Genomic DNA, 112,022 nt, shown 5'->3' on the forward strand with positions numbered 1-112,022 from the left:
CGGAATTATTTTCGGGTCTGACGACTATACCCTTACCGTTGTTGATAACGGCAAGGCAGCCGTGCAGAAAGCACAGGAACTTCAGCCAGATGTATTGCTGATAGATGCCCTGATGCCGGGCATGAGCGGCTACGAAGTCTGCGAGGCAATCCGTAAGGATGCCGCCCTTGCTTCCAAGCCGGTTCTGCTTTTAACCGGATCCTTTGAGCCGTTTGATGAGGATAAGGCCCGTCAGTGTGGTGCTGATGACCATATTGTCAAGCCGTTTGAATCCCAGCAGATTGTGGCCAAGGTTCAGGAACTGTACCAGCTTGGTCTTAATCGTGCTGGTGGCGTTGCAGTTGCTGCCCCGGAGGTTGCGCCTGCTGTTTCTCCGGTTGAAGCAACCATCGCGGAAGAACCGTTTGCCTTTGAACAACCGGCCTCACCCTTTGCAGACATTCCTCCTGTGGCTGAGCCTGTGGTCGCCTTTGAACCGCCTGCTGCATCCTTTGCCGCCCCTGCGTTTGAACCTGAGCCAGTTCGTTCACCGGATGATCCCTGGGGTGCCTTTACCCAGCAGCCTGCTGCTGTAACTGCGGTTGAGGAAACGTTTGTTGCTCCTTCTGAGCCAACTCAACCTTTTGTAGCTGAAGTAACTGCTGCAGCACCTGCAGTGCAGCCTCAGGATGACAATATCGGTGCTTCATGGGTACCGGTTGAGGAACAAACCTTTGAGTTCCGTGAAGAGCCTGCAGAAGAGGTGTCAGCACCTGCTGCCGCTTTCACTGCTGCTGCCTTTGAACCGGTAACCGCCGTTGAACCAGTTGTTGAGCCGGTTGCTGAACCGCCTGTCCTTGCTGCTGCTCCCGAGATCGCTCCAGAACTTCCGGCTATTGTTCCTGCTGCCGGTGCTGTTACTCTGACTGATGAACAGTTGAAGGAGGCCCTTATGGCTGCATCAAAAGAAACTATTGAGCGGATTGTCTGGGAAGTGGTGCCTGATTTGGCAGAGGCGATGATCAAAGAAGCCATTAAGCGGATCACTGAAGCTAAATAAGCGTGAACATATACTGGTTGTAAATGGGGATGGCAACATCCCCATTTCTGTTTGAAGAGGAGAGAGCAGATGATCAGACAGGCCATCGCTAAAGTGGTTGAACTACATGATCTGGGTGAAGGAGAGATGATCGAGGTGATGAACCAGATCATGTCCGGTGAATGTACCCCTGCCCAGATCGGATCTTTTATCACGGCCCTGCGGATGAAGGGTGAAACCATAGAAGAGATCAGTGGCGCTGCCCGGGTCATGCGGGAGCGGGCCACCCCGATCCGGGTTGGCCGCAACGTGCTGGATATTGACCGCGACGATATCAACCTTGATCAGGAAACCATTCTTGATGTGGTCGGTACCGGCGGTGACGGCACCAACACCTTTAACATCTCCACCACCGTATCCTTTGTTGTCTCGGCCTGCGGCATCAAGGTTGCCAAGCATGGCAACCGTTCCGTCTCCTCTGCCTGTGGTAGTGCCGATGTCCTTGAAAAACTTGGTATTAACCTGGATGTCACCCCGGAGCAGGTTGAGTGTTGTATCAATGAGATCGGTATCGGCTTCCTGTTTGCCCCGGCCCTGCACGGTGCCATGAAACATGCCATCGGCCCCCGCCGTGAGATCGGCATCCGCACCATCTTTAACATCCTGGGGCCGTTGACCAACCCAGCCAATGCCGATTGTCAGGTGATGGGGGTATATCGGGAAGAGCTGGTTGAAAAAATGGCCGGTGTGCTGCACCGCCTTGGCTGCAAGCGCGGTTTTGTGGTGCATGGAAGGGATGGTATGGACGAGATCACCCTGACTGGTGAAACCGCCGCTGCGGAAGTCACCTCTGAAGGTGTCAGGCTGTTTACCATCAGCCCTGAAGAGTTCGGCTTTACCCGCTGCAGCATGCAGGCGCTGAAAGGGGGCGATGCCGTTGCCAACGCCGCCATTGTCCGCTCCATTCTTGCAGGAGAAAAAGGGCCACGGCGTGAGATTGTCCTCTTAAATGCAGGCTTTGCTCTGGTGGCTGCCGGTCGTTGTGCCACGGTAGCTGAAGGCATACACCTGGCTGCTCATGCCATTGATTCCGGCGCTGCCGGCATACAGCTGGAGAAGCTGGCCACACTCACCAATTAAGAGGGACACGATGAGCTCTACCCCTGATATCCTGAAAACCATTGTAGCCCACAAACAAGAAGAGGTCGCAGCAGCACGTCTGACAGCCTCACTGGATGAGCTGAAGATCAGGATCTCTGACCTTGAAGATACCCCCCGTGGCTTTGAACGGCACCTGCGGGAAGCGGTTGCTTCGGACTGGACCGCCATCATTGCCGAGGTTAAAAAAGGCTCCCCCAGCAAAGGAATCATCCGCGAGGATTTTGATCCGCTGGAGATCGCCGAGATTTATCAGAACAACGGCGCCACCTGTCTTTCCGTCCTGACCGATGAAAAGTTCTTTTTAGGCCATCTGCGTTTTTTGGCCCTGATCCGTGAACAGGTCGGTCTGCCGATGCTGCGAAAAGACTTCATTATTGATCCGTTTCAGGTCTATGAAGCCCGTGCCGCCGGTGCTGATGCTATCCTGCTGATCGCCTCTATCCTGGAGCCGCAACAGATTGTTGATCTGGCCGGTATTGCCCGTTCCGTTCATCTGGACATTCTGCTGGAAGTCCATGACGAAGCGGAGATGGAGGTCGCCTGCAGCACCGACATCGGTCTGATTGGTGTCAATAACCGCAACCTGCGCAGTTTTGTCACTGATCTGGGTACCACCGAGCGTCTGGCAAAAATGCTGCCTGCCGGGCGTCTGTTGGTGGCTGAAAGCGGCATCAACAACCGGGCTGATATTGAACGTCTGCAGGCTGGCGGCGCCGGTGCCTTCCTGGTGGGTGAATCCCTGATGCGGGAAGACGACATCGGTGCAAAATTGCAAGAGCTGCTCTCCTAGTAACTGCACCATGTCGATTGTTCACGTTGTCTTCAATCCAACTTCAGGCAGCTACTCCTCCCGTAAGGCAGAACAGATCCTCACCCAACTCAGGGCTGTCGGGCTTGATCCGCAGCCCCTGCTTCCCCAAACATTAGCCGAATCCATGCAGGCGGTTGCAGAACTCTGTAAACAGGCCATACCACCTACCATCATCGCTGTCGGTGGTGATGGAACGGTCAACACCGTTATCAACAGCATGCCCCAAGGCAGTGCTACCCTGGGTATCATCCCATTGGGCACCGCCAATGTCATGGCCCGAGAACTGGGCATCCGTTCGCAGCAGGATGCCATTCAACGGATAGCCCGTGGCACGGTACGGCCTTTCTCTGTAGGTGAAGCCAGCTCAACTGCCGGAGTCAGGCGTTTTGTGCTGATGGCCGGTATTGGTGCAGATGCAGCAGCCGTGGCAGATGTCCGCTCCTCTGAAAAACGGTTGCTGGGCAAGGGTGCCTATGTCCTGGCAGGCCTGCGTCGCTGTCTTGATTGGGATAACCGCCTGATAACCGTTAGCTGCGGCGGACAAACACGCCGCTGCAACAGCCTGATAGTTGCCAATGCCTCCCACTATGCCGGTCCCTATCGTCTGGTTCCCCAGGCGGGTCTGTTTAACCCTCAGCTGATGGTTGCGCCTCTGCCTTTTAGCGGTCCGCTGGGTATGCTTCGTTTTACTGCCGCCCTTTTTCTGCGGGGCAGCTATGCAGCACCAGATGCTTTTGCCAGCGGGGGAGACACAATCAGTATTACCGGCGATAAACCGGTGCAGCTGGATGGTGATTCCTTTGGCGCTGCACCGCTCACCATCCGCCTGATACCTGACTTTAATAACCTGATCGTGTAACACCATTCAGCCCGTCATCCAAAAATGACGGGTTTTTTCTTAACCTGATTTCAAAATGACATATTTGGTCGTACTGCTATGGTAGGGTGAAGCTATGGAAAGAATTGTTGTTGTAGATACTGAAACCACCGGCCTTTCAGTCAGAAACAAGGACTGGTTCTGGATGTTTCCAGTGTCGAAATCGCCAGGAGCGCCCGTCCCACGTGGGCGGGCGAGGATTGAAAATTCCGGGCGCCCGGAATTATTGCCTAACTAACCGATTTGTAATTAATTGTTCTTAAAACGGTCCTGTTTTTTTGCTGCGGGGTAGTTCCATGATGTCTCGGATGGATGTTACTGGAAACGCTGTCAGCGCTTGTAGAGATTGAAAGGGTTTGCAGCGAAAGGCAAATCCCCCCTGGCCCCCCTTTGCCAAAGGGGGGAACTGTTAATGACCGGCATCGTTTGCATTGGAGGAGCAGCAAGTAGCTTGACTTTTTAATCTTTTATTAGGTAGTCTGTAACTACATTGTAGTTACGTGGAAGGGGGGTATATGCTTGCACAACTTGTTTCCATAGGAAATTCAAAAGGTGTACGAATACCTGCAGCATTGCTACGCCAATACGGTTTAAGCGACATGGTTGAGCTGCTGCCGGGTAAAGATGAGATTACCATTCGTCCGGTACAAGGCTCGCCCCGTGAAGGCTGGGATCAGGCTTTTGCCGCCATGCATACTGCTGGAGATGATGTGCTGTTACTTGACGATATGCTGGATCAGGAGGACTGGGAATGGAGCTGAAACAGTACCATGTCTATCTGGTCAATCTTGATCCAACCATTGGCCATGAAATTCAGAAGACACGGCCTTGCTTGATTATCTCTCCTGATGAAATGAACCGGCATCTGCAGACTGTTATGATTGCCCCCATGACCACTAAATCCCATAATTACCCAAGCCGCGTATCGCTTACTTTTACCGGTAAACAAGCCTGGATCGTGCTTGATCAAATCCGTACGGTAGACCGCAGGCGCTTGGTGAAAGAACTGGGTAAGATAACCGCCCCGCAGACTCAGAAGGTGAAGGCTGTTCTCAAAGAAATGCTGGTTGATTAACGCAAACATTAGTCCCCCCTCTGTTCCTGTACGTTCGGCGAAATTCGTTTTTTTGAGGTCAATCCCATGTTCAACAAGCAACTTCTTATCAACCGTCCCCGTTTGATGCTGATCATTCTGGTCTGTATTTCAAGTCTGATCTATCTGGTTGATTATCTGGTGGATGGCAGCCTGAAGGAGGTTACCACCAGCTTCCTGGGGAACCTGGCCTTTCTGCCGATCTACATTATTGTGGTGACGTTGACCATGGAGCAGTTGTTAAAGGAACGTGAACGCCAGACCCTGCGCCGCAAATTGAACATGGTGATCGGTGTCTTTTTTAGTGAGGTGGGAACACGTCTGTTTCGTGAGCTGGCAACTGCGGTGGTGCATCATGAACAGTTACGGGCTTCATTGCTGGTGACGCCGCAATGGAAGGATACGGATTTTACTGCGGCTCTTGCATTTCTTGGTTCGCACGATATCAGGATTGATGCTGCTGGTTCTGGTCTGGATATTGAACAGCTGAAACAGTTTCTGGTGGGGAAGCGCAGTTTTCTGGTGGGGTTGTTGGAGAACCAGAACCTGCTGGAGCATGAGGCGTTTACCGACCTGCTCTGGGCGGTATTTCACCTGGTTGAGGAACTGGATGCCCGCGAATCTCTGGTGGAAATTCCTCAGGCAGATGTTGAGCATTTGAATGGCGACATTAAGCGTGTTTTTGGCTATCTTTCCCGTGAATGGGTGTTGTATATGCAGCATCTGAAGCTGGATTACCCCTACCTTTTTTCACTGGCCGTGCGGATGAATCCGATGGCTGAGCAGGTTTCGCCCCACCTTTATTGACCTGCATCAAGTTATTGAAAGTCGTTTTCAAAAGGCCTTGACCATGCATGTCCATTCTGCTATTGATAACAAAAGTCAGATGGGGGCGTGTCATGATCCTGGAAAAGAAAAAAACGTTTAATGCCTTTGCCGCCCGGCAAGGGCTGCGTTCAACTCGCCAACGAGATGTTATTCTGGATGTCTTTCTTGCTACCCATGAACATTTAAGTGTTGAAGAGCTGTATCTGAAGGTGAAGGCCTCCCAGCCCGGCATCGGTCAGGCCACGGTCTATCGTACCCTGAAGCTGTTTGTGGAGGCCGGGCTGGCCCGTGAGATGATGCTGCCGGATGGGCAGACCCGCTATGAACATCAGCTGGTGGGCGAGCATCATGATCACCTGATCTGTACCGGCTGTAACGCCATTATTGAGTTTGAGGATGAGCAGATTGAGCAGTTGCAACGGGATATTGCCAAGCGCCACGGGTTTAGCCTGACGGCCCATAAGATGCAGCTGTACGGGCTCTGTCCAACCTGTTTACGTGCAACGGCGTAAAGTTTTATCGGCTTGATGAAAATGGCTTTCACTACAAGGAATAGACGATGTCAGCTTCAGCAGTAACTCCAGATACTCCTCAATCCCTTCGCCGGGTTGCTCTGGTGGGTAACCCCAATGTGGGCAAGAGTGTGTTGTTTAATGCCCTTACCGGCAGTTATGTCACGGTTTCCAACTATCCCGGCACCTCGGTTGAGGTGTCACGGGGAAACGCCACCATAGCGGACGAGGCTTGGCAGGTGATTGATACCCCCGGTATGTATGCCGTGCATACCATTACAGAGGAGGAGCGGGTTGCCCGCGAGATCCTTCTGAATGAAAAACCTGATGTGGTGCTGCATGTGCTGGATGCCCGCAATCTGGAGCGGATGCTGGCCATGACGATCCAGTTGATTGAGGCTGGTCTGCCGGTGGTGCTGGTGGTTAATATCATGGATGAGGCCGAGCGGATGGGGCTTTCCTTTGATCTGTCCCTGTTGCAGCAGCGGCTGGGGATACCTGTGATTGCGGCAGCAACAGCCCGTAAGCGGGGGATTGAAGAGATCAAGACCGCCATTGCCGGGCTTGGCACCAGTTGCGGGCTGCCGATCAGTTACAGTCGTTTGCTGGAACGGGATATTGCCGAGGTATCACGCCTGTTGCTGGGCAGTTATGTGCTGTCCCGTCGGGCAATGGCACTGCTGCTGTTGCAGGGGGATGAAGAGGTTAGCGGTCTGGCAGCGCAGCAGGAGGGGGAGCGGTATCCGGCCCTGGCGGAAAAGGTGCGTGAGATCGCCTTTGAACGGCGGGAATCGTTTCACCTGGATCTGTCCATGGAGCGCAAGGAGATTGTGACCCGTCTGGTGCGGGGGGTGATCTCCCTGCCGGATAAGCGGCGTGAAACCTGGGGTAGTCGGCTTTCCACGCTGGCAGTACAGCCACTGACCGGTATCCCGCTTTTGCTGCTGACCCTTTATTTTGGCCTGTACAAGTTTGTGGGTGATTTTGGCGCAGGCACCTTGGTGGATTTTCTGGAAGGGGAGCTGTTTGAAAAGCTGTTTAATCCCTGGATCACCAACCTTTTAACCGGCTGGATTCCCTGGTGGTGGCTGCAGGAACTGCTGGTGGGGGAATACGGTATCATCACCTTGGGGCTGCGCTATGCGGTGGGTATTATCCTGCCGATTGTGACCACTTTCTTTATCTTCTTTTCGATTCTGGAGGATGCCGGTTATCTGCCCCGTCTTGCCCTGCTGGTGGATCGCGGTTTTAAGTGGTTCGGGCTGTCAGGTCGTTCCGTGATCCCGATGGTGCTTGGGTTTGGTTGCAGCACCATGGCCACCATGGTGACCCGTACCCTGGAGACGGTGCGGGAGCGGGTGATTGCCACGCTGCTGCTGGCTCTGGCTATCCCCTGTTCTGCCCAGTTGGGGGTGATTCTGGCCCTTTTGGCCCGCACACCGGGCGGTCTGCTGGTCTGGATCGCCTGCATGACCCTCTTGTTTGTGCTGGTAGGTGTTCTGGCTGGTAAGCTGCTGCCCGGTGAGGCGCCGATGTTTTATATGGAACTGCCGCCGATGCGGTTGCCACAGCTGTCCAACGTGCTGACCAAGACCTATACCCGGATGCAGTGGTATTTTCTGGAGATCCTGCCGCTGTTTGTGCTGGCCTCAGTGCTGATGTGGCTGGGCAAGATCACCGGTGGCATGGAGAAACTGGTTAATGCCATGACCCCGCTGATGCAGGGGATCGGCCTGCCCAAAGAAGCTGCTATCGCCTTTATCTTTGGTTTCTTCCGCCGGGATTACGGTGCAGCAGGTCTGTACGATCTGCAGAGCAAGGGGCTGCTGGATGGCCGTCAGCTGACCGTTGCAGCGGTGACGCTGACCCTGTTTATCCCCTGTGTGGCGCAGTTTTTGATGATGCTGAAGGAACGGGGCTGGAAGGTCTCGCTGGCGATCTTTGTCTTTGTCAGCCTGTTGGCCTTTGGTAGCGGGTATCTGTTGAATCAGCTGCTGGTGACAACCCGCCTGTTGGGCTAGGAGCAAGCCATGATACGCTGCGGATTCTGCGGGCATGAGTTTGAAGAATCAGAAGGGACGCAACCGGGCTGCGGTGCCTGTGCCGGTGGCTGCCATGGCATTCACTGCCCCCGTTGCGGATACAAGAATGTGCAGGAACCAGCCTTCTTGAAACGATTGAAAAGTATGGTAACAAGGAATGATAAGGAGCAAGACCAATGAAACTCTCTGAACATGCGGAAGAGATCCTTGAGGCGATGTGGATTGCCATTGAAGAGGAAGGGGCGGCCTTTTATGACCCTGCCAGAATGCAGCTTCCTGAGGACGATGCCGCTTGCCGGGAGCTGACCGCAAAGTCTCTGGTTGAGCTGCGCCACGGCATGCTCTACTTCCGTCAGGAAGGCCGGGAAGAGGGGAAAAAGACCATCCGCCGCCATCGTCTGGCAGAACGGCTGATGATGGATGTCTTTAATATCAAAGGTGACGAGGGGGATGATAAGGCCTGCCAGTTTGAACATCTGCTGAATGAAGGGGTGGATACCAAACTTTGCACCATGCTGAACCATCCTGCCACCTGTCCCCATGGTAAGCCGATTCCGCCCGGTGATTGCTGCATTGAGGCACGCCAGCAGGGGGATCTGGGGGTGGTGCCGCTGACCGAATTCAGGTCAGGTCAGGAAGGGGAGATCGCCTATATCCAGACCGATGACAGCAAAAAGATGCAGAAACTGATGGCCATGGGGGTGTTGCCTGGCAACCGGATTATTCTGGTGCAGTCATTTCCTTCCTATATCTTTCGGGTAGGTTTTTCAGAGTTCGCCATTGATACCGCATTGGCGCGGGAGATCTTTGTCAGAAAGATTGAGCGGTAATTGACAAAGAGACGGTTGAACAGCTAGTATCAAAGTCTACTTTACCCGTATGGAAAGGTTCGTATGAAGATCATTGTCCTTCTGGGCGACGGCATGTCCGATGAGCCCTGTGCAGAATTAGATGGCAAGACCCCGCTGCAGGTAGCCCAAACCCCCAATATGGATCGCATGGCCCAAGCCGGGCAGGTAGGGCTGGCCCACACCGTGCCGGATGGTCTGCCCCCTGGCAGCGATGTGGCCAACCTGTCGGTGTTCGGCTATGACCCCCGCAGCTGCTATACCGGTCGTTCTCCACTGGAGGCGATCAGTATGGGGGTGCAGCTTGGTCCACACGATGTGGCCTTCAGGATGAACCTGGTGACCCTGAGCCCCCACAACGGTAAGATCTACATGGAGGATTTCTCAGCCGGTCATATCGGCAGTGAAGAATCCCATCAACTGATTGCCACCCTGCAGGCTGAGCTGGGTGATGAGCGTTTTGAGTTCCACCCCGGCGTAGGCTATCGCCATCTACTGGTCTGGCGTAATGGCAAGGATGCCATGACCGCCACCCCTCCCCATGATATCAGCGGTAAAAAGATACTGGAGTACCTGCCCCAGGGTGATGGTGCCGATGAGCTGATCAACCTGATGAATTCGTCCCAGATGGTGCTGCATAACCACCCGGTGAATAAGCAGCGTAAAGAGCGGGATGAGCTGCCTGCCACCTCAATCTGGCTCTGGGGGCATGGCAAATCACCGGTGCTGCAACCGTACAAGGAAAAGTTCGGGCTGTCCGGCGCGGTTATTTCAGCAGTGGATCTGATGAAGGGGATCGGCCTTTGCGCCGGTCTGGAAGTGATCAACGTGCCGGGTGCCACCGGGTATATTGACACCAACTACAAAGGCAAGGCCGAGGCGGCCCTGGCTGCCCTGGAGCGGCTTGATTTTGTGTATGTGCATGTGGAAGCGCCGGATGAGGCGTCCCACAGCGGTAATCTGCAACACAAAATCAAGGCGATTGAGGATTTTGACCAGCTGGTGGTGGGTACGGTGCTGGCCGGTGCGGACCGCTTTGATGATCTGCGCATCCTTTGCTGCCCTGATCACCCCACACCGGTACAGAAGATGACCCATACCAGCGATCCGGTGCCGTTTATTGTCTACCGTCCGGGACAGGAAAACGGTAATGGTGCAAGCGGGTATGACGAGGTTCAGGCCAAGGCAACCGGGCTGATTCTGGCAGAAGGATATCAGCTAATGGAGCTGCTTACCCGTTGATAATCTGTCGTAATGACGTAAGGGAGGCTTGTTGAAGCGATCAGGGCTGCTGGTGGGGATTCTGTTTGTACTGCTGCTGGAGCTGGTGGCCCTTGCAACCATCAGGTATCTGTATCAAGACCGTCGAGAAGCCTACCTTCGTTCCGGCTATACTGATATGGTCAGGAGCTACCAGTCTGCACTGGAAACCTATGAGCTGTTTTCACGGGCTATCTTTAACGAAACCATAAATAAACCTGCTGTCATCAACCTGATGTATCAGGCTGCCAGGTCAGATCACCAAAAGCAGGCGCTACTGCGCCATCAGCTTCATACCATGATGCAGCCCTCCTATCAGGGGCTGCTGCAGAATCATCTGAACCAGATCCACTTTCACCTGCCTGATCTGTCTAGTTTTCTCAGGATGCACCGCCCTGCTGTTTTTGGCGATAACCTTGCTTCTGTCAGACCGGCTTTAGCTGTTGCCAACAAGCGGCGGGCCTATGTCAGCGGCTTTGAGGTGGGGCGTCATGAAGGGGGCTTCCGCTTTATTTTTCCGCTCTTCAGGGGAGAAGATCTTGCTGGAACCGTTGAAACCAGCATCTCTTTTGATAGTTTTACCACGCAACTGCGTCGCCGCTTTGCCGGCGACTACATACTGTTGATCAAGTCAGACCTGACCACGCAGCGTCTGTTCAGCAACGTACAATCCCGACTGGTTCCCAGTCCGTTCAGTAGTCAATTCCTGCAGGCGCCGATTCAGGACAATTTCCACTCAGACCATCTTTCTGCTGCTGAAATCACTATGGTTGCTACGGCAGTCAAATCAGAGCTTGAACAGGCCCAACAGGCCAAACGTCCCATTGCATTGGCTGCCCCGCTGCAGAACAGTACGGTTTCAGTATATCTGCTGCCGCTGACAAACATTGAAGGAACGCCTGAGGCCTATCTTGTCCAACTGAACAGAGATGCCAACCTGCAGTCCCTTAAAGAAGGGTATGCCATTGCGGCCTGGTCTGCCTCGTTGGTGGCTCTTTTGGGGGGCGTTCTGATTGTCAGCCTTTATAAACGTGCCAGGGAGATGTCCGGGCTGAACCGTCTGTTTCATCAGGCTATTGATGCATTGCCCTATCCATTTCATATCATTGATACACAAACCTATCGGATCAAGGTGGCTAATCGGCAGGCCAGCCATGGTGTTGAAAAGGTTGAAGAAATGACCTGCCATGCCTTAAGCCATGGCTCTGCCCAACCTTGCGATAGTGGTGAGCATCCCTGTCCGATCAAAACGGTTATGGAGACCGGAACTGCAGCAGTGGTTGAACATAGGCATTATACTGCAGACGGTGAAGAAAAAATTGTAGAGGTCCATGGCTACCCGATTCATGACGAACAGGGGGGGATTAGTCGTTGTATTGAATATGTGATTGATGTGACTGAGCGCAGGCTGCTGGAACAGCAATTACAGCGGCTGGCTGAGACAGACCCGCTGACTGGCACAGCCAACCGTCGTCGTTTTTACGATAAGTTGGCTGTAGAGATTGATCGCGCTGTACGGCATGATCGGCAGCTGTCTGTGTTAATGCTTGATCTGGATCATTTTAAAGAGATTAACGATAAAAATGGGCATGATGTGGGTGACCGGGTACTGGCACGCCTGGTTGAGCTATTGGGTAGCCTGTTGCGCACCAGTGACCTGCTGGGGAGATCTGGTGGTGACGAATTTTTAATTCTTGCTCCGGAAACCGGTTTTGATGATGCCAGAATACTGGCTCATAAACTGCTGGTGGCAGTTCGGGAAAAACTGCATGATCCTCAGGCCGGTCCGGTTACTGTCAGCATGGGAACGGCATCTTTTAAAGCCGGTGATACGCCGGATGAGTTGATTAAACGGGCAGATCTGGCGCTGTACCGGGCCAAACAACAGGGACGAGACCGTTTTGAAGCAGGCGAACAGTAGCGTCTGTCTAATTGGCCCCGATACTGCAGCTGTCGATCAGAAACCGTGCGATGCTACGGCTGGCTGGCAGTGAGGGCAGCGCACCGATGCTGAACCAGCGGGCATCATCGATCTCTTTGCCATCCACGACAATATCACCGTAGGCGTAGTCCGCCACAAACCCCACCATCTGCTGAGACGGAAACGGCCAGGCCTGGCTGGCCACATAACGCACGTTTTTAATGGTAACCCCAGTTTCTTCCATCGCCTCCCGTATGGCACACTCCTCCATTGACTCTCCAACATCAAGAAAGCCTGCCACCAGACTGTAGCGCCCAACCGGCCATTCCGGTTTGTGAATCAGTAATAATTGATCATCACGGCGGATCAGGACGATTGCACAAGGATGAATATGGGGGAAATGCTCATTGGTGCAGCCTACGCATTTTTTACCCCAGGATTCGGGCAGTTGTTCCAAAGGCTGACCACAGTACGAGCAGAAACGGCTCATCCGTTGCCAGTGCAGCAGTTGCTTGCCGATTCCGGCAACCGTCATCAGCTCTGGCGTAATCCGCTCACGAAAGGCATTGAAGGGCTCTGCAACCAGTTCCGGCGGTATCTGCAGGCCGGAAGGAACTGAGGCTACCCGCACCGGTTTCCCTTGCAGTGTGCCAAATGACAGGGGGGGATGTTTGAGTTGCAGCCAATCCGGACAGGCGCCCTCTGGCAGAAACAGTTCTCCAGCAACGTCACGCATGACAACGGTGGCACCTTGCAGCAGCACCCAGATACCGTCGGCATCAGTGGCCGGCTGTGGGGTGGGGTGCAGCACAAAGCCGTTTGGCAGGGCCTGACGGTTAAAGGGGAGGTTGATGGTTTCAGGGTAAGGCAGCTGTTGTTTTGTTGCTGCTGGTGACAGTTGGCGCTTCAGCGCAGCAACGGTAGCAGGGCTTTTACAGGAGGCGCCTAAAAGGGAATCAGACATGGTGGTATCCTTACAAGCAGGTGTTTGAACGGACGAGCAGGCTACGGGGTAGATCTGCAGCTGAAATCAACATAGTCTGCAAAGGCATTAATGCCAAGTGGTCTGCTGAAAAAATAACCCTGCAGCTGATGGCATTGCCGTTCGGTCAGGAAGCTGGCTTGCTCGTGTGTTTCAACCCCTTCTGCAACAACAGTCAGGTGCAGGCTATGGGAAAGATTGAGTACGGAATCGACAATGGCAATGGCATTTTCGTCATGGGGAAGGTTCATGACAAATGATCGGTCGATCTTCAGCTCGGTCAGCGGCATCCGTTGCAGGTAATTTAATGATGAATAACCGGTGCCAAAGTCATCAATGGAGAGTTTGACCCCCAACTCCCGTAGTTGATACAGCGTGGCGATGGTCTGCTCAATATCCTGCATGACAACACTTTCAGTCAGCTCTAGACAGAGGAGCGCCGGGTTTATACCGGTCTGGTGAATGATTTTGGTGACCGTTTCAGGCAGATTGCCGGCATGGAACTGTACTGCCGAGATATTCACTGATACTACAAGATCAGCCATACCGGCCTGTTGCCAGACCAGGTGCTGCCTGCAGGCGGTTTCCAGCACCCAGCTGCCAACATCAACAATCATGCCGGTTTCTTCCAGGATCGGTATGAACTCGTTTGGTGAAACCAGGTTGCCATGGGCTGTGGGACGCCAGCGCAGGAGCGCCTCCATGCCGCAGGGTATGCCGCTTTGCGTGTCAATCTTTGGTTGATACTCCAGAAAAAACTCGTTCCGTTCCAATGCACGATGCAGGCCGGATTCCCGTGTCATCCGCTCACGCAGTTGAGCGCCCAACTCTTTTGAATAAAAGGAATATCTGTTGGTACCCATCAGCTTGGCCTGGGAAAGTGCGGCATTGGCATTTTGCAGCAGGCTGTCCATTGACTCGCCATCATGGGGAAACACAGAGATGCCGATACAGCCGGTTATGAACAGTTCACCGGAGCCGACTAAAAAAGGGCTGCTGAGCAGCTGGCGTAGTGCGGTTATACAGACATGCACTTCGTGGCAGTCAATCACCATGATCACAAACTGATCTGCACCCAATCTGCCGATAATCCGTTTGTCTGTCTGAAGTTGCTGCAAACGGTTGGCGGTTTCCACCAGCACAAGGTCGCCGGTTTCATGGCCAAGGGTCTTGTTGACGGACTTCAGGTTGTCAAGATCCAGCAGCATCACAAACAGATTGCCGGGAAAGTCAGATTTAAGGAGCGCGGTGGAAAAGATCTCATGCAGGTATTTTCTGGTGGGCAGGCCGGTCAGTGGATCCCGCAGGCCAACATCCTGGAGCTGAGCTGCATGTTCATCAGCCGTCCGTTCAAGTTCCTGCATGCGCTTGCGAGCCGCTTGAGCCTCGTCTGATCGGGTTGTGACCGTGTTAATCGTCCGTTCAAGCACGGAAAAATCATGGATCGGCTTGGTGATATAATCCCAGGCCCCCTGCCGCATGGTTTCTATGGCGTAGCCAACCGATCCGTTGCCGGAAATAACCACTACCGGTGTGTCAGGTGAGTGCTGTTTGATGGCGTTAACTACCCCCAGCCCATCCAGTTCAGGCATCATCAGGTCGGTCAGCACAAGATCCGGGTTTAGCTCAGTAAATATCCTGATCCCTTCCTGACCGCTACAGGCCTGGTGTACTTCAAAGCCGGTATCTTCAAGAAAACCAACAATGCTGCGACGCAGGGCGTCATCATCATCAATGATCAAAATTGAACGGGAACAGGGCGAGTCGTACATGGCTGGTCAGTCCTTGGTGCTATGAAATCGGGATTGAGATGGTGAAGCAACTACCCTTGCCTGGAGATGCCGAGGCTGTCAAGAGGCCATTATGATTTTTGGTAATAATGGCGTGGGATACCGCCAGACCAAGTCCGGTTCCCCGGCCAACCTCTTTGGTGGTGAAAAATGGCTCAAAGACGCGCCGTCGGACCTCTTCAGGCATACCAGGGCCGTTGTCTTCCACGGTAATGACAATGTTTGTGTCTTTGGGGCAGGCGCTGATTTTGATCTCCTTGGGGGCCTCACTGTTCCAGTTATGCAGTGCCTGAGCTGCGTTCTTCAGCAGGTTGATCAGCACCTGTTCAATCTCGGTTACGTTCATGGCAACCAGGGGAAGCTCTCTGGTGTAGTTACGGATCAGGTTAATGGAGCTGAAATGATAGGTTCTGCGCAGATCATAGTCAGTGGCAGCCAGTTCAATGGCATGTTCAAGCACATCAAAAAGCGGTGCCGGGTGGCGATCAGTACCGCTGCTTCTGCTGAACTGCAACATGTTGTCCATAATCCGGGAGGCCCGTCGTGCGGCATCCTGCATACTGCAAAGGTAGCCGGGGATCTCTCGTTGTTCAAGATACTGCTGCAGTGCTGTGAGATCCAGCCCTAACGCTTCAGCCACCTGCCGGTTTTTGGGCAATTCAGAGGAAAGCCGACGCTGGAGATTCTGCAGATCCTGTGCAATTATGCCCAGCGGGTTGTTGATCTCATGGGCCATGCCGGCGGCAAGTCCGCTGATCATCAACATCTTTTCATGCTGTAACATGATTTCAAGGGTTTTTCGGTGTTCGGTGGTATCAACCACAAATCCGTCAAGTTGTGATATTTCACCACTGCTGCTGTCATAGATTCCCTTCATATACATGGTTGCATAAAAGCGAGTGCCATCTTTCCGAAGGAACTGGACGTCATCAACAACCAGGGTCTCTTTTTCGTGGAGCCGGGAAATGATCTCTTTGCGCTGCTCTGCACTGGCGTAGACCTGACTGGGAATATCCTGCACCAGGTTAATCATCTCTTCAGGGCTGCTGTAGCCGAAGATCTTGGCAAAAACAGTATTGACGCTGATAAACTGCCCAGCTGTTATGGATTGGAAAATACCGATTGGCGCGTTGTTGAAAATTGCCTTATAGGTCGCTTCTGAGCTTTCCAGCTGTTCTTCAATCCGTTTTTGATCGGTTGTATCCTGGTAGAGTGAGATGGCGTGGGCACGTTTATCAATCATGATGATTCTGACATACAGGATACCGCTGCGCTGTTCTCCTGTAGCGGTACGGGTCTGCACCTCTTCCCCGTTAATAACCCCGTAATCAGTCAGCTTCTTGAATAGACGTGCGTCATCATCAGGGTTCCAGAGTAGTCCTAGCTCTTTGAGTGTCTTGCCGACAATCCCTTCCTTCCGGTAACCACTTAGTACGCAAAAACTATGGTTAACATCAACACAGCGTCGGTTTGTCAACTCCGTAATGGAAATAGCAATCGGGTTCTCTTCAAAGATCGCCTTGAACCGTTTCTCGCTGCTGCGCAACGCCTCCATTGCTTTAAAACGGTCAGTAACATCAATATGCAGTCCGAAAATAGCGGTGATCTGGTTGTCATGTCTGATGGGGGCAACGATAGTACGGTAGATCTGCTCATTTTCACGCAGTTCTAGATCCAGCGTGTATCCCTCTAAAGCCTGCTCTTGCGAGATTTTCCAGAGCCGGCAAAGCTCTGGTGATACCCGGTCTTCTTCTGCTGTGTTGCCAATACAGACGTTATAGTGACGTGCATGGAGATCGTTTTGCAGCAGCAACCGTCCCTTGGTGTCGCGGATCCAGATATCAAACGGGATACTCTCAAAAAGAGTTTCAAGCAGGATGTTTTTTTCTTGGAGTGCTGACTCTGCTGTTTTCAGATCAGTGATGTCACGGCCTTCAGGTATGAGGTAGATAACGGCTCCACTCTCGTCTGTAAGCGGCTTCAGTGTTGCATCAATAGTGCGTAGTCTGCCAGCGCCATCCCGGTGGGTGGCCTCAAAACGGATGAATTCTCCTGCTGCACAGCGTGCAATATAGGTTTGCAGCTGTCTCTGGAGCGCCTGATCATGGCACCACCAAGGGGTGGACCAGAATTTTTTGCCAACTACGGCTGCTTTGTCAATGCCGGCAAATTCAAGGGCGGTCTGGTTTGCATCAAGCAGGGTGCCGTCTGGTGCAAGCAGGCCCTGCAGTTGAAAGGTGTTGTTAAAGATGGCAGATTGAAGCAGGAGGCGTGTTGTGTTGCCACGTTTGCTCTTGTGTCGATAGATCACCAACAGCATGGTGACACTGCATAGCAGCAGTATCACCATGCCGGCAATCAATACAGAGGAAAGGTACATTAAGCTGGTCCGTTCTTAGCAGGCTGTTGAAAAACTACTGCGGAGCCCGTCTACGGCGTTGCGCGGTGCTCGCTTCTTCGTCTAACTAATTGTTATGCCTCAGTCGCTGTGCGACCTACGCCTTGTAGCCGTGCTTCCTCATAACGTTTTTCAACAACCTGTTAGAGTTTGAACTGTCCTACCAGGCGTTGCAGCTCTTCAGCCTGTCGGGATACGTTGTCTGCTGCCCGGCCGGTTTCACTAATGCCGGTGCTGTTCTGATGGGCAAGTTCATTCAGACTCATGACGTTGTTGCTGATCTCACGGGTAGTGCAGGTCTGTTCTTCTGCCGCCGTGGCGATCTGGCTGATCTGATCAGTAACCGCATTGACCTGGGCCAAGATTGTCTGTAAGGAACTTTCAAGTTGGGCGGCTTCCGCAGCACCACGTTCTGTTCCTTTAACCCCTTCATCCATCGAAGCGATGGCACGACCGGTTTCTTGCTGGATTGTCTTGATCATTTCGCTGATTTCTTTGGTTGCACGTGTGGTCCGTTCAGCCAGTGCTCGTACTTCATCGGCAACCACTGCAAAACCACGCCCCTGCTCACCGGCGCGGGCAGCTTCAATGGCAGCGTTAAGGGCCAGCAGATTGGTCTGATCAGCAATATCTTCAATGGTACCGACAATGGCACCGATCTGATCGGAACGTTGTCCCAGCGATTCCACCAGCGCAGCATTTCGTTTGGTTGCTTCTCCACGGCTGCGGATACCATCAATGGTGCTGGTGACCACCTCAAAACCATGCTGGGTGGTATTGGCAGCCTGTTGGGCACCATCAGCGGCCATGTGGCAGTTGTTGGCAATATCGCCTGAGGTGGCGGACATCTCTTCACCTGCTGTGGCCAGATTGGTTGATTGGGACGATAGTTGATTCACGCTTTCCTGCATCTCTCGCGAGGTGGATTGCAGCTCTGTTGCAGAAGATGCCAGCTGGAGTGCAGTGCTTGAAAGCTGGGAGATGATCTCGTGCAGTTTTACCACAAAGGTGTTGAACCATTGGCTCAGCTCGCCAACCTCATTTTTCCCATGAATCGGTAGGCGCTTGGTGAGATCACCTTCACCCTGGGCAATGTCTTTGATGGTTTCAACCACCTCTTTAATCGGCCCGGTAACGGAGCGGGCCACCAGCCAGGCCAGGAAAAACATAAGTCCTAAGATAACCAGCAGGGCGGCTCCAATACTGAACTGGATCTTGCGCATGGCGGAATCAACATCATCAATATAGATCCCGGTTCCAATGATCCAGCCCCAGGGCTGAAACTGTTCAACATAGGAGAGCTTGGGAACCGGCTTTGTGCTACCAGCCTTTGGCCAGGCATAATTGACAAATCCTTTTCCCTTGTCTTTACAGACCGCAACCATTTCAACAAATAGCGCCTTGCCATTTGGATCTTTGTTCTCGGTCAGGTCTGAACCGTTTAACTCCGGTTTTAATGGGTGCATGACCATTTTGGGGCCAAGGTCATTGATCCAGAGGTAGTTGCTGCCATTGTCGTAACGGATGCTGGCGATACGCTCAGAGGAACGTTTTATTGCCTCTTCCTTGGTTAGCGCACCTGACTCTACCTGTTTCTGATATGAGACAAGCATGCTGGTTGCCTGCTGTACCAAGGCACTGATGGCTGCTTTTTTCTCAAGCATGATCAGTCCGTGGATATAAGGAATCAGCAGCGTAAAGCATGCCACTACGAGTACCAGCCAGGTTGCCAGTGAGAGCCCGATAATCTTGCCGAAAATTCCCCAATCACGGTAACTTTTCATACATTCCTCCCTTCAGCGGCTGCATACGCCTGGTTGATACATGGTGTTGTGCCGATCTGGTTCAACCTGTTTTTAATTATAATACAGTTTGATCCAAATGACAGCATTGCCATAAATTATATTTATTAGAAACTCTTTTCCTTGACCTGAGAGCCAAAGCCCGTACAATTAGCCTATGTCTCTTCGCTTACCACGTATTTCGACTATTTCAACACGTCGTATTATTCCCTGGCTATTTCGTGGCTGCACCCTGCTTTTTCTGGGCTGGTATCTGGTGCTCCTGTATCTGCCTGTTGGTGATGCTACACGGGTATATGGGCTTACGGTACCTAAAGGGGCCGGTTTTGCAGGCGTTGCCAACGAATTAAAGCAGGCCGGAGTGATCCGTAGCAGTCTGCATCTACGGCTGGTTGCCCGGTTGCGCGGTTTGGACCGCAGGATGCAGACCGGTGATTATCGTATATCCAGCGCCATGGTGCCGTCGCAAATTCTTGAAAAACTGGCCAACGGACAGACCGATGCCTGCAAGTTTACCCTTCCTGAGGGGTATTCCATCTACCAGGCTGCTGAACTGCTGCATAAACAAGGCGTTTTTGACCGCGCTGCGTTTTTGGAGGCCTGTTCAGACCGTAGCTTGCTTACTGAACTTGGCATTAACGCAAAGAGTGTTGAGGGGTATCTGTTTCCAGGTACCTATCAAATTGGTTTCCATATGGATGAGGCAGGTCTGGTAACGGAGATGGTGCGCGCCTTCCGGCATAAGGCTGAAGGGTTCAAGCCGTTGCTTGATGCAGCTGGAATGACGATTGAGCAGGTTGTAATCCTTGCTTCCATTATTGAACGGGAAGCCGTTTCAGCAGAAGAAAAACCGTTGATCGCGTCGGTATTTTTGAATCGTTTGAGGATCGGTATGCCGCTGCAGAGTGATCCAACCGCCATTTACGGCGCCAAGGTTTTTGGTGGCACCGTCACAAAGCAGGATCTGCAGCGAACTACTCTTTATAATACCTATAAAGTTAAGGGGTTGCCTGTTGGTCCGATTGGAAATCCTGGTTTGGAGGCGATGCAGGCAGTACTGCAACCAGCCAAGACAGATTATTTGTATTTTGTTGCCCGCAAGAATGGAACACACCAGTTTTCAAGGACATTGGCCGAACATAATCAGGGTGTTAACAGGTTTTTGAAAAAGGGCGCGAAGAAAAGATAGTAGCAAAGCGTGCTATGCCATGCTGATGCCGTCTGCATCTTCTATGATGATCTCCAGCTCAGCCAGTGCAATCTCTTTTAAGCCCAAAAGATGTGCTTCCGGCGCTGAAAAAATTGAGATAGTTGGATCTGCCGGGTACAGTGACCTACCAAGCTTTTTACAGGCCAGATTAGAAAGCCGAACCGCAACCAGCAGGATGTTTGATTGATCAAACTCGGCAGTATGATGATTTTTAGCTATGTCACAATAAAAGTCAGGAAAGTTCCAGGCCTTCATCAGATTGTACCCCACCTCTTCGTGCATCGCCTCCATGATTTCACTGATTAACTGATCGGAAAACAGAACCGAGCTTTCTTTGCTTTTTTGAATATCATCAAGAACTTTCAAAAGGGCCAGGCTGCCAATGTCATGCATCAGCCCCCCCATGAACGCCTCAGAGGCCATGCCAGGGTAGCCGGCCTTGCGGGTCAGCCATTTTGCACCAACAGCACAGGCCAGTGCATGCCCCCATAGGCTTTGCATCAGACGATTTAAGGTTTCGTTTGGTGAGTTGTAAAATTCAAACTGTGATGCCAGCATGGCCATGTTGGCAATTTCCTGCGCCCCCAGCCGGATGATGGCATCTTTTATGGTGGCAATCTTGTTCAAGCCGGCATAGTAAGATGAGTTCGCAACTTTAAGTACTCGACCTGAAAGGGATTGGTCCTCACTGATTAGCTCAATTATATCATCAATTTCAAAGCTGCGGGATGATAGCAGTTGCTGCAGTTTGACTGCAACAGTATGAAAGACCGGCAGTTCCTGCAGGTTGCCTTCCAGGCGCTCCTGAATCAGCCGGACTAATGGTTTTTCAGTCGTCATCGTTGTACCCCCAGAATCCTGCGTAATTCATGTAGTGGCCGTGGTTTACCAAGGCGTGGCAGATCAGTAACAATTTCCTGCATCGAAATCAGTCCCCGTGCCCCTTTGACCAGTCCATCTTCCATCAGGGTTACCATGCCGGAGGTTTCAACACTTATTTTCCGGATTTCATAGGAACTCTTGTGATCCAGAATGGCGTTCTTGACCATCTCATTCATCACCAATAGCTCAAATATAGCCACCCTGCCTCGATACCCGCTGAAGCGACAGTTCTTACAGCCTCGGCCGAGCTTGAACTCAGCTCCTTGCAGATCATTGGCAGAAAGTCCCAGGCGTGTGAGATCAAGCGGGGTAGGGGTGTAGGGTTCAGCACATTCCGGGCAGACCTTGCGCAGCAGCCTCTGGGCCACAATACAGACCACTGTGGATGAGATCAGGAATGCCTCAATGTTCATATTCATCAGCCGGATCAGGCCGCCAATGGAGTCTTCAGTGTGAAAGGTGGTTAGAACCTTGTGGCCGGTCAGGGCAGCCTGAATGGCCACTTCAGCCGAGAACTGATCCCGGATTTCCCCTAAAACAATAACATCAGGGTCCTGACGTACAATGTGACGCAGGGTTTCTTCAAAGGTAACCCCGATTTTGGGGTTAATGGAGCATTGTGAAATGCCGTCAATTACGTATTCAACCGGGTCCTCTGCGGTGATGATGCTGGTGTTGATATCATTCAGGTGATTGACACAGCCATAGAGGGTGGTGGTTTTACCTGAACCGGTTGGACCGGTCACAATCATGACACCGGTGGGTACTTCCAGGGCATCATAGATAAAGTGCTCCAGCATGCGGGGAGCCATGCCCACTTCCTTGATATCCAACAAGGTTCCCTTATTGTTAAGCAGCCGCAATACCACCTTTTCACCGTAGATGGTGATGAAGAAAGAAACCCGCAGATCGAGATTTATGCCATGTTTGCGACTGGCAAAGAGGATACGTCCATCCTGGTGGCGGCGCTTTTCAGCAATATCCGCTGAAGCCATGACCTTGATCCGGGTGGTGAGCTGAGGGGCGATCTCCTTGGGGAAGTCTTTGTAGTGCCCCATCACGCCGTCCCGCCTGAACCTGACACGCAGGCGATCTTTCTGAGGCTCAATATGGATATCGCTGGCCTGTTCTTCTATGGCATCTTCAAACAACAGGTTGATCATGCCGATGATGGTGTTGTCGTCGGCAGCAATGGTCTGCCCGGCATGTTCAAGAGCCGCTAATGCCTCTTTGAGTGATTTTTTTGAACAGATGGCAGGGATAAAGTTGCCAAGATGCGAAGAAACGATGTCTCGGGCTCGTTGATCAAGCGGATCTGCAAAGGTGACTACCAGTTGTTCTCCCTGGCGGTAGAGTGGCAGTACATTGAATTGTTGGCAGATATTCAGGGGCAGCCGTGCCAGAAGTGTTTTGTCTATCTTGACAAAGTCAGGATCTATCAGCGGGTAGCCCAGCTGGTAGGAGAGGGTTTCAAGCAGTTTACGTTCTTCAATAAAACCGTTGTCGACCAGCACATCACCCAGTCGGCGTTGACCTTGAGCATCTTTTTGGATAGCCAGGGCCTGTTGCAGGTCAATCTCACGCAGGTAGCCCAGTTCAAGCAGCAGATCTCCCAAACGAAGATTAAGTTGATGTTTGCGCAGGGTGGTCTGTAGCTGCTCCTGGGAAATCAGTCCCAGTTCAAGCAGGGTATCCAGCATGGTCTGGGGGGTAGTGAGCTTGCTATACACTCGTGCTGCGTAGGCCAGTTGATCATGGGTGAGTACTTCATCCTTGATCAGCAGGGTTGGAATAACTCCAATCTTGACTTCTTTGGCAGGCTGAATTGTAGGAGCAGGTGTATTCATAGAACGCTAGTTTACAAGCTTTTATTGAAATTGCAAATGTAGTTTGCAGGTGGGGGCTTTTTCACGTTTTAACCCTGGAAAAGGTCATGCGATGGATCGGGCAGGGGCCATGTTGCTGTAATGCAGCCAGATGTGCTGCACTGCCATAACCCTTGTGTCTGGCAAACCCATAGGTGGGATAATGGCGGTCATAGTCCAGCATTAACCGATCACGGGTAACTTTTGCAATGATGGAGGCCGCAGCTATGGAGGCAGAGCGGCTGTCCCCCTGTTTAAGTGTCTGTTGGGGCAGGGGAGAGGCGATGGTGGTAATGCCGTCAATTAAAAGGTAGTCAGGGGAACAGGGGAGTGTCTGTACTGCCTCCAGCATGGCCTGACGGGTTGCTTGCAAGATATTAATCCGGTCAATGGTTTCCGCATCTGCCAGTCCAACACCCACAGCGGCAGCGTGGGTCATAATGAGCTCAAAAAGCTGTTCCCTGCGTTTTTCAGAGAGTTTCTTTGAGTCATTAACCCCCTCAATCGGATGATCTGGATCCAGGATAACGGCGGCAGCCACCACCGGACCGGCCAAAGGACCTCGGCCAGCTTCATCAATACCGGCGATCTGCCTGAAACCGTGAGAACGGGCCTGCAGTTCAAAGTGATAGAGGCTTAACACAGGGGGATCAAAAAGTGATGTTTGCATGGTTATAAAAAAAGCCCCGCCGAAGGAGCGGGGCTTTTCGATATATCAGGCCTGGCCGGGAACGTACTTGCGCTCGCGAATCCGGGCAGCCTTGCCCTTGAGTTTGCGCAGGTAGTACAGTTTGGCACGACGGACATGGCCGCGGGTCACTACTTCTATCTTTTCTACGATGGGTGAATGCAGCGGGAATACCCGCTCAACACCGATGCCGTTTGATATTTTACGGACGGTGAAGGACTCACGGACACCACCGTTCTGGCGTGCAATGACAACGCCTTGATACGCCTGGATCCGTTGTTTGTCACCTTCCACGATCTTAACGTGTACTTTGACCGTATCGCCGGTCTTGAAAACCGGTGTATTCTTCTTCATCTGCTCAAATTCAATGATGTCGATGGTAGTCATGATGCTGTTCCTCCTCAGATATAACCTTTTGCAGGTTTCGTTGTTGTTAGCGTTCTCCCAGCAGTCGATCCAGCATAATGGCCAGAGCCGAGCGAACCGGTAAGTGATTGTAGTTGCCACAGCCCTGGATCGGTTCCAGAATAGTGGTAGCCTGTTCAAAGATCTCGTCAGCCAGTCCCCAGCCGGTGCCAAGCAAAAGCAGATGGTGGTGGTCATCGCTTTGCAGTTGCTGGCGCAGGCTTTTAAATGAAGTGGCGTCTGGCCGTTTGGCTGCTCCGGTCGCAATAATGTTTACCGGTTGCTGGTATGTCTGCTGCAGATCTGTTAGCGCATCCTGCAGGCTTTGAGCTGCCCTGACAATTGACAATGCTTCTCGCCGGTCAGGGTTGTAGTCTGCTCCCCAGCCTGAATCCCAGTGGGTCACGATCCGGTGTATCAGCTGTTGCTGTTCGTCGGACGGGCTGACCAGATAGTAGCGGGATAGGCCAAAGGTTCGCGCGGTCCGGGCAATGTCATGGATATCCAGGTTTGTAAAGGCCGTGGTTACCAGCTGCCGATGCTTGTTATAGACCGGGTAATGCAGCAACGCAACTGACAGGTTAGCTGACATTAGAAACCCCAAGTGATTTTAAAAAGAGCCTGTCTTTATCGCTTAAAACTGCCTGAGTGAGCAGGTCAGGTCGTCGCTCTGCTGTTCGCTTCAATGACTGTTCCCGTCGCCAGCGTATGATCTCTGCATGGTTACCGGAGAGGAGCGGAGCAGGCACCGGTAAACCGTTAAATTCAGGTGGACGCGTGTACTGGGGATACTCAAGCAATCCATCACCAAATGAATCAGTCTGTGCAGACTCGTCAGATCCAAGCACGCCAGGTACCAGTCTGGTTACCGAATCTACCAACACCATGGCTGCCAGTTCACCACCCGAAAGAACATAGTCGCCGATTGAGATCTCCTGATCGACATAGTGCTGGTGGATCCGCTCATCAATCCCTTCGTAGCGGCCACAGATAATAATTAATCCCGGTTTGAGGGATAACTCCTGAGCCAGCTTCTGCGTGAGCGGTCTACCCTGTGGTGTTGTCAAAAGAACAGTGGCGTCTGTGTTCAGCTTTTTAACGGATTCAATGGCTGCCGAAAGTGGTTCCGGTTTCATCAGCATACCGGCTCCACCGCCGTAGGGTGCATCATCAACGGTGCGGTGGCGGTCAACGGTATAATCACGAATCTGGTGTAGGGCGATCTGAATCAGCCCTTTGTCCTGCCCCCTGCGAATGATACTTTCGTCAAACGGTCCCCCGAACATGTCGGGGAAGAGGGTCAGAATATCAAATCTCATAGATCAAGCAACCCCTCCAGCGGGGTAATGGTCATACAGCCGGTCTGCAGGTTGACGCTGGTTATTACGCTGGCTATGGCAGGAATCAGATATTCGCGCCGGGTTGCTTCATCACGAACCAGGTAGACATCATTGGCTCCGGTTTCCATGATCTCTTTGATGCAACCCAGTTGCTGCCCTTCTGTTGTAACAACTTTAAGGCCAAGCAGGTCCTGCCAGTAGTATTCGTCAGCTTCCGGTGGCGGCAACTGGTCACGCTGCAGCAGCAGTTCACAACCAGCCAGTTCCTGAGCTTTTTCGATAGTATCAAACCCGTCCAGAGTCAGAAGAAACTTGCCGCTATGGTAAGCGGCACGCTTGAGCTGAATCTGTCGAGTAACGCCTGCAGGAAAACGAAGCAGTATGGTTTTAGCTGCCTGCAGGCTCTCAAGATTGCCGGAGTAGGAGTGGAGCCTCAATTGGCCTCGAATGCCATGGGTACCACTGATTCGACCGACGGCAATCAGGTTATTGTTGGAAACATCCATTACTCAATAATCTTAAGAATCGCCTTCTTGTTATCCCGGGTGGCAACGGCATTCAGGAGTGTCCGGACCGCCTTGGCGGTACGCCCCTCCTTGCCGATGATCCGTCCCATGTCTTCTTTAGCCACGGACAGTTTGATAACCAGAGTGTCCTCCTCCATCTCTTCGGAGGTGACCACTTTGGAGGGGTCGTCGACAAGAGCCTGCGCGATGGTTTCGACAAGTGCTTTCATCTGGCGTACCTCTGCTTCGTAGTGTCCGGGCTAGCCGGGATAGAGCAAGAAGCGTTCTACTAGGCTGCCTGGGCTGCCTTCTCCAGGATGCCTTCTTTTTTCAAAATCTGATTGACGGTGTCAGTGGGCTGCGCACCTTTATCAAGCCAAGCAATTACTTTTTCTACATTAAGTTTCAAAATAGCCGGATTTTTGGTTGGGTCATAGTAGCCGACGTTTTCAATGAAGCGGCCATCACGGCGTGAACGCTCATCAGCAATCACTACCTGATAAAAAGGGCGCTTCTTGGCGCCGTGACGCTGCAGTCTGATTTTTGTAGACATTGTTATTTCCTCCTGCGTTGTGTCTCGATTTTATAAAAATGCGAGTTGGTTAGATTGTCAATTTGTTAACGGCCAAAAGGGAACATCCCTTTGCCAAGTCCACCCAGGTTGCCGAGCCCTGGTAAGCCCCCCATCCCTTTCATCAGGTTTTTGGGGCCCATTTTTGACAGTTGCTTCATCATCTTCTGCGCTTCAGTAAATCGCTTCAGTAACAGATTTATTTCCTGCACGGTTGTGCCACTACCTTTGGCGATCCGCAGGCGGCGGCTACCGTTGATAATACCATGATCTGCCCGTTCAGCAGGAGTCATGGAACGGATAATTGCCTCAATCCGCTTCATCTCCTTTTCACTGGGCTGGGCGCCCTGCATCTGTTTCATCATCTTGCCCATGCCGGGGATCATCCCCATGATGGACTCAAGTGAGCCGAGCTTTTTAAGCTGCTGCAGCTGGGCCAGAAAGTCTTCAAGGTCAAACTGGTTTTTCTTCAGCTTTTGGGTGAGGCGCTCAGTCTCTTTTTCATCAAGGGCAGACTGGGCCTTTTCCACCAGCGTCAGTACATCCCCCATACCCAGAATGCGCGAAACAAGCCGGTCCGGGTGGAATACCTCAAGGGCATCCAGCTTCTCGCCCAGGCCGACAAACTTGACCGGTGCTCCGGTAACCGCCTTGATCGAAAGGGCTGCGCCACCTTTGGCATCGCCATCCAATTTACTGAGAATGACACCGGTAATGCCAAGGCGGTCATTAAAGCCGCTGGCAACTGTGACCGCTTCCTGACCGGTCATGGCATCAGCCACAAACAGGATTTCCCGGGGCTGGGCAACGGCTTTAATCCGCTCAAGCTCGCTCATCAGGTAGTCATCAATCTGATGACGACCGGCAGTATCGAGCAGTACGGTGTCAAAACCATTTAATTCTGCAAAACGGACTGCAGCCGAGCAGATATCAACCGGTTCCTGACCTGTCTGCGAATCAAAAACATCAATATTCAGCTGTCGTCCAACGGTCTTTAGCTGTTCAATAGCTGCCGGACGGTAGACGTCAGCAGGAACCAGCAGAGGACGACGTTTTTGTTTGCGAAGCCAGCTGCCTAATTTACCGCAGGTGGTTGTTTTACCCGCGCCCTGCAGGCCGACCAGCATAAGAACCACAGGCGGTTTTGCTGCAAGATCAAGGCTGTTGTCCTGATCACCGCCCATCAGGTTGATCAGTTCATCATGGACAATTCTGACCACCTGTTGACCAGGTGCCAAGCTCTGCATGACTTCAGTGCCGACAGCCTTCAGGCGGACATTTTCAACAAAGTCTTTGACAACCTTGAAATTAACGTCAGCCTCAAGCAGCGCCAGGCGAACTTCGCGCAGGGCGTCCTTGATGTTGTCCTCAGTCATTACCCCCTGACCGCGGAGCTTTTTAAAGACTGATTCCAGTTTATCCGAAAGGTTATCAAACATTTAGTGCCAATATACTCAGGGTATCCTAAAAGGAGCAAACTATAGAGGTGTCAGTATGCTCTTGTCAAGAATTATCTGCTTGCTAGAGTTTGATGACTAAGGCTGCTGCCAGCAGATGTTCTGCTGTGCTGAACATGTTGGTGACCTGTCCAACGGCCAGTTGATCCTTTTTCTTGAAATAATCCAGGCAGACACCGCAGGCCAGTAGCTCAACTCCCCGCTCTTCAAGCTGCTTGAGCGCCTCGACCGTCTCAGCACCTTCAGTGGCAAGCAGTACACCACTGTTCAAAAACAGGATCCGGTCTGGTTGTTGCGGGGTTTCAAGCAGGGTGAAAATGAAATTTTTCATGAGGAGGTATCCCAGTTCTTCCGGCCCATCACCCAGACGGTCTGAGGTTACGAGTAAAACTCTATCTCCTGATGCTGAAGCAGTTACATTGCTCTGAGCTGCTTCTTCAGCTGTTGTTGATCCGGTTACCAGCAGCGACCAACCATCAGCTTCAGCTGTTTCATTAACCAGATACCCACGGTTTTTGACAAAACGCACGACATTTTCCCGCGGCGCGCCATCATCAACCAGCACACGTATCCCTGTGCCTGATTCCTCCAGTGCTTTCTTGGTTGCAATAACCGGGACCGGGCAGGCCTGACCACGACAGTCAATGGTTTTCATGCTGATACTCCCTGATGGTGATGTACGTGTCGTTTCTGAGCTGGCATAAAAAGGCTGGTAGCAGGTTTTGCTCAGATAGAAGCTGCATTACAGTATCATGTTGTTCTTCATCAAAGCGGATCGCAAGGCCGCAGTCTGCCTGCACCGCACGTGGTGCCGGAATCAGCATGATCGCTAGCCCGCTGCTTTTCAGAAGACCTTCTGCCTTAAGAACCCGATGGGTAGAATTAAATACGGCGAGGTACTGTCCTTCACGTACAACCTGTTGCCCCATGGGACTACTCCTGATGCGACCTGATTGACAATGGTAACCGAACTTCATACTATGCCGAAAAGGGGATCTGCATGCAAGATTCATTTAACTTTGCTGGACTGGTGGTTGGTGCCTTTCTGGTAAGTATACCCTGTGGATATATACGTGAATCATTTAAGAAATTTTCACTACCCTGGCTGTTTCTGGCGCATCTGCCGATTCCGTTGGTGGTCCATTTCCGCCACCTGGCCGGATTTGGTTGGCGTGTGATTCCTTTTACTCTGGCCGCTGCAATAGGCGGACAGATTGTCGGCGGCTGGTACAAACGGAGGATGCTACATGGCAGGAAAGCGCCCCAAAGGCAGCCCTGAGCGGATCAGTAAGTTGCTCACTGGCCCCGGTATTAACCCGGAACTTGGCGCACGCCTGAAAGATCTGGTGATCTGGGAAAGCTGGGATCAGGCGGTGGGGCCTGCCATTGCCGGTCGTGCCAGACCACTGCGTCTGGTGGGCGGTGTGCTGACGGTTGTTGTGGCCAGCGGTCCCTGGATGCAGCAGTTAAGCTTTATGAAGACAGAACTGCGTGACCGCATAAATACCCTGCTGGGTAACGAGAGGGTGAAGGAGATTGTCCTCAAGTCTGGCAGGATTCAGCAGGATACCGGCATTACAGAAACTGCTCGTCCAACGCCCAAACCGCTTTCTGTACAACAGCAGGCCCAGGTTGCCAAGCAGGTTAGTGATTTAGAAGATGCTGAGCTGAGAGAATCACTGCAGTCATTAATAGAACTGCATCTCCGCAACAGCTGAGTCTGTCATGGTTCCATCCTATCAATAAGCTCCCGCTGTTTAACCCCGGATGTACGCCCGCCGGCTATTTTTTCCACTAACGCTGCTATCCGTTCCTGATCCTCCTTCAAAATCTCTACAAAGCGGTGTCCGCATGCGGTCAGTTGTTGTTCATTGTCCGGTTTGCGCCAGATCAGCTCTGCCACTGCACAGATCGGTCTTTTTTCATCCTGCAGATCAATCACAACAAGAGCAAGGTGCGTCGGCTCAGTGGCAAGATTAACCCCAAAGCCGCCGGCACTTAAATTTATGGCTGTGCTGGTAAGTTTCAGCCGTGGCGGGGCAGGTTTCTGCAGATCTTGAACGACCCGTTTCCATTCCCGTTGAAAAGCTGCCAGTGAGGATTTTTGGGGGACCAGCAGGAGCGGAAGCGACAGATCAGCGCGGGGTGATTGCCGGCGTTGATAGACCGCTAATTCACCTAATGGGCGCAGCTTCAGCTCTTCCGGGGAAACCAGCTCAACAAGCTCTGCCCTGACCTGAACCCCCATTCCCATTGCTTCTGTGGTTAACTTGAACTGCATGCCGGGCTTCAGGCCCAGCACTTCTCCTGAATAGAGGCGATAGGCGGTTTTCAGCAGAAGCTGGTCATCACTGCAAAGCACAACTCTCCCGGTAAATGAATTAAAGACAGACGCATCCCGCTCTTCCGAAATGTTGATCAGGAAGACGTTTTGGCCACGGGTAAAGTAGCGATCATAGCTCATGATAAGTACCGGTGTTACGTTGTGGCATGCTGCTAATCGCGAAACATCCGGTCAAGCAGCTCCCAATTGTTTTTTTGACGGACCGCTTTTTTGGTCTGCTTTTTCTGGCGATGCTGGATATAGGCCTGAATTCGTTCCTGATCCGACTTGCGGATAAGGATAAACCTCTGGCCAATGGCGAGCCGATCTTCATCGGGCAGGCTGCGACGCCAGAGCAGCTCCGCAACGGCGCATATTGGTGGTGTTCCCGGCTCCAGGTCAATAAAAACCATGGTAAGCTCTGAATTATGATCCGACTTATCCACCAAATGACGGAATCCTCCTACACCAAGGTTGATTTCGCCGGATGACAGTTCAAGCTTGTCAGTGCTGCTGGCAGACAGCAAGGCCTGGTAGCGTTCCCATTCCTGCCGGAAAAAGGTTACTGGGGCTGAACGTGAAAAGGTGCGGTAATCAAGGATTGTGTCCATGCGGGGGACTTGGCTGCGTTGGTACATTTCAAGCTGAGCGGTTGGCTGTACTGTAAAATCTCTGCCGGATACCGAGTGAATCGTGCCTACAAGTTGCACGCCGGATCCATAGCTTTCAGTGGTGATCTTAAAGCTCATGCCGGGTTTTAGTGTATGCTCTTCGCCGTGGTGTAGCGGATAGCGTGAACGTAGCGTAAATTGTTGATTATCTGCCGCTACAATAGTGGCAGAAAAAGCCTCGAAAAGGCTGCTGTCGCGATCAGCTGAGGTGTTGATCAAAAACACCTTTTGTCCGCGAGCAAAGTAGGTGGTGAAGTTCATTGGTACGCTCCTTAAATGCAGTTTTCAACTCATGTCATACAGATGTCCGTACAATCCGGTTGCGTCCTGATTCTTTTGCCTGGTAGAGGCATTGGTCAGCCCTATGTAACATGAAATCAGCATGTATGTCGTTTGCGCTGTCGGAGGGAGATCGGGTAACCGTGCCGAAGCTTGCCGTTATGCTCAGATTTTCACCTCTGAAGCTGCAGGTGGATGAGGCAATCAGATTTCTTAAACGCTCGGCAACAACACCGCAGCCGACCTGGTCCGTCTCTGGCAGCACCAGTACAAATTCTTCGCCACCATAGCGGGCAACCCAGTCAACTTCATGGCGGATGGTGCCGGCAATGATGCGGGTGCAGTGCTGCAATACCGCATCACCAGCCTGATGTCCCCAGGTGTCGTTAATCTTCTTGAAGTGATCAAGGTCCATCATGATCAGGGAAAAGTCCCGCAGGTAGCGATCTGCCCGGCGGATTTCATTGGGAAGGTGCTGATCCAGGTAGCCACGGTTAAACATGCCGGTCAACGGATCTCTGATTGAAAGTTGCTTGATCTCTTCCAGGCTCTTCTGCAGAGAGCTTTCCAGGTCAAGAATCCGGCGGGCTGTTTTGAGGCGTACCATCAATTCTGCTTCATTGACCGGCTTGATCAGATATTCATCTGCACCAGCCTCAAGCCCTTCAATCAGCTTGTCTTTGCCATCCTGTGAGGTCAGCAGGATCAGGTAGGTATAGGATTCGGCGGTTTTTTCTCTGAAGGCCCGGCAAAAGGCAATGCCATCCATTTCAGGCATGACCCAATCGGTTAAAATAATGGGGAAATAGTTGCTACGGCAAAGCTCCAGTGCTTCTTTTCCGTTGGCGGCCTGGCTGACCTGATACCCCGCATCCTGCAAGGTCTGGCAGAGCACTGTCCGCATGAAGCGGTCGTCATCAACCAGCAGGATCGGGATACCGATGTCAGCCATTGAGCCTCCCAGGGATTAACGGGTCAGTTTGCGATAGGTGATCCGGTGCGGGCGGTCTGCTTCACTTCCCAGACGCTTGCGACGGTCTTCCTCATATTCAGAATAGTTACCTTCAAACCAGGTTACCTTTGAATCACCTTCAAAGGCAAGGATATGGGTGGCAATCCGGTCAAGAAACCAGCGGTCGTGGGAGATAACCACGGCACAGCCGCCAAAGTTTTCCAGGCCTTCTTCCAGCGCCCGCATGGTGTTGACATCCAGGTCGTTAGTCGGCTCATCCAAGAGTAACACGTTTGCACCACTTTTCAAGACCTTGGCAAGATGAACCCGGTTACGCTCGCCACCGGACAACATCCCCACTTTTTTCTGCTGGTCACCACCGGTAAAGTTAAAGCGGGCCACATAGTTGCGGGCATTAACGGTCTGCTTGCCCAGTTGAATCATCTCCTGGCCGTCACTGATCTCTTCCCACAACAGACGGTCCGGGTTCAGGCTGTCGCGGCTTTGATCCACATAGGCAACCTGAACGGTATCACCAATTTTGAAGCTGCCGCTGTCAGCGGTTTCTGAGCCGGTGATCATGCGGAAGAGGGTGGTTTTACCAGCACCGTTGGGGCCGATCACGCCGACGATCCCGCCACGGGGCAGCTTGAAGGTCATTCCTTCGTACAGCAACCGATCACCAAACCCTTTGCTGACATTATCCGCCTCAATCACGATATCACCCAGCCGTGGACCGGCCGGGATGTATAGTTCAAGGTCCTTGCCCCGTGCCTCGCCTTCCTGTGCTGCCAGATCTTCGTATTTGCTGATCCGTGCCTGGGCCTTGGTATGACGGCCTTTAGGGGACATCCTGATCCATTCAAGCTCCCGCTTCAAGGTCTTGCGACGTTCACTTTCCTGCTTTTCTTCAGTTGCCAGGCGATCCTGTTTCTGCTCAAGCCATGAAGAGTAGTTTCCTTTCCAAGGAATCCCTTCGCCTCGGTCCAGTTCCAGAATCCAGCCAGCCACGTTATCCAGAAAATAACGGTCGTGGGTAACGGCAATAACGGTGCCGCTGTAGCTGTGCAGGTGCTTTTCCAGCCAGGCCACGGTCTCGGCATCAAGGTGGTTGGTCGGCTCGTCCAACAGCAGGATATCAGGTTTTTTCAGCAGCAGGCGGCAGAGGGCAACCCGTCTTCTTTCACCACCTGACAGCACGTTGACCGGTGTGTCGCCATCAGGACAGCGCAGGGCGTCCATGGCCAGTTCCAGCCGTGAATCCAGATCCCAGGCGTCCATATGGTCCAGCTTCTCCTGCAGCACTGCTTGGCGGTCGCACAGTTTTTCAAAATCAGCATCCGGCTCGGAAAACTTGTCGGTAATGCCGTTAAATTCAGCCAGCAGGTCAACGATCTCCTGACAGCCCTCCTCAACCACCTGACGGACGGTCTTGTTCTCATCTAGCTTTGGTTCCTGCTCAAGGTAGCCAACCGTATAGCCTGGGGAGAGTGCCACCTGGCCGTTAAATTCCGTATCCACACCGGCCATAATCTTGAGCAAGGTCGATTTACCGGAGCCGTTCAGACCCAGTACGCCGATCTTGGCACCATAAAAATAGGAAAGGGAAATGTCCTTGATGATCGGCTTCTTGTCGTAGAACTTCGATACCCGCATCATGCTATAAATAACTTTTTTGTCGTCAACACTCACTGCTTTCACCTCCACTTGTTTATAAGGGGGGTTTTATTGCATGGAGCAGTAGGGATGTCAATTGTTAAGCAGTGGTCTGAAAATGAGAACGTCTTGGTTCGTCGTTGCAAGGTAAAATTGTTGTAAAAATGTCTCTGGAAGCTGTCTGTAGGGCTTTTTACTGCCTGTTCATGCATTCTTTATGCTATACAGCTTTTTATCCGCTGATGGTTGCCAACAGGCTAAAGCCGGGTATACTAACCATCACGCTTAGATAGGGAGCATTGCCACCATGGCTTCTTACGAACAGACATTTCTGGAACAACTAACCAATATTCACGGGGTTGATTTTACCACCTGGCAGGGCTGGGAGCAGCTGATGGCCTGGGTCAAACGTCAGCCCTGGCGTGAAGAATTCTTCGGCGGTGAAAAGATCCCTGCTCGCTTTCTCTACCCACAAACGCTTTGCGAAGAGCTTAGCCGTTATCTGGGGGGATAGCGTAGTCAGGTACGGGGCTGATGGAGAAGGAGATTACCGCAGTTATGGCATTAATTGAATGGAATCAGTCGCTAAAGGTGGATATCCAGCAATTTGATGACCAGCACCAGCAGCTTGTGGCTATGGTGAACCGGTTACATCAGGCTTTAAAGGATGGGCAGGCGGTAGATCTGCTTGATGAAATTCTGGCAGGCCTGCTGGAATATACCCAGGTGCATTTTGCAGGAGAAGAAGCACTGATGGAGCAGTATGGGTATCCTGATTATCAGCGGCACAAACAAACCCACGTTGACCTGGTGCGTCAGGTTGAAGATATCTATGCACAGTTTAAAAATGGTAAGCAGTTGCAACCTATCAGCGTTATGCAGTTTCTGGTTAACTGGTTGACCAACCATATTAAAGGTGAAGATAAAAAATACACCAGCTTTTTTAAAGGTAAGGGGATTGAGTGATATGAAGGTGCGTATTGAGAGGAACACAACAATGAAACATGTGGTGCGTATCACAGCTCTGGTTCTGGCATTAGTACTGCCGGTGGCAGCTGTTGCCGGGGATACAAAGCTCTTTAATGCAATTGATACTGATAAAAGCGGTACTGTCAGTAGAGATGAGTTACTGAAGGCGGATCTGCATCTGGTGACCACCCCTAAAGGTCAGCAGGTGGTTAAACGTGATATGGTGAAAGCAGGTACTGCTGCAGCCATGACCGAGGAACAGAAAAAGCGTCTATTTGATCAGGTAGATACTGATAAAAGTGGTCATATCAGTAAAAAAGAATGGAGCCGGGCTTCACGGGATGGATTAATTCTCTTGAAATTCTGAGAATCTACCCCGTTGCTCAAGGAGGGGGTTCTATGCAGATAACCGTCACCACACAAGCTGGAGTCACCATCGCCGCTCTGGTCGGCAGGATGGATGCCATGACCACGGTTGAGTTTGATCGTTGGCTGGCAGAGCAGCTCACCAACGGCGAAACCCGTTTTGTGCTTGATATGCATGGGCTGGAGTATATCAGTAGCGCAGGTTTGCGCTCACTGCTGGCTGCTGCAAAACAGGTGAAGACAAAAAACGGTGCTTTGCTTTTATGTAACTTGGGCGGAACCGTTGAAGAGGTATTCAGAATATCCGGTTTTCTGGCTATTCTGCCCTCGTTTCCCAATGTGGAAGAGGCCTGTGTCTCACTTGCGTAGCTGTTGCTGCGTGCATGATTGTGCTCTCTGGTAACAGATCTCCGGGCCGCTTGGTAATGTACCTGGCGGCCTTTTGTGTAGTAGCAACTCCTTTCTGTTACCTGCCGCTGGTAGATGAAATGCCCCTGCTGATACCTGCTAAACAAGGAACGTTCCCGTGAATGCATCTGCATTAAAAATCGGTACGTCACATCCCCGTGGCGATGCCGTTGCCAAGGCAGCCGGTACAGAACGGTACGCTGCCGACCTGTACCCGCAAGGCTGTCTCTGGGCCGGTGCGGTCCGCTCCCATCAGGCTTGTGGGCGGATCATCAGTATTGATACCACGGCTGCAGCAGCATTGCCCGGCGTGGTCAAGGTACTGACCGCTGCCGATGTTGTTGCCAGCAATCGCCAGGGGATCATCCATAAAGATATGCCGGTGCTGTGCGATGACCTGGTGCGCTACTGCGGTGACCCGCTGGCCCTGGTGCTGGCAGAGACCAAAGAGGCGCTGCAGCGCGGCATGAGCGCAGTGCAGCTGCAGCTTGAACCGCTGCCCGGTCTCTTTGATCTGGATAGCGCCCTGGCAGCGGATGCGCCGCTGATCCATGAAGACAAGCCGGGTAATCTGCTGGCCCAGGCCAGCATCTGCAAAGGCACTGGTCTGGATGGTTTTGATGCTTGTAGCGTGGTGGTTGAAGGCAGCTTCAGCACCCCGGTACAGGCCCACGCCTTTCTGGAAACGGAAAGCGGTGTGGCCCGTCTGGAGGAGGACGGCGGCCTGCTGATGGAAGTCTCCACCCAATCCCCCTTCCGTGATCGCTTTGAGATCAGCCATGCCCTGGGCATCCCCTGGGGTAAGATCCGCATTGTTGCCCCTTCGCTGGGTGGCGGTTTTGGCGGCAAGGACGGCGCCACTGTCCAGTGCCTGCTGGGGCTGGCAGCCCAACACGCTGATGGTCGCTGGGTACGGATGCAGTGGGATCGTGAAGAAAGCTTCAAGGCTGGCTACAAACGCCATGCCTGTAGGATGGAGTACAAATTGGGGGCCGCAGCAGACGGCACCCTGCAGGCTCTGCATGCCAAGCTCTGGTACGACACCGGCGCCTATGCCCACCTGGGGGCCGAGGTGATGGAGCTGGGCATGGAGCATGCCGGTGGTCCCTACCGTATCCCCCACACCCTGATTGAAGGCTGGTGCGTCTACACCAACAACCCGACTGCCGGGGCCATGCGGGCTTTTGGGGTCTGTCAGGCCACCTTTGGTTTTGAATCCATGATGGACCTGCTGGCTGCCAAGCTGGGCATGGACCCGCTGGAGCTGCGCCTGAAAAACGCCCTGGTCAGGGGGGATGAAAACTGCGCTGGCATGCGGCTTACCACTTCAACCGGCATCAAGACCTGCCTGGAACAGCTGCAACAGCATCCCTTCTGGCAGGATAGGGAAGTCTGGAAGGCAGCCAGCCCGGCCTACAAAAAGCGCGGTATCGGTCTGGCCTCGGTCTTTAATGCAGCAGGCTACGGCGGCGGGGTGCGGGATGCAGCCACTGCCAAGATAGAGCTGACCCCGGAAGGCACCTTTCTGATCCATAATGCGGTCACTGACATGGGCCAGGGCAACTCCTCTGCCTTCCTGCAGATAGCCGGACATATTCTGTCGCAAGATGCCTCTCGTGTCCTACTGAAACAGCCTGATACCCGCACTGCCTATCCATCCGGCTCATCCTCTGCAGGCCGCACCACCTACACCTTTGGCAAGGCATTGATCACCGCAACTGAAGAGCTGAAGGCCCGCCTGCTCAACTGGGCCGGTATGATCCTGTTTTTGCAGGATAATGACGGCCTTGAACTGCAGCCGGGCAGGGTGTTGCACCAGCCCAGCCAGAAAGAGGTCAGTCTAGTTGCGCTGGCAGGATACATGCAGCCGGAAGAACGGGTCTGCCTGGGCCAGTACGTGGCCCCCACCTGTAAAGAGGTTCCCCCCACTGCCAAGGGGTTCTTTATTGGCTTTCCCCATGTGATCTTTGGTTATGGCGCCCATCTGGTACGGTTGGAGGTTGATAGCCTGACCGGCCAGCTTACGGTCTGCGATTATCTGGCAGTAACCGACGGCGGCAGGGTACTAAACCCCGGTATGTTTGATCAGCAGGTGCAGGGTGGGGTGGCGCAAGGTCTGGGCTACGCATTGATGGAGGATTTTACGGTGCGCGATGGTGTGGTGAAAACCCCGGACTTTGCCACCTACCTGATCCCCGGTAGCCTGGATATCCCTGAAATTATCTCCATTGCTGCCCAGGGTGAGCCGGAAGAAACCGGCCCCTTTGGCATGAAGGGGATTGGTGAAGTGGCCATGAACGGCCCCTTGCCAGCGGTTGCCAATGCCGTTGCCGATGCCTGTGGCGTGCGGCTCTGCCATGGACCGCTGACGCCGCAGCGGGTGCTGGCTGGGGTGAAGGGGTAACGGTTCCATTTGGGAAGATCACTCAGTTCACGCGCGTGCGCGCGTGAACTGGTCAATAGCGAGTTGAACCAGCAAAGGAGAACCCACTTGGACAAGAAAAAAGTTCTGGAGATTGCGACGCTGGCTCGTGATCCAGCCCGTCACTTGCGGACACGTTGTTAAGCGGTTTTTTGTTTCTCAAATGCTTCTGGATTGATGCATCCATTCGCACTTCAAGGCACACCATATCAAAAGCAACTGCTAAAGGAGCAGTTACTTCCATTTTCACGATAGTTAATGATTTTCATTAGCGCCCAAGACGATGATTTACCCCTAGACCAACCCGCAATAAACTTGACTCGGGTTAGGCTTAAGCCGTTGGAGCTTATAGACCATGAATAACGCTACAAAAAATGATATCAAAAACCTCATTCGACGCCTTGATGCATCTGCGTCCCCATCAGGTTCTCCGCAAGAAGCAGAACGACTCATGGAACAAATTCTTACTCCTTTGATGCATGAAGATGGCTACACGCTTCAGTCTGTAGCAGAGCAACGCGACTTAGGCCTGGATTTTATTGCAAGAAAACTCGTGGGAGATGAGTCTAGTTCTGACGAAATAGGGATCGAATATAAGCATTTTCGTCAAAGCGCAGTAGGCGTAGATGTCGTACATCGTGTTCTAGGTGCGGCGGCGAGCGCGGGGCTTAAACGTGCAATGCTCGTGACGAACTCAAGATTTACCTACGCCGCACGAGAAACTCTTCGCCGCAACACAGCCATTGGCATTGAGCTAATAGACTTAGATGCCCTAAGATCATGGGTCGGCAGACTCGAAGAAATACCAGCTATTGACTTACCACAAATCGATATTATCAGAAGAGAATTGAGTCGCAAACTGATCGAACTCATAGCGCAAAGCCCTCGATACCTTGATGGAATCGAGTGGCGGGAGCTAGAGCATTTGCTCACAGAAGTTTTGAAGGCTTAGGGTTTGAAGCGCAACTTACACCTAGCAGCAAGGACGGAGGCAAAGATGTTATCCTTACCTGTCGTGCTGCATCCAAGGCTCATACTTACTATGTCGAGATTAAGCATTGGCGTTCTGGCCAGCATGTTGGGCAAACAGCAGTAACAGAATTCCTTAATGTTATCGTTAATGAAGAAATATCAGGTGGGCTTTTTCTGTCCACCTATGGCTTTTGTTCTAATGCAGTCGAGTCTCTTACTGAAATTCAGCGACAACGCCTCCGTTTTGGGGAAGAATCAAAAATTGCTACCCTATGCAAATCCTATATCAAGGCCAAGTCCGGTATTTGGTCGCCTGAAGTTACTCCGGTAGAAACACTTTATGAAGCAACATTTTGACTTTTACTTTCATCCAATAAACTTATGAGGAGGTCACAGTGGGAAAACAACTTTCTCCTACCGCAGTTATGGCGCTAAAAGAAGCACTCTGTTCAGTTTATTGGTACAAATCTGATCTTCGTAGTTTTTTGCAGTTATGTCTTTCAAACCCTTCACTCCTCTCAAAATTCAATTGGGAAAACTATAAGCGGCAAATAGTTTCTGACTTAATTGACCTTCTTGTAGGTAGTCCTGATAAGTATATTGGCGACCTAACAAAGATATGTTATGAACTGTGTAAGATTAAAGATTTCAACCACTTAAAGCAGCTTGACGACGGTACTTCTAAAGTTGAACGAGCGCGGGCAGCAATTTTGCAGCTTAGACAGTTGGTTGAACCGCATCAAGATATAAAACGTGAACAAGATGAAATTGAAAAAAGGCAAGAAATTGCAGCAAAAAAACTTCGCGATAACGTTGCTGTACGTCAGAAGCTTGAAGAAATAAGAATGAGGTATATGTCACTCATTGGGGCCAGCAATGCGCAGACAAGAGGTTTTGAGCTTGAGAAAATTATGTATGATCTGTTTGAGTTATTTGATCTGGATCCAAAAGCTTCTTTCAAGAACCTAGGAGAACAGGTTGATGGTGCATTTGCTCTTGAAGGTACAGACTATCTTTTCGAGGCTAAGTGGCAAAAAGAACTTGTCAATAAAGCTGATCTTGCAGCTTTTTCTGACAAAGTCAGAACCAAATTGGAAAACACCTTGGGAGTGTTTTTATCAATAAACGGGTTCTCAACCGATGGAGTGGCTGCACATCAGGCGGGAGGAGCATCGATCATTCTTATGGATGGTGGTGATCTTATGGCTGTATTTGAAGAAAGAATCGACTTTGTAAGTCTACTGCTACGAAAAAAAAGATATGCAGCACAGACAGGCAATATCTACCTAAGTTACTTTCAGATGGTCGCTGCAAAATGAGTCCAACTAGCGCCAAGACTGGCCAAGAAACAGCCGGTCAGGCTTATGGCGTTGAAACAAAAGGTCTCATCATGAAGAACACAGAAGCAAGGAGTGATGAAATAAACACTGGTGCAGAATCGATGGTTACGGTGGCTGTGTACGATACAACCTATGTGGCCGGGCTGGCTAAAAGTGAGCTGGAGTCCTATGACATCCCGGTGTTTTTGGTTGACGAGTACACGATTGGCGTGAACAGCCTGTATGCAAACGCACTTGGTGGTATCAAGGTTAAGGTGCCGGAACGGTATGCTGAGGATGCCAGCCGGATATTGCGGCAGGAACTGCTACCTGAGGAAGAGGCGCTGATGCAGGATTTTGAGTCATCCACCCAGCCATTCCCCAAGTCTCTTGCCTGGCTCTACCTGCTGCTGGGGGCATCCGGCGTTGTTGGTTTTATCATGATGTTACTGCGGGCGTAACGAGTGGTCTCAAGGATAAATCAGGGACATCCCCTGTCTCGGTCCTGCACAAATTAGCCCTGGTAAGCGATTGGCCAGCGCCCCTCACAGCAATGCATGAACGAGGAATCAGTCGTAAGGCGTCTACGCATGTTTCAGCGGATGTTCTTTCAAATAGGTTCTTAATGCATCATCAATCCGGGATTGCCACCCTGCTCCAGAGGATTTGAAATTATCCACCACATCCTGAGACAGCCGGATAGCAATTGATTTTTTGGTGGGGGCTTTTTGTGGACCACGAGTCCCCGGACGATGAATGGTAGCTTGTGCCCAATCCTCATCGGTTTTAAGGAAATTGTCCGGGTCGGCCATGGCCATCCGTTCAACCTCTGCCTCGGAAAGGTTGCTGACTCGTTCCTTATCGGTCATTATTTTACCTTTGGAACGCAGCTCCTTGATTTCATCCGAGGTTCGTCTAGCTATTTTGGCCATAATAGAGGCTCCTTTCCTTGCGACTTGCCTTGCGTAGCGAAATACAGCGGACGGCATCTCTACGTAACGTGTAGGTGAGCGAAAGAACTACCACTTCGCCGCCTACTTCGGCAATATCCAGCCATCGGTGTTCATTTGGCCGATGACTTTCAACCGTAATCTTCGTTGGTGATTCATAGACAAGCTGGCCGTCGGCAAGGTCATAACCGTGCTTTTCAAAGTTTTTCAGCCGCTTGTTTTCGTCCCATTCGTAGATCATGTTTATTGTATATACGTTTTGCTGTGGTTGGTCAACTGCCAGCAGTCTGTCTGACTGAGGAGTTCGTAGCATAAATTTGACGGGGCGAAACGTACCAAACCCAGAAAGGAAAACAGATGAAGAATCTGATTATCCCCATTTGTATCCTGGCGGTTATCTTTTGTACTGCGTTGTTTAACGACCGCTGTCTTGCAGGGGAGCAGATCGCAGGCGGTAACTCTCCAACAGCGGTAACCAAACCAGAAGTGGTTGCTGCGGCAAACTTTGCGGTCACTGAACAGGCAAAGGTGATCCAGAAAGAGCAGAAAACAGCAACAAAGCTGAGTCTGGTCTCAATCATCAGTGCAGAAGAGCAGGTTGTCTCCGGCATGAACTATCACCTTGCGCTGAAGGTGAAACTGAACGGCAAGCTGAAAAAAGCAGAGGCAACGGTCTGGTGGCAGGCCTGGAACAAGGAAGCACCGTACAAATTGACTGCATGGAAATGGAAATAGTTTACTGTTTAGCACTGAGGCCTCATGAAGAAACCGTTTTATAGCTGGGAAGGCGATACGCTGGTGCTTAACATTCTGGGTACCCCGAATGCCAAGCGGGATGCCATCGGCAAGGTGAAGGGACATCAGCTGTGCGTCAGTGTCACGGCAGTGCCCCGCGCAGGCCGGGCAACCGATCATATGGTGCGGTTTCTGGCTGATGAGTTTGGCGTGTCAGTCAGCGATATTCAGGTTGTGTTCGGGCGGATGAATGTCAACAAGCAACTGCGGATCAAGGCACCCAAACGGGTGCCTGCAGTGATTGGACAGCAGGAGTTGTATTAACCCACGGTATCGGCTGGGGCGGGACAATTTCGTTTGATTAGGCGCTGTGCAAGCCATACAACTACAGAAGAGCGGAAAATATCTACATGACGATTCGATTTAATCTAAACAGTATCCCAACTGAATGCGACTGCCCTTCTGACCGTCGGGTAATTGACCTGCTGCGTGAAGACCTGGGCCTGACCGGCAGCAAGGAAGGCTGCGGCACTGGCGAGTGCGGCGCTTGCACCATCCTGGTTGATGGCGTGCCCAAACTGGCCTGTCTGATGCTGGCGGCCCAACTGGAAGGGACGCAGGTGGAGACGGTTGAGGCACTGCAACAGACCGATCAAGGCCGCGCCCTGATGACCGCCTTTGCTGAAGAAGGGGCGGTGCAGTGCGGCTACTGTATTCCCGGTATGGAGATGGCCTCGCTGGCGTTGCTACGGCAGGAAGAACCACTGAACCGCGAGCAGATCAAGGAAGGGCTGTCCGGCAACCTCTGCCGCTGCACCGGCTATGTCAAGATTGTAGATGCGGTGGAACGTGCTGTACAGGAGTGCTGTAAAATCTAACAATACTCTTTACAGTGTTATTTATAGTGTGGTTAACTGTATTTGATACAGTGCTAAGGAGGCTGCCATGCCGCATATATCCGCCAATGATCTGAAAGTAAAAGGTGTTGTCGCCATAGAGGCGATGCTGGCCAATCAGCCGGAAGCGATTATTTCCGTGCGGGGCAAGGAGCGTTTTGTGGTGATGGATATGGAGCAGTACCATTATCTGCGGGAATGCGAGCTGGAAGCGGCGCTTGCCCAAACCCGCACCGACCTTGCTGAAGGGCGTTTTGTCAAGGGAAGTCCTGAAGAGCATGTTGCCCGTCTGAAAGCAGCAGCATGAGTTGGTCACTGGTCTTTACCGAACAGTATGAAAAACGGGCGCACCGTTTTCTTAAGCGTCATCCCGAACTGGAAAAACAGTATCTGAAAACTCTGCAACTGCTGGAAGCGAACCCGTTTCACCCCTCGTTGCGGCTGCATCCGCTTGCTGGCCGACTCTTAGGCCTGCATTCAGTTTCCATCAATCTTTCCTACCGTATTACGCTTGAACTCCTGATTCAGGATCAGGAAATCATCCCGGTAAATGTGGGCGACCATGACACAGTGTACTGACAGGTGCAAAAGGCAGATCAGCTTTCCAGTTACTATTGAAGAGCTGTTCGCAGTGCAGGAGCAGCAGCCGGAAGCCAGAATCATGGCCGGTGGCACTGATCTTTTAGTGGCGCTGCGTCACGGGCCCCAGGATACACGGCCAATTATCTGCCTGGAACGGATTGAGGAGCTGCGCCGGATTGACGAGCTGCCGGACAACAGCGTCAGCATCGGCGCTGCTGTCACGTTTGGTTCCATCGTGCGCAGTCCTCTGTTGAAGGCGCGTTATTCGCTGCTGACCCAGGCTGCCTCAACCGTGGGTGGTCCGGCTATCCGCAACATGGCCAGCATCGGCGGTAATATCGTCACCGCTTCCCCTGCTGCTGATTCTCTGCCTGCCTTGTATCTGCTGGATGCCCAACTGGAGCTGCGTTCTACAACAGGTAGTCGGACCATGGCGATTGCTGAGTTTATGCTTGGGCCACGTCGGACCCTGCTGCAGCCGGGGGAGATCATCAGCCGGATTATCCTGCCCCCTGCACAGGATTGGAGCATCCAGCTTTTTGAAAAGGTTGGCCGCCGTAAATCCCTGGCCATTGCTGTGGCATCACTGGCAGCAATGCTGCGGCTGGCTGCTGATGGCACGGTTGTTGAGGCCCGTTTTGCCTGGGGCAGTGTCGGGCCGACCGTGCTGCGTTGTCCGGCTGCCGAAGCGCTGCTCAAGGGCCAACCATTATCAGAAGCTGTGCTGACTGAGGCTGCTGCCCTGGTTCAAGATGCGGTCAGCCCGATTGACGATATCCGGGCTTCTGCCGACTATCGCCGGACTGTGGCAGGCAACCTGCTGCTCAGGCTGGTTGCCTGATGTCAAACTCCCTTGTAACCCGTCCCTTTCTGCTGCTCTGCATCCAGTTTCTGGCCGTTTCAACAATTGTCGCAAACTTCTTTCCCCTGCAGGAATACCTGACCTCTTTGGGCATGCCTGCTGCCTCAGCCGGTTTTATTCTGGGGGCTGATGCCCTGGCAGCCCTGATTGTACAACCGTTTATTACCCCGCTGATTACCGCCCGTACTGCCCGGCGCTGGCTGCTGGCCGGTGCCTTGATCCTTGCTACAGCATTGATTATGGAGGGAACCTGTAACAGTGAGTTTGCCTTTACGCTAGCCCGTCTGCTGCAGGGGGCCGGGTTTATCTGCGTGGTGGCGGCGATCATGCCGCTGTTTGTGCTCTGCATCCCCCGTGAAATGAGTGGCCGGGCCTTTGGCTGGATCTCGCTGGTGCGGCTGATCCCCTATGCCGTGGTGCCGCTCCTGTTTGACCTGTTTAAGATCGCTCCATCTGCCCTGGGTGGCGTGATCCGCTGGTCAGCCCTGCTGGCGTTGCTGGCAGGGGCGTTGCTATGGCTGCTGCCCCGTTTCCCCCAGGAGCAGGAACCAGCCACCGGGGCATCTTTTGCCGGGATCAAAAACAGCCTGTCTGACCGGAACCTGCTGTTGCTGTTTGCTGCCACGGTGCTGCTGTATGCCGGGTATGCTGCCACCTTCTTCTATTTAAAAGGGTTTGGCCGGGCAGCTGGCCTGGGTAACAGCGGCCTGTTTTTTACGGTTGCAACCGTGATGATGATGCTGGTCCGCTTGTTTGGTGGCAGCCTGTTTGACCGTTTTGACAAACGTCTAATGAATATGGTTTTTCTGGCGCTGTCAGCAATAGGTACCGGTTTGATCCTGTCTGCAACCAACGCTACCATCCTGCTTGGGCTGGCGGTGGTCTGCGGCATCGGTTGGGGCGTGGTGATGCCGCTCCTGAATGCCCTGATTTTTGATCTGTCCCGGCCTGAAGCACGGGGACTTAACCAGAACCTTGGACTGTTGATGCTGCAGTGCGGCTTTTTTCTAGGGCCGCTGGCTGGTGGCTGGCTGTTGCCACAGGGCGGGTATCCGCTTCTGTTTGGTGCGGCAGCCTGTGCGCTGTTGCTGGCAGCCGGGCTGGTGATGCTGATAAGGAACAGGGATGTCTGAGGCGCTACAGATACTGAATGAGGTAGCAACAACCGGTTCCGGCGCACTGGCCTTGGTCGTTGAACGTCGTGGCTCTGCCCCCCGTGGGGTGGGGGCCATGCTCTTGCTCCGCCCGGATGGCAGCTGCAGTGGCACCGTAGGGGGTGGCAGTCTGGAACAGCAGGTTGTTAATGCCCTGCGCCAGCTACAGCAAGACGGTCATGGCGTTATCCGCTCATTTCAGTTGCTGCCGGAGCAGGATGGTATGCCCTGTGGCGGCAGTCTGACCCTGCTGCTGGTAGGGCTCTGTCCTGCAGCGATCCCTGTCTTTGCTGCAGTAACAGCCAGACTGGAAGCGGGCAGGGGCTGCAATCTGCTGGTTGGTTTAACGGATAATGGCCAGGCCTGCTGGTCTGTTGATATGCCATCTGTTGAAGCCCTACATTGCTACAGCATTCCCCTGCAGCCTGTTCCTGGGCTGTTGATCTGCGGGGCAGGGCATATTGCTCAGGCATTGGCACCCATGGCAATAACCGCAGGATTCAAGGTCACGGTGCTTGATGACCGGGCTGAACTGATTGGTTCTGATCGTTTTCAGTCCCCTGTTGAAACCGCCTTGGTTGCAGGGTTTAAAGGCTGTCTGAACTGTCAACAGATTACACCAGCCACCTCCCTGCTGATTGTTACCTACGGACACCAGCATGACCGGATTGTGCTGGAACAGGCCCTGGCAACCAATGCCGGGTATATCGGCATGGTGGGCAGCAAACGCAAGCGGGAAGAGCTGTTTAGTCAACTGCGTGTTGTCGGTGTCAGTGACGCAGATCTGGACCGCGTACATTGCCCGGTGGGGCTGGCCATTGGAGCGGAAACCCCGGCAGAGATTGCGGTCAGTATCCTGGCTGAGATGATTACGGTTCGCAGGAGCAGGCAATGAACCTTGAAAAGGCAGTAGCACGCGGAGCCGCGGAGACGCGAAGAATGAAATCAGGCTGTTACGGCAGGTTGTGGTTTAGCCCGCATGATTGTTTTTCTCCGCGAACTCCGCGGCTCCGCGTGAGAAATTGCGCTTTTTAGGATGAAAACCGCTGCCATTATTCTTGCTGCCGGTTTTTCCAGCCGGATGGGGACGGACAAGGCATTGCTGCCGTTCGGGGACACAACAGCACTGGAACTGTTGGTGGCAAGCTATGCTACCGCAGGGGTAGCACGGATCATGGTGGTGACCGGACAGAACCATGACACTTTGGTTCAGTTGTGCCTGCCGGTTGAACTGGCACGGAATCCAGCACCTGAAAACGGGATGTTTCCATCAATTCAGTGCGGAATAGCAGCCGTTGAACCTGCAGTTGATGCCTTTTTTGTGCATCCGGTGGATACGCCGCTGGTCAGTCCGGTAACATTGACTGGCCTGATAGCCGCACTGCAGCAGCATCCGGCTGTTGATGGAGTGATTCCTGCGTATTGTGGCAAGCGAGGGCATCCCCCGTTGCTGCGGGTGAGGTTACTACCGGAACTGCTGTCCGCTAACGGTGACGGAGGGCTGCGCAGCCTGTATCAGGGCTGGCAGATGCTGGAGCTGGCATCTGATGATCAGGCTGTTATACTGGATATGAATACGCCTGAGCAGTATGCCTTGCTCAAAGGTTTTAGTGCAGAGCAGACCATTAACAGACAGAGGTGATGAAACATGGAACAGGTAATTAGTTGTCAGGGGGATGTCTGTGTACTAACTCTGTCAGGAAGGTTTGATTCACCGGCAGCGCCGCTTTTTGATGCCTGGTTTGCTGAACAGGACAGACCGGAAAACAACCGCTATCTGCTTGACCTGGCTGAGGTGAGCTACATTACCAGTGCCGGGTTGCGCAGCCTTTTGAAACTGCTGAAGCTGCTTGAAGGTCGTGGCGGCAAACTGGTGCTTTGCTGTGTGGCGGCACCGGTACAGGATCTGTTTAAAATAGCCGGTTTTTCCGGTTTCCTTACCATCAGTGAAACCAAAGAGGCGGCTTTGGATGCCTTGGTTGGCTGAGCCGGAATGCTCAACCACCCCCAGCCCCTCCTTGTCTAAGGAGGGGAGATAACACTACGTCCCCCTCCTGTTTTAGGAGGGGACAGGGGTGGTAACAGCGCCTTAAACCCAGATTTTTCATTGGGGCACGAGATGTTGCCGAGATGGTTTGCGAGCAGGTTTACGCCCGTTTGACGAGGCAATAGCCGTAGCTATTGGTGAGGATAACGGACGGAAAGATGCCGGAAAGCATCCGGCAGGGCTCGTGCAGGCGCTGTGCGCCGCCTAATGGAATATCTGGGTTAAACTGAAGCAGTCTCAGTGCCAGCGGTAGATTGCAGCCCCAAAGGTCCACCCGGCACCAACACCGGCAAAGGCGACCAGGTCATCCTTCTTTAATTTGCCGGAGCGGTTCACCTCATCCAGCAGCAGAGGAATCGAGACCCCGGAGGTGTTGGCGTAGCGCTCCATGTTATGGCAGACCTTTTCAAACGGGATACCCAACTGTTCCGCCATCTTTTTCAGGATCTTGATGGAGGGCTGGTGGGGGATAACCCAGGTGATATCCTCTTCAGACAGGCCGCAGCGCAGCAGTACCGAGACAATCGAGCCGGGCAGTACCGAGGAGGCAGCCTCGTACACGGCATGGCCATCCATGGTAAAGGCGTTATCTCCCTCAAAGACCGTTGCACCGTCGGTAAATTCGGTGTTTGAGAATATGGTCGCTTCAAACAGGCTGTTCTCATAGCTGCTTTTGGTTAGTACGACTGCTGCGGCTGCATCACCAAAAAAGATACAGTCCCGGCGTGACCAGTCAGTGATGCTGGACATCCGGTCTGAACAGATGACCAGTGCATTTTTGTGGGCGCCTGAACGGATCAGGTTGCCAGCAATGGTCAGTCCGTACATGAACCCGGAGCAGGCGGCTGATATATCAAGGGCCGGAGCCAGGTTAGTGATGCCAAGCCGGTGTTTGACCAGGCAGGCGGTGGATGGGGCTTTGCGATCCGGGGTAATGGTGGCCAGCAGGATCAGGCTGATTTCATCCTTGTCGATCCCTGCGTTTTCAATGGCAGCAAGGGCGGCCTGGGTGGCCAGATCCGTAGTGCTTTCCTGATCGGCAATGTGGCGTTGCTGGATACCAAGATTTTCAATAATCCAGTCATCCTTGACCGCTACGCCCATAGTGGCGATATCCTGATTGGTAACGACTTTTTTCGGTACTGCAGAACCGGTTCCGGCAATCCTGATGTTTTGTAACGAATAATCCATGGTTTTCCTCGCTGGTTTTGCTGTGTAACGATGAGATACCTGCTAGCATACAACAGCAGCGCATAAATGCAATGCTGCTTTGGGAGATTGCCATGAACAGAGAAACAACACAGATCGGTGTGGCAGGGGCAGGCAGCATGGGGACCGGTATTGCCCAACTGGCTGCAATGGCAGGTTTTCAGGTGCGGCTGTTTGCCCGGCGTGCTGCTGCTTTTGACAAAGCGCTGCAGGGCATGGCTGCCAGCCTTGCTAAGCTGCATGAAAAGGGGCTGATTACTGAAGAACCAACCGTGATCCTGGCCAGAATCAGCTGCTGTCATGATCTTGCTGAACTGTCAGACTGTGATCTGGTGATCGAGGCGATTGCCGAGCAGTTGGAGCTTAAATCTGAGCTGCTCAGGTCGATTGGAGCGGCGTTAGGCAAAGACGCCATCCTGGCCAGCAGCACCAGCAGTATCTCCATTACCGCACTGGGGCAGGCTTCCGGCATTCCTGAACGGTTTGTCGGCATGCACTTTATGAATCCGGTGCCGCTGATGGAGGTAGTTGAGCTGATCAGCGGAGACCAGACATCGCTAAAGACCATCAACTTTGCACAGCAGATGGTGCTTGCCCTGGGTAAACAGTTTGTCTGCAGCAAGGATCAGCCCGGCTTTATCATCACCCGGCTGCTTTGTGTGCTGATCAATGAGGCCTTTGAGATGCTGCAGGCCGGTGTCGCCAGCGCGGAAGAGATTGATAGTGCCATGCAGCTGGGGGCTCACCATCCCATGGGGCCGCTGGCCCTGGCTGATATGATCGGGCTGGATGTGATCCTGGCTGCCATGAAGACCATGGAAACCGGCATGGAAAGCTGCAAGTATGCAGCATCCCCTCTGCTGCGGGAGTATGTGGCACAAGGCAGGTTAGGCAGAAAGAGTGGGCAGGGGGTGTATCTGTACCCGGCCCAGGTTAATCCGCAGTGATAACCGGCATGGTTTATTCCAAGTCGCATGTAAACTGACACCTTACCACCCCTGGCCCCTCCTAAAATAGGAGGGGGAATGAGCTCCCCTCCTTACAAAGGAGGGGAGGGTGGTTGGGTTCCCTGCCTTACTTGATCGCTAAAGTGAATTAGAATACACCATAGACCTTGGCCAGCGGGCTTTGGTCCGTGCGGGAATGAACCAGCCGAGACAAGGCAGTGCAGAACCCCTGCATGGCTTCGCGACCGGCAATACTGACCCTGATCCAGCCGGGAAACCGGAAGCCGGTCATGGTCCGCACCATGTAGCCCTGCTGCATCAGCAGGCGATAGGCCAGGGTATCGCTGAACGGCAGCTTGATCATGGCAAAGTTACAGTCGCTGGTCAGTATCGGCAGTTTCAGTTCTGCGCATTGGGCTGCCAGCATCTGCTGCCCTTCCTGCACCAGGCTGCGGGTGGCAGTGATAAAGGTCTGATCCCCCAGTGCTGCCAGTGCGGCTGATTGGGCAAGGGTGTTTACCGAATAGACAATGGCGGTCTTACGGACGATATCGGTTACCTGTTCAGTGCCCACCAGGTAGCCGATCCGCAGGCCTGCCAAGGCATACATCTTGGAGAAGGTGCGGAAGATGATTAGGTTGGGAAAACGGGACAGCAGCGAGATGCCGTCGGGGTAGTCAGGTTGGTCCATGAATTCAGCATAGGCCTCATCCAGCACCACAATATGATTGGGCCCCAGCCGCTCCATAAAGCGGATCAGCCGATCCCTGCTCCACCAGGTTCCGGTGGGGTTGTTGGGGTTGCAGATAAAGACCAGTTTGGTACGGCTGTCAACCCGCGCCAGTAGACCCTCTTCATCAAACCCGAAATCATTAAGCGGCGCCAGCCGTGCATCCACACCGGAAAAACGGGCAATCCATTCATAGACCGCAAAGGTGCGGTCAGCGGTGACGATATTGTCTCCCTGCTGGCAGAACGCCTTGATTACAAAGGCGATTACTTCATTGGCGCCATTGCCCAGAATTACCTGAGACGGTGTAACCCCCAGATAGTCAGCCAGTCTGGCCCTTAAGGGGCGGCAGTCGCCGCTGGGATAGCGGGAAACCAGTGCCGGATCAAAGGATTGCAGGAACGCAGCTGCTGCCGGTGGAGGCCCCAGAGGATTCTCGTTGTTGTTCATCCTGATCAGGCGTGAACAGCCGAACATCTGCTGCAGCTCATCATCGGGCGGCGAGGGGATGTAGGCCTCAAACTGCCGCACATATTGCGGTACCAGCGCCTCAAGGTTGCAGAGGTTCATCGGCTGCCCCCGGCCCGGTGCAGATGAATCAGGTCGCCGGTTCCCCCCCATGGTACCAGCATGCGGGGGGTGAAACCGCGCTTCAGCAGGTGCGGGGCCAGCAGGGCATCAAAGGGGCGTCCGGTATCAACGGTGCAGTAGATTGCGCTGAACTGTTCCTGATCCAGCAGTTGCAGATGCTCTTCAAGCACCGCCTCTGCATCCCGCCCCACCAGCAGCGGGGTAAGACGGGCCATGCCGGTTGAACGGTTGAGCCGGGTTGCAAACAGGGTCAGGCCGTTAGCGGTTTCACCGTCATCGTGATAGGCGCGGATGTTTCTGGCCAGGGCCATGCTGCTGCACCAGTCGGTGTAGAACGGCATCAGTTCTGTAGCAACAGCGGCATCGGCACCAAATTCCTCGGCCAGCATCCGGTAGCCGGTCCAGATCGTCCCGCCGGGTATGGCAAGGCTGCCCGCTGCCTCAAACCCTGCTGCCACAGGCGGTTGCTGCGGTGCATACAGCACCAGTCCCAGACGGTTGCTGCGGCCAAACTGTTCGGTCAGCTTTTCGCAGAGCGCAATGGTCAGCTGTTCCGGTTCTGTTGGTGCTGCCAGGTAGGGGCCAAAACAGGCCACCATCCTGCCTTCGTCAGCATGCCAGATCAGACCACCAGCCAGCTCTCCCTGTTCACCCTGCGCCAGTATGATGCCGTATTCATTGCTGGCCAGTTTATCCAGCAGACGTCCGGGCGGGGTAAACTCCTCGGGAAACTGACAGGCAGCAAAGGAGTCGGCGATCAGTGCTGAAAACTGCTTGACCAGATCCGGCGCAGGGGATGTGGTCAGCTGCCAGGTCTGGACAGCAGGGTGGGGCTGAGATTGTTGAACAGGTGCAGGATAGTTGCGCTCTTTGCGCAGCATGATCTCCCAGCCCCCCAGCTCCATCTGTCGGATGCTGAACTGGTCACAGGCCCGTGAAGCCAGAAAAAGCCCCATCTCTGCCAGTCCCTCTTCGGTTTCATGGTCAGGCCGGGAGGTGATGTTGAAGATCCGCAGGTCAGGCGGTTGGGGTACCTGGAACAGGAGATCCGCTGCATAGCGCCGGTCCTGGAAACGCACCGTAATCCCGGCTCCGGGGATGCTGCTGCAGAGCGCCAGAAACAGTTCTTCCGTGCTCAGGGCCAGCATGGTGGTTTCAGGGGCAGCCAGTCCTGCACTTTTTGCTGCGCTTTCAGCAAAGGCAACCACCACCGGCATCCGTTCTGGTACAAGTTCAACCTTTAGTTCCATGGTCTACCTTTCCTTACTCCGCTTCCAGTCCGTGCGCACCATCTCCATAATTGTTTTTGCCCGTTCAGAATGCAGCTTGATGGAGTCAAAGCCCGGTTCAACGTACAGCTTCTGCATCAGCAGTCCATCCTCTCCAAACCAGGCTGGCAGAAAACCGCCCAGAAAGAAACCAACAGAGCGCAGCACTGCAACCGATGCCGCTGCATCAGCAGCACCAAGGGGTACAAAACATTGCAGCAGCGCATAGTTTTTGGAGCAGATATCCTGTTCCAGAGCTGCAAGGCGTTGGGCAAGGTCTTTGCCCGGCTTGGTGATATTACACCTGCAGACACCCGGCCCGTCAAACTGCTCCATCTCCAGTTCAGAAACATCGCTGAGCAGTTCTGAAGCAGGCTGGATCAGCTCCCGGTCAATGCCAACCCCTTCCATCATAAACCGGAGCTGATCCGCATAGCAGTCAGGCAGGCAGAGTGGGCGGCGTTGGTCCTGCCCGATCCTGAAGTATAGCAGACAGGTTACTCTGCCATCGGATGCCTGTTCCTTGGCATAGGCGGTTGCCGGCATCAGATCAACCTCAAGTCCGGTTTCAACAAATTTGACCGGCCCGGCCACTTTCTGGGTAATGGTGTGATTGCAGACCGCCTCGCCGTAGATAGCCTTGATGGTGCCGTTTTCAATCAAAGAAATAAGCAGGTTGGTGCAGCGGGCAAAGGCAAGACTGCCGCGATAGGCTGGCAGGGTCAGACCCAGCCCCATTTCGTACAGGTCTGGATTGGGTGAGGAGCTGCGGTAAAAGGCCTCATGGCAGACCACTTGTCCAGTGTCAGTCCGGGCAACCACACTCCTGATCCTGCCTGCCTGGTTTTCCTCGGTCAGCTTTTCAGGGATATAGTAGGTGTCAATCGGATAGCCGTCTCCATAGACGCTGTACATCAGCCGGGCAACCCCGTAGCCGTCTTCAGGCCGGTAAAAATCCACCGTGAACGATTCTCCTTCCGGCAGTGGACAGCTGTCTTCCCGTAGACGCTTGATCGCTTCTTCACGTGGCGTCATGCTGCACGTTCCACAAAGGCGATAAAGTCGTTGAGTGTCTTGAGTTTCAGGGAATCGCTGTCAGAGATGGTCAGGTTGTACTTTCCTTCAAGGGCAACGGCAAAGGCCGGGCAGTCCACTGAATCAACCCCCTGGGTTGCCAGAGGACTATCCGGGGCAATCTCTGCAACCAATCCTTTGTCCATACCGATCTGAAGCATCAACTCTTTTAATTCTGCTATGGTAACGGCCATGGTTCTGCTCCTTTTAGATAGTATGCAATCTATCGCTTCAGTTTAAAACGCTGCACCTTACCGGTTGCAGTACGGGGCAGGTCATCCACAAAGAAATAGCGCACCGGTAGCATGTAGTCCTGCAAGCGGCTGGCCATGAAGCGGCGGATGTCACGTTCAAGGGCCGGGTCTGCAATGCAGTCCGGCTTAAGCATAAGGTGGGCTGCCGGTCGCATCAGCCCCATTACCTGACAGGATGCCACGGCGCAATCAGCAACAGATGGATGGGTGCGCAGCAGTTCTTCCACCTGTATTGGCGAGATCCACTGGCCACCCACCTTCAGCATGTCGTCACTGCGTCCCCGGTGATAGTAGTAGCCTTCTTGCTCCAGAAAGACATCACCGGTTTTGATGAAGCCGTCAGCTAGCATGGTGTCTGCAGTTTTTTCTGGCAGGTTCCAGTAGCGTGGAGCAGTGCTGTCTCCTTGTACCTGCAGGTGTCCTGGGGTGCCGGTCTGAACCGGATTGCCTTCATCATCCACCAGGCGGATCTGGTAGCCCGGTACCGCCTGTCCTGCTGAGCCTGACCTGATCCGGCCTGGCTGGTTGGAAATAAAGACATGGGTAAGTTCAGTTGTGCCGATCCCGTCCAGAATATCCAGTCCGGTCAGACGCTGCCATTCATCAAACACGGCTGCCGGTAACCCTTCACCGGCAGAGACGCAGAACCGCATTGGTAGATCCAGTTGAGGGGTGGCTGTTGAGAGGATAATCTGGGCATAGACCGTAGGCACCGAGAAAAACAGGGTAGGGTGGTGCTGCTTAATCAAGGCCAGCAGTTCCTCTGGCAATGGCTTGCCGGGGTAAAGCAGGGCGGTTGCACCGCTATACAAGGGGAAAGCCAGACTGTTGCCCAGGCCATAGGCAAAGAACAGCTTGCTGGCAGAGAAGAGCAGGTCATCCGGCCTGATCCCCAGCACTTTGCTGCCGTACTGCTCTGCAGCAACCAGCAGGTCTCGGTGACGGTGGGGCACCCCTTTGGGTTTGCCGGTTGAACCGGAGGTATAGAGCATGAAGGCCAGGTCATCAACTGCAGGGGCAGGGGCCGCAAGCTCAGCTGTTGGATACTGCTCCAGCCAGCCGGTTAAGGTTTCGGCACAGGCAAGGTCAGTCAGCGCGGGGGATGCAAGTTCTGCAGCCAGAGGGACTGCAGAGGAGTACAGCAGGAAGCGCGCACCAGAATCCTGCAGGATGTAGCGGTAGTCATCAGCGGTCAGGGCTGTGCTGACCGGTACCGCAACTGCGCCATGCAGCACGGCACCAAGAAAGGCAGCAACAAAGACCGGGCTGTCAGGCAGGATCAGCAGTACACGATCCCCGGCCGTAATAGCGCTTTGCTGCAGCAGGGTGGCAAAACGGCAGGCAGAGTCTGCCAGCTGTTGGTAGCTGACAGACTCTGCGTTACAGATATAGGCGGTCTTGTCCGGGTGCTTGGCCAGGTTAGGGCCAAGCAGGGCAATTGCAAGGTTTGAGGCTGCAACTTTCTGGTCAGGCATCAGGTGGCCTCCGGCATGGTTTCAGGGTGCTATTTTCTTTGACCGCTCCAGTTACCGCTTAAGGCGTCGTCACAATATCCCCATCTGCCGGAGAAGCTGTTGCCGGAGAAGCGGAATTCAACTTTGCCCCAGAAATACCGCCCGTTTTTAGGGTGGCTGCAACGTTTGTTGGAGTGATCTTCTATCCAGTAACCACGTAAAACATCATTGCTGACAGATCCGACAAGCTCGCCATTGTCAGTGGTGTAGCGGCCTGATACGCGGTTGCCCTGCTGGCGGAATTTAATGTCGCCTTCGGTTGAACCCCAGACACCTTCCAGAGAGCTGCCGTCACTGATTGCAAACGGATCTGCTTCACCACGGTCCGGTGGTGGCGCGGTCTGCCTGCCAGAGGTGCGGGAGCCGCTCCAGGGGCGGGACGGCGCATCGTTGCAGTACCCCCATTTGCCGCTGAATCCGCTTTCGGTAAATTCAAAGGATACCCGTCCCCAGTGGTAGCGACCGTTTTTTGGGGTGGAGCAGCGCCGGTCAGAACCATCCTCAATCCAGAACCCTTCCAGGGTGCTATCAAACAGCTGCCCGGTCAGTTCACCGTTGTCGTTCGTGTAGCGTCCGGTGACGCGGTCCCCTGATTGATGCAGGGTAACAGCGCCTTCGGTGCTTGAATAGCTGCCGGCAACACTGAAAGCCTGAGAGATACCGGGAACCAGCAGAACAGCCAGAAGTATGATTATTCTTGAGAGTATCTTCATTGCGTTTTCTCCTTCTGCCCTGTGGGGCGGTTGTTTTCAGGCAGTATGCCAATCTCAAAGGCTCCCTTTTCTCCGGTGAACAGTCCCTGTTGAGGTCCTTCTTCACGGTGGTTGGGAGGCTGATATGGTTTGATACCGCTGCAACCGGCCAGCAGTATCAGGAACAACAGGCTGGAAACTGTTTTCATCAGAACTTGACCCTGGCCCCGAAGGTGCCGATGTTGATGTCGGCAACCGGTGTGCTACCTGTAGCTCTGTCCAGTGAGAAGACCCGGTACTGGAAATACAGTTCTGTGGCGATCTTTTCAAAGGCCTGTACCACTGCCGCGCCAACTGAGTAGCCTTTGTCTCCGGCCTGGGCAAGATCATGGGAGCGGGTGTAGTCAACCCCGAAGGCGGTGTAGCCAAGGCTGCTGAAATTGGCCAGCCAGCCCAGCTTGGCGTAGAGGTTGGTGGCGTCTTTGCGGATTGTATACTGCTGCAGGGCGCCGGACAGGGTCAGGTTCAGGCCTGTAACGGTGTGTAGTAGCGAGAATGAACCGTCGTAGAGTAGCCCACCGCTTGCCAGTTTGGGGTTTGAAACGGCAAAGGCACCAGCCCCTTTGAATCCATATCCGTGGCCTCCCCAGAACAGGGCCAGGTCGGAACGCTGGTTGCTGACCAGCGAACCGGCCAGGCTGAAGCCGTAGAGGCTGGGGCTGTCATACCGCAGACGAGATTGGCGGGAGAGCCCGTCAAAGCTGTTGAAGGCATCGGATACCTTCAGATTGCTTGCTCCGTTGGGGATAAACCCTTGTGTGCCGCTCTTGCTGCGGAACAGAAAACCGCCCCCCATGTCGGTGATGCTGGCGTACTGAATCACATCGGTTTTGGAAAGATCAATTTCAGCCGTGGTGTTGGATGCGGTGTCCCCCTTGCCGATGGAGAGCTTGCCAAAGGTCTTGCTGGTCAGCGAAATCTCGACCCAGCGCTGGTCAAAGTAGGTGTCGGTCAGGTATTTCTGCTGCTGTGAAACTGCAGAGGAACGGTCAGGTGATATGGCAACTTCCAGGCGGGTACCCAGGGTCAGGTCGTCACTGGCCTTAGCGGAGCCCACGAATCGAATCCGGCTGTTACTGACGGTATTGTCTACATGGTAGAGAGTATTGTTATAACCGTCATTGGCAACCACCACAGCCCGGTTAAGCTGGCCGGAGATACTCAGTTTGACCTTGTCGTTTCCTGACGTAACTGCGGGGAGTACCGGAACCGTTTGTACAGTCTGGGTTGCCGTTGTTTGAACCGGTGGTAATGGCGTCTGCTGCAAGGTGCTGATCTGCTGCTGTAACCTGTGCAGGATTTCAGACTGGGCCTTGATCTGCTCTGCCTGCTGCTGCAGTTGTTGTTGCTGCTGGCGAATGGTTTCCTGCATCTGCTGCAAAACCTGTGGATCAAGCGCTAGTGGTTGGGCCGACACCGTAAGCGGCAGGGACAGCAGCAGAAGTGACTGTGTAAACAGGTTACGCATGTTTGTCTTCCGATGTGAGATATATGGAGATCTTTGCCAGCAGCTCGGTTGCTATAATCGGTTTGCTGATGTAATCGTTCATGCCTGCGGCCAGGCAGTTATCCCGGTCAGCCTCGCTTGCTGCTGCGGTCATGGCGATAATCGGCAGCTCTTTTCCTTCAGGCAGTTGCCGAATCTGTTGGGTTGCCTGGATGCCGTCCATGACCGGCATCTGCATATCCATCAGGACCAGATCGTAGGTTTCATGTTGAATCAGCTCAACACCTTCTTTTCCATTGTGGGCAACCGTTACCTGCAACCCGGCACGACTCAAGAGCTGGCGAGCCACAAACTGGTTAGCTTCGTTGTCTTCAACCAGCAGGATATGGTTGCCGCAGAAGGTCTCGCTGAACTGGGACAGGGGGGTAAGCCGACGGTCTGGAAGGGGAGGGGTATCAGGCAGCAGATTAAATATGATGGTGAAGGCAAAGGAACTGCCTTTGTCAGGCAGGCTGCTGACGGTAATACTACCTCCCATTAACTCCACCAGGTTTCGTGCAATGGAAAGCCCCAGGCCGGTGCCGCCAAAGCGTCTGACAATCGAGTTGTCTGCCTGGGTAAAGGGCTGAAACAGGTCGTTAAGCTGTGTGGTGTTGATGCCGATACCGGTGTCAGTTACCTGAAAACGGATTACTGCGGTATCTGCTGTCTGCTCTGCCAGTTCTGCCTTAACCGTGACCGAGCCCTGGTCAGTAAATTTGATGGCATTACTAACCAGATTGTTCAGTACCTGCGTCAATCGTAGTGAGTCACCTGTCAGGCGTACCGGAAGGTCAGGAGCCAGTATCAGTTTGAGCTGGAGCCCTTTTTTCTGGGCTGTAGCTATGAACAGGTCAGTTGTTTGCTGCAATAACTCAGGCAGGTTCAATTCCCGCTGCTCAAGGGTCACCATGTGGGCTTCAATCTTTGAGAAGTCAAGGATGTCATTTATGATATCCAGCAGGCTGTGGGATGAGCGGTTCAGCCGTTCCAGATAGTCACGCTGCAGTGGGGGCAGGTCAGTGGCAAGGGTCAATTGGGTCAGGCCGATAATGGCGTTCATCGGGGTGCGGATCTCATGGCTCATATTGGCCAGAAACTCGCTTTTGGCTTGTGTGGCGGTCTGGGCTGCTTCTTCAGCAGCACGCAGCTCTTCCTGTTGCAGTTTAAGCAGGTGGTTGGTCAGATCAAGCTGTTTGATCTGGGAAAGCAGAAGGCGGGTCAGCAGCATTGCCAGCAGACAGAGCAGGGCGGTGGTAATCCCCTGCTTGACGATGGTACTGCGCCAGTCCGCAATGGCTTGGTCCCTGCCAAAAGAGCTGATGGCCACCACCGGATACTTATCCAGCCGATGGTAGGAGATAATCCGGTATTCACCAGCAATGTTTGATTGTTTGTTGTGGTAGGTGCGTACCGGCTGTTCTGCAACGTATTTTCTGAAAAACGGGGCGGTTTTTTTACCGCTGGTATAGACCTTTGGATCAGAGGGTACCAGCACCAGATAGTCGCCAGCGGTGGTGGCCAAGGTAAAACGTCCATTTCTACCGGCAACAATTGAGCTGTACAGGTCCTCAAAGTAGTGGAGATCAAAAAAGATCAGCGCCACCCCGGCAAAGGCGCCTGATTTTGTTTCCAGGCGGCGTGAGAGAATAAATCCCCATTCTTTATTTGAGAGCGACTGTACTGGCGGGCTTAACAGGATGTCATCAGTCTTATGATCCCGGTGGTATTTGAAGTAAGCCCGTTCAGAGACATCAGGAAGCGTTGCTATAGCGGCAAAGGAGGTGGCGCGGACCCTGCCGTTGGCGTCAATAACCGTAATGGCTGAGATGTGGGAAATGGTACCGTTGTGGGAGGTGAGTATCTTTGTCAGGGTCGGGTGGTTGACAGCCATGATCCCGCCTAAGCCATTAATCTCCCGGATACAGGCCAGCAGGATCTGGTCAGCTTCGGAAAAGGCCCGTTCTGCATGCTCTTTCAGGGCTCTGGCGTAGCTTTCTGATTGTTGTTCAGCATTACGGACAGCAACCTGAAAGCCGGTGTAGCCATGCCAGATAGAAAGTGAGACAAGGACAATCAGAAGCAGAGAAACGCTGGAGATAATTCTACGGCGCAGTGCAAGGTAGTGACCAAGGATCAGGTTGTCAGTTGCAGCAGGGTCAGCCATCAGATGTGCCTCTTGGACGCATACCTCAGAAGTTTATAATGAGTGAGACAAAATATCCTGAAGCAACTAACCGGTCAATCAGGTTTATTTTTTGTTTGATACTTCACAATTACCCAGCCTGTGGCATACTTGCCACCAGTAGTTTACACGACATTATGGGGTATGCAAATGAAAGTAGCAATTTTAGGTGCAGGCCACGGCGGTATTGCCATGGCAGGTGATTTGACTCTGGCGGGTCATGAGGTGCGGTTGGCTGCAGACCCGAAGCATGCTTCTAACCTGCAGCTATTGATGGCCTTTGGCGGGATCATGGTGGAGGGGGTCACCTCCAGCGGCGCTCCGGTGGGGTTTGCCAAACCGGCTATGATGACCACTGATCTTGGTGCCGCAATCAAAGGGGCTGAGGTGGTGATGGTGGTGGTGCCTGCCTTTGGCCAGGAACCATACATGCAAGCCCTGATTGAACTGGGTGAAAAAGGGCAGATCATTGTCTTTAACCCCGGCAAGTTCGGCACCCTGGTCTTTGCCAGGATGTTGCGTGAGGCTGGTCGCTCCAATGATTTTATCATCGGCGAGACCACCTCGTTTATCTTTGCTGCCAAGACCAAGGGGTTGGGCCATGTCAACATCAAGGCTGCCAAAGAAGAGCTGCCCTTTGCCGCGCTTCCGGCAAAACGGACTGCCGAGGCGCTCTGGGTTTTGACCGATCTCTATCCCCAGCTTTCCCCCAGCATGGGGGTGCTGCAGACCAGTATTGATGCGCCGGGCCTGATCATCCACCCAATCTCCACCCTGATGAACATGAGCCGGATTGAGCAGATGGGGCCGTATCGCAACTCCCACTACGATATTACTCCTTCGGTGGGGCGGATCATGGAGGCGGTGGATCAGGAGCGGATGGAGGTGGCCAGGCTGCTCTGCCGTGAGACCTTCTCGTTCATGGACACCATGCAGGTGCTGTACAAGGTCAAGGGGGAGAGTGCCTACGATATGATGTATCAGGTCTCGGCCCATAACGTCCAGATGGCGCCGGACAGCCTGAATCACCGCTACGTGACCGAGGATATCCCCTATGGTCTGGCCACCATTGCGGCAATCGGCCGCCAGATCGGGGTGCCGGTGCCGCGCATAGAGGCGATGGTGAATGTGGCCTGCATGGCTAATGGCGTGGATTACTGGTCAAGCGGCCGGACCGTTGAAAAGATGGGTCTGTCCGGGATGAATGGGCAGCAGATGGCCCGTTACGCCCTGGAAGGAACGCTGTGACCGCAGCTCAGGACAGTACAAAAAATCGCGGTATCTGGGTCCTGTTCAGCATCGCTTTTGCCACCTTCATGGTCAATGCTGATTCCTACATCGTCAATATCTCGCTGCCGGTGATAGCAGACTATTTCAAGGTCGGCACTGAAGCGGTCTCCTGGGTGGTGATGTCCTACCAGCTGACCGTCACCGCCTTGCTGCTGGTATTTGGCACCCTGGGAGACCGGATCGGCATCAAGCGGCTGTTCATGCTGGGCTATGGGGTCTTTACGCTTAGTTCATTGTTCTGCGCTATCTCGCCCACCCTGGGTTGGCTGGTGGCCAGCCGCGCCCTGCAGGGGATCGGTGCCTCGGTGCTCTACGCCCTGACCCCGGCCATGGTGCCGCGCTATCTGTCGCCGGAACAGCGCGGACCTGCCTTTGGCGCCCTGGCAACGGCAGCAGCCCTGGGGATCTCGGTTGGCACGCCGCTGGGGGGATTGATCACCGGGCTGCTGTCCTGGCACTGGGCCTTTTTGATCAATATTCCGATCGGGATTGTGGCCATGCTGGTTGCTAAACGGGTGTTGCCAGCGGATCAGTCTGCTGATGCAAAGGCTCCATTGCCTGCGTTTGATTATGCAGGTTCAGTCTTCAGCGCCCTGGCTCTGGTCAGTCTGATCTACAGCTTCAGCAAACTGAACAGCCTGGGGCTGGCGCCAACGGTACTGGGGGCTGCGGTACTGTTTGTGATCAGTCTGGTGCTCTTTATCCTCTGGGAACGCCGGGCTGTGCATCCGTTGCTGGATTACAGCCTGTTCCGCTCACCGGCCTTCAACTTTGGCAATCTGGCCAACTTCCTCTGTCTGTGCTATCTGGCAGGTCATAACTTCATCACCCCCTTCTATCTGATGACCGTGAAAGGGCTGCCCACCGAGCGGGCTGGCACGGTTTTTCTGTTGTATTCACTGATCTACATGGGGATGGGGCCGCTGGCCGGACAACTCTCCAAACGGATCAATCCAAGGCTGCTCTGTACTGTCGCGCTTGTCGGTGGCGTGCTGGTCTCCTTTGGCTTCAGCCATTTCTTGCATACGGCAGGGATGCTGCCGGTTTATGGCTATTTTGTAGGGCTGGCGCTGGTAATGGCCACCTTTATCCCTTCCAACAATAACGTGGTAATGGGCATGGCGCCGCCGGGCAAACAGGGGGCGGTGTCCGGCAGTTTTCGGATGGTGGGCAGGGTGGGGATGACGGTTGGGGTCTGTCTGTTCCAAACCATCTTTACCCTGGCAGCACTGCAACAGTCAGGCAAGCTGCAGGCAGATCTACTTAAGTCAGTTGCGCGTACACAGTTGTTGTCTGCCTTCAGTACGGTCTACCTGGTTGGTGCGGTGCTGTTTGCCGTGGCAGCTGTCGGTTCGTTTCTCGCTCGGGAGCGGTACTAGGGCTCTGGCTCTTGCATGGTTGCTGTCACGCATCACAAGACCCGATTGAAAGGGGCACAAAATGTCAACGGACTATACGGTTTCAACCTATCTGCTGCAGCGCCTGAAAGAGTTGGGTGTTGATCACCTGTTCGGCGTGCCTGGTGATTATGTGCTGGATTTTCTGGATCAGGTGATTGAGAGCCCGGTTGAGTGGATCGGCACCTGCAATGAGTTGAACGCCGGCTATGCTGCGGATGGGTATGCCCGTCTGAACGGGCTGGGTGGGGCGGTGGTAACCTACGGGGTAGGTGGCTTCAGTATCCTGAATGCCGTGGCAGGGGCGTTTGCTGAGATGGTTCCACTGGTGCTGATCAGCGGCGCTCCTCCTGGCGGCAGGCGTAAGACCGGGGCTTTGGTGCATCATCTGGTGGCTGACTATGAGCGGCAGCTGGAAATATTCCGAAAAGTGACCGTTGATGCTGCGCTGCTGGATGACCCTGCCACTGCCCCGCAGCTAATTGATCGCCTGCTGGCCACCTGTGTCAGCCGTAAACTGCCGGTCTATCTGGAACTGCCTGCCGATATGGCCCGTGCTGTATGTTTGCCCCCTTCTGCCCCCCTTGCCACGGTTGTCAGATGTTCTGATCCTGACAGTCTGAAGGCCTGTGCAGATGCCGTTGCAGAGCTGATTAACAACGCAGATTATCCTGCCATCCTGGCCGGTATTGAGGTGTCGCGCTTTGGTCTGGGGCAGGATCTGCTGGAGCTGGTTGAACAGGCTGAACTGCCCTTTGCCACCATGCTTAGCAGCAAATCAGTGTTGCCGGAGCTGCATCCCCAGTTTATCGGTCTGTACCAGGGGGGCTGGAGTAGACCATCGGTTCAGCACCAGATTGAGTCTGCAGACTGCCTGCTTTCGTTGGGGGCCTGGATGACCGATCTGGATACCGGCATCTTCAGTAATCATATCGACCCGCAGCGGGTGATTGAGGTGGGGCGTGAGACCGTACGGATCGGCGCCCAGCTGTATCGTCAGGTCCTTCCTGGTGATCTGATCTATGAACTTGTGCCGCGTCTGCGAACCCGTTCCTATCTGGATCTGCATCCCGGTGAGCCGCGCATTGCCAGTGGAGACTTTGTTCCGCGCATAACAGCCCCGCTGACTGCAGCCCGGATGTACGAGGCGATTCACAGCTTTCTCGATGACAGCATGATCCTGCTGGCAGAACCTGGTGATGCCTTCTGTGCGGCACCGGAATTTACCATTGAAGAGGCCGAGCGTTTCATTGTCCAATCATTCTACTCTTCAATCGGCTATTGTACCCCGGCTGCACTGGGAGTCGGGTTGGCCCGGCCTGGCAGCCGTCCGGTGGTCCTGACCGGTGACGGTGCCTTCCAGATGACCGTTCAGGAACTCTCCACGCTGATGCGGCAGCAGATTCCTGCGGTGGTGTTGCTGATTAATAACGATGGTTATCTGGTTGAACGGATGCTGCATGAGGATGGTCCCTACAACGATATCAAGATGTGGCGGTATGCCGACCTTCCTGCGCTGTTCAATGCCGGTACAGACGGGATCGGCATCCGGGTGACAACTGAAGGGGAGCTGCATGCTGCCTTGCAAACCGCTGCAGCAGAACAGGACAAGCTGGTGCTGATCGAGCTATGTGTGCAGAAACTGGACTGTTCTGAAGGGCTACGCCGTCTTGGGGCCACCATGCGTGCGCCAATGCCCCGCAGATGATGAACAGGCCAAGCAGGGGTGCTGTATGATGCGATTGTTATGGCGTGCATGCTGTTCAAAAGAGCTGCGGTTGTTGCAGAACACACTGCTGCTTGTGCTGCTTTGCAGTAGCGCGGTTGCCGCTTCTCCACTGAAAAAGGCCACCCTGATGCCGCTCTGGAGCCCCCAAGCGCAATTTGCCGGGTATTATGTTGCCCTTGAAAAGGGGATCTATGCCCGCCATGGCATTGATTTGAAGATACTTCCGGCTGGGCCGGGGTACTCGCCTGAACAGACGTTAAAGAACGGCAGTGCTGATTTTGCTGTGCTCTGGCTGACAACCGCCCTGCGACAGCGCGCTGACGGTACTCAGCTGGTTAACCTGGCCCAGCTGGTCCAGCGATCCTCCCTGCTGCTGATATCCAAAAAGAGCAGCGGAATCAGGTCCGTGGCAGATCTTGACGGCAGGAAAGTCGGGTTGTGGGCAGGGGATTTGTCGCTGCCGCCGCGGATCATATTTGCCAGGCAGGGGATCAAGGTCCGTGAAGTACCCCAATCCTATACCGTGAATCTCTTTTTGCGGGGCGGGATCGAGGTGACATCCGCCATGTGGTACAACGAATACCATACGATTCTTTCTTCCGGGGTTGATGCGGATGAACTGTCTGTTATCCCCCTCCATGAACAGGGGATACAGTTTCCTGAAGACGGAATTTACACCCTGGAACGGATCCTTAAAAAGGATCCTGCCCTGGCAAAGGCCTTTGTGGCTGCCTCGCTGGAGGGGTGGCGCTATGCCTTTGACCATCCTGATCAGGCACTGGATATTGTTATCAAGCAGATGCGTGCGGCGCAACTGCCAGCCAACCGCGCTCACCAGAAATGGATGCTTGACCGGATGCGGGACCTGATCATGACGTCAACCGCCAAGGGGGGCCACGGCCAGCTTAATCAGCAGGAGTATGAGGCTGTTGGTCAGGCGATGCGTAGCTATGGCCTGCTTAAGGCATATCCTGACTACAGTCGTTTTACCGGGAGGTCGGATGCTGGCACGCACTAGTATAGCCACCAGACTGGTGCTGGTGATTACCCTCTGCAGTGCGCTGATCTTTGCTGTGAACCTGGGCTATAACTATCATCGTTCCCGTGTCATGCTTGAGCAGGAGCTTGAGTCCAATGCACGCAACCTTGCCGGCTCTCTGGTGCATCGGGTGGAGACTGAGCTTGTAGCGGTTGCCAAGATCGTGCAAGGGATGGCCCGTGAGCTGGAAACCAGCCGTCACTCAGCCCAGGAGCTGAACAGCCTGCTCAAGACCACCCTGGAGCAGAACCCTGAACTCTTTGGCACAACCGTGGCCTTTGAACCGTTTGCCTTCAACGCCTCAACCCGCCTGTATGCCCCCTATTATTACCGTCACAAGGGCAAGATCGCCTCCAGTCGCCTGGAAACAGCATACCGGCAACTGCCCTACCTCTACTGGGATTGGTATCAGATCCCACGGGAACTGGGCAGAATGGAGTGGAGCGAGCCGTATTTTGATGAAGGGGCCGGCAATATCCTGATGACAACCTGTTCAGTGCCGTTTTATGGCGCTGACAACGGCAGGAAACAGCTCAAGGGGATTGTGACCGCTGATATCTCGTTGGAATCACTGACCCAGTTGGTCTCATCGGTCAAGATCCTGAAGACCGGCTACGCCGCCCTGCTGTCACGCAACGGGATGGTGCTTGCCCATCCGCTGAAAGATGCGGTCATGAACGAGACCTTCTTCAGCATTGCGGAAGAACGTCAGGACCCAGCCATGCGGGAACTGGGCAGGAAGATGATTAAGGGGGAGTCTGGTTTCATCCTCTACAAGAGTATAGTGGGAGTAAGAAGCTGGATGTATTACGCCCCGATCCGTTCAACCGGCTGGACCTTGGCGGTGGTTTTCCCTGAAAAAGAGCTGCTTGAGAATGTCACCCGTCTGAGCATGACCATGGCGCTGATGGGGCTGGTCGGTATCCTGCTGCTGACCGGGGCAGTGGTCTCCATTGCACGTTCTATTACCAAGCCGCTCCGTTCGCTGGCTGCTGCCACTGATCAGATCGCTGCGGGAAACTTTGATGTGGAGCTTCCTGTGGTGCGTTCGCAGGATGAGGTTGGTCTGCTGTCCCATGACTTTCAGGTTATGCAGGGGTCGCTCAAGGAGTATATCAAGAACCTGACTGAAACCACGGCAGCCAAGGAGCGGATCCAGAGTGAACTCAAGGTGGCCACTGATATCCAGGCCAGCCTGCTGCCCCGGCTGTTCCCCGCCTTCCCGGATCGGCCTGAATTTGACATATTCGCCTCAATGGATCCTGCCAAAGAAGTGGGGGGCGATTTCTATGATTTCTTCTTTATTGATCTCACCCATCTCTGCTTTCTGATTGCCGATGTCTCCGGTAAGGGGGTGCCTGCAGCGCTCTACATGATGGTTGCAAAGACCCTGCTTAAGTCAGAAGGGCAGCGGCTTGGCGAACCCAGCCGGATACTTTCCTGCGTCAATACAATCCTTGCTGAAGATAATGACAGCTGCATGTTTGCTACGGTGTTCTGCGGTATCCTGCATACTGAAACCGGAGAGATCCAGTTTGCCAATGCCGGGCATAACCCGCCGCTGATCATGGATGGGGCAGGGGTGCGCTATCTTGCGCCCAAAGCGGGGTTTGTGCTGGGACCGATGGAAGGTACAACCTATGCCACTGAACGACTGGTCATGCAGCCGGGAGACACACTGTTTCTCTATACCGATGGTGTGACTGAGGCGTGCAACCATGCGGATGAACTGTACGGCGAGCCACGGTTGCTTGATCTCTTGCAGAAGACCCCCAGAGAAGACCTGGTAGCGCTTGTGCATACTATTCGGGTTGATGTTGTTACCCATGCTGCCGGCGCACCACAGTCAGATGATGTGACCATGGTTGCCATTACCTGGCGTGGGGCAGAGAGCTGACCGGATCTGCATGCGTCAGACGGCTGCGGTAGACCTCAGAACTTCAGGCGGGCATCAAGCCCCACGGAGTAGCCGTAAAAGCTCTTTGCTGCGATGTAGGACACCCCCAACCCCAGCCAGTTGAGCTTCCAAAGGCCGGTCAGTTCACCCAGCACCAGGCGGCCGCCCACCGTGTACATGGTGTTGGTGCCAACGGTATCGCGGAAATCATCCCCCAATACGTCAAGGGCAACAAAACCGCCGGTATGCAGCGGAAAGCCGAACAGTTTAAGCGGTAGCTTGAGATCAAGATCCACCCGGTTTTCCCAGTCATAGGAACTGCCGCTGCCATGCAGATAATCAGATGAGCTTGCAATCGACCAGGTGTTAAACCAGGCAAAGCGTGAGAGCAGGGCTAGCTTCAGATCGTTGTTCAACGGTTTTTCATACTGGATATCCAGCGCAGGTACCAGTGAAAATGTGTCGATGTTCCAGTCAAAGAGCTGCCCGCCATACAGTTGTTTCAAATGTGTACCTAATGCGGTACCCGGCTTAAAGGAGCTGTCTGAATGGGCGTAGATCAGGCCCAGAGTGGGGCCTATACTCAGTTCTTTGGTCAGATTAAGTCTTACCCCTGACTCCAGCCCGGCTGCAAAGGTTGTAAATTCTTCCCTGTTGTTGGCCAGTACCGGGTTGTTGTTAAAGCTGTTTTCTCCGCTGATGTAGCCGATCGTGCCACCCAGCAGGGGTGCCCAGGTCATGTCACTGTCACCGAGCCGGTTCGGCTCGCCAAGGAGACCCTTACCCCCCAGCTTGGTGATGCTCATACGGGTGCCGTCGTCGTAGAAACGGTAGGTGCCGCCGCTGATACCGTCATCACCCCCCATGATAGCCAGTGTTTCGCTCCGGGCGGTCGCCAGTTTTCTGAACTGGTCGCTATAAACGGCCAGATCCGCTGCCACTGAAGGGGCAGGGAGAGAGAAAAGAGCTGCAACGGCTACTGCTAAGGCTGTCTGGCGTGGAAGGGATAGCTTCATGGGATTGAGATCTCCTTTTGAGCCATCAGAATATCGCTGATTTTTGTCATTGCAAGCGGTTGTCTGTAGCATTTTCTCTGGTATGGTTATCACACGTACTGGCCAGTCTGCCGAGGTAGTACACAATGATCAGAAGTAAGACGATGGACAACAGATTACAGAGCTTGATGTTGGTACTGTTGCAGTTGTTGCCGGGGCTGGCGGGGAGGAAAAAACTGTGTCAAACGAGAAAATTGTTGTCCGTCGTATGCATAAAGATGATCTGAAGCTGGCTGTTGAATGGGCTAAAAATGAAGGCTGGAATCCGGGGCTGCATGATGTTGATCCCTTTTATGCCGCAGACCCGAATGGTTTTTTTATTGCAGAAATCAACGGAGAACCGGTCGGCACCGCCTCAGCCGTTGCCTACGACGACAGCTTCGGTTTTCTGGGATTCTACATCGTGAAAGAGGAACTGCGGCACCTCGGCATCGGCATGAAGCTCTGTGATGCCCTGCTGGAGTACATGGGAAACCGCGTCTACGGCCTTGACGGGGTGGTGGCCATGCTGGACAAATATGTGCAGCAGATGGGGGTTGCCATTGCCCATTACAACGCCCGTTATGAAGGTGTTGGCAGACCTGCAGAGGCAACACTGGCGGATATCTCGTCAGTTCCGTTTGAGGAGCTGGAGCGCTATGACCGTTGTTTCTTTCCAGCCCGGAGGACAGCCTTCCTGCAGAGCTGGATCAGTCGCCCCGGCAGCCAGGGCCGTGTTGTCATGGACGGTGAACGGCTGGTGGGCTACGGCGTGATACGTCCCTGTTACCGTGGCTTCAAGATCGCGCCGCTGTTTGCCGACACACCTGATATTGCGGATCAACTCTTCAGAACACTTGCCGGGCTGGCTGTTGATCAACCAATATTTCTGGATATTCCGGTCTGCAACCAGGCTGCTCTGGAGCTGGTGGAACGGCACCAGATGCAGAAGGTCTTTGAAACGGCCCGTGTCTACCACGGCACAGCACCGGAGTTGCCGCTGGATCAGACCTACGGTATTACCAGCTTTGAACTTGGCTAATGGTGCCATGCAGAAGTGAATGCACGTGGTTTCTTATTTAAATATAGTTGTCAGTTCGGAGTAAACTATGGGACTTTTTTCCGGAGAATCAAAAAATAGCGCATCTGCAGAAACCAGAAGACTTCATACCGAGTATGGCCAACTACTGATTGATGGCGAGATCATTGAGGCTGGTTTTGTTGTTGCCCGCGACACACTGCTGTTTACCAATAAGCGGTTGATTGTTATTGAGGTTCAGGGAATTTCCGGCAGGCAACTGGAATATCTCTCTGTTCCCTATGGTTCAATCGTAAAGTTCAGTGTGCAGACCGGCGGTAGTTTTGACCTGAATGCAGAGCTGAAACTGTGGATCGGCAATGACACCGTTCCCCTTGAAAAACGGTTTAACAGTGAATTGAACGTCTATGAGGTACAGAAGATTCTTGCCAGTCGTGTGCTGAAGTAACCCCAGGATTGCTTTATTCAGGAGGAATCTGCCATGCCTTTTTTAAATCATAAAGAGATACAGCTGTATTACGAACAGCATGGTAGCGGTCCACCGCTAATGCTGATTGCCGGTCTGGCCTCAGATTCCCAAAGCTGGTTGCCGGTGGTTGAGGGGCTTGCCAAACAGTTTGCCGTAATCCTGCTGGATAACCGTGGGGTAGGGCGCTCAACCCAGGAGTGTGAGATCAGTGTCAGCCTGATGGCTGATGATTGCGCGGCCCTGATCCGTCACCTGGGGTATCAACGGGTTGCTGTGACAGGACATTCCATGGGGGGAATGATTGCGATGGAGCTGTCTCGGCAGTATCCCGATCTGGTTGACCGTCTGGTGCTGGTTGCCACCGCAGCAAAAAACAGGGTGCGCAATAACCTGCTGTTTCAGGACTGGGCTGACTGGTACGAGGCTGGAACTAACCGTGCTGCCTGGTTCCGCACGGTTCTGTACTGGATCTTTACGAAACGCTTTTTTGAGAACCAGCCTTTACTGGATGCCTCACTGAACTATCTGCTTAAATATCCCTGGCCGCAGTCTCCGCAGGCATTCAGGCAGCAGGTACAGGCCATTGCAGGGTTTGATGCGACTCCCTGGCTGGGGCAAGTGATGGTGCCCACCTGTGTGCTGGCAGGTGAGCAGGACCTGCTGATGCCACCGGGAGATTCGGAGTATCTGGCGCAGCAGCTGCCTAATGCGGTTCTGGAGGTTGTCAAGGGTGCGGCCCATTCGATCCACACTGAACAGCCAGAGGCGTTTATGCAGTGTCTGTTGGAATTTTTAGCAGGAGGATGCCATGGATAGTTTTATGCAGGCTGCTTTTGATGAGGCGCGCCAGGGGCTGGCGGAAGGTGGGATTCCGATCGGCGCGGTGATTGTCCATCAGGGCAGGATCATCGGACGTGGCCACAACCGGCGGGTGCAGCAGGGCAGTGCTATTCTGCATGGTGAGATGGATGCCCTGGAGAATGCCGGACGTCAGCCAGCTGCGGTGTATCGCGAATCAGTGCTGTACACTACCCTGTCTCCCTGTCCGATGTGCAGTGGTGCCATTCTGTTGTACGGCATCCCCAGGGTGGTGATCGGTGAAAACCGCACATTTATGGGGGAAGAAGAACTGTTACGCTCCCGCGGGGTGCAGCTGGAGGTTCTGCAGGATGAACAGTGCATCAGTTTGATGGAACAGTTTATTGCTGAAAAGCCGGAGTTGTGGAGTGAAGATATCGGGGTATGACGTAAGAAAGGTGAATAACTATGTATCGATTGATTGTTACCGGAATGCTGTTGTTACTGTGTGTGGTGACGGTGGATGCTGCTTCGCTGCCTTGCGGTGGCAGCCCCCGTCAGGTTGCTGCAGCGTACCGTGCCGGTGATGGCGTGCGGCTTGAGGCCTGTTTTGATCTGGATCGCAATACGGTTACGGTGGGGCTGGCTGATGGCAGTCGCGTGGTGCTGCCTGCAGCCCTGTCCGGTTCCGGTGCCCGCTACAGTGACGGTGCCCGTACCTTCTGGGAACATCAGGGAGTTGGGCGCTATTTTGTTGGCGAAAAGCTGCTGTTTGAAGGCGGTCCGGCTCCGTCAGCAGGCTACAAGAGCGGGGTAACGTCAAAACTGCTGGCACAGACCGGTGTAACAGCGGATGGCCGGAAGATCGTCTATCCGGCCACCATCACCCCTGAAGTAACGGCAATGCTGGTGGAGATCGCCCCCAAGGCTGAGACTGGCTGGCATAAACATGATGTGCCGGTCTATGCCTATATGCTGGGCGGTGAGCTTGAGGTGCTGCTGGAAGGTGGCAGGCACCTTACCTACAAGACCGGCGATGCCATTATTGAGGTGGTCGGTACCATGCATAACGGCATCAATAAGGGGATAGAAACGGCCAAGCTGGTGGTGTTCTATACCGGCAGCAAAGGCCAGCCCAATGTGATCAGAAAACAGGAGTAACCCGGTATGTCTTTCGCGCCCCTTCTGTTCCGATCACTTAGGCCATGGTTGCTGGGCCTGTCACTGCTGCTGGCTGCCTGCAGCAGTCCGTCGGGACGTTATCAGTTTAGACTGGTTCATATGAATGACACCCATTCGCACCTTGAACCGGTGGCGGTTAATCTGGCCATACAAGGGGAGACCGTCACAGCACAACTGGGTGGTTTTGCCCGCCTGAAGACCGTTGTTGACCAGATGCGGGCCGAGGACCGGGAACTGCTGTTCCTGCATGGTGGTGATGTGGTGCAGGGGACGCTCTATTTTACCCTGTTTAATGGTCTGCCCGAGTTTGATTTTCTTAACCGGTTGGGGCTGGATGCCATGACCTTTGGCAACCATGAATTTGATCGTGGCCCGGCTGCTATCCCGGCCTGGATAAAACGCAGCAGATTTCCCTGGCTGTCTGCCAATATTGATTTTTCTGCGGAGCCTGCTCTGGCAGGGTTGGTCAAGCCGTACTTGATCAAGGAGATTCATGGTGAGAAGATCGCTATTATTGGTGTAACCACGGAAACCACACCGCAGACTACCATGCAGGTGGGTGGTGTGGTTTTCAATGATGCCGCGGAGGCTGTCCGTAAACAGGTCAAGGCGCTGGAGGCCCAGGGGATCAACAAAATTATCGTGTTATCGCACCTTGGGTATCAGCAGGACAAAGAGCTTGTTGCCAAGGTGGCTGGTATTGATATTGTGGTTGGTGGGCACAGCCATACCCTGATGGGTGACGAGTCGCTGCTGTCAAAGATCGGCCTGCTGCCCGAAACCGTCTATCCCACTGAGCTGAAAGGGGCTGACGGCAAGCGGGTGCTGGTGTTGCAGGCCTGGCAGTGGGGCCATTTTCTGGGCAGGTTACAGGCGACCTTTACCCCGGATGGTGAGGTTGAGCAGTTCAGCCATAACGCAGTAATTCCCACAGGCAGCACCTTTGTCCGTAATGATCAGGCCATACCGCCTGGGACACCGGCCTACCAGGCAATTACGGCCGACCTTGAGCGTACCGGCATCGCACGTATTGTTGCGGAAGATCCACAGATGGTGGCCATGCTTGCCCCCTATGCACAGAAGGTGGCAGCCTATCGCACGGTTGCCATTGCAACAGCAGCAGAAGATCTGGTGCGCGGTCTGAACAGGGGGCCGGGGCCGCTGGCGGCAGATTCCATGTTGGCAGCAGTGCCCAAGGCGCAGGTTGCTATCCTGAACTACGGCGGCATTCGTAGGGATCTGCTGCATGGCAAGATCTCTGCCGGTGATCTGCTGGAGGTAATGCCGTTTACCAACAGTCTGGTGCTGGTGGATCTGAGCGGTGCTGAACTACTGAAGTCGCTTGAAGATACCGTGGCGTTTATGTTGGTCAAGTTTGGTAGCGATACGTTGAATATGCCGTTTGTCAGCGGTATCCGGTTTTCAGTGCAACTAACAGCGCCGAACGGTTCACGGATTGAGTGTGTGCAGGTCCGTTCTGATTCGGGAAACTTTGTTCCAGTAGAGCCAGCACAACGGTATCGGGTTGTGGTCAACTCTTTTGTGGCAGAAGGTGGCGATGGATTTGGTGTGATCAAGACGGCAGCAGGTTTCAAAAGCGATACCGGTATCATTGACAGTGATGCCATGCAGGATTACCTGCAAAAGCTCGGCACTATCCGCAATACGACTGAACAGCGAATCTGCGTGCTGCCCGCTAATTGATACAAAGGAGTGACGTGACTCGTGCTGCATGGAATCTTTGGCATTACCGTTCTGCTGTGCGTTGCCTGGCTTTTAAGTGAAAACAGGCGGATGCTGCACTGGCGTCTGATTTTGGCTGGTCTGGCCCTGCAACTGCTGATTGCCTTGTTGATGTTAAAGGCAGCCCCGTTCAGACAGCTGTTTATGGGGTTGAATACGGTCGTTGCAGCCTTTGAAGAGGCCACAAAGGCCGGGACTTCGTTTGTGTTCGGCTATCTGGGGGGAGGACCGCTGCCGTTTGTTGAGACAGCACCGGGTGGCTCTTTTTCGCTGGCCTTTCAAGCCTTGCCCATGGTGCTGGTAATCGGCGCTCTGACGGCGGTTCTGTATTACTGGCGCATTTTGCCAAAGGTGGTGCAGGGTTTTTCCTGGGTGCTGCGCAAAACCATGGGTATCGGCGGTGCGCTGGGGGTGGTTGCCTCCGGTTGTATCTTCCTGGGGATGATCGAATCGCCGTTGCTGATCCGCCCCTACCTTGTCCGTATGACCCGCAGTGAGCTGTTTGCCATGATGGCCACCGGATTGTCCTGTATTGCCGGTACCATGCTGGTGCTGTACGCAACGGTGCTGCAAAAGGTTATTCCTGATGCCCTGGGACATATCTTGACCGCCTCCATTATCCATGCCCCTGCTGCACTGGTGGTCGCCTCCATCATGGTTCCCGAGACCCAGGAACAGACGCTGGGGGGAGAACTTTCTTCCTATGAGGCAACCAGCGCCATGGATGCACTGACCAAGGGGACCTGGGACGGTCTCAAGCTGCTGGTCAACATCGTCGCAGTCCTGATTGTGTTTGTTGCGCTGGTAAAACTGGTCAATATCGGGCTAGGGCAGCTGCCGGATGTTATGGGTGGTCCGGTAACCCTGGAAAGGATCCTGGGGATACTGCTTTCACCGGTGGTCTGGCTGATCGGTGTGCCCTGGTCAGAGGCCGGTACTGCCGGGTCATTGATGGGGATCAAGATCGTTCTGAACGAATTTCTGGCCTATATCAAGTTTTCATCCCTGCCAGAGGCTGCACTCAGCCCCAAGACCAGAATCATCATGACCTATGCCATGTGTAGTTTTGCCAACCTGGGCAGTCTGGGGATCTTGATCGCCGGACTTGGTAGCCTCTGCCCGGAGCGACGGGATGAAATCGTGGCAATGGGGGTAAAGGCCCTGATCGCCGGGGTGCTGGCATCGCTGATGACCGGTGCGGTGGTGGGGATGCTATAGGATACTTTTTGCCTGGTCGGTTGTAGATAGGTAATTATGTGGTATTTTATCAGTACTGCCACCTGTAAGGAATCTGCAATGATGCTGCTCCGAGAGTCTGTCATAGGTCTGCTGCTCCTTCTTGTCCTCCTGGTGCTACCGGTTGTTGTGCTGGCAAATGATACTAAAACAGTACCGCTTACCGCAGAAGAACTGAAAGGAATTACCCCCTTTGTCGCTGTTGTCCAGCGTAACTGGAAGAGTTGGTCACAGGGTAATGATACCGTGGCCAAGCTGGACCTGATCGCGCAGATGGCCAGTCCTGCCTATAAGGGTGAGGATGCAGCGGCTTTGGTGGCATTGGAGATCTATCTGAAGAAGAATCCATCGGTTGATCTGGCAACCGCTGGTGCCATAGATGATCCAAAGATTCTGGATCGCTATTACCGCAGTGTTCTGAAGTTACGCCGGGTTAAACGGGTGCTGTTTGCCAATGGTCAGCCGAGCTTTGAGCTGTTGCAACAGGGACCGGTGGGGGATTGCTATTTTTTCTCTGCTTCAGGCTGGATGGCCAGAAACCGGCCAGCTGACGTGATGAACGCCATTACCCGACTGGATGACGGTCGTTTCCGTGTGCGTTTTGCCAATGGTGATGAGGCTACAGTAACGACGCCCACTGATGCCGAGCTGGCGATTAATGATTCAGATTCAACACTGCAGGATGGACTCTGGATGTCGGTGTTGGAAAAGGCCACCGGTACCATTCAGGCTCGGACCTATCGGAAGTCCGCAACAATCCCTGATCCCACCGTGGCGATTGATACCGCCGGCATACCGATCGGCAGCATTGTCAAACGCTGGACCGGGCAAGAGGTGAAGGTGTTCCGTCTTGGTGCGCGGGCACAGCGGGAACAGGTCCGCAAGGCATTGGTCAGAATGCAGGAGCGGAAGTCCCTGGCTACATCCCTGCTGTTGCATCGTCCCCCGGCAAAGCTGGCCTATGACCATGTCTATGCCATCATGGGCTTTGATCAGGCAACTGATACGGTCACTCTCTGGAATCCATGGGGAACGGATTTTACTCCCCATGGGCCATCCAGCCCTGAAAACGGCTATGCCCGTAAAAAAGGGATCTTTACACTGAGCTTTGATGAGTTTGTCTCATTTTATAGCTATCTCGCCATAGAGCAAAACTAGGGGGAGGCATGCGCGGTTTTGTTTTTAGCCTGTTGTTCGTGCTGCTGCTGGCCACTGCTCCAGCACTGTTTGCTGCTGATGGTGTCAGCACTGAGTATCAATCTCCCTACGGGGTGAAACTGCCCTGGCCGATACCGGAGTTGATCCCTGATCTGCTGGAGGGAAAGCGGGGTGAGGCAGCAGGTGAGGCCAAGATCCCTGAATCTGACTGGTACGGCCACAGCCATCCCTGGGTCGGTCCCTGGGGGCCGCTGCCCCACAGGTTTAAGCCCCCGAGGATTGCTGAAGGAAAGAGCGATGACTGGAAACGTGCCCGGATCATTGCAACGGCATTCCGTTTTATCGGTTATCATTACCGCCATCACTATATCCCTGATTGGGATCCGCCACCGGGGTGGTATACTCCCAAGCCTGGCGGCACCCGGCATGATGGTAAAGGGCTTGATTGCAGCAATTTTACCTCGTTTGTCTATAATCAGGGGCTGGGAATTCATTTTAGTTCAGATGTCCGCAAACAGGCTGCCACTGAAACCGTGACCATCAACGGGACTGAGCAGACAGTAGCGATAAAGCAGATCCCCCGTCAGGATTCTGCTGAGGCTTGGGCCAAGGTCTTAAAACCGGGAGACCTGCTCTTTATCCGGCCTCGCAGCAGTGAAACAATTTCCCATGTGGTGATCTGGATCGGCCCATGGGGAGTGCCGGGTGGTCAGCCCCTGGTTATGGACAGCCACGGTGCAGATGTGCGGGATGAGGATGGAAAGCTGATACCTGATGGTATTCACCTACGCCCGTTCCGTCCCGATTCCTGGTATGCAACCCGTGCTGATCATGCGTTGCGAATTATTGGTAACTAACTAACTACCCGAAAAGGAGCTTGCATATGAAAAAGAGTCTTGTGTTGTCAGTGGCTATGCTTACGTTTTTTATCGGTTCTGTCTGGGCTGTTGATCAGACCGTTTGTGCCCCTGAGGCGAGTATTACCCTCCATCCAAATGGGTCTGTTGATACCTGTAACCTGAGAATCCAGTATGAAAAAGGTGGTTTGAAGTGTACACCCTCTAGCCCGATTTCTTTTTATGCTAATGGTCTGGTTCGTGCCTGCGTGCTGTATGAAGATCTGAAGATTGGCGGGGTGACCTGTGGAGACACGGGAACTATTACCTTCTTTCCATCCGGTGTTTTGCGTTCCTGTACCTTGAATAATGATGAACTGATAGGTGGGAAAAAATGTATGCATGATCAGCCCGTGTCCTTCTTTGAAAATAGTAAACTGGAAAGCTGCACTGAAGAATAGCTGTTGAAGTCTGTTGATCGTTGAAAAAATGTAAAGAAATCTTTGAATCACACAAGTTTATTGGTGATTCTGCCGAAAAGAGAAACGATATCCCTGTCTTCAGTTTGCAGGTGTATATCCTGTGTAATGGACGTTATCGTTCTGGCACAGATTCCAGCAATGGAAGTTACTTGGGAGGCAAGAGGCTGTGCCAGAAAAGAGTGGTGAAGGATATACCGAAGGCGCTGAGTTTCGCTTTTTGGGGAATCTTTTTGGTGCCCTGATGGCCTGTGCCGGTCTGCTGGCCGGTACTATGATGCACGAGCGTAGCCTTGACTACTGGCTTGAGGATATTGTGCCGTTGCTACTGCTGGCGTTTACCCTGCGAGGGGTGATCAAAAGTGCAATGGAGTTGGCCAAGGATAGTATTTTCTACGAAGAGCAGAAGAAACAGGTGCTTGAGGCCATGGCTAAACAGGAAGCGATGGCTGCCACCATGGCTGGGGCAGAATCAGAGTTGCCAAAACTTGCAAGCAAGCCGAAGTATAGCGAAGCAGAGGTGCTTGAGGCGGTTAGCAAGCGGATCGAGCAGCAACGTGAAGAAGGTCTAAAAAAGAATAAAATCATAAATCCATAACGTAAGCGGGTGGTATGACACGACAGTCAGTATTAACGCTGGAGTATTTAACAGCAATCCTTCTGGAACAAAAACTGATAACCGCAGAGCAGCGGGCCATGGTGCTCGCCAAGGCCAAAGCCCAGGAGGCCCGTTTAACAGCAGGGCCACAAGCGGGCGGTCGCCGCCTGCACCGTGGAGGTGAAGCCCCTTCACCGGCCCAGCTTTTGGCCTCGTTCAATCTTGAAATTCCGGGTGGTAGTGGGCGGATTTTGTCCGAAGATACCATTACCGAAGCGCTTGCCACTTTTCTGAAGATCCCCTACCTGAAAATTGATCCACTCAAGCTTGATCTGGATGTGGTTACCTCTTATATTCCGCGCCCCTTTGCCCTGAAACATCTGATTGTACCGGTGGCGGTTCGTGATGGCGGTCTGGCAATTGCCGTGGCTGATCCGTTTAACGATCAGGTCTTGAGCGAGTTTGCCACAGCCCATCGCCTGAAGGTCACCCGCGTGCTCAGTTCATGCACTGATATTCAGAAAATATTACGTGAGTTCTACGGATTCAGGGCTTCTGTACTGGCTGCGGAGGCGGAATCCTCTGCTGTTATCGATCTTGGCAACCTTGAACAACTCTTTAAGATGAAGGGTGAACATGAACTGGAGGGGAATGACCGTCATGTTATCTCTGCGGTTGATTTCCTTCTGTCATATGCCTTTGACCAGCGCGCTAGTGATATCCATATTGAACCAAAACGGGAAAAATGCCTGATCCGCTTCCGGCTTGATGGTCTGCTGCACAACATCCATCTGCTGCCCAAGCCTCTGCATGCGCCGATTGTCTCCAGAATCAAGATCCTTTCCAGGATGGATCTGGCTGAAAAACGCCGTCCTCAGGATGGCCGGATCAAGACCAGCCATAACAATAAAGAGGTGGAACTGCGGGTCTCAACGGTGCCCACCGCCTTTGGTGAAAAGGTGGTTATCAGGATCTTTGACCCGGATATCCTCTTGCAAGATCTGAATTCAATCGGCTTTTATGCGCGGGAATACGCGCTGTTTAACAACTTTATCCATCGTCCCAACGGGATTATTCTGGTTACCGGCCCAACTGGCTCAGGGAAAACAACAACACTCTATTCAACCCTGCGGACCCTTTCGTCGCCAGAGGTGAATATTGTTACCATTGAAGACCCGATCGAAATGGTGATGGAGGAGTTTAATCAGATTGCGGTGCAGCAGAGTGTCGGGGTCACCTTTGGCAATATCCTGCGAACGGTTCTGCGCCAGGATCCTGATATTGTCATGGTGGGTGAGATCCGCGATGAAGAAACCGCTGAAAATGCCGTGCAGGCTGCTCTAACCGGCCACCTGGTGCTGTCAACCCTGCATACCAATGACTCCCCTTCATCCATTCCCCGTTTGCTTGATCTGGGGGTGCCGCCCTATCTGGTTACCGCAACGGTGGTTGGCATTATTGCACAACGACTGTTACGCAAGGTCTGCCAGCACTGCAAGGCGCCTCGCACGCTGTCTGTGGAGGAACGTACCTATCTGCAGCTGTCTGATGAAAATCTAACGGTTTATGAGGGGGAAGGGTGCAAGGAGTGTCGTGGTACCGGCTATAAAGGGCGTACCGGCATCTTTGAAGTGCTTGAGATGAATGAACGGACCAGGGCCATGATTAGTGACAAGGTAGATGTTGCTGAACTGGTTCGTGCTGCTGAGCAGGACGGGTTTATGTCACTGCGCCAGCTTGCCATCAGAAAAATGCTGGAAGGCTCCACCACCTATGATGAAGTGATCTCCATTACCGGCTAGTTGACCAATAAAAAAGGCCTGCAGAAGCAGGCCTTTAAATGTTTATGGGTGTTGGTTACTAGCAGCCGGCAGTTTTCTGGATCGTCCTGACCACCTTGCTGTCACTATCAAAGCGCAGACGCAGTTCATCACCAACCCGTACCTTGCGGTCCTTAATTTTCTCTAGATTGGAATGGTCGCGAACCTGCAGCACAACAGCTGCATCAGTCTTGCGATCTTTCATGGTCATTTCAGCGCCACCGCCAACCATTCTGATTGTGCTGACAGTGCCGATCATCTTCATCTCACCCGCAAATGCAGTTGTTGCCAAGGTAGTCAGAGCGAACATCACAACCAGTGCGAACAGCCTTTTCATGTCTTCCTCCTGTAGTATGCCGTTTAAACGGCAGGATAGTGGTGTGTTAAAACTGTGGCTGAGTATGACCAAAGTATAGTCCAAGAAATTTTAACGTCAATCTTTCAGCGGTATTATTATACAAATTTAACAGTCGGCTTGTTGCTTCCCGGTCTTTGTTAACCAAAGTTGTCTGATCTGGTTGACAAGCTAGCCTGCTCCATGCTACCCAACCTGCCATGATTATTAACGATAGTACGTTAGAAGAAATTGTCGACAGCGTTATAGGCGGTGATCTCATTAGCAGTGAGCAGGCCTTGGCTCTGGCCGATCTGCCGAGCGAACGCCTCTCGGCACTTTTTGCTGCTGCTTCCCGTGTGCGGGAACACCATTTTGGCAATCGAGTTTCCCTTTGTGGCATCATCAACGCAAAATCAGGACTCTGTCCCGAAGATTGCTCCTTCTGTGCCCAGTCTTCCCATCATGCCACCGGTGTGGATTGCTACCCGCTGCTGGATCAGGACACCCTGTTGGCCGGAGCCCGGTCGGTGGCCGGACATGGTGCTGCCTGCTACGGGATTGTGACCAGCGGCAGTGGAATCAGCGAAGGTGAGGAGCTGGCACAGGTCTGTGCTACCATCAAGGCCATCCGTGCTGAAGGTCAGATTGCCCCCGGTGCCTCGCTGGGGACCTTGACTCTGGCAGCTGCAGAGCAGCTCAAGGCAGCCGGTCTGGTGACCTATCATCACAACCTGGAAACAGCCCGCAGCTTTTTCCCCCAGATCTGCAGCACCCATGACTATGACGATGATGTTGCTACGGTGCGGCTGGCAAAACAGGTTGGCCTGCGGGTCTGCTGCGGTGGTCTGTTTGGTCTTGGGGAAACCATGGCGCAGCGGGTAGAGCTGGTCCTGACCCTGCGGGAGCTGCAGGTTGATTCAGTACCGATCAACTTTCTTGATCCAGTGGCAGGAACGCCGTTGGCAGCCATGCATCAGCTGACCCCGCTTGATTGTCTGCATACCATTGCCCTGTTCCGTCTGATTCTGCCGGATGTCCATATCACGGTCTGCGGAGGTCGCCAGAAAAACCTGCGGGAGCTGCAGTCCTGGGTCTTTCTGGCCGGGGCCAGCGGGATCATGACCGGTAACTATTTAACCAAGGAAGGACGCCAGCCTGCTGATGATCTGCAGATGATTGAAGATCTGGGGCTGGTGATTGCAAAGGAGATGCTGCGATGAGTAATGGACTGTTTATTACCGGTACTGACACCGGTGTTGGTAAAACCATAGTGGCTGCAACCCTGGCCCGCATTCTGCGCCTGCGGGGGGTAAATGTCGGTGTCATGAAACCGGTTACCAGCGGCTGTGTTGAGCGTAATGGTGAGTTAATCTCGGAGGATGCCGAGCTTTTGGCCTGGGCTGCCGGTGTTGACTGTACCGATGATGTTGCCCCCTACTGTCTGCGCCAGCCGATTTCACCGGTTGAAGCGGCACAGTTGGACGGGGTGAAGATTGATTTCAGCGCAATTGTCGCAAGCTACCGTCGCTTGTCAGCACAGCATGAGTTTGTGATTGTGGAAGGGGCAGGGGGGCTGATGGTGCCGCTGAATGGCGGTTTGCTGATCGCTGATCTGGTCAAGCAGCTTGATCTGCCTCTGCTGGTGGTGGCTCGCCCCAACCTGGGAACCATCAACCATAGTGTCCTGACCTGTTTTGCAGCAGGGCAGATGGATATTGAGGTCAAAGGGGTGATGGTCAACCGCTTCCCTGCCAATCCTAACCTTGCCGAGAAGGGGGCCTCCCATCAGATCGGTTCGCTCTGCGGGGCACCGATCCTGGGGATCTGGGATGATCTGCCCGGTTCGCAGGAAGAGATTGTGGAGCGGCTGGCTGAACAGTTTAACAACGATCCTAAAAGTGACATCATCCTGCGGGTGCTGGGTGGTACTGAAGACAGCGACTGCGGGGCAGCAGCAACTTCAGAGGGTTGTTCTTCCTGCGGCTGCTCCGGCAGTTGCGGGGGAGAGTAAGCCCGCTTGAACACCCCCACTTCCTATGATCCGCTGCAGCCCTGTCTTGAGGCAACTGCCAACCCGGAAGAGCTGATGGCCCTGGCTGAGATGCGGATGCCGTTTGGCAAGTATCAGGGGCGTTTGCTGATTGATCTGCCGGAACGGTATGTGGTCTGGTTTGCCAGCAATGGCTTTCCGGAAGGGCGCTTGGGCAGGATGTTACAGACGGTGTATGAGATAAAGGTAAACGGGCTGGAGTATCTGTTTGCCCCGTTACGAAAGGGCAGAATCGTTGGGTGATGGTTTACCTGCCTGAAGGCATACTTGCTCACTATACGCCGCAAAAAAAATAAAAAACAGACTGTTTTATTTGCTGGGAAAAGGTATCTTGAAATCAAGGTAGCGCTACCTGAAACAAGCATCAGAAGGAGAAGCAAAAGAAGTTTGTGATTTTTTCCACGGAGCAGATGTAGGTTTTATGGAGGAAACACTATGGAAGATACGCCGCCTGGCTGTTTTGGCAACATATGAAGCAACAAACAGGCTACCGACAGAAGTAGCCTGCATACCATGAACATGGTGCATAGATTGACGTAAAACCGGAGGCCCGCCTGAAAAGCGGGCCTCTTCTCATTTATTAGGGTGTTGTGTTGCTGATGAATCGTGATTGCTCCAGGTGGTGCGCAGTCTGCAGAGTTCCCGGTTGCCTTCAACTGATTCGATTCTATGGATCAGGATCGCAGGATCTTCAGGGCTTGGGGCACAACAGCTGCGTATGCTGTCACCGTATAACGCCTCAGCCCTGAATCCAATTTCAATCAGGACTGGCACTGCCCGTGTGATCAGCTCCTCCGGTACCGCCTCCAGTGCCCAGCCAGCATAGATCGTGTTGTTCACATGATTGTTCATATCAAGGTTAGCCCGCAGTACCGGCAGTTGCAGCCCTGACTGGCATTCTTCAAGCAGCGGAAGCGTTGCAAACGGATCATCCAAGGCTCGTTGCAGGTGCAGCGGATAGTCAGGCAGATGCTCATCAATGCTTACCGGACGGCGTGTTCTAAGGTCCAGTGCAGCCCATGAACTGGTGGCCCGCCCAATGGTCTGCCCCTGGTGGTCAGTCAGCAGAAAATCACGAATTGAGAAAAAGCCCTCACGGGTCACCGGCCAGGTGCTGACCGTTACCGGCTCAGTACCAATAATCGGGCGTAGCAGCTCAATGGTCAGTCGGGACAGAACCCAGGTTAATCCCCTTTTCCGCAGGTGCTTAAGCCCTACACCCAGTTGCAGGGCATGCTCTGCACCAACTTCCTGCAGCCAGGCCAGGATAACGGTCAGGCGTACCCGGTTGCGGGGATCAAGCTCGTGATAGCGGGCATTAACGGTTTGTTGCAGCTGATGGTGCATGCCTTTCTCCTTGCCCCATGCATAGCACAGGAGCGGACATGATTGCAAATCAGCCAGGTCTGGCAGATACTGTTGCCTGATGCAGCCAGTTGCACTACACTGCACTATCAAAAGTACAACTGTAGAGGAGGGATTATCATGCAGCAATTTGATACTACCCAGGCCAGTACAGGGCTGATCGTCAGGCAGAACACACTGGTACGTCAGGTCTATGCCTGGATGGGATGTGGTCTGACCCTTACCGCGATTATGGCGCTGATTACGGTTTCTTCGCCGGAGCTGTTAAAGGCCATTGTCGGTAACCGGATGGTGTTTTACGGGCTGATGTTTGGTGAACTTGCCCTGGTGTTTACCCTTTCCGGTGCCATTAACCGGATGAGTGCCACTGTTGCCACCATGTTGTTTATCGGCTATTCAGCCCTGAACGGCCTGACCCTCTCCGTTATCTTTCTGGTCTACACTGCTGATTCCATCGCCTCTACCTTTGCGGTTTCAGCTGCCATGTTCGGCGCCATGAGTATCTATGGCTATGCCACCAAGAAAGATCTGACCTCCTGGGGCAGTTTCCTGTTTATGGGGTTGATCGGCATTGTGATCGCCTCATTGGTAAATCTTTTTATGAGGAACGACGCCGCATCCTGGGTGATCTCGGCTATTGGCGTGATTGTCTTTACCGGCCTGACTGCCTATGATACCTGGAAGATCAAGGCACTGGCTGCTGAAGGAGCAGAGGGGAGAAAACCGGCAATCCTTGGTGCCCTGACCCTGTACCTTGACTTTATCAACCTGTTTCTGATGCTGCTGCGTCTGATGGGTGGGAGACGGGATTAATGAACAGGGCCTTGAATAACTATTCCGGAGGCAGTCTACGGCGTTGCGCGGTGCTCGCTGCCTCGCCTAACAATGTTATGTCTCGGTCGCTGTGCTCCGTGCGCCTTGTATCCAGCCTTCCTCATGACGTTTTTCAACGCCCTGTGTAAGGGTTCATGTAACAATGCTTACCACTTCTACCAATAAGCAGATGTTCAGTTTTCTGGCCGTACTGACTGCAGCCTCCATGGCGGGGCTGCAGGGCTACACCATGCTGTTCAACAACTTTGCCGTGGAGACGGTTCATCTTGACGGGCTCCATGTTGGGTTGACCCAGTCGATCCGTGAGATCCCCGGTTTTCTGGCGCTAACCGCAATTTATGTGATGCTGGTGATCCGAGAACACCGTCTGGCATCCCTGTCGGTCATCCTGCTGGGGATCGGTGTTGCCCTGACCGGCTTCTTTCCCAGTTTCAGCGGAGTGGCGATGACCACACTGCTGATGAGTTTCGGTTTTCACTACTATGAAACCGTTAACCAATCCCTGACCCTGCAATACTTTTCCACCCACCAGTCTCCGTTAGTGATGGGTAAGCTACGCAGTCTGGCTGCCATCACCAGCATCATTTCTGCTGCTGCAATCTGGGGGATGGGCTTTGTGCTGGATTATCGCGGTATGTTTCTGGTGGTGGGGAGCGTGGTTGCCCTGGCCGGTCTCTGGGCGGTCTTTCAGGACCCAAGCCATGCTGATGTGCCGCCTCAAAAACTGCGGATGTTCCTGAAACGGCGTTACTGGCTCTACTATGCCCTGACCTTCATGTCTGGTGCCCGGCGTCAGATCTATATGGTTTTTTCCATGTTTCTGCTGGTCAAGGTCTTTCACTTTTCCGTGCAGGCCATTACGGTACTGTTCATCATCAACAACCTGATCAACTGGATCATTAACCCGATGATCGGCAGGGCCATTAATGCCTTTGGTGAGCGGACCCTCTGCACGGTGGAGTATCTTGGCGTGATTCTGGTCTTTCTGACCTATGCCTACGCATCATCACGCTGGGTGGTGGCCGGGATGTATATCATTGACTACATCCTGTTCAACTTTGCCGTGGCGATCCGTACCTACTTTCAGAAAATTGCTGATCCTGCAGATATCGCCCCCACCTCGGCGGTCGGTTTTACCATCAACCATATTGCAGCGGTTTTTCTGCCTGCCCTGGGGGGCTACCTCTGGATGCTGGATTACCGGATACCGTTTATCATGGGGGCCGTGCTGGGTCTGGTTTCCCTGATTCTGGCCCAGTTCATCAGACTGCCCTCCCATGCTGCACCGGTCGGGCAAACAGCACACTAGAGTCAGATCAGGTCATAGTGCTTCACCATCGCCCTGTGGCTGCGAAATGCTGCCAGATAGCGGGCATCTTCGGCATAGGTGGTGGGATAGATAGCGGGAACCGGCTGATGCTGCAAACTGCTGTCCACGTTGACAAAGGTAAACAGGCAGGAGTTTGAAAGCGCCTTGCTGTTACGGTCCCGGCTGATCCGCTCGATGCCTGCCTCAACACAGACAAAGCTGTCACAGGTATAGACCACCCGGCAGGTGTAGTGCAGCTTGTCCCCCAGTCTGACCGGATGGAAGAAGTTGATCCGGTTGACCGCAGCAATCAAGGCGCGACCGGGAGCGATCTGTTCAGCACACATGGATGACAGTTCATAGGCCCTGCGGATGATATAGCCACCAAAGATTCTATGGGGCACATATTCCTGCTCAGGGTACATCCGCTCCCAGGATTCCACCACCAGACTGTCTGCCTTAACTCCGCTAAATCCGGGTTGGTCCTGGGCTTCATGCAGCTGACGCAACAATGCATACTCTTCGTAGCTGGGAGGCTCCTGCTGAGCTGCCTGCTGTTGACGGTACTGCTCCCGCTCCTGCATCGATTTCTCTGCCCGATGTTTTTCAAGCTCATCCTGGTATTCAAGTGGCGGCAGCACCCTGCTTTCCTCAGCAGATTCACCACCTCTGGCCACCATGGTAAAGTAGCAGGAAGCGATATGGGTGGACGGATCGCCAGCGTGCTCCACCCGCATCCCCACCACCATGGATGACCTGCCAACGTGGTTGATCCGGGCATCAATCTGGATGTCACGGTCATTGTCAACTACGTGGCGTACAATGATATTGTCAATGGCAGCGGTCACCACCTTGGCGTCAGGGTGAATGCTGCGGGCATAGCCCAGCGCTGCTTGCTCGGCCATGATGTCCAGGTCTTCCAGCAGCAGGCCGAACCTGAAGTTGCCCACAATCGGCTCATCGACAATCATGTAACGGCGGCGGGCCTTCAGGTCTGATGCAAGTGGCAGCACCTTGTAGAGCGATGTTTCTCGTGGTGTGGTCATCTGTTTGCTCCCTGCTTTATGCAATCGATAACAGCTGCTGTACACTGTACATCTCCAAGACAGGTTGTGCAAGGCAGCCTGTCGGTGCTACATTGCTGCCTCCATTTTAATAAACTAAAGTGAGCTGCCATGCCGGAAACCAGTTGTGACTTTTATTGTGACAAGATCCTGAAAGGTCTGCTGGAGGTGCCGATCTACCTCCAGAATGAGCAGGTCTTTGCTTTTCATCATACCAAGCCGCTTTGGGAGCATCATGTGGTGTTGCTCCCGAAAAAGCACATCGAGTCATTGATCAGCCTGGAAGAATCTGACAACGAACTGCTGCTGGAGCTGATGCGGACTGCCAAGCTGATTGCAGCTGATTTTATGGCCCGTTTCGGCGCCTGCCGGGTCTATACCAACCTGGGGACCTATCAGTCATCCAAACACCTGCACTGGCATATCGGCGCTGGTGAGCAGTTGCGGCCCTATTGAATCAATTCAAGCAGAAACTGGCTTATCCAGAATAACTGATGAAAGGTGGTACAAAATGCGTAATCTGATCAAATTGAGTGGTGCTGTATTGTTGGCAATGATCTGTGTGATGCCGGCAGATGCTGCGGAAACAAAGGTGAGCAAGATGACAACAACCGATTCAGGACTCAAGTATGTTGATGATGTGGTGGGCACAGGCGCCTCACCAACCAGGGGTAAGCAGGTGAAAGTTCACTACACCGGTACGCTTGAGAACGGCACCAAATTTGACAGCTCAGTGGATCGCAAAAAGCCGTTCAGCTTCATCATTGGCATCGGGCAGGTCATTAAAGGCTGGGATGAGGGTGTGATGGGCATGAAGGTTGGCGGCAAGCGGAAACTGGTTATCCCTGCCAATCTGGGTTATGGCGCCAGAGGTGCTGGCGGCGTGATACCACCCAACGCCACCCTGTTGTTTGATGTTGAACTGCTGGATGTGCAGAAGTAGGCACGGTTACCTGTGAAACCAACATCCGCCTGTAACCTGGTAACTATCCTCGGCCCGACCGCTTCCGGCAAGACCTGTTTGGCGGTGAAGCTGGCGCAGGAACTGTCTGGCGAGATCATCTCGGCTGATTCGAGACAGGTGTTCAGGCGGATGGATATCGGCACCGGTAAAGACCTGCATGAATATGGCGCTATCCCGTACCACCTGATTGATGTGCTGGAGCCGGGGCAGGAGTGCAGCCTGTTTACCTTTCAGCGTCTGTTTCTGCAGGCCTTTGAAGGGATAACCGCCCGTGGTCAGCTGCCGATTCTGTGCGGTGGCACCGGCCTGTATCTGGATGCGGCGCTGCGGGGCTACCGGATGGTTGAGGTACCTGAAAACCTGCAACTGAGGGCAAAGCTGGCTGATAAAAGTGATGCAGAGCTGATTGAAATACTGATGAAACTGGTGCCTGATCAGCATAACAGAACAGACCTTACCGACCGAAGCCGTACTATCCGCGCCATTGAGATTGCCAGCTACCAACCGGATGATCAGGCAGAACAGGAACCGTTCCCTGCCATCAGCCCGCTGGTCCTGGGCATCCGCTGGGAGAGAACAGAACTGCGTCGCAGGATCACCCAGCGCCTGCGCCAACGGCTTGAGGCAGGTATGCTTGATGAGATCCAACAGCTGCATGCCGGTGGAGTAGGGTGGGAGCGCTTGGACTACTATGGTCTGGAATACCGCTATGGCGGGATGTTCCTGCGGGGAGAGCTGAACCGCAATGACCTGTTCCAGAAGCTGAATGCTGCTATCCATGATTTTGCCAAACGACAGGAAACCTGGTTCCGTAGGATGGAGCGCAATGGCGTGGTCATCCATTGGCTGGATGGGGCAGAAGATCCGGTAACAGAATCGCTGCAGATTGTGAACAGCAATATTGTTTCTCTGGCTTAAATGATCACTTTTTAGGGGGGCTTGCATCTTGCTGATGGGGCTGGCAGCATCCAGGCTGCCAGGGGCCGGGGGTGTGCTCTTTTTAGCTCACGTGCTGTTCGGTGGATACTGATGATAGCCTCGTCATTTCTTCCACTAACAGCTCAACATCAAGCGGCTTGGTCAGGTAGCTATCAAATCCTTCTGACAGATAGCGTTCACGATCACCCCGCAGGGCATTGGCGGTCAGGGCGATAACCGGTGTATGACGCGCTGTTTGTTCCTCCTGTCTGCGAATTGCCTGAACCGCCTCACTGCCGTTCATAACCGGCATATGCATATCCATCAGGATACAATCAAACGCTTCTTCTCTCGTAGATTCAACCGCCTGCTTGCCGTTTTCAGCAACTGTTATCTGATGTCCCATCCTTTTAAGCATCAGTGTAATCAGACGAGCATTAATCTCATCATCCTCCACAATCAAAATCTTTAAGGCCGGTCCCTGTCTGGTCGGGATACTGAACGGTTCCAGTGCTGTATTTTTTGGAGGGGTACTGCCAATTCCAAACGGCAGCTCAAGGTGGAAGTTGCTGCCCTGTCCAACATTGCTTTCAGCCCAGATCCGTCCGCCCATCAGGCAGGAAAGCTGCCGACAGATTGAGAGCCCAAGGCCGGTTCCGCCAAACCTGCGGGTGGTGGAACCGTCAGCCTGAGTAAAGGGATCAAAGATCGTGTCCATTGCCGCAGGAGTAATGCCGATGCCGGTATCGGATACGGTTATATGGATGATTACCTTGTCTGCATCCTGGGACAGCAACAGCGCAGAGATGGTGATGCTGCCCTGCTCCGTAAATTTGATGGCATTGTTCAACAGGTTCAGCATGATCTGTTTGACCCGCAACTGATCGCCATGGAGCAGGTCAGGCAGATCATCCGCGAACCTGGTATGTAACTCCAGATGCTTTTTTCGGATCCGGCTGCATTGCATGGTGCAGACATCCTTGACCAACCTGCGTAGCGAAAAATCGGAATATTCCAGCTCGGTCTTGCCCGCCTCGATCTTTGAGAGATCAAGGATGTCGTTCATCAAGGACAGCAGGTTGTCGGCGGAGGTTTTAATATTGTTCAGATATTCCTGTTGCTCAGGAGTCAACCGGGTGAGGTGTAGCAGGTTGGTCATGCCGATCACACCGTTCATCGGCGTACGGATCTCATGACTCATGTTGGCCAGAAATTCGCTTTTGGCCTGATTTGCGGTGTCAGCCGCCACGCGGGCCTGTTCAAGTTCTCTGCGTGAAGCGTTTAAGTTGCTGATGGTAATCACCAGCCTCAAGGTCAAGAGCAGGATCATGGTACTTGCAGTGATGATTCCGATTAACCACCAGCGGTACTGCTGCCAGATATCACTGATCGTTACAAAGTGAGAACGGTCAAAGGGAGGCAGACGCAGTTCACGCATCATCAGCTCTGCTGCCTGATAGTCTGCTGGAGTGCTGAAGCCATGGATGAAGGCTGATTGCATGACCGGCGAGCCGTGCTCGGCTGCCAGTAGCGTTGCCGCAACCCTGCGGGCTGTATCCTCCTCAACATGGGGCAGGGCTACAAAGGCCCACTCCGGGAAGAGCCTGGTTGAGCAGACAAGCGGAAAGTGAGGCCATTTTTGCTGATTGATGATCTTGAGATCAGCCAGGTTGAGTCTGCCCTGCCTGGCGATCTTTTCGATTACCCCGGTTCGCACAATACCGGCATCGGCCTTGCCTTCAAGAACCGCCTGGACCACCAGATCCTGTGGCATACCTGTGACAAGCAGCTGGTTTTTGCGGGGTAATGCAATGCCGGCCCGCTTGAATTCAGCCATGGGAATATGGAAGGAACCAAAGGCCCCAGGAGATTCATTAACGCAGGCGATCCGCTTGTCTTTCAGGTCTTTAAACCGGTTGATGTCATCCCGGTTGGCACGGGTAAAGACAACACCTCCCAACTCCTTGAGCGCAACTGTTCCTTCTGAACGGACCAATGTGGCCAACACGCCGGAAAATTTTGTTTTTTCACGTAACTGAATGTAGTGGGAGGCGTTGGTAAGCACAAAATCAAGTTTCCGCTGTAACAACGCCTGCCACATCTCATCGTGGTCCAGAAATATGACACGTAAGCGATGACCAGGCAGGGCAGCAGAGAGGTGTGCGGCCAGTGGTTGCCATTCTTGCTGCATTTCATCCTTGGAGTGAATGGTGAGGATACCAAGGGTCAACTCATGATCAGCCTCTGCCCATGCTGGTGGCAGAGAGATGCACCATTGCAGCATGCAGAACAGCATCAGCAAAAGTATGCTTCTGTTTAGGTGGCAGTGTACTGCAGCCGGATCCGGCATCTCATTGCCTCACTGACCTTGGTGATATTTCAGACAGTTGTGGTGAGTCTGCCACCACTTAAAGGTTTGTCAAGCAGGTCTGCTGTTCTTGTCTGACCAACGGTATGTTGAAGCTGATCAGCCTCTATGGTAGAAACAGAGCGGAAAGAAGAACGCTTGCCATGAAAGACCAGACAACCCCTGACATGAACAGTCTACTGCAACCTTTTCAACAGCTCTTCCCGCAGCAGCACCATGACCAGATCTTTCTGGTTGGCGGTACAATGCGGGACTTTCTGTTGCAGCAGTCTGCTCAGGATTATGACCTGATCGCTGTTCTGCCTGAGGAACTGCTGCCGTCACTTGGCTTTCGGCTGGTTGCAGGCAAGACTACCAGGCCGATCTGGTTTCAGCATGATGCTCAGCTGGGTAAGCTGGAGTTGATCCGGCTTGATGATATCAGTCAGCTTGATGCTGATCTGAGGGGCCGGGATTTCACCATCAACGCCATCGCCTTAAGCTTATGCGGCAGGCTGTATGATCCCTTAAACGGCCAGCAGGATCTGCAACAACGGCTGCTACGGGTCTGTTCAGAACAGAACTTTGTTGATGACCCTTTGCGGATTATCCGTGGTGTACGTTTTGTGGCTGATGGCTGGCAGATGGTGCCTGAAACTGTGCAGCTGATCCAGCAGCAGGATTGGGCTGAGCAGATGGCTTGCCTGCCGGTTGAACGGTTCAGCCGTGAGATGGTTAAGGCCCTGGCTGCTAGACAACCGGAGCGGTTTTTTCAGCAGATGATACAGTACAGGCTTGGAAGCGACTGGCTGTCGGAACTGTTCAGGATGCCGGATATCCCTGCCGGACCGCTGCAGCATCATCCAGAAGGTGATCTGCTGACCCATTGCCTGCAGGTACTGCAGCGGGCCGCAACAGTCAGTTCAGATCCCCTGACCCGTTTCTGTGCCTTTTTTCACGATATCGGCAAACTGTCCACTGATCCGGCCCTGTATCCTAAACACCACGGCCATGATGAGGCTGGTTATAAGCCCGCATTGAACCTCTGCAAACGACTCTGTCTGCCAACAGAATGGGGCAGGGCGCTGGCCTGGATTAGCCGCCTGCATACCAACCTGAACCGCTGGTCAGAGCTGCGGGATGCAACCAGGCTACGGATAGCGGAGCAGGCTCGTAAGGCCGGCATCAGCCTGATCCTGCCGGTTGTGTCAGCCGCTGACAAACCGGGTAACAGTACCCCAGCCCAGTGGTTTCAGGCACTGGAGGTTGCTGCCATGAACAGTACGCAGCTGGGTATAAACGTAGAACAGCTTGAGGCGATGCAGGAAAAGCATCGGCCTGACTTTATCCTGCAGCACCGAATCAGATTGTTGAGGTCATATGAAGACATTTCGTAAGGAACTCTGGTTTGAAACCAAAACCCGACGGGCATTTCTCAACATCACTCCCACCATAGAAGAGTGCCTGAAACAGAGCGACATCCGCGAGGGACTGCTGCTGTGCAATGCCATGCATATCACGGCCAGCGTGTTTATCAATGATGATGAATCCGGCCTGCATCAGGATTTTGAGGACTGGCTGGAACAGCTGGCCCCGGAAAAGCCCTATTCCCGCTACCGTCACAACGGCTATGAGGATAATGGTGATGCCCACCTGAAGCGGACCGTGATGGGGCGTGAGGTGGTGGTGGCAATTACCGAAAGCAGGCTTGACCTGGGGCCCTGGGAGCAGATCTTCTATGGTGAGTTTGACGGCAAGCGCAGAAAGCGGGTGCTGGTCAAGATTATCGGCGAATAGTGCCGGATGGATGGAGTTCTACCATGAGTGATCCAAACAGACCTGCAGCAGCGTTGATCAGCAGCCTTGGCCTTGTCCAGCATCCAGAAGGGGGCTGGTATCGCGAGACCTGTCGCTCCCACGAGCAGGTTTCCGGCAGTGCACTGCCTGACCGTTTTAACGGCCCGCGCTCCTGTTACACGGCCGTCTATTTTCTGCTGGAGCAGGGGGACTACTCTGCACTGCATAGAATCAAATCCGATGAGTTGTGGTTTTTCCATGGCGGCACAGGCCTGACCATCCACCTGCTGACAGCGGACGGCACCTGTTCTGCGATCAGGCTTGGGGCTGATATCGCAGCAGGAGAAGCCTTTCAGGCCATGGTGCCTGCCGGGACCTGGTTCGGGGCTGAGATGAGCGGGGCAGGGGAGTATAGCTTGGTCAGTTGTGTGGTTGCACCGGGATTTGATTTTGCCGATTTTGAAATGGGTGATAAAAACGTCCTGCTGGCGCAGTACCCGGATTATCAGGCACTGATTAATCGCTTGACCCGTTAGAGTCTGCAGCGTCCCCCAAATTTGATCGAAAACGAGTGACTCATGAACATAACCAATCTTCTGATCAATCTGCAAAACAAGTCTGTAGCCGCCTTTTCCAGCACCGCGCGCCATATTGAGCGTATTCAGGAGGCCCTGCCGGGCTGCAGCATCACGGTTGCTGAAGGAAAAACAGAGTTTCTGGCAAGGCTCCCTGAAGCTGAATGTGCCCTGGTCTGGTCGTTCAGGCCGGAGTGGTACGAACTTGCTCCGAATTTGAAGGCTGTCTTTACCCCGGCTGCCGGACATGACTGGGTGGCGGAAGATCCCACTGGCAGGGTGCAGACCTTCTACGGCAGCTTCCATGGCCGGATCATGCGTGAAAGCCTGCTTTCAATGATGCTCTATTTCAACCGCAGGATCGGAGCATCTGTTGAGGATCAGAAACAGAGGAGCTGGGGGCGGGATGACTACAGCAGTTGTGTCGGGCTCTTCAGTCAGCAGGTACTGATCATCGGTTGCGGGGCTCTGGGACAATCCATGGCAGCGTTGTTAAAGGCGTTCGGCGCAAGAATCACCGGGGTCAGGCGTACTGTGCCAGAGGAAATCCCGGCCTGCATTGACAGCATGACCACTTTTGACCGGCTGGAAGAGGAGCTGCCCAATGCTGATCATCTGGTGCTGCTGCTGCCGGGGGAAAAGGAAACCGATGGTATTATTACCCGTCGCCATTTTGCCACCATGAAACCGGGGGCGTTCCTGTACAATCTGGGACGGGGCAATTGCTATCAGGAGGATGACCTGTTGGCGGCCCTCAAGAACGGCCCTCTGGCAGGAGCGGGGCTGGATGTCTTTGCCCATGAACCGCTGCCTGCTACATCCCCCCTGTGGGAACAGCCGAATGTACTGATTACACCGCACTCCAGCGCGGTCAGCCGCGAGTACATTGATCTCTTTATTCAGGAGTGGCTGGAGCGGCTCCGGGCGTTTTAGGTAATCACCCACGGAGTCAGCGGCAGCTCAATCCTTCCAGTAGGCTGCTGCCGGTCGCAGGGCAAACAGTAGTGCGACAATAATGATTACCCAGGCATACTTAATAACGCACTGATGGAAGTAGGCGCCCGCTGCGATACCGAACAGGAATGCACACCACTTCAGTAACCAGATATCCCGCCAGTGCCAGACCTTGGTTTTAAGCAGTTTCATACGCCACCTCCAGTAATGACACCAGTATACCACCAACTGAACAGCCTGCAGTTGCCATAATCTGATCAATACCGTATGGTACCGGCTGCTTAAAATATGAAAAGTGGAGGCAAAGATGGCAGGAATTACAAAAAATAGCGTTGTTACGCTGGATTATACGGTTACTGATAGTGACGGTGTTGCTGTTGATGAAGGACAGGAACCGCTTGTCTACCTGCATGGCGGCTATGGGGATATCTTCCCGCGGATTGAGACGGCACTGGAAGGCAAATCAGCAGGTGAAAGCATCATTGTTCACCTGCAACCGGCTGAGGCCTTTGGTGAATATGATGCTGATCTGGTGCGGATTGAATCAATCGATGCCTTCAATGAACCGGTGGAGGTCGGCATGCAGCTGGAGCAGACTGAAAACGGTAATGACCTGCTTTTTACGGTTACTGATGTTGCTGAAGGTAAGGCGGTGCTGGATGGCAACCATCCCCTGGCCGGTATGGTGCTGGTGTTTGAAGGCACGGTACTCAGCATCCGTCCGGCCAGCGAACGGGAAATCCAGGCCGGAAAGAGTATGTCACCGGCCTGTTAGCCTCTGGATGTAAACCGCCTCCGTATTGGAACGGGAAATGTCAGATTGAGTACAGGAGAAAAGATGATGCGATGGTTTGTTCCTACGGTTCTTATTTTTTGTCTGATGGTCGCGCCCTGTTTTGCTGATGAAAAAACTACCACCGTGGTAAAAGATGAACCGGCCAAGGCGAAGCTGCTGGGACCCCATAAATTGTCGCTGCAGTGGATAAGCTGGGACAATTTTGGAACCGCCACTGCTGTTGAAAAAGATGGTCTGATCACCATAAAAGGTGAACAACGTGCGAAAACCGGCGGTGACTATGTTTTGCTGGATGGGGTTGTCACGGAGATCGGCAAGAACAGCTTTAAGATCAACGGCAGTATTGTGACGAAGGTGTCCTATATTAACCGTGGAGAAGCCTGTGTCCGTCAGGGAGATCTCACGTTCAGAATAACCGGCTCGCGGAAATACTGGCGCCTGAAGGAGATGGACAGCCCCTGTGGGCCGGAAACTGATTATGTTGATATCTATTTCAGGAAATGAATTTAGTATGCTTAATCAACAGCCACCACAAAACAGCCTTTAAAGCCCTTTTGCTCGTAGTCATCCCTGCTTGTCTGGGCCTGTCGTAACGATTCAAAACGGCCAACCCGCACCCGGTAATAGCGGATGTTTTTGACCCAGGAATCCTGCACATCCGCCACGCCATAGTTTTTCTTCAGTTCATCCCTGTATCGGTAGGCATTTTCCTTGACCGTAAATGCCCCGACTTGGATGGTATAGCTGCCTTTGTCATAGCTTGCCAGTTGGCGGTAACTGTCGCCGGACTTGTAGCCCAACGTAGAGATCCTTACCGCTGCAACACCTTCCTGAAGCACACCAATCCTTGAGGCCGCACCTTCAGAAAGATCAATAATCCGGTTGCCGACAAAGGGGCCACGATCATTGATCCGCACAACCACCTCTTTGCCGGTCCGTCTATGTTCCACCCTCACGTAAACACCGAACGGCAGCGTTTTATGGGCCGCAGTCAGCCCATGCATATCAAACAGCTCACCATTGCTGGTCTTCCTGCTGTGAAAGTCCCGGCCGTAGAAACTGGCAAGGCCTTCCTGCACAAAACCATCTGCGGTGGACAGCGGTTCATACCGTTTACCCTGCACGACATAGGGCTTTGAAATCTTTTGCGGCGGTGCTGTGTCAGGCACTGCATACCGCTGCCGTGCGCAGCCCGCAAAAAGAAGCGTAATTACCAGTAGTATGATGATGTTGGTTGTGCCTGTAATCTGTAGCCGGTAGCGGGTCATGGTGTTAACGGTTTACCTGATTTCGTGATTTTAGTATTAACGGCTCCATTAGAGCCCGGCTATAGTGATAATGTGAGGTATACAACTCCATATACGTACTAAAAAAGGCCGACACTTGTGTCGGCCTTTGGAGCTTTTGGAGCGGGAAACGGGATTCGAAGACTGCCGGTTAACAGTTTACAAAATCATAAGACCACTTATTTGAAGTGATTTCCGCATCCTAGCTCGCCGACCAACGTCCATTTAAGTCCATCAAAATATGGTGAAAGTCATCTAGTTGGTGAAAGCTGGGTGAAAGTTTTCAGGCTACCTCTACCCCATGTTCACGTATTTCGTGAATCAGGGGAACCCATGTATCATTCTTGTATGAATCTGCTGATACAGGAACCGGATGGAGTCTGGCATCAATCCGCCAGGCAAGCTGCATCAGCATTTTGCCCTCGTTAAACCTGTCCCTGCCAAAGTCACTGGAGATAATGGCTATATCAAGGTCACTGTCAACCGTCTGTTTGCCGGTTGCAAAGGAACCGTACAAAAGGGCTTTGTCAACATGGACACCCTTTGTTGATACAGCATCTACCAGCCTGATGACTATATCTCTGATTTCTTGTGTAACCATTTGTAAACTTTCTTTATCTCTTTGTACTTCTCAGCAGCAAATTCCTTGGTGCATTTCTGGTAAAAATCCATTTTTACATCAGGATACCGCGCTTCAGTGTGAAACTCCATGAACTCTGCCAACTGGTCAAACATTTCGTCTGGTATTTGAAAGCCGGTTTTCTTTGCCAGCATAACCAGAGAATGGGAGTAGGGGGCATGAGTACCGGTATGCTTCACCACCAATGCTTTCAGAATCTTTTCAATGGCAAGGTGACCAAAGAACAGGGCATACGGGTATTTCTTGGAACGCAGCAGTGTTGCACCGGTCTCCAGATCGTATGCGGAACTTTCAGCCCAATAGGCTATGGTTTTGTCTGATTCAAACGTCATGGCGTAAAAAATACCGTAAATTACTGAAGATAGCAACTAAACTGGAATTGTCTCCTCACAACTGCCTATACCGGTAAGCAGCTCCACCCTTGTTACTGCATAAATCCGTTCAGGTTTATGTGCGATGGAAAATCCGTTTCGACACCGGACTTCGTCCCGACATAACCATAGCGGTACGCATGGATATACGTGCCCATTGATCATCGCGTAATACGTGTCGAGTCATCATGGAACTCCAACAAAGAGGGATACCTCTCTATCGGAAGGTAAAACCAAATTCTTGATTGAGAATGACGCCTAGTTTTCATAGCTTTTCTCCATGTAGGCCAGTTGCCTATGGTCGTCTTTGACTGGCTATCCTCACCACGACCCAATGTTCACTATGATCATTAGCCAGGGTGATGCAGTTGTCCTGCTGCAAAACCTCATCCACGCTTACTGAACCAACCTCATCTGTATTGGCCGCACATTGCTGGACCGTGATGTGGTAGACCGTCTCGCGATGGCGGTAGTGGATCGTGAACCCCTCCCACTCAGGCGGTAGGCATGGCGTAAACTGCAGTTTGTCCTTTTCCTGTTTCATTCCCAGCAGTGATTCCAGTATCAACCGATACATCCAGGATGCCGATCCGGTGTACCAGGTCCAGCCTCCCCGGCCGGTATGGGGCGGGATGGCATAGACATCAGCGGCAACCACGTAGGGCTCCACTTTGTAGATGTCTGTCTGTTCACTGGTGCGGGCATGGTTGATCGGGTTGATGATGCCGAACAGTTCCCAGGCCCGGCAATTATCCCCCAGTTGGGCAAAGGCCATGGTTGCCCAGCAGGCGGCGTGGGTGTACTGCCCACCGTTTTCCCGTACTCCGGGGGCATAGCCCTTGATATAGCCGGGATTAAGCGCAGATTTGTCAAAGGGTGGATCAAGCAGTTGGATCAGGCCGTGCTGGCGACGGACAAGCCGCTTGTCCACCGCTTCCATGGCGGTTAGTGAACGTTGCGGATCTCCTGCGCCGGAAAGCACTGACCAGCTCTGGCTGATTGAATCAATCTGGCATTCGGGGTTGATGGATGATCCAAGCGGCGTGCCATCATCAAAATAGGCGCGGCGGTACCATTCACCATCCCAGCCGTGCAGCTCTATGTTTGTGCGGAGCGTTGCCGCCTCCGTGGCACATTGCTCGGCAAAGGGCAGATCACTGTAGTTGCTGGCAAGCGTGCTGAAGCGGATCAACACGTCATACAGAAAAAATCCCAGCCAGATGCTTTCGCCCCTGCCTTGTTCACCTACCCTGTCCATGCCGTCGTTCCAGTCACCGGAGCCGATCAGCGGCAGGCCATGTTCACCAAAGTTAAGTCCGTTCAAAATGGCTCTGACGCAGTGTTCATACAGCGTTGCGGTTTCTTCGGAACGTCCGGGCAGGTCGTAGTAGGAGTCTTCATCTTCTTTCAGCGGGCTGCCCAGCAGAAACCGGACCGGTTCATCCAGGACTCCGGTGTCTCCGGTGGTAAGGACATAGCGGCAGGTTGCCAGGGGAAGCCAGAGATAATCATCGGAGCAGTGGGTGCGGACCCCACGGCCAACAGGAGGATGCCACCAGTGCTGCACATCGCCTTCATGGAACTGGCGGGAGGCGCAGAGCAGCAGGTGTTCACGCACCAGATCCGGTCGGGCATAGACCAGTGCCATGGTGTCCTGCAGTTGATCCCGGAAACCAAAGGCGCCACCGGATTGATAGGTTGCGCTGCGCGCCCAGAGGCGGCAGGCCAGGGTTTGATACAAAAGCCAGCCATTGGCCAGCAGATTCAGGGATTGGTCAGGTGTTTCCAGATAAACGGTGCCCAGGGTGTGTGCCCAGTGTTGCCAGACATCATCCAGGGCAGCCCGTGCAGCAGCCGTTCCTTTGAAGCGGCTGGCCAGTCTTCTGGCGTCATTGGTATCTTTACCCAGGCCAAGCCTGAAGATGATCTCCCGCTCTTCTCCGGCAGCCAGATCAAAACTGACCTGGATTGCACCACAGGGATCCATGGCAGCCCCAACCCTGCCGGACAGCCGGGTGTGGGTCATGGCCGCCGGGGCCTGTAGCGATCCGTTGCGTCCCAGAAATTCAGTTCGGTCGCCGGTTATGCTGCGGGTTGTGTCATCAACGTCAAAAAAAGCGGTCCGGTTACTGAATTCCGTGTTGTAGGGGTTGCGTGCAAACAGCGCGCCGCTGATCGGGTCTGTTTCAGTGACGACATGCATGGCTGATTTTGGCTGCAGATCCCCCAACACCCATTCCAGATAGCCGGTTGCCGAGATACGGCGGGATCGGCCTGAATCGTTGCGTAGTTTTATAACCGTGAACTTGATTGCTGCGTCAAGGGCTACATAGACCCATACCTCGGAGCAGATACCCCGTTCAGTATGTTCAAACACACTATAACCAAATCCGTGACGGGTGACATAGGGGGTTGTGCCACGGCAGGGCAGCGGCATGGGTGACCAGAAATGACCCCGCTCTTCATCCCGCAGGTACAGTGCTTCTCCCCGTGAATCACCCACCGGGTCGTTACCCCAGGGGGTAAGCCGGAATTCATGGGCATTTTCAGCCCAGGTATAGCCGAGTCCGCTCTCTGAGATGACCGTGCCAAACTGCGGATTAGCCAGCACATTCACCCAGGGTGCCGGTGTCAGTTGGCCCGGTGCCGTGGTAATCACATACTCCCGTCCATCCGGCGTAAAGCCGCCCAGTCCGTTAAATGCGGTCAGGTCGTTGCGTGGCAATGGTGCCACGGTTAACGGTTCGGAACGATGGCTTCTGGTGGGTATCAGGAGCGGCACGGTCAGTTCCGGCAAGGTCCGGCCATAGATCTGGTCTGCCAGCGAACCGCGGCTGTCCATGATGACGGCGCGGGCAACGGTCTGGATCAGTATCCGGTCTTCTGCTGCAATCTGGTCTCCGGGCCGTACAAAGATACCGCCTGGCCGGTCGGTTATATGGGTTTCAATATCAGCGGCAATCAGCCCCATGATCTGATCATGCAGCTGTTGGCGGTACCCGGCACGATCCTCGTTCCAGATCACCAGATCAACGGCCAGCCCTTTCTGACGCCAGTAGGCATGGGCCTGCAAAAGCTGGCGTACCAGCTCGATATTGGCAATATCCTCAATCTGCAGCAGCACTATCGGCAGGTCACCGGAAATGGCATAGCCCCAGAGCCCTGACTGTCCCCGGTGATTTTTGATCAGGATTGCGGTATCGGCCCGCAGCGATGGATTGGCATAGATGATTGAGCTGGCCAGCCTTCCAAAGAGGTGGGCATCGGCCTTGGAGGCGTTAAGCTGGCGCAGCAGCACCTGGCTATGGGTCCAGGCCAGATCAAAGACCCGGTCTGCAAGGCGGCGGTCATGGTATTTCTCAACCAGACTCAACGCCTCTGCCCTGGTTGCGCCGATGCCGGTGACCATGTTGATGGTGACCGATTCCTCCGGCTCAAGGGTGATCCGGTAGCGGATGGATACAATCGGGTCCAGCACCGACCCCTCACTGTCCGAAAGCGCCCCGGTGAAAAAATCACCCATTCCAACCAGTGCCTGCGGATCAACCACGGTGTTGCCACGGCCAATAAACTGCATCCGGTCGGTTTCATAGGAAACCTCTCCGGTCTGTGCCCCATGGACCGCCATCAGATGCAGCATCCAGGGTGCATGCTCATCCTGCGAGCGTGGCCGCCTGGTGCAGAGAATCGCCTGCTGCTGACGGATAATCTCGGTCTGGACAAAGAGGTTGCTGAAGGCCGGATGCAGTGCATCAGCAGCAGCCGGTGCCAGCACCACCTCTGCATAGCTGGTTACATCAAAGGACCGCCGAGTCCGCGAACGGTTGGTAATCCTGATCCGTCGCAGTTCAATATCATCCTCGGGTGATACAGCGATCTCGGTATGGGTATCAAAGCCGTGATTCAGGCTGCGAAACTCTGCCCGTCCTTCCGAGAAGATCGCCTCAAACTGTTGTGCCGGTTTCAAGGTTGGCTGATAGGCGGTTGACCAGAACTCCCTGCTGGTGACATCGCGGATATAGCAGAAAGTGCCCCAGTTGTCGCAGGTGCGGTCTTCTCGCCAGCGGGTAACGGCAAGGTCTTTCCAGCGGCTGTAACCACCACCGGCATTGGTGACCATGACATGATACCTGCCGTTTGAGAGCAGCTGCAGTTCTGGGTTGGGTGTGGACGCTGTCTTGAATACCCGTATTGGTGTTTCCTGGCTGCTGCTGGCCAGATGACGTTCTGAAATGCCGGTGGTGTGGGCATAAAAGGCGGTGGCCTTGGGAATCTGTTCCTGCAGCAGTAGCAGGGTGGCCTGGAAGGCCGGATCTGATTCGAACCGTCGCTGCATGGGACGATTCAGCAGCAGGTAGGATAAGGACAACAGGCTCATGCCCTGATGATGGGCCATGAACGAACGGACCACGGCGCTGTACTGTCCCCGTGGCAGACGCAGAAGGGTGTAATCAATCGCCTCGTAAAAACCGTATCTGGTCTCATGGCCGTCAGCTGCCAGCCGTTGCAGGTTCCGGCAGGCCTCGCCGGGCGCCACCATCAGCGCCATGGCCGAGGCATAGGGCGCGATCACCAGGTCTTCATCAAGCCCCCGTTTTAGCCCCAGACCAGGCACTCCAAAGGCGCGGTACTGGTAGTTAAGATGCACGTCAATGGCATTATAACCGCATTCAGAAATACCCCACGGAACCGAACGTTTTTTGCCGTACAGGATCTGCCAGGCAACAGCCGCCTTGCAGGTCTGGTCCAGCAGGGTCTGATCATAGGTCGGCATTACCAAAAGCGGCATCAGGTATTCAAACATCGATCCGCTCCAGGAGAGCAGAATCGGTTCTCCACCGGCAATGGTCAGCAAACGGCCCAGGGCAAACCAGCTTTCCTGGGGTAGTTGCCCCTGGGCAATGGCTATGAAGGTGGCAAAGCGGGCCTCAGAGGCCAGCAGATCATAGTAGCTGGCATCCCGCCGACATTCGCCGACATTATAGCCGATGGCCAGCAGATGGCGTGTCTCGTCATACAGGAAATCATACTGCATCCGCGCCAGCAGTTCGCACTGCAAGGCAGCTTTTTTGCAGTCCGTAATCCTTGCTGCAGCGTGCTGGCTGGCTAACGCAATCTTGCGGGTCAGGTTGTCAAGCCAGGCGCTTTCAGCCAGACTGCTCACCAGATCTTGCCGGGCTTTCAAGGCCGGTTTAAGCCTGGTCTCTAATGTTGCCAGTTCGTGCAGGGTCAGAATCCGGTCAAGATCAGGCAGGTCGTGAAGATCATGGCGGGTAGCAGTGGCTTTTGTCCAGGGAGCAAGTAACAGCAGCTCATGGGCGGCATCCTGACATTGATTATAAAAGGCGTTGGCCCACCAGAATGTCCCTCGTTCAGGGGAACTGTCGATCCGTTCCAGACCTGCTGCCAGTTCTGCTGCAGAGATTGCAAGCTGATCAACGCAACTTTGTAATGCCGACAGGGTGGCTGGTTGCGAGCGGCTTATTGACGCAAGCCGGTGCTGCAACTGCAGGAGCTGGTTGGAAGTTGCTCCTGCGGGGATTGTGGCCAGCTGATCATATACAATAGCCAGCGTAACCTGTAATCCTTCAAAGAACTGTGGCCCCAGAACAGGGTGGTTGCATAGCTCCAGCAGGCCGGGCCGCAGGGTCAGCAGATGGCCTGCCAGATTGCCGCTATCCACCGATGAAATATACAGCGGCAGCAACGGCTGCAGGGTCTGCGTGTCATACCAGTTATAGAAATGGCCGCGGTACCGTTCAAGCCCTTCCATGGTCTGCAGCGTCTTTTGGGTCCGATACAGCAGTTTCCCTGCGGAAATAACGCCAAAGTCGTAGGCTGCCAGGTTTGCCAGCAAGGCCAGCCCCATATTGGTTGGCGAGGTGCGGTGGGCAATTAACGGGACAGGATGTTCCTGAAAGTTGTCAGGTGGTAACCAGTGATCATCAGGGCCGACAAAGGTCTCAAAAAAAGCCCAGGTCTTTCTGAACAGCTTCCGTAGAAACAGGGTCTGTGTATCAGTAAGTGTTTCCTGGCGGCGGATACGTGGTTTGCTTAACCACCAGGCAACGGCAGGGCTGCCAAACCAGAGCGCCAACAGGGGAGTGGCCACAACCAGTGCAGCCGGGTTCAACAGGGCCAGGCTGGCCAGGGTCGCCATGGACAGGGCAGGGCTGGCCCACATGGTACGATAAAAGCCGGGCAGGTCGCTGCGTCCGGTGCGATCCGCTTCCTCTGAGGGGTTCCATTGCAGCAACAGTTTGTGGGAAAACAACATCCGGTAGCTGGTGCGGATAATGGCATCCAGACTGTAAAAAGCCTCATAGGGCAGGCAGACCAGTGTGAAGAGTTCTTGGACAAGTTGCTGTCTGGCACTATCAGCAGCTGTAGCAAGGTGCTGTCCAATCGTTATGGTGTCAGGTTTGTGCAGCAGATTCAGGGCTGAGGCCGCCAGGGTCGGGATCAGGATGATACCCAGCACCGCCAGGGTCCAGAACCAGGCAGAGGGCGACAGGGTCCAGCCTGTCAGCAGCAGCAGTGTCAGCGCCGCTGCGGTAAGGCTACGTCGCAGGTTGTCAAAGATCTTCCAGCGGGACAGCAGTGAGAGCGGGTTTTTTAGTCTGCTGCCATCGGGGCCGGGAACTGTTGGCAGTATCCAGCGTGCAATCTGCCAGTCGCCACGAATCCAGCGGTGTCTACGGCTTACATCTGAGCCGTAGCTGGACGGGTATTCTTCGTAAAGTTGCAGATCACTCATCAAGCCGGATCGGGCATAGCACCCTTCCAGGAGATCGTGACTCAGAATCCGGTTATCCGGGAAGCGGTTCGCCAGTGCCAGCTCAAAGGCATCAACCTCATAGATCCCTTTGCCGATAAACGAACCTTCACCAAACAGGTCCTGATACAGATCAGACACCACCCGTGTGTAGGGATCAATCCCCAACTCGCTGGTGCAAATCCGCGCATAGTGTGAGCGTTTTGCAACGGAGAGGCTTGCTGCTACCCGTGGCTGGATAATGCCGTACCCGGCAACAACCCGCTGCAGTTGTTGATCATACTGGGCGCGGTTCAGCGGGTGGGCCATGGCCCCCACAAACTGCCAGGCTGCATCACGGGCCAGTTGGGTGTCTGTATCAAGGGTGATCACATACTTTATTTCAGTCAGGACAGTGGTATCACCGACCACAAGCGAGAAACGATCCAGGCTGTTACCCCGCAACAGACCGTTCAGATCAGCCAGTTTGCCCCGCTTGCGTTCATACCCCATCCAGATCTGGTCCTGGGGGTTCCATACCCGTGGGCGATGAAACAGGAAAAAACTGCCGCCGCAACCAGTGCGGTAGGTATCATTTAATTCGTTGATCCTTTGCTCCGCCAGCTGCAGCAGAGCAGTATCTTCCGGCAGTGTTGCTGAAGAGGCGTCACAAAAATCAGTCAGCAGACCAAAGTGGAGCTGGTCATGGCGGTTGCCCAGAAAGCGGACTTCCAGGGCCTTGACCAGCGCTTCAACCCCCTGCCTGCTGGTAAGCATCGTGGGCACCACCACCATGGTGCGTAACCCCTTGGGGATACCCTTTGAAAAATCCATACGAGGCAGTGGGCGCGGTGTGGCCAGCATGTTTGCCAGCCAGTTCGTAAGACCGATTGCAAGTTGGCTGGTACAGGCAAGGGAGAGCAGCCCTAACAGAAACAGCAGCCAGCCCTGCAGTCCATCATCGTAAGCCTTGAGCACAAAGCAGCAGGTTAGCAGTGATGTCAGCAGCAGGATGGTGCCACCATACAGCGTCAGGGGAAACCGTTGCCCGATGCTGCAGAGCAGTTCAGCTGCTGAAAGGCGTACTTCTGTATGTTGTTCCAGCAGCGGCAGGCCTTTGTCGATCAGGTAAAATCCGACATGGGCCCGGCGATCATCACCACCATGCTGCTCTACCCCTTCATGGGCCAGTTTGATCGCTTTACGAGCCACTTCGCTTTCAGATAACTGGCTGAGTCTGGCTGTTTTCTCGATTATGTGGCGGTAGCGGTCACGGGTGGTAAAATCCATGGTGGCGTAGACATCAGCAGGGTCTTCAGTCAGAATCTGCTCAACATGGCTCATGCTTTCAACAAACTCGCGCCAGTCCATTGCCCCCAGGAACCGGAGGCTGCCGATGCTGTTGCTTATTGAAACCTGATCTGCTGCCTGCATCTGGCTTTCAGTATGTACCATCTGTTCAATGGTGGTGCCTGACTCGGCCAGGCGTTGTTCAACCCAGGTCAGTGGCAGGGCCAGCGCAGGATCACGTCCATGTAGACGCCGGGTCAGCTCTGCAACAAACGGACTGGTCATCGGTGGTGTGGAACGGGCCATATCAGCAATGGCAAGAATCAGGCTTTTGGGGTCCTTTGCCGCAATCTCCGTCATCTGATCAGCCCAGTAGATGGCACGGTTGCGGTCCAGCCTATGGCCCGTAATACGGGCGGCAACACGCCGCAGGTTCTCAATCAGGGCCAGACGCAGCATGATCGGTATGGCCCAGAGTTCACCCAGCTCCAGCACCGTTACCGACTGGTAGGCAGCCACAAAACTGCTCAGATTTTCCGGGTCAACCCGGCCATCACCGTGGGAAATGGTCTCCAGTGCAATGTCATAGACCCGTGGCAGCCCGGCTGAAATGCCATCCAGCAGGCGGGGCAACTCCCGGCTGTAGCCCTTTGGCAGGTGCTGTTTGGCAGTTCTGATCTGCTCTTCAATCAGATAGAAGTTATCAAGCAGCCATTCTCCGGCCGGCGTAATCCGCTGGTCTGACTTAACATCATCGTTCAGCAGGTTGTAGACCTCAAGCAGTAGCTGTTCATTTTCGGACAGACGCCCCAAAAGTTGATCCTGATGATGCCCCGGTTTTAGCCGGTGCATGCCAGCCAGAATCCTGCCGTGTTGTTCCATCTGATTGGCGCTGAATAGTTCCGAGCGAAGGGGCGGGTCATCCTGGAGTATTTTTTGTTCCAGGCTGTTTTTGCAGAGACGCTTCCAGGCACGGAAAAGGTTTCCGCGAACGGGTTTGCCGCTCATCGTCATAGTGCGTTCTCCTTTAGCCGGGTTGGAAGCTAGCGTAGATATAGGGGGGCTGATTTGATAAGTAGAAGCTAAAGCGCAACTACCGTGCCAGTACGGTCAGGCCATGGAAGAACCTGCAGAGGGCTGATTGTACAAAGAAAACAGGGGAGGTGACCTGCCGGTTGATCTGAACCTGTTACAGAGAAACCGTCAAATATAACGTGACTGCTAAATATGGTGGGTTAGTGCCTGCGTGCCATTTTCTCTCTTATCGGTGGATGCCGTGTTTTCTGATCCGGGCCCGCAGGGTGCTGGGGTTAAGGCCAAGCAGGACTGCTGCGCCGTTCTTGCCTTCGATGCGCCAGCCGGTCTGCTGAAGCACCTGCAGGATATGTTCCTGTTCCAGATCAGCCAGGGCTTTAACCTCAATATCTCCGGATTCGCTTGTTGGCTTGCGGAAGGTGTCAAAGCGATCCAGTACCTGCAGGGTGGTGCCCTGGCTGGTGATGGTCGCCCGTTCTATCACGCTTTCCAGTTCCCGGATATTACCGGGCCAATGGTATTCCTGCAGGGCATGCAGGGTCTCTTTTGAGATGGTCTCGATCTTCTTGCCGATCTTCTTGTTGAATTTGGCAACAAAGTGATTCACCAGCAGCGGCATGTCTTCCTTACGCTGTCGCAGCGGCGGGATCATGATCGGGAAGACATTCAGCCGATAGAACAGATCTTCCCTGAATCTGCCGTTCTTGATCTCTTCCTCCAGGTTCCGGTTGCTGGCTGCAATGATCCGTACATCCACCGTGGTGGTGCGTGGGCTGCCCAACCGTTCAAACTCGCCATCCTGAATGACCCGCAACAGTTTGCATTGCAGTTCCAGTGGCATTTCGCCAATTTCGTCAAGAAAGATGGTGCCACCGTCCGCCAGTTCAAAACGTCCCATCTGGCGGAGGTGGGCCCCGGTAAAGGCCCCTTTTTCCCGCCCGAACAGCTCGCTTTCAAACAGGTTGGCCGGTATGGCCGTGCAGTTGACCGTAATCATGGGCCGGTCTTTGCGGGAGCTGCGGTTATGGATAGCCCGGGCAATAACCCCCTTGCCGGTGCCGGTTTCGCCAAGCAGCAAGACCGTGGCATTCATGGGGGCTACCTGCTCGACCTGCAGGAATACCTGGGAAAGCGCTTTGCTTTGACCAATAATCTCGCCAAAGCTGTGTTCTGCGGAAGCCTCCTGTTTTAAATAGATATTTTCAGCCTGCAGCCGGTCTTTCAAGGTTTTGATCTCTGCATAGGCCACCTGCAAAGACTCCTTTGCTTTTTTGCGTTCCTCAATCTCCTGCTTAAGCTGCAGGTTGGCGCTGGTCAGCTCCCTGGTGCGCTCAGACACCAGCTGTTCAAGGCTGTCGTGGGCCTTTTGAAGCTGATCTGACAGCTCTTTGGTGGCTGTGCCATCGGCAATGGAGCAGAGGATGGAGCTGTTTTTGCCTTTGGGGGCACCAACAGAGATGCTTTGTAGCTGTCCATAGAAAATGGTTGCAATGTCCTGTCTCAGTAGCCTGATTTCACAGCGCTGGACATCCCGATGTTGCAGGGCCTGTGTGAGGTGACGGGAAAAGAGATCTCTGTCAGTCGGATCAGCAGCAAACGTGATGAATGGCTTATTGATCAACATCTGCCGATCAGTACCCAGCATCCGGGCGGCGGTAAGGTTTGCTTCCTGAATCAGTCCGTGTCTGTCCAAGGTGACGTAACCAACCGGTGCGAAGTCATAGAGCTCTGAAAATATAGTGCGCGAGCGTTCAAGTTCGTCCTGGGCCCGGAGCAGTTCTTCATTCTGCATCTCCAGTTCGATCTGGTGGACCTGCAGTTGGTGGAGAGTTCTCAGGGGGTCTTCCTGGGGACCGGATGAGTCAACGTTACCTGTTGTCTGACGTAACCGTTCTTCAGCGTTGTGGCGCAGTTCGTCTGAAGTCGGTACGAACCGCTTGTCGTTATCCGTTTTCATGCAAACCCCTCGCCTGTAACAGGCTCTTCAGTTTGACATTTTCTTCCAGCAGTTTTGCTTCAAGTTTTTTGGTTTCGCTGATATCCGTAAAGGTCAGCACTACCCCGCCAATAATGTTTTCAATGGTGCGATAGGGCATGATCCGCACAGAGAACCAGCGTCCGTCAGTGGCGGTAATCTGCTTCTCTGAAAAGACCAGCGTCCGAAGTACCTCCCGTGCTTCCTGGGACATCTCGGGGTAGTGCAGGTCACTGACAATATCGGAAAGCGGTCGTCCTACATCGCTTGGAATCAGTTTAAAGATCTTGTCCGCTCCAGGGGTGAACCGTCTGAGATGAAGCTCGTTATCCAGAAATATGGTGACGATTTCAGTGCTGTTCAGCAGGTTTTTCATGTCGTTGTTGACCCTGGCAAGTTCATCCATCTTGGACTGTTGCTCGGCATTCACCGTCTGCAGTTCCTCGTTTAAAGACTGCATCTCTTCACGGGAGGTGGTCAGTTCTTCATTGGTGGACTGCAGCTCTTCATTGGTGGACTGCAATTCCTCGTTGGCAGAGGTGAGTTCCTCCTGTGATGATTGATTCTCTTCACGGGTTGATTGAAGCAGTTCCCTGGCGAGCCGCAGTTCATGCTCAAGTTCGGCAGACCTGTCAGTGTCAGACTGCGTAGACTTGACACTGATTGAACGTCTCTTTTTGGGCGGTGTTTCCACATCAGTAAAGACAATCAACAGCATGCCCCGCAACATCTCAGGTTCGTCAATCAGCTGCACCGTCATGTCAACGGCCTGTGTGCTACTGTTGGCTCCAATCTTCAGTCCCTTGACCGTGATCGGTTCAGTCTGTTTCAGCGCCTTCTGGAAGGCGCTGCCCAGATCAAAACGGAGCCCTTCCCGGGCCATGGCAAAGATATTCCAGTTGGCCTTGCCGGCCGCCGGCTCCAGATATTTTCCGGTTCGGCCGTTGATGTAGAGGATATCACCCTTGTTATTGACCAACACTGCCGGGGGAGAAAAATGCTGCAACAGCAACTGCTCTGCCAGGGTCTGAAGATTCACCGCAGGTTTCAGCATTGGCAACTCCTTAGAAGCTTCGGGCCGTTTATGGGTAAATGAGCTTGAAAGCGCCAATGTTTCAAGGGGTAGGACTGATTCACGCCGCAGAAACAGCTTTGATTTGATATCAATCGGTGCAAACAGTTCGGTAAAGGTGCTGACCGATTCAGAGCTTCCCAGAAACAGCACACCGCCGGGACTCAGGCTGTAATGAAATACCGGCAGGAGTTTCCTCTGCAGCTCCGGTGTCAGATAGATCAGAAGATTGCGGCAGATCAGGATATCAAGCCGGGTAAAGGGAGGGTCCATGGTGACGTTCTGGGGGGCAAAGGTGACCATCTCGCGGATCTCTTTGCAGATCCGATACCCCTGTTCTTCAGCCACAAAAAAACGTAGTAGCCGTTCAGGAGAAACATCAGCTGCGATATTTGCCAGATAGTACCCCTGTCTGGCCTTGTCTATGGCGTCATGGTCCAGGTCGGTGGCAAATATCTGCAGCTTGAAGTTTTCTACAGGCTTATGTTGCTCCAATGCCTCTTTAAAGATGATGGCAAGTGAGTAGGCCTCTTCGCCGCTTGAGCAGCCGGTTGACCAGGCCCGCAGTGTGCCACCGGATGGATGTCTGGCCAAAAGCGCCGGGATGACATCCTGCCGCAGTTGCTCCCATGCTGCCGGATCGCGGAAAAAACTGGTGACGCCGATCAGCAGCTCTTTGAAGAGCAGTTCCACCTCTTGGGTGTTTTCCCGCAGGAAGCGGACGTAGCTGCTGATTTTGCTGATCTGGTGAATCCCCATCCGTCGCTCGATCCGCCGGTAGACCGTGTTTTTCTTGTACAGCGAAAAGTCCTGGCCGCTCTTTGAACGGAGCATGATCAGGATCTTGTCCAGAGAACTCTGATCCTTTTCCTCTGGTTCTGGTGCCATTCTGGCGCTGATGTGGCTATGGCGCAGATAGTCGATCAGTTTTCCGGGCAGTACCTCGGCAGGGGCCACCAGATCAGCCAGCCCTGCGTTAATGGCGCTTCTTGGCATACTGTCAAATCGAGCTGATTCAGGTGCCTGAACCAGCGCCACCCCAGCCTTTTCTTTGATGGCTCGCAGCCCCATGGTTCCATCCGAGCCCATACCGGAAAGGATCACGCCGATGCTGCGTTCCTGCTGGTCCTCTGCCAAAGAGCGTAGAAAAAAATCAATTGGGAGGCGGATGCCACGGGGGGCGGTTGGTGCAAACAGGTGCAATGTGCCGTGCAGGATGGATAATTCTTTGTTGGGGGGGATAACGTAGATACAGTCCGGTTTGACCTCCATCAGGTCTTTGGCCTGAAAGACCTCCATGTTGGTGGCACGTCGCAGGATTTCCGGCAGCAGCCCGGTGTGGGTCGGGTCCAAGTGCTGGACTATCACAAAGGCCATGCCGCTGGCCTGGGGGACCTGCCCCAGAAACTGTTCCAGCGCCTCCAGGCCACCAGCTGATGCTCCAATCCCGACGATGGGGAAATGGAGTTTATTCTGTCCTAACGGCGTTTCCAACAAGGGAGGCGGGATTGGCAGAATGCCAGTTTTTTTAGGTTTTGACTGTTTTTTCATAAGTTTAACTATACCAGCATTTTTGTGATTGTCTTAAGAAATGTGGCAGTTGTTCTACTGATACGAATGTCTGTGCTGTATGGAGCTGTTGATTGCAGGTATTTTGTCTTTGTTTGATGGAACGCTGATATTTAAGCAGATGATCCCGGCAATGGCGTGACCACCAACGATTGTCCCGAACCCTTACTGCCCTGTCCAGGCAATCATGACCACCCTCACTGTGGGTGGTCATGATTGCTTTGCTTACAATACTTTACGTCCTTGAATAACCCGTACCAGCACCACAATAATTGCAATGACAAGTAAAATATGAATCAGTCCGCCCATCGTGTATGAGGTAACCATGCCCAGCAACCACAGTATTATCAGCACCAGAATAATTGTCCACAGCATAGGATCTCCTTATGTAACGCATTGGGTCGCTTTACTGCGACCATCCACTTAGAGATGAATGAACAAAGGAGGGAAAAAGATTCCGATGCCCGGCGGAGGTGGCGGTGCAGGTGCATACAGTACCGGTGGTGGTCGATAGATACGTTCCCGGTAGCCATAGGGGTGATACACACGTCTCCCCCGTTCATAGTGGTAACGGTCATTGCTTTGCCTGTTATGCTCATAACGTTCATTATCTCTTCTGTCCTGGCGTCTGTTGTCGTCTCTGGCACTTGCCGGGGCCGCATCCATGACGATAAACGCAGCTGATAACAGACTCCCGGTAATGATTGCGCAGGCTATTGCTTTCAACTTCCATATTCCTGAAATTTTCATAAGGTCGCTCCATGGTTGGATCGCGTCCAATCGCCGCCTTGACGTTAATTGAAGGTTTTCAGTAAACCACCGGCTCTGCCGGTGAGACTTGAAAAGGCTCTGCCGTTCCAGCGATAGTTCCTCCTGAGGAAAGCCCCTAAAGGCAATCAACAGGAGGAACTGCCATGCGAGAGTGGCAAAGTTTAGCCCATGTAAAATGGGAGTGCAAATATCATGTTGTGATCGTGCCGAAATACCGTAAGAAGGTTCTTTACGGCAGGCTTCGAGGAGAAGTTGGCAAAATCATCCGTCAGTTATGTCGGCAGAAGGAAGTTGAACTTATCGAGGGTCATGCCATGCCTGACCACATCCATCTGGTGTTGAGTATTCCACCGAAGTACAGTGTT

The 112,022-nt window shown here is 53.5% G+C and carries 114 protein-coding genes (1 of these 114 only partly in view); 68 read left to right on the forward strand and 46 right to left on the reverse strand.

Translation table 11 applies throughout. The annotated features are described in order from the left end of the window. From B5D39_RS07780 to B5D39_RS07840, 13 genes are all read left to right on the forward strand, one after another. Positions 1-1,039 carry the 3' portion of a response regulator gene (locus tag B5D39_RS07780; RefSeq protein ID WP_078789899.1) on the forward strand. It extends 56 nt beyond the left edge of the window, so 1,039 of the gene's 1,095 nt are visible here — the last part of the coding sequence; its start codon lies off the left edge, out of view; its stop codon occupies positions 1,037-1,039. A 69-nt stretch (positions 1,040-1,108) separates the two neighbouring features. Beyond that, positions 1,109-2,158 (forward strand): anthranilate phosphoribosyltransferase, encoded by a 1,050-nt coding sequence (trpD, locus tag B5D39_RS07785; protein ID WP_078789900.1) that lies wholly within the window; start codon positions 1,109-1,111, stop codon positions 2,156-2,158. 10 nt (positions 2,159-2,168) lie between these two features. Then, positions 2,169-2,969, forward strand: coding sequence for an indole-3-glycerol phosphate synthase TrpC (gene trpC / locus B5D39_RS07790; protein WP_078789901.1), 801 nt, complete (start codon positions 2,169-2,171; stop codon positions 2,967-2,969). A gap of 10 nt (positions 2,970-2,979) precedes the next feature. After that, positions 2,980-3,849, forward strand: a complete 870-nt coding sequence (locus tag B5D39_RS07795) for a diacylglycerol/lipid kinase family protein (RefSeq protein WP_078789902.1) — start codon at positions 2,980-2,982, stop codon at positions 3,847-3,849. 533 nt (positions 3,850-4,382) lie between these two features. Then, entirely contained in the window at positions 4,383-4,628 is a 246-nt protein-coding gene (locus B5D39_RS07800; protein WP_078789903.1) for an AbrB/MazE/SpoVT family DNA-binding domain-containing protein, read from the forward strand. After that, positions 4,619-4,942 (forward strand): type II toxin-antitoxin system PemK/MazF family toxin, encoded by a 324-nt coding sequence (locus tag B5D39_RS07805; protein ID WP_078789904.1) that lies wholly within the window; start codon positions 4,619-4,621, stop codon positions 4,940-4,942. The genes B5D39_RS07800 and B5D39_RS07805 overlap by 10 nt, the downstream gene beginning before the upstream one ends. A 66-nt stretch (positions 4,943-5,008) precedes the next feature. After that, positions 5,009-5,767, forward strand: coding sequence for a hypothetical protein (locus B5D39_RS07810; RefSeq protein WP_078789905.1), 759 nt, complete (start codon positions 5,009-5,011; stop codon positions 5,765-5,767). A 92-nt stretch (positions 5,768-5,859) separates the two neighbouring features. Next, complete coding sequence (locus B5D39_RS07815; protein WP_078789906.1) at positions 5,860-6,300, forward strand: Fur family transcriptional regulator; 441 nt, start codon at positions 5,860-5,862, stop codon at positions 6,298-6,300. 47 nt (positions 6,301-6,347) lie between these two features. Next, entirely contained in the window at positions 6,348-8,321 is a 1,974-nt protein-coding gene (gene feoB, locus B5D39_RS07820; protein ID WP_078789907.1) for a ferrous iron transport protein B, read from the forward strand. 9 nt (positions 8,322-8,330) lie between these two features. Further along, entirely contained in the window at positions 8,331-8,522 is a 192-nt protein-coding gene (locus tag B5D39_RS07825) for a hypothetical protein (protein WP_078789908.1), read from the forward strand. Beyond that, positions 8,519-9,172 carry a metal-dependent transcriptional regulator gene (locus tag B5D39_RS07830; RefSeq protein WP_078789909.1) on the forward strand — a complete coding sequence of 218 codons (654 nt, stop codon included), beginning with the start codon at positions 8,519-8,521 and terminating at the stop codon, positions 9,170-9,172. The genes B5D39_RS07825 and B5D39_RS07830 overlap by 4 nt, the downstream gene beginning before the upstream one ends. Positions 9,173-9,235: 63 nt before the next feature. Next, complete coding sequence (locus B5D39_RS07835; RefSeq protein ID WP_078789910.1) at positions 9,236-10,432, forward strand: cofactor-independent phosphoglycerate mutase; 1,197 nt, start codon at positions 9,236-9,238, stop codon at positions 10,430-10,432. Positions 10,433-10,463: 31 nt separating this feature from the next. Next, positions 10,464-12,371, forward strand: coding sequence for a diguanylate cyclase (locus B5D39_RS07840; protein ID WP_078789911.1), 1,908 nt, complete (start codon positions 10,464-10,466; stop codon positions 12,369-12,371). A gap of 7 nt (positions 12,372-12,378) precedes the next feature. Here B5D39_RS07840 and nudC read toward each other — a convergent pair whose 3' ends face one another. The 4 genes from nudC to B5D39_RS07860 all read right to left on the reverse strand — a co-directional run bounded on the left by nudC (position 12,379) and on the right by B5D39_RS07860 (position 19,325). Then, the gene (gene nudC, locus B5D39_RS07845; RefSeq protein ID WP_139366716.1) at positions 12,379-13,335 is read right to left on the reverse strand and encodes an NAD(+) diphosphatase; all 957 of its coding nucleotides are present in this window, start codon (positions 13,333-13,335) and stop codon (positions 12,379-12,381) included. Positions 13,336-13,376: 41 nt separating this feature from the next. Further along, on the reverse strand, positions 13,377-15,125 hold the full coding sequence (locus tag B5D39_RS07850; protein WP_078789912.1) for a putative bifunctional diguanylate cyclase/phosphodiesterase: 1,749 nt from the start codon (positions 15,123-15,125) through the stop codon (positions 13,377-13,379). A 19-nt stretch (positions 15,126-15,144) separates the two neighbouring features. After that, on the reverse strand, positions 15,145-17,523 hold the full coding sequence (locus B5D39_RS07855) for a PAS domain S-box protein (RefSeq protein ID WP_078789913.1): 2,379 nt from the start codon (positions 17,521-17,523) through the stop codon (positions 15,145-15,147). Positions 17,524-17,684: 161 nt separating this feature from the next. Beyond that, a complete protein-coding gene (locus B5D39_RS07860; protein ID WP_078789914.1) occupies positions 17,685-19,325 on the reverse strand; it encodes a methyl-accepting chemotaxis protein in 1,641 nt (546 codons plus the stop codon). 175 nt (positions 19,326-19,500) lie between these two features. On the opposite strand from B5D39_RS07860, the gene mltG reads away from it, so the two are divergent. After that, complete coding sequence (gene mltG, locus B5D39_RS07865; protein WP_078789915.1) at positions 19,501-20,532, forward strand: endolytic transglycosylase MltG; 1,032 nt, start codon at positions 19,501-19,503, stop codon at positions 20,530-20,532. 12 nt (positions 20,533-20,544) lie between these two features. Here mltG and B5D39_RS07870 read toward each other — a convergent pair whose 3' ends face one another. From B5D39_RS07870 to B5D39_RS07925, 12 genes are all read right to left on the reverse strand, one after another. Further along, complete coding sequence (locus B5D39_RS07870) at positions 20,545-21,393, reverse strand: HDOD domain-containing protein (protein WP_078789916.1); 849 nt, start codon at positions 21,391-21,393, stop codon at positions 20,545-20,547. Then, a complete protein-coding gene (locus tag B5D39_RS07875; RefSeq protein WP_244161374.1) occupies positions 21,390-23,282 on the reverse strand; it encodes a GspE/PulE family protein in 1,893 nt (630 codons plus the stop codon). The genes B5D39_RS07870 and B5D39_RS07875 overlap by 4 nt, the downstream gene beginning before the upstream one ends. Positions 23,283-23,343: 61 nt before the next feature. After that, complete coding sequence (locus B5D39_RS07880) at positions 23,344-23,970, reverse strand: ribonuclease HII (RefSeq protein WP_078789917.1); 627 nt, start codon at positions 23,968-23,970, stop codon at positions 23,344-23,346. A gap of 45 nt (positions 23,971-24,015) precedes the next feature. After that, a complete protein-coding gene (gene rplS / locus B5D39_RS07885) occupies positions 24,016-24,375 on the reverse strand; it encodes a 50S ribosomal protein L19 (RefSeq protein ID WP_078789918.1) in 360 nt (119 codons plus the stop codon). A gap of 46 nt (positions 24,376-24,421) precedes the next feature. After that, entirely contained in the window at positions 24,422-24,985 is a 564-nt protein-coding gene (locus B5D39_RS07890) for an RNA methyltransferase (protein ID WP_078789919.1), read from the reverse strand. Next, the gene (trmD, locus tag B5D39_RS07895) at positions 24,975-25,712 is read right to left on the reverse strand and encodes a tRNA (guanosine(37)-N1)-methyltransferase TrmD (RefSeq protein ID WP_078789920.1); all 738 of its coding nucleotides are present in this window, start codon (positions 25,710-25,712) and stop codon (positions 24,975-24,977) included. The genes B5D39_RS07890 and trmD overlap by 11 nt, the downstream gene beginning before the upstream one ends. Next, on the reverse strand, positions 25,709-26,239 hold the full coding sequence (gene rimM, locus B5D39_RS07900; RefSeq protein ID WP_078789921.1) for a ribosome maturation factor RimM: 531 nt from the start codon (positions 26,237-26,239) through the stop codon (positions 25,709-25,711). Before rimM ends, trmD begins: the two co-directional genes overlap by 4 nt. Beyond that, positions 26,239-26,469: a KH domain-containing protein gene (locus B5D39_RS07905; RefSeq protein WP_078789922.1), complete on the reverse strand. Its 231-nt coding sequence runs from the start codon at positions 26,467-26,469 to the stop codon at positions 26,239-26,241. Before B5D39_RS07905 ends, rimM begins: the two co-directional genes overlap by 1 nt. A gap of 59 nt (positions 26,470-26,528) precedes the next feature. Continuing rightward, the gene (rpsP, locus tag B5D39_RS07910) at positions 26,529-26,792 is read right to left on the reverse strand and encodes a 30S ribosomal protein S16 (RefSeq protein ID WP_078789923.1); all 264 of its coding nucleotides are present in this window, start codon (positions 26,790-26,792) and stop codon (positions 26,529-26,531) included. 65 nt (positions 26,793-26,857) lie between these two features. Next, positions 26,858-28,249, reverse strand: coding sequence for a signal recognition particle protein (gene ffh, locus B5D39_RS07915; RefSeq protein ID WP_078789924.1), 1,392 nt, complete (start codon positions 28,247-28,249; stop codon positions 26,858-26,860). A gap of 82 nt (positions 28,250-28,331) precedes the next feature. Continuing rightward, positions 28,332-28,922 (reverse strand): sulfurtransferase-like selenium metabolism protein YedF, encoded by a 591-nt coding sequence (yedF, locus tag B5D39_RS07920; RefSeq protein ID WP_078789925.1) that lies wholly within the window; start codon positions 28,920-28,922, stop codon positions 28,332-28,334. Further along, on the reverse strand, positions 28,909-29,196 hold the full coding sequence (locus tag B5D39_RS07925) for a putative Se/S carrier protein (RefSeq protein WP_078789926.1): 288 nt from the start codon (positions 29,194-29,196) through the stop codon (positions 28,909-28,911). Before B5D39_RS07925 ends, yedF begins: the two co-directional genes overlap by 14 nt. 71 nt (positions 29,197-29,267) lie before the next feature. Between B5D39_RS07925 and B5D39_RS07930 the strand changes: the two genes are divergently transcribed. Together B5D39_RS07930 and B5D39_RS07935 are read left to right on the forward strand one after the other, a co-directional pair. Then, complete coding sequence (locus B5D39_RS07930) at positions 29,268-29,546, forward strand: hypothetical protein (protein ID WP_078789927.1); 279 nt, start codon at positions 29,268-29,270, stop codon at positions 29,544-29,546. After that, positions 29,515-29,985: a DciA family protein gene (locus B5D39_RS07935; RefSeq protein ID WP_078789928.1), complete on the forward strand. Its 471-nt coding sequence runs from the start codon at positions 29,515-29,517 to the stop codon at positions 29,983-29,985. Before B5D39_RS07930 ends, B5D39_RS07935 begins: the two co-directional genes overlap by 32 nt. A 5-nt stretch (positions 29,986-29,990) precedes the next feature. On the opposite strand, the gene B5D39_RS07940 is transcribed toward B5D39_RS07935, so the two are convergent. The 4 genes from B5D39_RS07940 to ettA are packed head-to-tail and all read right to left on the reverse strand — an operon-like array spanning position 29,991 to position 34,184. Continuing rightward, on the reverse strand, positions 29,991-30,731 hold the full coding sequence (locus B5D39_RS07940; RefSeq protein ID WP_078789929.1) for a PilZ domain-containing protein: 741 nt from the start codon (positions 30,729-30,731) through the stop codon (positions 29,991-29,993). A gap of 32 nt (positions 30,732-30,763) precedes the next feature. After that, positions 30,764-31,522, reverse strand: a complete 759-nt coding sequence (locus B5D39_RS07945) for a PilZ domain-containing protein (protein WP_078789930.1) — start codon at positions 31,520-31,522, stop codon at positions 30,764-30,766. A 34-nt stretch (positions 31,523-31,556) separates the two neighbouring features. Beyond that, complete coding sequence (locus B5D39_RS07950; RefSeq protein WP_078789931.1) at positions 31,557-32,492, reverse strand: diguanylate cyclase; 936 nt, start codon at positions 32,490-32,492, stop codon at positions 31,557-31,559. A 15-nt stretch (positions 32,493-32,507) separates the two neighbouring features. Next, a complete protein-coding gene (ettA, locus tag B5D39_RS07955) occupies positions 32,508-34,184 on the reverse strand; it encodes an energy-dependent translational throttle protein EttA (protein ID WP_078789932.1) in 1,677 nt (558 codons plus the stop codon). Positions 34,185-34,455: 271 nt separating this feature from the next. Between ettA and B5D39_RS07960 the strand changes: the two genes are divergently transcribed. From B5D39_RS07960 to B5D39_RS07995, 9 genes are all read left to right on the forward strand, one after another. Beyond that, positions 34,456-34,662: a hypothetical protein gene (locus tag B5D39_RS07960; RefSeq protein ID WP_078789933.1), complete on the forward strand. Its 207-nt coding sequence runs from the start codon at positions 34,456-34,458 to the stop codon at positions 34,660-34,662. A gap of 44 nt (positions 34,663-34,706) precedes the next feature. Further along, positions 34,707-35,114: a bacteriohemerythrin gene (locus tag B5D39_RS07965; RefSeq protein ID WP_078790005.1), complete on the forward strand. Its 408-nt coding sequence runs from the start codon at positions 34,707-34,709 to the stop codon at positions 35,112-35,114. After that, the gene (locus tag B5D39_RS07970) at positions 35,065-35,484 is read left to right on the forward strand and encodes an EF-hand domain-containing protein (RefSeq protein ID WP_161947450.1); all 420 of its coding nucleotides are present in this window, start codon (positions 35,065-35,067) and stop codon (positions 35,482-35,484) included. The genes B5D39_RS07965 and B5D39_RS07970 overlap by 50 nt, the downstream gene beginning before the upstream one ends. Positions 35,485-35,516: 32 nt before the next feature. Further along, positions 35,517-35,852 (forward strand): STAS domain-containing protein, encoded by a 336-nt coding sequence (locus tag B5D39_RS07975; protein WP_078789935.1) that lies wholly within the window; start codon positions 35,517-35,519, stop codon positions 35,850-35,852. 157 nt (positions 35,853-36,009) lie between these two features. Further along, positions 36,010-38,295: a xanthine dehydrogenase family protein molybdopterin-binding subunit gene (locus B5D39_RS07980; RefSeq protein ID WP_078789936.1), complete on the forward strand. Its 2,286-nt coding sequence runs from the start codon at positions 36,010-36,012 to the stop codon at positions 38,293-38,295. Between the two features lie 373 nt (positions 38,296-38,668). Continuing rightward, positions 38,669-39,265 (forward strand): restriction endonuclease, encoded by a 597-nt coding sequence (locus B5D39_RS17220; protein WP_208610561.1) that lies wholly within the window; start codon positions 38,669-38,671, stop codon positions 39,263-39,265. Next, complete coding sequence (locus B5D39_RS17225) at positions 39,220-39,642, forward strand: restriction endonuclease (RefSeq protein ID WP_208610562.1); 423 nt, start codon at positions 39,220-39,222, stop codon at positions 39,640-39,642. Before B5D39_RS17220 ends, B5D39_RS17225 begins: the two co-directional genes overlap by 46 nt. A gap of 38 nt (positions 39,643-39,680) precedes the next feature. Next, positions 39,681-40,604 carry a hypothetical protein gene (locus B5D39_RS07990; RefSeq protein WP_078789937.1) on the forward strand — a complete coding sequence of 308 codons (924 nt, stop codon included), beginning with the start codon at positions 39,681-39,683 and terminating at the stop codon, positions 40,602-40,604. A 71-nt stretch (positions 40,605-40,675) separates the two neighbouring features. Continuing rightward, the gene (locus B5D39_RS07995) at positions 40,676-41,065 is read left to right on the forward strand and encodes a DUF2007 domain-containing protein (RefSeq protein WP_161947451.1); all 390 of its coding nucleotides are present in this window, start codon (positions 40,676-40,678) and stop codon (positions 41,063-41,065) included. A gap of 123 nt (positions 41,066-41,188) precedes the next feature. On the opposite strand, the gene B5D39_RS08000 is transcribed toward B5D39_RS07995, so the two are convergent. Together B5D39_RS08000 and B5D39_RS08005 are read right to left on the reverse strand one after the other, a co-directional pair. Beyond that, the gene (locus tag B5D39_RS08000; RefSeq protein ID WP_208610563.1) at positions 41,189-41,536 is read right to left on the reverse strand and encodes a BrnA antitoxin family protein; all 348 of its coding nucleotides are present in this window, start codon (positions 41,534-41,536) and stop codon (positions 41,189-41,191) included. Beyond that, complete coding sequence (locus tag B5D39_RS08005) at positions 41,520-41,795, reverse strand: BrnT family toxin (protein WP_078789939.1); 276 nt, start codon at positions 41,793-41,795, stop codon at positions 41,520-41,522. The genes B5D39_RS08000 and B5D39_RS08005 overlap by 17 nt, the downstream gene beginning before the upstream one ends. A 116-nt stretch (positions 41,796-41,911) precedes the next feature. Here B5D39_RS08005 and B5D39_RS08010 point away from each other — a divergent pair, with 116 nt between their 5' ends. The 10 genes from B5D39_RS08010 (at position 41,912) to B5D39_RS08055 (ending at position 47,770) form a co-directional block, all read left to right on the forward strand. Then, on the forward strand, positions 41,912-42,289 hold the full coding sequence (locus tag B5D39_RS08010; RefSeq protein ID WP_078789940.1) for a cystatin domain-containing protein: 378 nt from the start codon (positions 41,912-41,914) through the stop codon (positions 42,287-42,289). Between the two features lie 24 nt (positions 42,290-42,313). Continuing rightward, positions 42,314-42,613: a DUF167 domain-containing protein gene (locus B5D39_RS08015; RefSeq protein WP_078789941.1), complete on the forward strand. Its 300-nt coding sequence runs from the start codon at positions 42,314-42,316 to the stop codon at positions 42,611-42,613. A gap of 86 nt (positions 42,614-42,699) precedes the next feature. After that, positions 42,700-43,167, forward strand: coding sequence for a (2Fe-2S)-binding protein (locus tag B5D39_RS08020; RefSeq protein WP_078789942.1), 468 nt, complete (start codon positions 42,700-42,702; stop codon positions 43,165-43,167). 67 nt (positions 43,168-43,234) lie between these two features. Continuing rightward, positions 43,235-43,492, forward strand: coding sequence for a prevent-host-death protein (locus tag B5D39_RS08025; protein ID WP_078789943.1), 258 nt, complete (start codon positions 43,235-43,237; stop codon positions 43,490-43,492). Continuing rightward, positions 43,489-43,764 (forward strand): type II toxin-antitoxin system RelE/ParE family toxin, encoded by a 276-nt coding sequence (locus B5D39_RS08030; RefSeq protein ID WP_078789944.1) that lies wholly within the window; start codon positions 43,489-43,491, stop codon positions 43,762-43,764. The genes B5D39_RS08025 and B5D39_RS08030 overlap by 4 nt, the downstream gene beginning before the upstream one ends. Continuing rightward, positions 43,748-44,608, forward strand: a complete 861-nt coding sequence (locus B5D39_RS08035) for an FAD binding domain-containing protein (RefSeq protein WP_078789945.1) — start codon at positions 43,748-43,750, stop codon at positions 44,606-44,608. Before B5D39_RS08030 ends, B5D39_RS08035 begins: the two co-directional genes overlap by 17 nt. After that, positions 44,608-45,762: an MFS transporter gene (locus B5D39_RS08040; RefSeq protein ID WP_078789946.1), complete on the forward strand. Its 1,155-nt coding sequence runs from the start codon at positions 44,608-44,610 to the stop codon at positions 45,760-45,762. The genes B5D39_RS08035 and B5D39_RS08040 overlap by 1 nt, the downstream gene beginning before the upstream one ends. Continuing rightward, positions 45,755-46,678 (forward strand): XdhC family protein, encoded by a 924-nt coding sequence (locus tag B5D39_RS08045; protein ID WP_078789947.1) that lies wholly within the window; start codon positions 45,755-45,757, stop codon positions 46,676-46,678. The genes B5D39_RS08040 and B5D39_RS08045 overlap by 8 nt, the downstream gene beginning before the upstream one ends. A gap of 141 nt (positions 46,679-46,819) precedes the next feature. Further along, positions 46,820-47,425, forward strand: a complete 606-nt coding sequence (locus B5D39_RS08050) for a nucleotidyltransferase family protein (RefSeq protein ID WP_078789948.1) — start codon at positions 46,820-46,822, stop codon at positions 47,423-47,425. Positions 47,426-47,431: 6 nt separating this feature from the next. Continuing rightward, a complete protein-coding gene (locus tag B5D39_RS08055) occupies positions 47,432-47,770 on the forward strand; it encodes an STAS domain-containing protein (protein ID WP_078789949.1) in 339 nt (112 codons plus the stop codon). A 297-nt stretch (positions 47,771-48,067) separates the two neighbouring features. Here B5D39_RS08055 and B5D39_RS08060 read toward each other — a convergent pair whose 3' ends face one another. After that, a complete protein-coding gene (locus tag B5D39_RS08060) occupies positions 48,068-49,021 on the reverse strand; it encodes a 3-oxoacyl-ACP synthase III family protein (RefSeq protein ID WP_078789950.1) in 954 nt (317 codons plus the stop codon). A 92-nt stretch (positions 49,022-49,113) separates the two neighbouring features. On the opposite strand from B5D39_RS08060, the gene B5D39_RS08065 reads away from it, so the two are divergent. Continuing rightward, on the forward strand, positions 49,114-49,986 hold the full coding sequence (locus B5D39_RS08065) for a 3-hydroxyacyl-CoA dehydrogenase family protein (RefSeq protein WP_078790007.1): 873 nt from the start codon (positions 49,114-49,116) through the stop codon (positions 49,984-49,986). 148 nt (positions 49,987-50,134) lie between these two features. On the opposite strand, the gene hisC is transcribed toward B5D39_RS08065, so the two are convergent. The 9 genes from hisC to B5D39_RS08110 are packed head-to-tail and all read right to left on the reverse strand — an operon-like array spanning position 50,135 to position 59,822. Continuing rightward, positions 50,135-51,286 (reverse strand): histidinol-phosphate transaminase, encoded by a 1,152-nt coding sequence (gene hisC, locus B5D39_RS08070; RefSeq protein ID WP_078789951.1) that lies wholly within the window; start codon positions 51,284-51,286, stop codon positions 50,135-50,137. Continuing rightward, positions 51,283-52,557, reverse strand: a complete 1,275-nt coding sequence (locus tag B5D39_RS08075) for a hypothetical protein (protein ID WP_078789952.1) — start codon at positions 52,555-52,557, stop codon at positions 51,283-51,285. The genes hisC and B5D39_RS08075 overlap by 4 nt, the downstream gene beginning before the upstream one ends. A gap of 3 nt (positions 52,558-52,560) precedes the next feature. Further along, on the reverse strand, positions 52,561-53,610 hold the full coding sequence (locus B5D39_RS08080) for a hypothetical protein (RefSeq protein ID WP_078789953.1): 1,050 nt from the start codon (positions 53,608-53,610) through the stop codon (positions 52,561-52,563). Next, positions 53,607-53,843, reverse strand: a complete 237-nt coding sequence (locus tag B5D39_RS08085) for a phosphopantetheine-binding protein (protein ID WP_078789954.1) — start codon at positions 53,841-53,843, stop codon at positions 53,607-53,609. The genes B5D39_RS08080 and B5D39_RS08085 overlap by 4 nt, the downstream gene beginning before the upstream one ends. A gap of 29 nt (positions 53,844-53,872) precedes the next feature. Further along, on the reverse strand, positions 53,873-55,378 hold the full coding sequence (locus B5D39_RS08090) for a benzoate-CoA ligase family protein (protein ID WP_078789955.1): 1,506 nt from the start codon (positions 55,376-55,378) through the stop codon (positions 53,873-53,875). Positions 55,379-55,407: 29 nt separating this feature from the next. Next, complete coding sequence (locus B5D39_RS08095) at positions 55,408-56,130, reverse strand: hypothetical protein (RefSeq protein ID WP_078789956.1); 723 nt, start codon at positions 56,128-56,130, stop codon at positions 55,408-55,410. Further along, positions 56,127-56,318 carry a hypothetical protein gene (locus B5D39_RS08100; protein WP_078789957.1) on the reverse strand — a complete coding sequence of 64 codons (192 nt, stop codon included), beginning with the start codon at positions 56,316-56,318 and terminating at the stop codon, positions 56,127-56,129. Before B5D39_RS08100 ends, B5D39_RS08095 begins: the two co-directional genes overlap by 4 nt. Next, positions 56,318-57,637: a porin family protein gene (locus B5D39_RS08105; RefSeq protein ID WP_078789958.1), complete on the reverse strand. Its 1,320-nt coding sequence runs from the start codon at positions 57,635-57,637 to the stop codon at positions 56,318-56,320. The genes B5D39_RS08100 and B5D39_RS08105 overlap by 1 nt, the downstream gene beginning before the upstream one ends. Beyond that, positions 57,630-59,822, reverse strand: coding sequence for a hybrid sensor histidine kinase/response regulator (locus tag B5D39_RS08110; protein ID WP_078789959.1), 2,193 nt, complete (start codon positions 59,820-59,822; stop codon positions 57,630-57,632). The genes B5D39_RS08105 and B5D39_RS08110 overlap by 8 nt, the downstream gene beginning before the upstream one ends. 168 nt (positions 59,823-59,990) lie before the next feature. On the opposite strand from B5D39_RS08110, the gene B5D39_RS08115 reads away from it, so the two are divergent. The 5 genes from B5D39_RS08115 (at position 59,991) to B5D39_RS08135 (ending at position 67,192) form a co-directional block, all read left to right on the forward strand. Next, entirely contained in the window at positions 59,991-61,088 is a 1,098-nt protein-coding gene (locus B5D39_RS08115) for an NAD/NADP-dependent octopine/nopaline dehydrogenase family protein (protein WP_078789960.1), read from the forward strand. Continuing rightward, positions 61,085-62,509: a DHA2 family efflux MFS transporter permease subunit gene (locus tag B5D39_RS08120; protein WP_078789961.1), complete on the forward strand. Its 1,425-nt coding sequence runs from the start codon at positions 61,085-61,087 to the stop codon at positions 62,507-62,509. Before B5D39_RS08115 ends, B5D39_RS08120 begins: the two co-directional genes overlap by 4 nt. Before the next feature lie 61 nt (positions 62,510-62,570). Then, positions 62,571-64,235 carry an alpha-keto acid decarboxylase family protein gene (locus B5D39_RS08125; protein ID WP_078789962.1) on the forward strand — a complete coding sequence of 555 codons (1,665 nt, stop codon included), beginning with the start codon at positions 62,571-62,573 and terminating at the stop codon, positions 64,233-64,235. Between the two features lie 25 nt (positions 64,236-64,260). Continuing rightward, entirely contained in the window at positions 64,261-65,274 is a 1,014-nt protein-coding gene (locus B5D39_RS08130) for an ABC transporter substrate-binding protein (RefSeq protein ID WP_078789963.1), read from the forward strand. Beyond that, positions 65,258-67,192, forward strand: a complete 1,935-nt coding sequence (locus tag B5D39_RS08135; protein ID WP_078789964.1) for a SpoIIE family protein phosphatase — start codon at positions 65,258-65,260, stop codon at positions 67,190-67,192. Before B5D39_RS08130 ends, B5D39_RS08135 begins: the two co-directional genes overlap by 17 nt. A gap of 35 nt (positions 67,193-67,227) precedes the next feature. Here B5D39_RS08135 and B5D39_RS08140 read toward each other — a convergent pair whose 3' ends face one another. Then, positions 67,228-68,208, reverse strand: a complete 981-nt coding sequence (locus tag B5D39_RS08140) for a hypothetical protein (RefSeq protein WP_078789965.1) — start codon at positions 68,206-68,208, stop codon at positions 67,228-67,230. Between the two features lie 217 nt (positions 68,209-68,425). Between B5D39_RS08140 and B5D39_RS08145 the strand changes: the two genes are divergently transcribed. The 12 genes from B5D39_RS08145 (at position 68,426) to B5D39_RS08200 (ending at position 79,566) form a co-directional block, all read left to right on the forward strand. After that, positions 68,426-69,268, forward strand: a complete 843-nt coding sequence (locus B5D39_RS08145; protein WP_078789966.1) for a GNAT family N-acetyltransferase — start codon at positions 68,426-68,428, stop codon at positions 69,266-69,268. Between the two features lie 67 nt (positions 69,269-69,335). Then, on the forward strand, positions 69,336-69,713 hold the full coding sequence (locus tag B5D39_RS08150) for a PH domain-containing protein (protein ID WP_078789967.1): 378 nt from the start codon (positions 69,336-69,338) through the stop codon (positions 69,711-69,713). Between the two features lie 33 nt (positions 69,714-69,746). Beyond that, complete coding sequence (locus tag B5D39_RS08155) at positions 69,747-70,550, forward strand: alpha/beta fold hydrolase (RefSeq protein WP_078789968.1); 804 nt, start codon at positions 69,747-69,749, stop codon at positions 70,548-70,550. Further along, positions 70,543-70,980: a nucleoside deaminase gene (locus B5D39_RS08160; RefSeq protein WP_078789969.1), complete on the forward strand. Its 438-nt coding sequence runs from the start codon at positions 70,543-70,545 to the stop codon at positions 70,978-70,980. The genes B5D39_RS08155 and B5D39_RS08160 overlap by 8 nt, the downstream gene beginning before the upstream one ends. A gap of 20 nt (positions 70,981-71,000) precedes the next feature. Further along, complete coding sequence (locus B5D39_RS08165; RefSeq protein ID WP_078789970.1) at positions 71,001-71,693, forward strand: cupin domain-containing protein; 693 nt, start codon at positions 71,001-71,003, stop codon at positions 71,691-71,693. Between the two features lie 6 nt (positions 71,694-71,699). Then, positions 71,700-73,418 carry a bifunctional metallophosphatase/5'-nucleotidase gene (locus B5D39_RS08170; RefSeq protein WP_078789971.1) on the forward strand — a complete coding sequence of 573 codons (1,719 nt, stop codon included), beginning with the start codon at positions 71,700-71,702 and terminating at the stop codon, positions 73,416-73,418. A gap of 21 nt (positions 73,419-73,439) precedes the next feature. Further along, positions 73,440-74,675, forward strand: a complete 1,236-nt coding sequence (locus B5D39_RS08175; protein WP_078789972.1) for a NupC/NupG family nucleoside CNT transporter — start codon at positions 73,440-73,442, stop codon at positions 74,673-74,675. A gap of 78 nt (positions 74,676-74,753) precedes the next feature. Beyond that, the gene (locus tag B5D39_RS08180; protein WP_161947452.1) at positions 74,754-75,851 is read left to right on the forward strand and encodes a C2 family cysteine protease; all 1,098 of its coding nucleotides are present in this window, start codon (positions 74,754-74,756) and stop codon (positions 75,849-75,851) included. Positions 75,852-75,859: 8 nt separating this feature from the next. Then, the gene (locus B5D39_RS08185; protein ID WP_078789974.1) at positions 75,860-76,708 is read left to right on the forward strand and encodes an NlpC/P60 family protein; all 849 of its coding nucleotides are present in this window, start codon (positions 75,860-75,862) and stop codon (positions 76,706-76,708) included. Between the two features lie 26 nt (positions 76,709-76,734). Further along, positions 76,735-77,148, forward strand: a complete 414-nt coding sequence (locus B5D39_RS08190; RefSeq protein WP_078789975.1) for a hypothetical protein — start codon at positions 76,735-76,737, stop codon at positions 77,146-77,148. A 187-nt stretch (positions 77,149-77,335) separates the two neighbouring features. Then, complete coding sequence (locus B5D39_RS08195) at positions 77,336-77,764, forward strand: hypothetical protein (RefSeq protein ID WP_078789976.1); 429 nt, start codon at positions 77,336-77,338, stop codon at positions 77,762-77,764. Between the two features lie 14 nt (positions 77,765-77,778). After that, positions 77,779-79,566: a GspE/PulE family protein gene (locus B5D39_RS08200; protein WP_078789977.1), complete on the forward strand. Its 1,788-nt coding sequence runs from the start codon at positions 77,779-77,781 to the stop codon at positions 79,564-79,566. 58 nt (positions 79,567-79,624) lie between these two features. Here B5D39_RS08200 and B5D39_RS08205 read toward each other — a convergent pair whose 3' ends face one another. Continuing rightward, a complete protein-coding gene (locus B5D39_RS08205) occupies positions 79,625-79,921 on the reverse strand; it encodes a hypothetical protein (protein WP_078789978.1) in 297 nt (98 codons plus the stop codon). Between the two features lie 218 nt (positions 79,922-80,139). Here B5D39_RS08205 and bioB point away from each other — a divergent pair, with 218 nt between their 5' ends. The 3 genes from bioB to B5D39_RS08220 are packed head-to-tail and all read left to right on the forward strand — an operon-like array spanning position 80,140 to position 82,214. Further along, on the forward strand, positions 80,140-81,141 hold the full coding sequence (gene bioB, locus B5D39_RS08210) for a biotin synthase BioB (protein ID WP_078789979.1): 1,002 nt from the start codon (positions 80,140-80,142) through the stop codon (positions 81,139-81,141). Beyond that, positions 81,138-81,932 carry a dethiobiotin synthase gene (bioD, locus tag B5D39_RS08215; protein ID WP_078789980.1) on the forward strand — a complete coding sequence of 265 codons (795 nt, stop codon included), beginning with the start codon at positions 81,138-81,140 and terminating at the stop codon, positions 81,930-81,932. The genes bioB and bioD overlap by 4 nt, the downstream gene beginning before the upstream one ends. A gap of 6 nt (positions 81,933-81,938) precedes the next feature. Further along, the gene (locus B5D39_RS08220) at positions 81,939-82,214 is read left to right on the forward strand and encodes a DUF3820 family protein (RefSeq protein WP_279627304.1); all 276 of its coding nucleotides are present in this window, start codon (positions 81,939-81,941) and stop codon (positions 82,212-82,214) included. 330 nt (positions 82,215-82,544) lie between these two features. On the opposite strand, the gene B5D39_RS08225 is transcribed toward B5D39_RS08220, so the two are convergent. After that, on the reverse strand, positions 82,545-83,318 hold the full coding sequence (locus B5D39_RS08225; protein WP_078789981.1) for an acyl-[acyl-carrier-protein] thioesterase: 774 nt from the start codon (positions 83,316-83,318) through the stop codon (positions 82,545-82,547). A gap of 138 nt (positions 83,319-83,456) precedes the next feature. Between B5D39_RS08225 and B5D39_RS08230 the strand changes: the two genes are divergently transcribed. Together B5D39_RS08230 and B5D39_RS08235 are read left to right on the forward strand one after the other, a co-directional pair. Then, on the forward strand, positions 83,457-84,149 hold the full coding sequence (locus B5D39_RS08230; RefSeq protein ID WP_078790009.1) for a Bax inhibitor-1/YccA family protein: 693 nt from the start codon (positions 83,457-83,459) through the stop codon (positions 84,147-84,149). 163 nt (positions 84,150-84,312) lie between these two features. Next, positions 84,313-85,479 (forward strand): MFS transporter, encoded by a 1,167-nt coding sequence (locus B5D39_RS08235; RefSeq protein WP_078789982.1) that lies wholly within the window; start codon positions 84,313-84,315, stop codon positions 85,477-85,479. Between the two features lie 2 nt (positions 85,480-85,481). Here B5D39_RS08235 and B5D39_RS08240 read toward each other — a convergent pair whose 3' ends face one another. Further along, the gene (locus B5D39_RS08240) at positions 85,482-86,525 is read right to left on the reverse strand and encodes an acyl-CoA thioesterase (protein ID WP_078789983.1); all 1,044 of its coding nucleotides are present in this window, start codon (positions 86,523-86,525) and stop codon (positions 85,482-85,484) included. A gap of 129 nt (positions 86,526-86,654) precedes the next feature. Here B5D39_RS08240 and B5D39_RS08245 point away from each other — a divergent pair, with 129 nt between their 5' ends. From B5D39_RS08245 to miaA, 3 genes are read left to right on the forward strand one after another with little or no spacing between them, the layout of a single operon-like run. Continuing rightward, positions 86,655-86,999 (forward strand): HIT domain-containing protein, encoded by a 345-nt coding sequence (locus B5D39_RS08245; protein WP_078789984.1) that lies wholly within the window; start codon positions 86,655-86,657, stop codon positions 86,997-86,999. A gap of 55 nt (positions 87,000-87,054) precedes the next feature. Beyond that, entirely contained in the window at positions 87,055-87,486 is a 432-nt protein-coding gene (locus B5D39_RS08250; RefSeq protein WP_078789985.1) for an FKBP-type peptidyl-prolyl cis-trans isomerase, read from the forward strand. Between the two features lie 12 nt (positions 87,487-87,498). Next, positions 87,499-88,425, forward strand: coding sequence for a tRNA (adenosine(37)-N6)-dimethylallyltransferase MiaA (gene miaA / locus B5D39_RS08255; RefSeq protein ID WP_078789986.1), 927 nt, complete (start codon positions 87,499-87,501; stop codon positions 88,423-88,425). An 82-nt stretch (positions 88,426-88,507) separates the two neighbouring features. Here miaA and B5D39_RS08260 read toward each other — a convergent pair whose 3' ends face one another. Then, entirely contained in the window at positions 88,508-90,721 is a 2,214-nt protein-coding gene (locus B5D39_RS08260) for a PhnD/SsuA/transferrin family substrate-binding protein (protein ID WP_161947453.1), read from the reverse strand. Between the two features lie 215 nt (positions 90,722-90,936). Here B5D39_RS08260 and B5D39_RS08265 point away from each other — a divergent pair, with 215 nt between their 5' ends. From B5D39_RS08265 to B5D39_RS08280, 4 genes are read left to right on the forward strand one after another with little or no spacing between them, the layout of a single operon-like run. Next, complete coding sequence (locus tag B5D39_RS08265; RefSeq protein ID WP_244161375.1) at positions 90,937-92,169, forward strand: HD domain-containing protein; 1,233 nt, start codon at positions 90,937-90,939, stop codon at positions 92,167-92,169. Continuing rightward, positions 92,153-92,569 (forward strand): secondary thiamine-phosphate synthase enzyme YjbQ, encoded by a 417-nt coding sequence (locus tag B5D39_RS08270; protein WP_078789988.1) that lies wholly within the window; start codon positions 92,153-92,155, stop codon positions 92,567-92,569. Before B5D39_RS08265 ends, B5D39_RS08270 begins: the two co-directional genes overlap by 17 nt. Positions 92,570-92,592: 23 nt before the next feature. After that, on the forward strand, positions 92,593-93,105 hold the full coding sequence (locus B5D39_RS08275) for a cupin domain-containing protein (RefSeq protein WP_078789989.1): 513 nt from the start codon (positions 92,593-92,595) through the stop codon (positions 93,103-93,105). 42 nt (positions 93,106-93,147) lie between these two features. After that, positions 93,148-94,077 (forward strand): D-2-hydroxyacid dehydrogenase, encoded by a 930-nt coding sequence (locus B5D39_RS08280; RefSeq protein WP_078789990.1) that lies wholly within the window; start codon positions 93,148-93,150, stop codon positions 94,075-94,077. 27 nt (positions 94,078-94,104) lie between these two features. On the opposite strand, the gene B5D39_RS08285 is transcribed toward B5D39_RS08280, so the two are convergent. Further along, on the reverse strand, positions 94,105-94,290 hold the full coding sequence (locus tag B5D39_RS08285) for a hypothetical protein (RefSeq protein ID WP_078789991.1): 186 nt from the start codon (positions 94,288-94,290) through the stop codon (positions 94,105-94,107). A gap of 115 nt (positions 94,291-94,405) precedes the next feature. Here B5D39_RS08285 and B5D39_RS08290 point away from each other — a divergent pair, with 115 nt between their 5' ends. Both B5D39_RS08290 and B5D39_RS08295 read left to right on the forward strand, forming a co-directional pair. After that, positions 94,406-94,873, forward strand: a complete 468-nt coding sequence (locus B5D39_RS08290) for an FKBP-type peptidyl-prolyl cis-trans isomerase (protein ID WP_078789992.1) — start codon at positions 94,406-94,408, stop codon at positions 94,871-94,873. A 63-nt stretch (positions 94,874-94,936) separates the two neighbouring features. Then, a complete protein-coding gene (locus tag B5D39_RS08295) occupies positions 94,937-95,398 on the forward strand; it encodes a hypothetical protein (protein WP_078789993.1) in 462 nt (153 codons plus the stop codon). Between the two features lie 11 nt (positions 95,399-95,409). On the opposite strand, the gene B5D39_RS08300 is transcribed toward B5D39_RS08295, so the two are convergent. From B5D39_RS08300 to B5D39_RS08330, 8 genes are all read right to left on the reverse strand, one after another. Beyond that, on the reverse strand, positions 95,410-96,162 hold the full coding sequence (locus B5D39_RS08300) for a septal ring lytic transglycosylase RlpA family protein (protein ID WP_078789994.1): 753 nt from the start codon (positions 96,160-96,162) through the stop codon (positions 95,410-95,412). Between the two features lie 301 nt (positions 96,163-96,463). Continuing rightward, positions 96,464-96,781: a nucleotidyltransferase domain-containing protein gene (locus tag B5D39_RS08305; protein WP_078789995.1), complete on the reverse strand. Its 318-nt coding sequence runs from the start codon at positions 96,779-96,781 to the stop codon at positions 96,464-96,466. After that, on the reverse strand, positions 96,754-97,152 hold the full coding sequence (locus tag B5D39_RS08310) for a HEPN domain-containing protein (RefSeq protein ID WP_078789996.1): 399 nt from the start codon (positions 97,150-97,152) through the stop codon (positions 96,754-96,756). The genes B5D39_RS08305 and B5D39_RS08310 overlap by 28 nt, the downstream gene beginning before the upstream one ends. Positions 97,153-97,486: 334 nt before the next feature. Next, positions 97,487-106,243 (reverse strand): glycoside hydrolase family 94 protein, encoded by an 8,757-nt coding sequence (locus tag B5D39_RS08315; protein WP_208610564.1) that lies wholly within the window; start codon positions 106,241-106,243, stop codon positions 97,487-97,489. A 253-nt stretch (positions 106,244-106,496) separates the two neighbouring features. Then, positions 106,497-108,227: a sigma-54 interaction domain-containing protein gene (locus B5D39_RS08320; protein WP_078789998.1), complete on the reverse strand. Its 1,731-nt coding sequence runs from the start codon at positions 108,225-108,227 to the stop codon at positions 106,497-106,499. Beyond that, complete coding sequence (locus tag B5D39_RS08325) at positions 108,214-110,868, reverse strand: chemotaxis protein CheB (protein WP_078789999.1); 2,655 nt, start codon at positions 110,866-110,868, stop codon at positions 108,214-108,216. Before B5D39_RS08325 ends, B5D39_RS08320 begins: the two co-directional genes overlap by 14 nt. Before the next feature lie 243 nt (positions 110,869-111,111). After that, positions 111,112-111,261: a lmo0937 family membrane protein gene (locus B5D39_RS16765; protein ID WP_139366718.1), complete on the reverse strand. Its 150-nt coding sequence runs from the start codon at positions 111,259-111,261 to the stop codon at positions 111,112-111,114. 48 nt (positions 111,262-111,309) lie between these two features. After that, positions 111,310-111,612 carry a hypothetical protein gene (locus tag B5D39_RS08330; RefSeq protein WP_139366719.1) on the reverse strand — a complete coding sequence of 101 codons (303 nt, stop codon included), beginning with the start codon at positions 111,610-111,612 and terminating at the stop codon, positions 111,310-111,312. Positions 111,613-111,800: 188 nt separating this feature from the next. Between B5D39_RS08330 and tnpA the strand changes: the two genes are divergently transcribed. Further along, positions 111,801-112,022, forward strand: a 222-nt coding sequence (gene tnpA, locus B5D39_RS08335) for an IS200/IS605 family transposase (RefSeq protein ID WP_139366720.1), incomplete at its 3' end; no start/stop codon positions are given.

It is taken from the genome of Trichlorobacter thiogenes (assembly GCF_900167465.1).
Classification (GTDB): Bacteria; Desulfobacterota; Desulfuromonadia; order Geobacterales; family Pseudopelobacteraceae; genus Trichlorobacter; species Trichlorobacter thiogenes.

What these genes read in the sequence shown, in the direction of transcription:
- trpD (WP_078789900.1), top strand. Translation starts at nt 1,109, where the DNA reads ATGATCAGACAGGCCATCGCTAAAGTGGTTGAACTACATGATCTGGGT.
- trpC (WP_078789901.1), top strand. Translation starts at nt 2,169, where the DNA reads ATGAGCTCTACCCCTGATATCCTGAAAACCATTGTAGCCCACAAACAA.
- B5D39_RS07795 (WP_078789902.1), top strand. Translation starts at nt 2,980, where the DNA reads ATGTCGATTGTTCACGTTGTCTTCAATCCAACTTCAGGCAGCTACTCC.
- B5D39_RS07800 (WP_078789903.1), top strand. Translation starts at nt 4,383, where the DNA reads ATGCTTGCACAACTTGTTTCCATAGGAAATTCAAAAGGTGTACGAATA.
- B5D39_RS07805 (WP_078789904.1), top strand. Translation starts at nt 4,619, where the DNA reads ATGGAGCTGAAACAGTACCATGTCTATCTGGTCAATCTTGATCCAACC.
- B5D39_RS07810 (WP_078789905.1), top strand. Translation starts at nt 5,009, where the DNA reads ATGTTCAACAAGCAACTTCTTATCAACCGTCCCCGTTTGATGCTGATC.
- B5D39_RS07815 (WP_078789906.1), top strand. Translation starts at nt 5,860, where the DNA reads ATGATCCTGGAAAAGAAAAAAACGTTTAATGCCTTTGCCGCCCGGCAA.
- feoB (WP_078789907.1), top strand. Translation starts at nt 6,348, where the DNA reads ATGTCAGCTTCAGCAGTAACTCCAGATACTCCTCAATCCCTTCGCCGG.
- B5D39_RS07825 (WP_078789908.1), top strand. Translation starts at nt 8,331, where the DNA reads ATGATACGCTGCGGATTCTGCGGGCATGAGTTTGAAGAATCAGAAGGG.
- B5D39_RS07830 (WP_078789909.1), top strand. Translation starts at nt 8,519, where the DNA reads ATGAAACTCTCTGAACATGCGGAAGAGATCCTTGAGGCGATGTGGATT.
- B5D39_RS07835 (WP_078789910.1), top strand. Translation starts at nt 9,236, where the DNA reads ATGAAGATCATTGTCCTTCTGGGCGACGGCATGTCCGATGAGCCCTGT.
- nudC (WP_139366716.1), bottom strand. Translation starts at nt 13,335, where the DNA reads ATGTCTGATTCCCTTTTAGGCGCCTCCTGTAAAAGCCCTGCTACCGTT.
- B5D39_RS07850 (WP_078789912.1), bottom strand. Translation starts at nt 15,125, where the DNA reads ATGTACGACTCGCCCTGTTCCCGTTCAATTTTGATCATTGATGATGAT.
- B5D39_RS07855 (WP_078789913.1), bottom strand. Translation starts at nt 17,523, where the DNA reads ATGTACCTTTCCTCTGTATTGATTGCCGGCATGGTGATACTGCTGCTA.
- B5D39_RS07860 (WP_078789914.1), bottom strand. Translation starts at nt 19,325, where the DNA reads ATGAAAAGTTACCGTGATTGGGGAATTTTCGGCAAGATTATCGGGCTC.
- mltG (WP_078789915.1), top strand. Translation starts at nt 19,501, where the DNA reads ATGTCTCTTCGCTTACCACGTATTTCGACTATTTCAACACGTCGTATT.
- B5D39_RS07870 (WP_078789916.1), bottom strand. Translation starts at nt 21,393, where the DNA reads ATGACGACTGAAAAACCATTAGTCCGGCTGATTCAGGAGCGCCTGGAA.
- B5D39_RS07875 (WP_244161374.1), bottom strand. Translation starts at nt 23,282, where the DNA reads ATGAATACACCTGCTCCTACAATTCAGCCTGCCAAAGAAGTCAAGATT.
- B5D39_RS07880 (WP_078789917.1), bottom strand. Translation starts at nt 23,970, where the DNA reads ATGCAAACATCACTTTTTGATCCCCCTGTGTTAAGCCTCTATCACTTT.
- rplS (WP_078789918.1), bottom strand. Translation starts at nt 24,375, where the DNA reads ATGACTACCATCGACATCATTGAATTTGAGCAGATGAAGAAGAATACA.
- B5D39_RS07890 (WP_078789919.1), bottom strand. Translation starts at nt 24,985, where the DNA reads ATGTCAGCTAACCTGTCAGTTGCGTTGCTGCATTACCCGGTCTATAAC.
- trmD (WP_078789920.1), bottom strand. Translation starts at nt 25,712, where the DNA reads ATGAGATTTGATATTCTGACCCTCTTCCCCGACATGTTCGGGGGACCG.
- rimM (WP_078789921.1), bottom strand. Translation starts at nt 26,239, where the DNA reads ATGGATGTTTCCAACAATAACCTGATTGCCGTCGGTCGAATCAGTGGT.
- B5D39_RS07905 (WP_078789922.1), bottom strand. Translation starts at nt 26,469, where the DNA reads ATGAAAGCACTTGTCGAAACCATCGCGCAGGCTCTTGTCGACGACCCC.
- rpsP (WP_078789923.1), bottom strand. Translation starts at nt 26,792, where the DNA reads ATGTCTACAAAAATCAGACTGCAGCGTCACGGCGCCAAGAAGCGCCCT.
- ffh (WP_078789924.1), bottom strand. Translation starts at nt 28,249, where the DNA reads ATGTTTGATAACCTTTCGGATAAACTGGAATCAGTCTTTAAAAAGCTC.
- yedF (WP_078789925.1), bottom strand. Translation starts at nt 28,922, where the DNA reads ATGAAAACCATTGACTGTCGTGGTCAGGCCTGCCCGGTCCCGGTTATT.
- B5D39_RS07925 (WP_078789926.1), bottom strand. Translation starts at nt 29,196, where the DNA reads ATGGGGCAACAGGTTGTACGTGAAGGACAGTACCTCGCCGTATTTAAT.
- B5D39_RS07930 (WP_078789927.1), top strand. Translation starts at nt 29,268, where the DNA reads ATGCAAGATTCATTTAACTTTGCTGGACTGGTGGTTGGTGCCTTTCTG.
- B5D39_RS07935 (WP_078789928.1), top strand. Translation starts at nt 29,515, where the DNA reads ATGGCAGGAAAGCGCCCCAAAGGCAGCCCTGAGCGGATCAGTAAGTTG.
- B5D39_RS07940 (WP_078789929.1), bottom strand. Translation starts at nt 30,731, where the DNA reads ATGAGCTATGATCGCTACTTTACCCGTGGCCAAAACGTCTTCCTGATC.
- B5D39_RS07945 (WP_078789930.1), bottom strand. Translation starts at nt 31,522, where the DNA reads ATGAACTTCACCACCTACTTTGCTCGCGGACAAAAGGTGTTTTTGATC.
- B5D39_RS07950 (WP_078789931.1), bottom strand. Translation starts at nt 32,492, where the DNA reads ATGGCTGACATCGGTATCCCGATCCTGCTGGTTGATGACGACCGCTTC.
- B5D39_RS07960 (WP_078789933.1), top strand. Translation starts at nt 34,456, where the DNA reads ATGGCTTCTTACGAACAGACATTTCTGGAACAACTAACCAATATTCAC.
- B5D39_RS07965 (WP_078790005.1), top strand. Translation starts at nt 34,707, where the DNA reads ATGGCATTAATTGAATGGAATCAGTCGCTAAAGGTGGATATCCAGCAA.
- B5D39_RS07975 (WP_078789935.1), top strand. Translation starts at nt 35,517, where the DNA reads ATGCAGATAACCGTCACCACACAAGCTGGAGTCACCATCGCCGCTCTG.
- B5D39_RS17220 (WP_208610561.1), top strand. Translation starts at nt 38,669, where the DNA reads ATGAATAACGCTACAAAAAATGATATCAAAAACCTCATTCGACGCCTT.
- B5D39_RS07995 (WP_161947451.1), top strand. Translation starts at nt 40,676, where the DNA reads ATGAAGAACACAGAAGCAAGGAGTGATGAAATAAACACTGGTGCAGAA.
- B5D39_RS08000 (WP_208610563.1), bottom strand. Translation starts at nt 41,536, where the DNA reads ATGGCCAAAATAGCTAGACGAACCTCGGATGAAATCAAGGAGCTGCGT.
- B5D39_RS08005 (WP_078789939.1), bottom strand. Translation starts at nt 41,795, where the DNA reads ATGATCTACGAATGGGACGAAAACAAGCGGCTGAAAAACTTTGAAAAG.
- B5D39_RS08010 (WP_078789940.1), top strand. Translation starts at nt 41,912, where the DNA reads ATGAAGAATCTGATTATCCCCATTTGTATCCTGGCGGTTATCTTTTGT.
- B5D39_RS08015 (WP_078789941.1), top strand. Translation starts at nt 42,314, where the DNA reads ATGAAGAAACCGTTTTATAGCTGGGAAGGCGATACGCTGGTGCTTAAC.
- B5D39_RS08020 (WP_078789942.1), top strand. Translation starts at nt 42,700, where the DNA reads ATGACGATTCGATTTAATCTAAACAGTATCCCAACTGAATGCGACTGC.
- B5D39_RS08025 (WP_078789943.1), top strand. Translation starts at nt 43,235, where the DNA reads ATGCCGCATATATCCGCCAATGATCTGAAAGTAAAAGGTGTTGTCGCC.
- B5D39_RS08030 (WP_078789944.1), top strand. Translation starts at nt 43,489, where the DNA reads ATGAGTTGGTCACTGGTCTTTACCGAACAGTATGAAAAACGGGCGCAC.
- B5D39_RS08035 (WP_078789945.1), top strand. Translation starts at nt 43,748, where the DNA reads ATGACACAGTGTACTGACAGGTGCAAAAGGCAGATCAGCTTTCCAGTT.
- B5D39_RS08040 (WP_078789946.1), top strand. Translation starts at nt 44,608, where the DNA reads ATGTCAAACTCCCTTGTAACCCGTCCCTTTCTGCTGCTCTGCATCCAG.
- B5D39_RS08045 (WP_078789947.1), top strand. Translation starts at nt 45,755, where the DNA reads ATGTCTGAGGCGCTACAGATACTGAATGAGGTAGCAACAACCGGTTCC.
- B5D39_RS08050 (WP_078789948.1), top strand. Translation starts at nt 46,820, where the DNA reads ATGAAAACCGCTGCCATTATTCTTGCTGCCGGTTTTTCCAGCCGGATG.
- B5D39_RS08055 (WP_078789949.1), top strand. Translation starts at nt 47,432, where the DNA reads ATGGAACAGGTAATTAGTTGTCAGGGGGATGTCTGTGTACTAACTCTG.
- B5D39_RS08060 (WP_078789950.1), bottom strand. Translation starts at nt 49,021, where the DNA reads ATGGATTATTCGTTACAAAACATCAGGATTGCCGGAACCGGTTCTGCA.
- B5D39_RS08065 (WP_078790007.1), top strand. Translation starts at nt 49,114, where the DNA reads ATGAACAGAGAAACAACACAGATCGGTGTGGCAGGGGCAGGCAGCATG.
- hisC (WP_078789951.1), bottom strand. Translation starts at nt 51,286, where the DNA reads ATGAACCTCTGCAACCTTGAGGCGCTGGTACCGCAATATGTGCGGCAG.
- B5D39_RS08075 (WP_078789952.1), bottom strand. Translation starts at nt 52,557, where the DNA reads ATGGAACTAAAGGTTGAACTTGTACCAGAACGGATGCCGGTGGTGGTT.
- B5D39_RS08080 (WP_078789953.1), bottom strand. Translation starts at nt 53,610, where the DNA reads ATGACGCCACGTGAAGAAGCGATCAAGCGTCTACGGGAAGACAGCTGT.
- B5D39_RS08085 (WP_078789954.1), bottom strand. Translation starts at nt 53,843, where the DNA reads ATGGCCGTTACCATAGCAGAATTAAAAGAGTTGATGCTTCAGATCGGT.
- B5D39_RS08090 (WP_078789955.1), bottom strand. Translation starts at nt 55,378, where the DNA reads ATGCCTGACCAGAAAGTTGCAGCCTCAAACCTTGCAATTGCCCTGCTT.
- B5D39_RS08095 (WP_078789956.1), bottom strand. Translation starts at nt 56,130, where the DNA reads ATGAAGATACTCTCAAGAATAATCATACTTCTGGCTGTTCTGCTGGTT.
- B5D39_RS08100 (WP_078789957.1), bottom strand. Translation starts at nt 56,318, where the DNA reads ATGAAAACAGTTTCCAGCCTGTTGTTCCTGATACTGCTGGCCGGTTGC.
- B5D39_RS08105 (WP_078789958.1), bottom strand. Translation starts at nt 57,637, where the DNA reads ATGCGTAACCTGTTTACACAGTCACTTCTGCTGCTGTCCCTGCCGCTT.
- B5D39_RS08110 (WP_078789959.1), bottom strand. Translation starts at nt 59,822, where the DNA reads ATGGCTGACCCTGCTGCAACTGACAACCTGATCCTTGGTCACTACCTT.
- B5D39_RS08115 (WP_078789960.1), top strand. Translation starts at nt 59,991, where the DNA reads ATGAAAGTAGCAATTTTAGGTGCAGGCCACGGCGGTATTGCCATGGCA.
- B5D39_RS08125 (WP_078789962.1), top strand. Translation starts at nt 62,571, where the DNA reads ATGTCAACGGACTATACGGTTTCAACCTATCTGCTGCAGCGCCTGAAA.
- B5D39_RS08130 (WP_078789963.1), top strand. Translation starts at nt 64,261, where the DNA reads ATGATGCGATTGTTATGGCGTGCATGCTGTTCAAAAGAGCTGCGGTTG.
- B5D39_RS08135 (WP_078789964.1), top strand. Translation starts at nt 65,258, where the DNA reads ATGCTGGCACGCACTAGTATAGCCACCAGACTGGTGCTGGTGATTACC.
- B5D39_RS08140 (WP_078789965.1), bottom strand. Translation starts at nt 68,208, where the DNA reads ATGAAGCTATCCCTTCCACGCCAGACAGCCTTAGCAGTAGCCGTTGCA.
- B5D39_RS08150 (WP_078789967.1), top strand. Translation starts at nt 69,336, where the DNA reads ATGGGACTTTTTTCCGGAGAATCAAAAAATAGCGCATCTGCAGAAACC.
- B5D39_RS08155 (WP_078789968.1), top strand. Translation starts at nt 69,747, where the DNA reads ATGCCTTTTTTAAATCATAAAGAGATACAGCTGTATTACGAACAGCAT.
- B5D39_RS08160 (WP_078789969.1), top strand. Translation starts at nt 70,543, where the DNA reads ATGGATAGTTTTATGCAGGCTGCTTTTGATGAGGCGCGCCAGGGGCTG.
- B5D39_RS08165 (WP_078789970.1), top strand. Translation starts at nt 71,001, where the DNA reads ATGTATCGATTGATTGTTACCGGAATGCTGTTGTTACTGTGTGTGGTG.
- B5D39_RS08170 (WP_078789971.1), top strand. Translation starts at nt 71,700, where the DNA reads ATGTCTTTCGCGCCCCTTCTGTTCCGATCACTTAGGCCATGGTTGCTG.
- B5D39_RS08180 (WP_161947452.1), top strand. Translation starts at nt 74,754, where the DNA reads ATGATGCTGCTCCGAGAGTCTGTCATAGGTCTGCTGCTCCTTCTTGTC.
- B5D39_RS08185 (WP_078789974.1), top strand. Translation starts at nt 75,860, where the DNA reads ATGCGCGGTTTTGTTTTTAGCCTGTTGTTCGTGCTGCTGCTGGCCACT.
- B5D39_RS08190 (WP_078789975.1), top strand. Translation starts at nt 76,735, where the DNA reads ATGAAAAAGAGTCTTGTGTTGTCAGTGGCTATGCTTACGTTTTTTATC.
- B5D39_RS08200 (WP_078789977.1), top strand. Translation starts at nt 77,779, where the DNA reads ATGACACGACAGTCAGTATTAACGCTGGAGTATTTAACAGCAATCCTT.
- B5D39_RS08205 (WP_078789978.1), bottom strand. Translation starts at nt 79,921, where the DNA reads ATGAAAAGGCTGTTCGCACTGGTTGTGATGTTCGCTCTGACTACCTTG.
- bioB (WP_078789979.1), top strand. Translation starts at nt 80,140, where the DNA reads ATGATTATTAACGATAGTACGTTAGAAGAAATTGTCGACAGCGTTATA.
- bioD (WP_078789980.1), top strand. Translation starts at nt 81,138, where the DNA reads ATGAGTAATGGACTGTTTATTACCGGTACTGACACCGGTGTTGGTAAA.
- B5D39_RS08225 (WP_078789981.1), bottom strand. Translation starts at nt 83,318, where the DNA reads ATGCACCATCAGCTGCAACAAACCGTTAATGCCCGCTATCACGAGCTT.
- B5D39_RS08230 (WP_078790009.1), top strand. Translation starts at nt 83,457, where the DNA reads ATGCAGCAATTTGATACTACCCAGGCCAGTACAGGGCTGATCGTCAGG.
- B5D39_RS08235 (WP_078789982.1), top strand. Translation starts at nt 84,313, where the DNA reads ATGCTTACCACTTCTACCAATAAGCAGATGTTCAGTTTTCTGGCCGTA.
- B5D39_RS08240 (WP_078789983.1), bottom strand. Translation starts at nt 86,525, where the DNA reads ATGACCACACCACGAGAAACATCGCTCTACAAGGTGCTGCCACTTGCA.
- B5D39_RS08245 (WP_078789984.1), top strand. Translation starts at nt 86,655, where the DNA reads ATGCCGGAAACCAGTTGTGACTTTTATTGTGACAAGATCCTGAAAGGT.
- B5D39_RS08250 (WP_078789985.1), top strand. Translation starts at nt 87,055, where the DNA reads ATGCGTAATCTGATCAAATTGAGTGGTGCTGTATTGTTGGCAATGATC.
- B5D39_RS08260 (WP_161947453.1), bottom strand. Translation starts at nt 90,721, where the DNA reads ATGCTGTTCTGCATGCTGCAATGGTGCATCTCTCTGCCACCAGCATGG.
- B5D39_RS08265 (WP_244161375.1), top strand. Translation starts at nt 90,937, where the DNA reads ATGAAAGACCAGACAACCCCTGACATGAACAGTCTACTGCAACCTTTT.
- B5D39_RS08270 (WP_078789988.1), top strand. Translation starts at nt 92,153, where the DNA reads ATGAAGACATTTCGTAAGGAACTCTGGTTTGAAACCAAAACCCGACGG.
- B5D39_RS08275 (WP_078789989.1), top strand. Translation starts at nt 92,593, where the DNA reads ATGAGTGATCCAAACAGACCTGCAGCAGCGTTGATCAGCAGCCTTGGC.
- B5D39_RS08280 (WP_078789990.1), top strand. Translation starts at nt 93,148, where the DNA reads ATGAACATAACCAATCTTCTGATCAATCTGCAAAACAAGTCTGTAGCC.
- B5D39_RS08285 (WP_078789991.1), bottom strand. Translation starts at nt 94,290, where the DNA reads ATGAAACTGCTTAAAACCAAGGTCTGGCACTGGCGGGATATCTGGTTA.
- B5D39_RS08290 (WP_078789992.1), top strand. Translation starts at nt 94,406, where the DNA reads ATGGCAGGAATTACAAAAAATAGCGTTGTTACGCTGGATTATACGGTT.
- B5D39_RS08295 (WP_078789993.1), top strand. Translation starts at nt 94,937, where the DNA reads ATGATGCGATGGTTTGTTCCTACGGTTCTTATTTTTTGTCTGATGGTC.
- B5D39_RS08300 (WP_078789994.1), bottom strand. Translation starts at nt 96,162, where the DNA reads ATGACCCGCTACCGGCTACAGATTACAGGCACAACCAACATCATCATA.
- B5D39_RS08305 (WP_078789995.1), bottom strand. Translation starts at nt 96,781, where the DNA reads ATGGTTACACAAGAAATCAGAGATATAGTCATCAGGCTGGTAGATGCT.
- B5D39_RS08310 (WP_078789996.1), bottom strand. Translation starts at nt 97,152, where the DNA reads ATGACGTTTGAATCAGACAAAACCATAGCCTATTGGGCTGAAAGTTCC.
- B5D39_RS08315 (WP_208610564.1), bottom strand. Translation starts at nt 106,243, where the DNA reads ATGAGCGGCAAACCCGTTCGCGGAAACCTTTTCCGTGCCTGGAAGCGT.
- B5D39_RS08320 (WP_078789998.1), bottom strand. Translation starts at nt 108,227, where the DNA reads ATGAAAACGGATAACGACAAGCGGTTCGTACCGACTTCAGACGAACTG.
- B5D39_RS08325 (WP_078789999.1), bottom strand. Translation starts at nt 110,868, where the DNA reads ATGAAAAAACAGTCAAAACCTAAAAAAACTGGCATTCTGCCAATCCCG.
- B5D39_RS16765 (WP_139366718.1), bottom strand. Translation starts at nt 111,261, where the DNA reads ATGCTGTGGACAATTATTCTGGTGCTGATAATACTGTGGTTGCTGGGC.